At 61.8% G+C, this 109,645-nt stretch carries 123 protein-coding genes, 1 tRNA gene and 2 pseudogenes (2 of these 126 only partly in view); 48 read left to right on the plus strand and 78 right to left on the minus strand.

The window, feature by feature from the left end; all coding sequences use genetic code 11:
• The 14 genes from lpxB to NKH54_RS12125 form a co-directional block, all read right to left on the minus strand.
• On the minus strand, positions 1–87 hold the beginning of the coding sequence (gene lpxB, locus NKH54_RS12060; protein WP_023700725.1) for a lipid-A-disaccharide synthase. It extends 1,092 nt beyond the left edge of the window; only the first 87 of its 1,179 coding nucleotides appear in the window; its start codon is at positions 85–87; the stop codon falls past the left edge of the window.
• Positions 77–979, minus strand: coding sequence for an LpxI family protein (locus NKH54_RS12065; RefSeq protein ID WP_023700726.1), 903 nt, complete (start codon positions 977–979; stop codon positions 77–79). Before NKH54_RS12065 ends, lpxB begins: the two co-directional genes overlap by 11 nt.
• Entirely contained in the window at positions 966–1,799 is an 834-nt protein-coding gene (lpxA, locus tag NKH54_RS12070) for an acyl-ACP--UDP-N-acetylglucosamine O-acyltransferase (RefSeq protein ID WP_023734357.1), read from the minus strand. The genes NKH54_RS12065 and lpxA overlap by 14 nt, the downstream gene beginning before the upstream one ends.
• A 15-nt stretch (positions 1,800–1,814) precedes the next feature.
• The gene (gene fabZ / locus NKH54_RS12075; RefSeq protein ID WP_023671033.1) at positions 1,815–2,267 is read right to left on the minus strand and encodes a 3-hydroxyacyl-ACP dehydratase FabZ; all 453 of its coding nucleotides are present in this window, start codon (positions 2,265–2,267) and stop codon (positions 1,815–1,817) included.
• Position 2,268: 1 nt separating this feature from the next.
• Positions 2,269–3,327 carry a UDP-3-O-(3-hydroxymyristoyl)glucosamine N-acyltransferase gene (gene lpxD, locus NKH54_RS12080; protein ID WP_023671032.1) on the minus strand — a complete coding sequence of 353 codons (1,059 nt, stop codon included), beginning with the start codon at positions 3,325–3,327 and terminating at the stop codon, positions 2,269–2,271.
• A 77-nt stretch (positions 3,328–3,404) separates the two neighbouring features.
• A complete protein-coding gene (gene bamA / locus NKH54_RS12085) occupies positions 3,405–5,771 on the minus strand; it encodes an outer membrane protein assembly factor BamA (RefSeq protein ID WP_023726649.1) in 2,367 nt (788 codons plus the stop codon).
• Between the two features lie 217 nt (positions 5,772–5,988).
• The gene (gene rseP, locus NKH54_RS12090) at positions 5,989–7,131 is read right to left on the minus strand and encodes an RIP metalloprotease RseP (RefSeq protein WP_023754870.1); all 1,143 of its coding nucleotides are present in this window, start codon (positions 7,129–7,131) and stop codon (positions 5,989–5,991) included.
• Positions 7,132–7,234: 103 nt separating this feature from the next.
• On the minus strand, positions 7,235–8,050 hold the full coding sequence (locus tag NKH54_RS12095) for a phosphatidate cytidylyltransferase (protein WP_023696555.1): 816 nt from the start codon (positions 8,048–8,050) through the stop codon (positions 7,235–7,237).
• 11 nt (positions 8,051–8,061) lie between these two features.
• Positions 8,062–8,784 (minus strand): isoprenyl transferase, encoded by a 723-nt coding sequence (locus NKH54_RS12100; RefSeq protein WP_023748403.1) that lies wholly within the window; start codon positions 8,782–8,784, stop codon positions 8,062–8,064.
• A gap of 31 nt (positions 8,785–8,815) precedes the next feature.
• Positions 8,816–9,370, minus strand: a complete 555-nt coding sequence (gene frr, locus NKH54_RS12105; RefSeq protein WP_023671027.1) for a ribosome recycling factor — start codon at positions 9,368–9,370, stop codon at positions 8,816–8,818.
• Positions 9,371–9,471: 101 nt separating this feature from the next.
• Complete coding sequence (pyrH, locus tag NKH54_RS12110) at positions 9,472–10,194, minus strand: UMP kinase (RefSeq protein ID WP_023671026.1); 723 nt, start codon at positions 10,192–10,194, stop codon at positions 9,472–9,474.
• Between the two features lie 150 nt (positions 10,195–10,344).
• Positions 10,345–11,454, minus strand: coding sequence for an aldo/keto reductase (locus tag NKH54_RS12115; protein ID WP_023745113.1), 1,110 nt, complete (start codon positions 11,452–11,454; stop codon positions 10,345–10,347).
• A 34-nt stretch (positions 11,455–11,488) separates the two neighbouring features.
• A complete protein-coding gene (locus NKH54_RS12120) occupies positions 11,489–12,016 on the minus strand; it encodes a nuclear transport factor 2 family protein (RefSeq protein ID WP_352802784.1) in 528 nt (175 codons plus the stop codon).
• Positions 12,013–12,225 (minus strand): hypothetical protein, encoded by a 213-nt coding sequence (locus NKH54_RS12125; protein ID WP_353028396.1) that lies wholly within the window; start codon positions 12,223–12,225, stop codon positions 12,013–12,015. Before NKH54_RS12125 ends, NKH54_RS12120 begins: the two co-directional genes overlap by 4 nt.
• On the opposite strand from NKH54_RS12125, the gene NKH54_RS12130 reads away from it, so the two are divergent.
• Complete coding sequence (locus NKH54_RS12130) at positions 12,148–13,041, plus strand: LysR family transcriptional regulator (protein ID WP_353028394.1); 894 nt, start codon at positions 12,148–12,150, stop codon at positions 13,039–13,041. The genes NKH54_RS12125 and NKH54_RS12130 overlap by 78 nt on opposite strands.
• A 33-nt stretch (positions 13,042–13,074) precedes the next feature.
• Here NKH54_RS12130 and tsf read toward each other — a convergent pair whose 3' ends face one another.
• The 5 genes from tsf to NKH54_RS12155 all read right to left on the minus strand — a co-directional run bounded on the left by tsf (position 13,075) and on the right by NKH54_RS12155 (position 16,830).
• Entirely contained in the window at positions 13,075–13,995 is a 921-nt protein-coding gene (gene tsf / locus NKH54_RS12135; protein ID WP_023684688.1) for a translation elongation factor Ts, read from the minus strand.
• A 108-nt stretch (positions 13,996–14,103) separates the two neighbouring features.
• Positions 14,104–14,892, minus strand: a complete 789-nt coding sequence (gene rpsB / locus NKH54_RS12140; RefSeq protein ID WP_023671022.1) for a 30S ribosomal protein S2 — start codon at positions 14,890–14,892, stop codon at positions 14,104–14,106.
• Positions 14,893–15,069: 177 nt separating this feature from the next.
• Entirely contained in the window at positions 15,070–15,681 is a 612-nt protein-coding gene (locus NKH54_RS12145; protein WP_023688582.1) for a LysE family translocator, read from the minus strand.
• Positions 15,678–15,956, minus strand: a complete 279-nt coding sequence (locus tag NKH54_RS12150) for a DUF4031 domain-containing protein (protein WP_023671020.1) — start codon at positions 15,954–15,956, stop codon at positions 15,678–15,680. The genes NKH54_RS12145 and NKH54_RS12150 overlap by 4 nt, the downstream gene beginning before the upstream one ends.
• 43 nt (positions 15,957–15,999) lie before the next feature.
• On the minus strand, positions 16,000–16,830 hold the full coding sequence (locus NKH54_RS12155; RefSeq protein ID WP_023806101.1) for a cell envelope integrity EipB family protein: 831 nt from the start codon (positions 16,828–16,830) through the stop codon (positions 16,000–16,002).
• A gap of 138 nt (positions 16,831–16,968) precedes the next feature.
• Between NKH54_RS12155 and NKH54_RS12160 the strand changes: the two genes are divergently transcribed.
• From NKH54_RS12160 to NKH54_RS12180, 5 genes and pseudogenes are all read left to right on the plus strand, one after another.
• Positions 16,969–17,433, plus strand: coding sequence for a RidA family protein (locus tag NKH54_RS12160; protein ID WP_023806100.1), 465 nt, complete (start codon positions 16,969–16,971; stop codon positions 17,431–17,433).
• A 14-nt stretch (positions 17,434–17,447) separates the two neighbouring features.
• Positions 17,448–18,176 (plus strand): glycerophosphodiester phosphodiesterase, encoded by a 729-nt coding sequence (locus NKH54_RS12165; RefSeq protein ID WP_023806099.1) that lies wholly within the window; start codon positions 17,448–17,450, stop codon positions 18,174–18,176.
• Between the two features lie 55 nt (positions 18,177–18,231).
• Positions 18,232–19,426 (plus strand): annotated as a pseudogene (locus NKH54_RS12170) (GNAT family N-acetyltransferase).
• Positions 19,427–19,522: 96 nt separating this feature from the next.
• Entirely contained in the window at positions 19,523–19,951 is a 429-nt protein-coding gene (locus NKH54_RS12175) for an HIT family protein (RefSeq protein ID WP_023806097.1), read from the plus strand.
• 223 nt (positions 19,952–20,174) lie between these two features.
• Positions 20,175–20,624 (plus strand): phosphatase PAP2 family protein, encoded by a 450-nt coding sequence (locus tag NKH54_RS12180; RefSeq protein ID WP_023822212.1) that lies wholly within the window; start codon positions 20,175–20,177, stop codon positions 20,622–20,624.
• Between the two features lie 103 nt (positions 20,625–20,727).
• On the opposite strand, the gene clpA is transcribed toward NKH54_RS12180, so the two are convergent.
• The 4 genes from clpA to NKH54_RS12200 form a co-directional block, all read right to left on the minus strand.
• Positions 20,728–23,217 carry an ATP-dependent Clp protease ATP-binding subunit ClpA gene (gene clpA / locus NKH54_RS12185; protein WP_023700736.1) on the minus strand — a complete coding sequence of 830 codons (2,490 nt, stop codon included), beginning with the start codon at positions 23,215–23,217 and terminating at the stop codon, positions 20,728–20,730.
• A gap of 6 nt (positions 23,218–23,223) precedes the next feature.
• Positions 23,224–23,550: an ATP-dependent Clp protease adapter ClpS gene (gene clpS, locus NKH54_RS12190; RefSeq protein WP_023671012.1), complete on the minus strand. Its 327-nt coding sequence runs from the start codon at positions 23,548–23,550 to the stop codon at positions 23,224–23,226.
• 276 nt (positions 23,551–23,826) lie between these two features.
• Positions 23,827–24,156 (minus strand): phasin family protein, encoded by a 330-nt coding sequence (locus tag NKH54_RS12195; RefSeq protein ID WP_023671011.1) that lies wholly within the window; start codon positions 24,154–24,156, stop codon positions 23,827–23,829.
• On the minus strand, positions 24,153–24,428 hold the full coding sequence (locus NKH54_RS12200) for a hypothetical protein (protein ID WP_023726657.1): 276 nt from the start codon (positions 24,426–24,428) through the stop codon (positions 24,153–24,155). The genes NKH54_RS12195 and NKH54_RS12200 overlap by 4 nt, the downstream gene beginning before the upstream one ends.
• 68 nt (positions 24,429–24,496) lie before the next feature.
• Here NKH54_RS12200 and NKH54_RS12205 point away from each other — a divergent pair, with 68 nt between their 5' ends.
• Entirely contained in the window at positions 24,497–25,834 is a 1,338-nt protein-coding gene (locus tag NKH54_RS12205; RefSeq protein WP_502907505.1) for an SPOR domain-containing protein, read from the plus strand.
• A gap of 46 nt (positions 25,835–25,880) precedes the next feature.
• Here NKH54_RS12205 and NKH54_RS12210 read toward each other — a convergent pair whose 3' ends face one another.
• From NKH54_RS12210 to NKH54_RS12225, 4 genes are all read right to left on the minus strand, one after another.
• Positions 25,881–26,579 (minus strand): DnaJ domain-containing protein, encoded by a 699-nt coding sequence (locus NKH54_RS12210; RefSeq protein WP_023700739.1) that lies wholly within the window; start codon positions 26,577–26,579, stop codon positions 25,881–25,883.
• A complete protein-coding gene (locus tag NKH54_RS12215) occupies positions 26,579–27,310 on the minus strand; it encodes a hypothetical protein (protein WP_027049456.1) in 732 nt (243 codons plus the stop codon). The genes NKH54_RS12210 and NKH54_RS12215 overlap by 1 nt, the downstream gene beginning before the upstream one ends.
• A gap of 103 nt (positions 27,311–27,413) precedes the next feature.
• Positions 27,414–27,851 carry a DUF1489 family protein gene (locus tag NKH54_RS12220; protein ID WP_023688589.1) on the minus strand — a complete coding sequence of 146 codons (438 nt, stop codon included), beginning with the start codon at positions 27,849–27,851 and terminating at the stop codon, positions 27,414–27,416.
• A 78-nt stretch (positions 27,852–27,929) separates the two neighbouring features.
• Positions 27,930–29,333, minus strand: a complete 1,404-nt coding sequence (locus NKH54_RS12225; RefSeq protein WP_353028285.1) for an L-serine ammonia-lyase — start codon at positions 29,331–29,333, stop codon at positions 27,930–27,932.
• A gap of 272 nt (positions 29,334–29,605) precedes the next feature.
• Here NKH54_RS12225 and NKH54_RS12230 point away from each other — a divergent pair, with 272 nt between their 5' ends.
• On the plus strand, positions 29,606–30,349 hold the full coding sequence (locus tag NKH54_RS12230; protein ID WP_023671004.1) for a DUF599 domain-containing protein: 744 nt from the start codon (positions 29,606–29,608) through the stop codon (positions 30,347–30,349).
• Here the strand turns inward: NKH54_RS12230 and NKH54_RS12235 are convergent.
• The 7 genes from NKH54_RS12235 to NKH54_RS12265 all read right to left on the minus strand — a co-directional run bounded on the left by NKH54_RS12235 (position 30,298) and on the right by NKH54_RS12265 (position 35,229).
• Complete coding sequence (locus NKH54_RS12235; RefSeq protein WP_023693431.1) at positions 30,298–31,095, minus strand: YdcF family protein; 798 nt, start codon at positions 31,093–31,095, stop codon at positions 30,298–30,300. The genes NKH54_RS12230 and NKH54_RS12235 overlap by 52 nt on opposite strands.
• 7 nt (positions 31,096–31,102) lie before the next feature.
• The gene (locus NKH54_RS12240) at positions 31,103–31,633 is read right to left on the minus strand and encodes a hypothetical protein (RefSeq protein WP_023712360.1); all 531 of its coding nucleotides are present in this window, start codon (positions 31,631–31,633) and stop codon (positions 31,103–31,105) included.
• Between the two features lies 1 nt (position 31,634).
• Positions 31,635–33,200, minus strand: a complete 1,566-nt coding sequence (locus tag NKH54_RS12245) for an amidase (RefSeq protein ID WP_353028286.1) — start codon at positions 33,198–33,200, stop codon at positions 31,635–31,637.
• A complete protein-coding gene (locus NKH54_RS12250) occupies positions 33,200–33,655 on the minus strand; it encodes a GNAT family N-acetyltransferase (protein WP_023671000.1) in 456 nt (151 codons plus the stop codon). The genes NKH54_RS12245 and NKH54_RS12250 overlap by 1 nt, the downstream gene beginning before the upstream one ends.
• Positions 33,656–33,662: 7 nt before the next feature.
• Positions 33,663–33,950, minus strand: coding sequence for an Asp-tRNA(Asn)/Glu-tRNA(Gln) amidotransferase subunit GatC (gatC, locus tag NKH54_RS12255; RefSeq protein ID WP_023670999.1), 288 nt, complete (start codon positions 33,948–33,950; stop codon positions 33,663–33,665).
• A gap of 110 nt (positions 33,951–34,060) precedes the next feature.
• Entirely contained in the window at positions 34,061–34,477 is a 417-nt protein-coding gene (locus tag NKH54_RS12260) for a hypothetical protein (protein WP_023696540.1), read from the minus strand.
• A 44-nt stretch (positions 34,478–34,521) separates the two neighbouring features.
• Complete coding sequence (locus NKH54_RS12265) at positions 34,522–35,229, minus strand: metal-dependent hydrolase (protein WP_352674498.1); 708 nt, start codon at positions 35,227–35,229, stop codon at positions 34,522–34,524.
• Between the two features lie 163 nt (positions 35,230–35,392).
• Between NKH54_RS12265 and ruvX the strand changes: the two genes are divergently transcribed.
• Positions 35,393–35,899, plus strand: coding sequence for a Holliday junction resolvase RuvX (gene ruvX / locus NKH54_RS12270; protein ID WP_353028287.1), 507 nt, complete (start codon positions 35,393–35,395; stop codon positions 35,897–35,899).
• On the opposite strand, the gene NKH54_RS12275 is transcribed toward ruvX, so the two are convergent.
• From NKH54_RS12275 to NKH54_RS12285, 3 genes are all read right to left on the minus strand, one after another.
• Positions 35,817–36,158 (minus strand): DUF6105 family protein, encoded by a 342-nt coding sequence (locus tag NKH54_RS12275; protein ID WP_023693426.1) that lies wholly within the window; start codon positions 36,156–36,158, stop codon positions 35,817–35,819. The two genes, ruvX and NKH54_RS12275, sit on opposite strands and share 83 nt — an antisense overlap.
• On the minus strand, positions 36,158–36,745 hold the full coding sequence (locus NKH54_RS12280; protein ID WP_023688597.1) for a hypothetical protein: 588 nt from the start codon (positions 36,743–36,745) through the stop codon (positions 36,158–36,160). Before NKH54_RS12280 ends, NKH54_RS12275 begins: the two co-directional genes overlap by 1 nt.
• A gap of 123 nt (positions 36,746–36,868) precedes the next feature.
• Complete coding sequence (locus NKH54_RS12285; RefSeq protein ID WP_023688598.1) at positions 36,869–38,497, minus strand: DNA alkylation response protein; 1,629 nt, start codon at positions 38,495–38,497, stop codon at positions 36,869–36,871.
• Between the two features lie 196 nt (positions 38,498–38,693).
• On the opposite strand from NKH54_RS12285, the gene NKH54_RS12290 reads away from it, so the two are divergent.
• Genes NKH54_RS12290 through dprA form a run of 4 tightly spaced genes read left to right on the plus strand, consistent with a single transcriptional unit; the run spans position 38,694 to position 42,725 of the window.
• Positions 38,694–39,656, plus strand: coding sequence for an aspartate carbamoyltransferase catalytic subunit (locus tag NKH54_RS12290; protein ID WP_023688599.1), 963 nt, complete (start codon positions 38,694–38,696; stop codon positions 39,654–39,656).
• On the plus strand, positions 39,653–40,939 hold the full coding sequence (locus tag NKH54_RS12295; RefSeq protein WP_023693423.1) for a dihydroorotase: 1,287 nt from the start codon (positions 39,653–39,655) through the stop codon (positions 40,937–40,939). The genes NKH54_RS12290 and NKH54_RS12295 overlap by 4 nt, the downstream gene beginning before the upstream one ends.
• A 56-nt stretch (positions 40,940–40,995) precedes the next feature.
• A complete protein-coding gene (plsY, locus tag NKH54_RS12300) occupies positions 40,996–41,601 on the plus strand; it encodes a glycerol-3-phosphate 1-O-acyltransferase PlsY (protein ID WP_023696534.1) in 606 nt (201 codons plus the stop codon).
• The gene (gene dprA, locus NKH54_RS12305; RefSeq protein WP_023730138.1) at positions 41,598–42,725 is read left to right on the plus strand and encodes a DNA-processing protein DprA; all 1,128 of its coding nucleotides are present in this window, start codon (positions 41,598–41,600) and stop codon (positions 42,723–42,725) included. Before plsY ends, dprA begins: the two co-directional genes overlap by 4 nt.
• Before the next feature lie 218 nt (positions 42,726–42,943).
• Here dprA and NKH54_RS12310 read toward each other — a convergent pair whose 3' ends face one another.
• Positions 42,944–44,086, minus strand: a complete 1,143-nt coding sequence (locus tag NKH54_RS12310; RefSeq protein ID WP_023706211.1) for a hypothetical protein — start codon at positions 44,084–44,086, stop codon at positions 42,944–42,946.
• A gap of 239 nt (positions 44,087–44,325) precedes the next feature.
• Between NKH54_RS12310 and NKH54_RS12315 the strand changes: the two genes are divergently transcribed.
• The 6 genes and pseudogenes from NKH54_RS12315 to NKH54_RS12340 all read left to right on the plus strand — a co-directional run bounded on the left by NKH54_RS12315 (position 44,326) and on the right by NKH54_RS12340 (position 50,157).
• Positions 44,326–45,210, plus strand: coding sequence for a dihydrodipicolinate synthase family protein (locus tag NKH54_RS12315; RefSeq protein ID WP_023670987.1), 885 nt, complete (start codon positions 44,326–44,328; stop codon positions 45,208–45,210).
• A 23-nt stretch (positions 45,211–45,233) separates the two neighbouring features.
• Positions 45,234–45,893, plus strand: coding sequence for a GntR family transcriptional regulator (locus tag NKH54_RS12320; RefSeq protein WP_023715830.1), 660 nt, complete (start codon positions 45,234–45,236; stop codon positions 45,891–45,893).
• 66 nt (positions 45,894–45,959) lie between these two features.
• The gene (locus NKH54_RS12325; RefSeq protein WP_023715831.1) at positions 45,960–47,297 is read left to right on the plus strand and encodes an ABC transporter substrate-binding protein; all 1,338 of its coding nucleotides are present in this window, start codon (positions 45,960–45,962) and stop codon (positions 47,295–47,297) included.
• The gene (locus NKH54_RS12330) at positions 47,297–48,235 is read left to right on the plus strand and encodes a carbohydrate ABC transporter permease (protein ID WP_353028288.1); all 939 of its coding nucleotides are present in this window, start codon (positions 47,297–47,299) and stop codon (positions 48,233–48,235) included. Before NKH54_RS12325 ends, NKH54_RS12330 begins: the two co-directional genes overlap by 1 nt.
• Positions 48,236–49,057, plus strand: coding sequence for a carbohydrate ABC transporter permease (locus NKH54_RS12335; protein WP_023700756.1), 822 nt, complete (start codon positions 48,236–48,238; stop codon positions 49,055–49,057).
• A 39-nt stretch (positions 49,058–49,096) separates the two neighbouring features.
• A pseudogene (locus NKH54_RS12340) lies at positions 49,097–50,157 on the plus strand (ABC transporter ATP-binding protein).
• A 180-nt stretch (positions 50,158–50,337) separates the two neighbouring features.
• Here the strand turns inward: NKH54_RS12340 and NKH54_RS12345 are convergent.
• A complete protein-coding gene (locus NKH54_RS12345) occupies positions 50,338–51,459 on the minus strand; it encodes a tyrosine-type recombinase/integrase (protein ID WP_353028290.1) in 1,122 nt (373 codons plus the stop codon).
• A gap of 249 nt (positions 51,460–51,708) precedes the next feature.
• On the opposite strand from NKH54_RS12345, the gene NKH54_RS12350 reads away from it, so the two are divergent.
• The 13 genes from NKH54_RS12350 (at position 51,709) to NKH54_RS12410 (ending at position 62,319) form a co-directional block, all read left to right on the plus strand.
• A complete protein-coding gene (locus tag NKH54_RS12350; protein WP_353028291.1) occupies positions 51,709–51,918 on the plus strand; it encodes a helix-turn-helix transcriptional regulator in 210 nt (69 codons plus the stop codon).
• 71 nt (positions 51,919–51,989) lie between these two features.
• Entirely contained in the window at positions 51,990–52,247 is a 258-nt protein-coding gene (locus tag NKH54_RS12355) for a hypothetical protein (RefSeq protein WP_353028292.1), read from the plus strand.
• Positions 52,228–53,583, plus strand: coding sequence for an AAA family ATPase (locus tag NKH54_RS12360; protein ID WP_353028293.1), 1,356 nt, complete (start codon positions 52,228–52,230; stop codon positions 53,581–53,583). The genes NKH54_RS12355 and NKH54_RS12360 overlap by 20 nt, the downstream gene beginning before the upstream one ends.
• Before the next feature lie 173 nt (positions 53,584–53,756).
• Positions 53,757–53,963 carry a hypothetical protein gene (locus NKH54_RS12365; protein WP_353028294.1) on the plus strand — a complete coding sequence of 69 codons (207 nt, stop codon included), beginning with the start codon at positions 53,757–53,759 and terminating at the stop codon, positions 53,961–53,963.
• A 651-nt stretch (positions 53,964–54,614) separates the two neighbouring features.
• Positions 54,615–55,721: a hypothetical protein gene (locus NKH54_RS12370; protein WP_353028295.1), complete on the plus strand. Its 1,107-nt coding sequence runs from the start codon at positions 54,615–54,617 to the stop codon at positions 55,719–55,721.
• 188 nt (positions 55,722–55,909) lie between these two features.
• On the plus strand, positions 55,910–56,515 hold the full coding sequence (locus tag NKH54_RS12375) for a hypothetical protein (protein ID WP_353028296.1): 606 nt from the start codon (positions 55,910–55,912) through the stop codon (positions 56,513–56,515).
• Positions 56,505–57,605, plus strand: a complete 1,101-nt coding sequence (locus NKH54_RS12380; protein ID WP_353028297.1) for a phage major capsid protein — start codon at positions 56,505–56,507, stop codon at positions 57,603–57,605. The genes NKH54_RS12375 and NKH54_RS12380 overlap by 11 nt, the downstream gene beginning before the upstream one ends.
• 2 nt (positions 57,606–57,607) lie before the next feature.
• Positions 57,608–57,790: a hypothetical protein gene (locus NKH54_RS12385; RefSeq protein WP_353028298.1), complete on the plus strand. Its 183-nt coding sequence runs from the start codon at positions 57,608–57,610 to the stop codon at positions 57,788–57,790.
• Positions 57,787–58,320 (plus strand): HK97 family phage prohead protease, encoded by a 534-nt coding sequence (locus NKH54_RS12390; RefSeq protein ID WP_353028299.1) that lies wholly within the window; start codon positions 57,787–57,789, stop codon positions 58,318–58,320. Before NKH54_RS12385 ends, NKH54_RS12390 begins: the two co-directional genes overlap by 4 nt.
• A 211-nt stretch (positions 58,321–58,531) precedes the next feature.
• Positions 58,532–58,972 (plus strand): hypothetical protein, encoded by a 441-nt coding sequence (locus NKH54_RS12395; RefSeq protein WP_353028300.1) that lies wholly within the window; start codon positions 58,532–58,534, stop codon positions 58,970–58,972.
• Positions 58,965–59,276 carry a hypothetical protein gene (locus NKH54_RS12400; RefSeq protein WP_353028301.1) on the plus strand — a complete coding sequence of 104 codons (312 nt, stop codon included), beginning with the start codon at positions 58,965–58,967 and terminating at the stop codon, positions 59,274–59,276. Before NKH54_RS12395 ends, NKH54_RS12400 begins: the two co-directional genes overlap by 8 nt.
• The gene (locus tag NKH54_RS12405) at positions 59,273–59,641 is read left to right on the plus strand and encodes a hypothetical protein (protein WP_353028302.1); all 369 of its coding nucleotides are present in this window, start codon (positions 59,273–59,275) and stop codon (positions 59,639–59,641) included. Before NKH54_RS12400 ends, NKH54_RS12405 begins: the two co-directional genes overlap by 4 nt.
• Positions 59,641–62,319 carry a hypothetical protein gene (locus tag NKH54_RS12410; protein WP_353028303.1) on the plus strand — a complete coding sequence of 893 codons (2,679 nt, stop codon included), beginning with the start codon at positions 59,641–59,643 and terminating at the stop codon, positions 62,317–62,319. The genes NKH54_RS12405 and NKH54_RS12410 overlap by 1 nt, the downstream gene beginning before the upstream one ends.
• 26 nt (positions 62,320–62,345) lie before the next feature.
• Here NKH54_RS12410 and NKH54_RS12415 read toward each other — a convergent pair whose 3' ends face one another.
• From NKH54_RS12415 to NKH54_RS12425, 3 genes are all read right to left on the minus strand, one after another.
• On the minus strand, positions 62,346–62,678 hold the full coding sequence (locus NKH54_RS12415) for a hypothetical protein (protein ID WP_353028304.1): 333 nt from the start codon (positions 62,676–62,678) through the stop codon (positions 62,346–62,348).
• A 589-nt stretch (positions 62,679–63,267) separates the two neighbouring features.
• A complete protein-coding gene (locus NKH54_RS12420; protein WP_353028305.1) occupies positions 63,268–63,666 on the minus strand; it encodes a hypothetical protein in 399 nt (132 codons plus the stop codon).
• An 87-nt stretch (positions 63,667–63,753) separates the two neighbouring features.
• Positions 63,754–64,056, minus strand: a complete 303-nt coding sequence (locus NKH54_RS12425) for a hypothetical protein (protein WP_353028306.1) — start codon at positions 64,054–64,056, stop codon at positions 63,754–63,756.
• Between the two features lie 222 nt (positions 64,057–64,278).
• Between NKH54_RS12425 and NKH54_RS12430 the strand changes: the two genes are divergently transcribed.
• On the plus strand, positions 64,279–64,518 hold the full coding sequence (locus tag NKH54_RS12430) for a hypothetical protein (RefSeq protein ID WP_502907509.1): 240 nt from the start codon (positions 64,279–64,281) through the stop codon (positions 64,516–64,518).
• Positions 64,519–64,608: 90 nt separating this feature from the next.
• Here NKH54_RS12430 and NKH54_RS12435 read toward each other — a convergent pair whose 3' ends face one another.
• A complete protein-coding gene (locus NKH54_RS12435) occupies positions 64,609–64,800 on the minus strand; it encodes a hypothetical protein (protein ID WP_353028307.1) in 192 nt (63 codons plus the stop codon).
• A gap of 246 nt (positions 64,801–65,046) precedes the next feature.
• Here NKH54_RS12435 and NKH54_RS12440 point away from each other — a divergent pair, with 246 nt between their 5' ends.
• Positions 65,047–65,421: a hypothetical protein gene (locus NKH54_RS12440; RefSeq protein ID WP_353028308.1), complete on the plus strand. Its 375-nt coding sequence runs from the start codon at positions 65,047–65,049 to the stop codon at positions 65,419–65,421.
• Here the strand turns inward: NKH54_RS12440 and NKH54_RS12445 are convergent.
• Positions 65,418–65,582, minus strand: coding sequence for a hypothetical protein (locus NKH54_RS12445; RefSeq protein ID WP_353028309.1), 165 nt, complete (start codon positions 65,580–65,582; stop codon positions 65,418–65,420). The genes NKH54_RS12440 and NKH54_RS12445 overlap by 4 nt on opposite strands.
• A 1,825-nt stretch (positions 65,583–67,407) precedes the next feature.
• A tRNA-Lys gene (locus NKH54_RS12450) sits at positions 67,408–67,483 on the minus strand.
• A gap of 322 nt (positions 67,484–67,805) precedes the next feature.
• Here NKH54_RS12450 and NKH54_RS12455 point away from each other — a divergent pair.
• Complete coding sequence (locus NKH54_RS12455) at positions 67,806–68,297, plus strand: BA14K family protein (protein ID WP_023706205.1); 492 nt, start codon at positions 67,806–67,808, stop codon at positions 68,295–68,297.
• Between the two features lie 90 nt (positions 68,298–68,387).
• Here NKH54_RS12455 and NKH54_RS12460 read toward each other — a convergent pair whose 3' ends face one another.
• The 18 genes from NKH54_RS12460 to NKH54_RS12545 all read right to left on the minus strand — a co-directional run bounded on the left by NKH54_RS12460 (position 68,388) and on the right by NKH54_RS12545 (position 86,452).
• Positions 68,388–68,864 (minus strand): DUF6882 domain-containing protein, encoded by a 477-nt coding sequence (locus tag NKH54_RS12460; RefSeq protein ID WP_023684656.1) that lies wholly within the window; start codon positions 68,862–68,864, stop codon positions 68,388–68,390.
• A 22-nt stretch (positions 68,865–68,886) separates the two neighbouring features.
• Positions 68,887–70,380 carry a glycerol kinase GlpK gene (glpK, locus tag NKH54_RS12465; RefSeq protein ID WP_023706204.1) on the minus strand — a complete coding sequence of 498 codons (1,494 nt, stop codon included), beginning with the start codon at positions 70,378–70,380 and terminating at the stop codon, positions 68,887–68,889.
• An 89-nt stretch (positions 70,381–70,469) separates the two neighbouring features.
• Positions 70,470–72,197: an ABC transporter substrate-binding protein gene (locus NKH54_RS12470; protein WP_023670978.1), complete on the minus strand. Its 1,728-nt coding sequence runs from the start codon at positions 72,195–72,197 to the stop codon at positions 70,470–70,472.
• A gap of 77 nt (positions 72,198–72,274) precedes the next feature.
• Positions 72,275–72,562, minus strand: coding sequence for a DUF2160 domain-containing protein (locus tag NKH54_RS12475; protein WP_023670977.1), 288 nt, complete (start codon positions 72,560–72,562; stop codon positions 72,275–72,277).
• A 67-nt stretch (positions 72,563–72,629) separates the two neighbouring features.
• Positions 72,630–73,544: a carbohydrate ABC transporter permease gene (locus NKH54_RS12480; protein ID WP_023670976.1), complete on the minus strand. Its 915-nt coding sequence runs from the start codon at positions 73,542–73,544 to the stop codon at positions 72,630–72,632.
• 1 nt (position 73,545) lies between these two features.
• A complete protein-coding gene (locus NKH54_RS12485; protein WP_023712374.1) occupies positions 73,546–74,412 on the minus strand; it encodes a carbohydrate ABC transporter permease in 867 nt (288 codons plus the stop codon).
• Complete coding sequence (locus tag NKH54_RS12490) at positions 74,413–75,504, minus strand: ABC transporter ATP-binding protein (protein ID WP_023684651.1); 1,092 nt, start codon at positions 75,502–75,504, stop codon at positions 74,413–74,415.
• A 10-nt stretch (positions 75,505–75,514) separates the two neighbouring features.
• The gene (locus tag NKH54_RS12495; RefSeq protein WP_023696518.1) at positions 75,515–76,594 is read right to left on the minus strand and encodes an ABC transporter ATP-binding protein; all 1,080 of its coding nucleotides are present in this window, start codon (positions 76,592–76,594) and stop codon (positions 75,515–75,517) included.
• 38 nt (positions 76,595–76,632) lie between these two features.
• Complete coding sequence (gene glpD, locus NKH54_RS12500) at positions 76,633–78,153, minus strand: glycerol-3-phosphate dehydrogenase (protein WP_353028310.1); 1,521 nt, start codon at positions 78,151–78,153, stop codon at positions 76,633–76,635.
• Positions 78,154–78,270: 117 nt separating this feature from the next.
• Positions 78,271–79,038: a DeoR/GlpR family DNA-binding transcription regulator gene (locus tag NKH54_RS12505; RefSeq protein ID WP_023822227.1), complete on the minus strand. Its 768-nt coding sequence runs from the start codon at positions 79,036–79,038 to the stop codon at positions 78,271–78,273.
• 115 nt (positions 79,039–79,153) lie between these two features.
• Positions 79,154–79,600 (minus strand): hypothetical protein, encoded by a 447-nt coding sequence (locus tag NKH54_RS12510; RefSeq protein WP_023754895.1) that lies wholly within the window; start codon positions 79,598–79,600, stop codon positions 79,154–79,156.
• 14 nt (positions 79,601–79,614) lie between these two features.
• Positions 79,615–81,030, minus strand: coding sequence for a pyridoxal phosphate-dependent decarboxylase family protein (locus NKH54_RS12515; RefSeq protein ID WP_023688617.1), 1,416 nt, complete (start codon positions 81,028–81,030; stop codon positions 79,615–79,617).
• Positions 81,031–81,119: 89 nt separating this feature from the next.
• Positions 81,120–81,851, minus strand: coding sequence for a proteasome-type protease (locus tag NKH54_RS12520; protein ID WP_023684646.1), 732 nt, complete (start codon positions 81,849–81,851; stop codon positions 81,120–81,122).
• 32 nt (positions 81,852–81,883) lie between these two features.
• Positions 81,884–82,678: a transglutaminase family protein gene (locus NKH54_RS12525; RefSeq protein WP_353028312.1), complete on the minus strand. Its 795-nt coding sequence runs from the start codon at positions 82,676–82,678 to the stop codon at positions 81,884–81,886.
• 85 nt (positions 82,679–82,763) lie between these two features.
• Complete coding sequence (locus NKH54_RS12530) at positions 82,764–83,705, minus strand: alpha-E domain-containing protein (RefSeq protein WP_023693403.1); 942 nt, start codon at positions 83,703–83,705, stop codon at positions 82,764–82,766.
• Positions 83,706–83,849: 144 nt separating this feature from the next.
• Positions 83,850–85,262 (minus strand): circularly permuted type 2 ATP-grasp protein, encoded by a 1,413-nt coding sequence (locus tag NKH54_RS12535; protein WP_023670964.1) that lies wholly within the window; start codon positions 85,260–85,262, stop codon positions 83,850–83,852.
• 273 nt (positions 85,263–85,535) lie between these two features.
• Positions 85,536–85,772: an Lrp/AsnC family transcriptional regulator gene (locus NKH54_RS12540; RefSeq protein ID WP_023670963.1), complete on the minus strand. Its 237-nt coding sequence runs from the start codon at positions 85,770–85,772 to the stop codon at positions 85,536–85,538.
• Positions 85,773–85,840: 68 nt separating this feature from the next.
• Positions 85,841–86,452, minus strand: a complete 612-nt coding sequence (locus NKH54_RS12545; protein ID WP_023693402.1) for a DsbA family protein — start codon at positions 86,450–86,452, stop codon at positions 85,841–85,843.
• 193 nt (positions 86,453–86,645) lie between these two features.
• Between NKH54_RS12545 and NKH54_RS12550 the strand changes: the two genes are divergently transcribed.
• Positions 86,646–87,068 carry a DUF4864 domain-containing protein gene (locus NKH54_RS12550; RefSeq protein ID WP_023684643.1) on the plus strand — a complete coding sequence of 141 codons (423 nt, stop codon included), beginning with the start codon at positions 86,646–86,648 and terminating at the stop codon, positions 87,066–87,068.
• Between the two features lie 6 nt (positions 87,069–87,074).
• Here the strand turns inward: NKH54_RS12550 and tgt are convergent, their stop codons facing one another.
• From tgt to coaD, 7 genes are all read right to left on the minus strand, one after another.
• Positions 87,075–88,205: a tRNA guanosine(34) transglycosylase Tgt gene (gene tgt, locus NKH54_RS12555; RefSeq protein ID WP_023715836.1), complete on the minus strand. Its 1,131-nt coding sequence runs from the start codon at positions 88,203–88,205 to the stop codon at positions 87,075–87,077.
• Entirely contained in the window at positions 88,198–88,467 is a 270-nt protein-coding gene (locus NKH54_RS12560; RefSeq protein WP_023684641.1) for a hypothetical protein, read from the minus strand. The genes tgt and NKH54_RS12560 overlap by 8 nt, the downstream gene beginning before the upstream one ends.
• Positions 88,457–89,545 carry a tRNA preQ1(34) S-adenosylmethionine ribosyltransferase-isomerase QueA gene (gene queA, locus NKH54_RS12565; protein WP_023754900.1) on the minus strand — a complete coding sequence of 363 codons (1,089 nt, stop codon included), beginning with the start codon at positions 89,543–89,545 and terminating at the stop codon, positions 88,457–88,459. The genes NKH54_RS12560 and queA overlap by 11 nt, the downstream gene beginning before the upstream one ends.
• On the minus strand, positions 89,545–89,994 hold the full coding sequence (locus NKH54_RS12570) for a DMT family transporter (protein ID WP_023693398.1): 450 nt from the start codon (positions 89,992–89,994) through the stop codon (positions 89,545–89,547). Before NKH54_RS12570 ends, queA begins: the two co-directional genes overlap by 1 nt.
• A gap of 12 nt (positions 89,995–90,006) precedes the next feature.
• Positions 90,007–90,519: a peptidylprolyl isomerase gene (locus NKH54_RS12575; RefSeq protein ID WP_353028313.1), complete on the minus strand. Its 513-nt coding sequence runs from the start codon at positions 90,517–90,519 to the stop codon at positions 90,007–90,009.
• A gap of 43 nt (positions 90,520–90,562) precedes the next feature.
• Positions 90,563–91,150 (minus strand): peptidylprolyl isomerase, encoded by a 588-nt coding sequence (locus NKH54_RS12580; protein ID WP_353028314.1) that lies wholly within the window; start codon positions 91,148–91,150, stop codon positions 90,563–90,565.
• Positions 91,151–91,226: 76 nt separating this feature from the next.
• On the minus strand, positions 91,227–91,727 hold the full coding sequence (gene coaD, locus NKH54_RS12585) for a pantetheine-phosphate adenylyltransferase (RefSeq protein ID WP_023670954.1): 501 nt from the start codon (positions 91,725–91,727) through the stop codon (positions 91,227–91,229).
• Between the two features lie 194 nt (positions 91,728–91,921).
• Between coaD and NKH54_RS12590 the strand changes: the two genes are divergently transcribed.
• The gene (locus tag NKH54_RS12590; RefSeq protein WP_353028315.1) at positions 91,922–92,068 is read left to right on the plus strand and encodes a hypothetical protein; all 147 of its coding nucleotides are present in this window, start codon (positions 91,922–91,924) and stop codon (positions 92,066–92,068) included.
• A gap of 56 nt (positions 92,069–92,124) precedes the next feature.
• Here the strand turns inward: NKH54_RS12590 and gyrA are convergent, their stop codons facing one another.
• The gene (gene gyrA, locus NKH54_RS12595; RefSeq protein ID WP_023696506.1) at positions 92,125–94,914 is read right to left on the minus strand and encodes a DNA gyrase subunit A; all 2,790 of its coding nucleotides are present in this window, start codon (positions 94,912–94,914) and stop codon (positions 92,125–92,127) included.
• Between the two features lie 223 nt (positions 94,915–95,137).
• Positions 95,138–95,989, minus strand: coding sequence for a helix-turn-helix transcriptional regulator (locus NKH54_RS12600; RefSeq protein WP_353028316.1), 852 nt, complete (start codon positions 95,987–95,989; stop codon positions 95,138–95,140).
• 87 nt (positions 95,990–96,076) lie between these two features.
• Here NKH54_RS12600 and NKH54_RS12605 point away from each other — a divergent pair, with 87 nt between their 5' ends.
• The 3 genes from NKH54_RS12605 (at position 96,077) to NKH54_RS12615 (ending at position 97,759) form a co-directional block, all read left to right on the plus strand.
• Positions 96,077–96,613, plus strand: a complete 537-nt coding sequence (locus NKH54_RS12605; protein ID WP_353028317.1) for a hypothetical protein — start codon at positions 96,077–96,079, stop codon at positions 96,611–96,613.
• 32 nt (positions 96,614–96,645) lie between these two features.
• On the plus strand, positions 96,646–97,023 hold the full coding sequence (locus NKH54_RS12610; RefSeq protein WP_023726684.1) for a VOC family protein: 378 nt from the start codon (positions 96,646–96,648) through the stop codon (positions 97,021–97,023).
• Between the two features lie 106 nt (positions 97,024–97,129).
• On the plus strand, positions 97,130–97,759 hold the full coding sequence (locus tag NKH54_RS12615; protein WP_023670949.1) for a MarC family protein: 630 nt from the start codon (positions 97,130–97,132) through the stop codon (positions 97,757–97,759).
• Between the two features lie 52 nt (positions 97,760–97,811).
• Here the strand turns inward: NKH54_RS12615 and NKH54_RS12620 are convergent, their stop codons facing one another.
• From NKH54_RS12620 to NKH54_RS12635, 4 genes are all read right to left on the minus strand, one after another.
• The gene (locus tag NKH54_RS12620) at positions 97,812–98,237 is read right to left on the minus strand and encodes an OsmC family protein (protein ID WP_023706191.1); all 426 of its coding nucleotides are present in this window, start codon (positions 98,235–98,237) and stop codon (positions 97,812–97,814) included.
• A gap of 23 nt (positions 98,238–98,260) precedes the next feature.
• Entirely contained in the window at positions 98,261–98,659 is a 399-nt protein-coding gene (locus NKH54_RS12625; RefSeq protein WP_023752202.1) for a DUF2306 domain-containing protein, read from the minus strand.
• Between the two features lie 37 nt (positions 98,660–98,696).
• Entirely contained in the window at positions 98,697–99,230 is a 534-nt protein-coding gene (gene ssb, locus NKH54_RS12630) for a single-stranded DNA-binding protein (RefSeq protein ID WP_023684633.1), read from the minus strand.
• A 124-nt stretch (positions 99,231–99,354) separates the two neighbouring features.
• A complete protein-coding gene (locus NKH54_RS12635) occupies positions 99,355–99,843 on the minus strand; it encodes an ABC transporter ATP-binding protein (protein WP_353028319.1) in 489 nt (162 codons plus the stop codon).
• 133 nt (positions 99,844–99,976) lie between these two features.
• Here NKH54_RS12635 and NKH54_RS12640 point away from each other — a divergent pair, with 133 nt between their 5' ends.
• The 8 genes from NKH54_RS12640 (at position 99,977) to NKH54_RS12675 (ending at position 108,234) form a co-directional block, all read left to right on the plus strand.
• The gene (locus NKH54_RS12640) at positions 99,977–100,291 is read left to right on the plus strand and encodes an ArsR/SmtB family transcription factor (protein WP_023706188.1); all 315 of its coding nucleotides are present in this window, start codon (positions 99,977–99,979) and stop codon (positions 100,289–100,291) included.
• Positions 100,288–100,755 (plus strand): SRPBCC family protein, encoded by a 468-nt coding sequence (locus NKH54_RS12645; protein ID WP_023819863.1) that lies wholly within the window; start codon positions 100,288–100,290, stop codon positions 100,753–100,755. Before NKH54_RS12640 ends, NKH54_RS12645 begins: the two co-directional genes overlap by 4 nt.
• A gap of 29 nt (positions 100,756–100,784) precedes the next feature.
• Positions 100,785–101,393, plus strand: coding sequence for an ATP-dependent Clp protease proteolytic subunit (locus NKH54_RS12650; RefSeq protein ID WP_353028320.1), 609 nt, complete (start codon positions 100,785–100,787; stop codon positions 101,391–101,393).
• A 146-nt stretch (positions 101,394–101,539) separates the two neighbouring features.
• On the plus strand, positions 101,540–101,761 hold the full coding sequence (locus tag NKH54_RS12655) for a hypothetical protein (protein ID WP_033003135.1): 222 nt from the start codon (positions 101,540–101,542) through the stop codon (positions 101,759–101,761).
• A 782-nt stretch (positions 101,762–102,543) separates the two neighbouring features.
• A complete protein-coding gene (gene uvrA / locus NKH54_RS12660; RefSeq protein ID WP_353028322.1) occupies positions 102,544–105,465 on the plus strand; it encodes an excinuclease ABC subunit UvrA in 2,922 nt (973 codons plus the stop codon).
• A gap of 34 nt (positions 105,466–105,499) precedes the next feature.
• Complete coding sequence (locus NKH54_RS12665; RefSeq protein ID WP_023726687.1) at positions 105,500–105,964, plus strand: GNAT family N-acetyltransferase; 465 nt, start codon at positions 105,500–105,502, stop codon at positions 105,962–105,964.
• A gap of 28 nt (positions 105,965–105,992) precedes the next feature.
• Positions 105,993–106,796 (plus strand): DUF72 domain-containing protein, encoded by an 804-nt coding sequence (locus NKH54_RS12670; protein ID WP_023693383.1) that lies wholly within the window; start codon positions 105,993–105,995, stop codon positions 106,794–106,796.
• Between the two features lie 292 nt (positions 106,797–107,088).
• On the plus strand, positions 107,089–108,234 hold the full coding sequence (locus tag NKH54_RS12675) for a GGDEF domain-containing protein (RefSeq protein ID WP_353028323.1): 1,146 nt from the start codon (positions 107,089–107,091) through the stop codon (positions 108,232–108,234).
• Between the two features lie 92 nt (positions 108,235–108,326).
• On the opposite strand, the gene NKH54_RS12680 is transcribed toward NKH54_RS12675, so the two are convergent.
• Both NKH54_RS12680 and urtE read right to left on the minus strand, forming a co-directional pair.
• Positions 108,327–108,503, minus strand: coding sequence for a hypothetical protein (locus tag NKH54_RS12680; RefSeq protein WP_023670936.1), 177 nt, complete (start codon positions 108,501–108,503; stop codon positions 108,327–108,329).
• Between the two features lie 531 nt (positions 108,504–109,034).
• Positions 109,035–109,645, minus strand: the 3' portion of a protein-coding gene (urtE, locus tag NKH54_RS12685) for an urea ABC transporter ATP-binding subunit UrtE (RefSeq protein ID WP_023706182.1). Its footprint extends 85 nt past the window's final position; 611 of the gene's 696 nt are visible here — the last part of the coding sequence; its start codon lies beyond the right edge, outside the window; it ends in the stop codon at positions 109,035–109,037.

Genomic DNA, 109,645 nt, shown 5'->3' on the forward strand with positions numbered 1-109,645 from the left:
CAGCGCCTGCACGATGTCGGCGCCCAGCAGGTCGCCGGATTCTTCGCCGGCGACGATGGCAATCTTCAGCGGCTTCTCAGCTGCCATGGACAGACTCCGCAGCCGGCAGGCCGAACACGAACAGGCCGAGCGCATTGGCGCGCGCGACAACGGCGGGGCCTTCGAGGATGAGCGAACGGCCGGCTTCGACGGCAATGCCGGCGAGCCCCGCGGCATGCGCCGCCTCGACGGTCCGGGGGCCGATAGATGGCAGATCGGCACGCAATTCCTGGCCAGGCTTGGCGCATTTGACCAGGACACCGCGCGTCTTGCCGGCCAGCCTGCCATGGCCGCGCAACTGCTGCGTCCGCTCGAGCAGTCCGTGGGTGCCCTCGACGCCTTCCAGGGCAACAGTGCGGCCACCGATGGCAATTGCCGCCTGACCAATGTCGAGCGCGCCGATGGCCTTTGCCGCCGCATGTGCCGCCTCGATATCGCGCCAGTCGGACTTTCGCGGCACTGCTTTGGTCAGCGGCCCTTCGGCCGCGACGAGCCGGGGCACGACTTCATGCGCACCGACAACCTTGACGCCCCGTGCCTCCAGGCCGCGGGTCAATATCTTCAACAGCCCGTCATCGCCGCGGGCAAGCGCCATGGCGAGCGAGGGTATAAGTGCCAGTAGCCCAAGGTTCGGACGCATGTCGACCAACCGCGGCCTGCGCCTGATCTCGCCGGCAAGCACAAGATGGGTGATCCGCCGGCGCCTCAGCAACGCAACCAGCGAGCCGATGTCTTCCAGCGCAAGGCTTTCATGCTCATAGATTGTGAGGTCGGACTGACGGTCGGCCTGACCTTCGACCAGGATGATGACGGGCGGATGTCCGGCCTCCGCCAGGCCGGCGGCAACTTCGACCGGCAAGCTACCGCCGCCGGCAATGATGCCGACCCTGGCGTCCGGCGCAAGATCGAGGCCCGTTGAAGTGGCCTCAGCCTTCGTCATCGGCATCGTCGCCGTCGCCACCCTTAAGCGACGGGACGGCAAAATGCCGCTTGCCGCGACTGGTGATGAAATCGATGATTTTCATGGCCGTCGGCGACGACGCAAACTCGGCCTTGGCGAATTCGATGTTCTCGCCGACAGTGCGGGAGCGGTCGAAGATGGTCTTGTAAGCCTTGCGCAGCAGGTAGATTTCGGCGCGCGGCAACCCGGCGCGCTTCAGGCCGATGATGTTGAGTCCACGCAGGCTGGCGCGATTGCCCACCGCAATGGCGTAGGGAATGACATCGCCGACGAAAGCCGAGCAGCCGCCGAGAAAGGCGTTGTCACCAACACGCACGAACTGATGAACGGCGCTGAGGCCGCCAATATAAACGCTGTCACCGACCTCGCAATGGCCGCCCAGGGTCGCGCCATTGGCGAAGGTGGCGTTTTTACCGACGACGCAATCATGGGCAATGTGGGCATAGGCAAGGAAATTGCCGTTGTCGCCGACGGTCGTCTCGCCGCGGCTGGAATCGGTGCCGAGATGCATGGTCACGCCTTCGCGGATCGTGCAGTTCTGGCCGATGACCAAAGTGGTGCGGCCGCCCTTGTGCTTGGTGTTCTGCGGCGGTCCGCCCAGTGTCGCCATCGGATAGACCTTGGTCGCGGCGCCAATGGTTGTCGCGCCCAGCACCGAGACATGGCTGACCAGTTCGACGCGGTCACCGATCACGGCGTCAGCGCCGACGTAGCAGAAAGGTCCTATGGAGGCGCCTTCGCCGATCTGCGCGCCGGCCTCGATGACGGCCGAGGGGTGGATTGAAGTCTGTATTTTCATGAGCATTTCGAACCGTCAGCCGGTAACCATCATTGCCGAGATCTCGGCTTCGGCGGCCTTTGTGCCCTCCACCATGGCCTCGCAGGCGAATTTGAGCAGGTTGCCGCGCATCTTGATTTTCTTGACGTGGATCTTCAACTGGTCGCCCGGGACGACCGGTTTGCGGAATTTCGCGTTGTCGATGGTCAGGAAATAGACCAGCGACGGCTTTTCCGTGTTGAGGTTACGGATGCAGATCGCGCCGGCCGTCTGCGCCATAGCCTCGACGATGAGCACGCCCGGCATCACCGGCTGATCCGGGAAATGGCCCTGGAAATGCGGCTCATTGATGGTCACGTTCTTGATGCCGATGGCAGAATCATTGCCGTCGATATCGATGATGCGGTCGATCATCAGGAAGGGATAGCGATGCGGCAAAAGCTTCATCAACCCCAATATATCGACCGCTTCGAGCGTCGCCGGCACCATCTCAGCTACTTCCCCCTTCGCCCTGCTTGCGCGTCCTGGCAAGCTTCCTCAGCATGGCGATCTCACGCATGGCTTCCGCCATCGGCTGCGCCGGATAGCCTCCCCAGATCTCGCCCGCCGGCACGTTGCTCATGAACCCGCTTCTTGCAGCAAGCTTGGCCCCTGATCCGATGGTCAAATGATCGGCAAGGCCAACGCCGCCCCCCATGGTGACACCGTCGCCGACGGTGACGGAGCCGGAAATACCAGAGAGCCCGGCAATAATGCAATTGCGGCCGATGCGAACGTTATGGGCGATCTGCACCAGATTGTCGATCTTGGTCCCCTGACCGATGACCGTATCCGACATGGCGCCGCGATCGACGGTCGTGTTCGAGCCGATTTCGACATCGTCCTGAATGATAACGCGGCCGACCTGCGGCACACGCTCAGGGCCTTTGGCGCCGCCGACAAAGCCGAAGCCGTCCTGGCCGATCCTGGCGCCGCCATGAATGATGACGCGGTTGCCGATCAGCGCGTACTGGACGCTGACACCTGGTCCGATATAGCCGTCGCGGCCGATCTGGCATGACGGACCGATAACGGCGTGGGGGGCAATGACCGTTCCGCTGCCGATGGAAGCACGCGGGCCGACGACGGCTCCGGCCTCGATGATCGCGCCTGCCTCGATATGCGCCGTGGTATCGACATGAGCTTGCGGCGAGACCCCGGTTTCGCTGGTCATCGGTCCCGGCGTCGCCGCCGTCGGGAACAGCAGCCGGCCGATCATGGCGAAGGCCTGCTGCGGGCGCGGATGCACCAGAACCGCAATGCCGGCCGGCGCCTTGCCGGCGAACTCGGCGGGACAAAACACGGCCGCCGCCTTCAGCGACTGCATCAGCGCGAAATTGCGCTTGCCGTCGACGAAGACGAGCGCACCCTCGCCGCCTTCATTGGCTGGCGCCAAAGCGTCGATCGATATGTGGGCAAGATCGGAATCGACGAGCGATGCGCCGGTCAGATTCGCGACTTCGCCGGCCGTATACCGGCGTGATGGCGCGAAGAACACCGGATCGGTCATTCCAGAAGCAATATCCAGCTAGGTCGGATCAATTCTCTTCCGGACCCCAACGGCCCGGAAGCATCGTTACCGCAAGATCAGAAGCGGCTCGACATGCCGAAGTTGAATTCCTGCACGTCGTCGGTCTTTTCCTTCTTGACGGGCATCGCGTAGTCAATGCGGATCGGGCCAAAAGGCGATGACCACAACAAGCCGACACCAACCGAAGCGCGCAGTTCCAAGTCGACTGACCCCTGATTGACCAAAGGAGTGTTAATCTTGCTGCCATACAGCGTTGCGGCATCGGCAAACACGGCGCCGCGCACACCAAAGCTTTCCGGAATGACCGGTATCGGGAACTGGGCTTCCGCCGACGCATTGAAATAGGTGGTTCCGCCGAGGTGGTCACCTGTGTTGAGGTCCACAGGGCCAATGCCACCATACTCGAAGCCGCGGATCATGCGGTCGCTGCTCTGGAACTGATCGAAGATACGCAAGCCGTCACCGCCGAAGCCCTGGATGTGGCCGGCGCCGCCCGAGATCAGGCCGACCAGATCCAACTGTTCGGACAAGGTCTGATAGACAGTGCCACGACCGGTAACCTTGACGAATTTGGCATCACCACCAAGGCCGGCCACTTCCACAGTCGTGGTGGCGTAAATGCCTTCATGCGGGCTCTTCATGTCGTCGATGGTGTTGTAGACCAAGCCAAGACTGACGGACGACTTGATCCACGGGCTCTCCGCAATACCTTGCTTAATCGCTTCCGAGACGTCGCAATCGCCCAGCGTGCCGTCGTCGTTGTCATCGCAGTCGTCGTCGAACTTGTACTTCTCCTGGGCGATATTATACGCCAGCTGCGTCGAGATATTGTCGGTGATCGGCAGGCCGAAGCGCACCGTCGCACCCAGCGTCTCGCTGTCATAGTGGTCGTAGTTGCGCGTCTGCTGGAAGATGTCGAAGCCGGCAGCGATACGGCGCCCGAGGAAATAGGGTTCGGTGAAGGACAGGCTGTAGTCGCGCGAATTCTTGCCGCCACCGGCCGAAACCTTGATGTACTGGCCACGACCGAGGAAGTTGCGCTCCGCGACCGAACCTTCGACGGACGGACCGGCAGTGTCGCCACCGGTCGAATATCCTGCGCCAACCGAGAACTCGCCGGTCGATTTCTCGACTACGTCAACCACGAGCACGACCTGGTCTGGCTCAGAACCCGGGACAGTCGAAACGTCGACTTTCTCAAAGTAATCCAGCTTTTCCAGCCGCTTCTTCGCGCGCTGGATGAGAACCTGGTTGAAGGCGTCGCCTTCGCTCACATCGAACTCACGACGAATGACATAGTCGCGCGTGCGGTCGTTGCCGCGGATTTCGATGCGCTCGATATAGGCCTTGGTGCCCTGGTCGATCGTATAGACGACCGAAATGGTGTGGTTCTCGAAGTTGCGATCGCCGCGCGGCGTCACCTGGGCGAAGGCATAGCCCGAACCCGCGACCTTTTCGGTCAGCGCGATGATGGTGTCTTCGACATCCTTGGCGTTGTAGACGTCGCCCTTGTGGGTCTGAACCACCGATTCCAGCGCCTTCGAGTCGACTTCGGGAATGGTGCTCTCGACGCTGACGTCGCCGAACGTATAGCGGTCGCCTTCCTGCACGGTAATGGTAACGGTGTACTGGTTGGTCGTGTCGTCGAGCTCGCCGACAGCTGAGACCACCTGGAAGTCGGCATAGCCGTGATTGTAATAGAAGCGGCGCAGCGATTCCTGGTCGGCGCGGAGCTTGTCCTCGTCATAGACGTCGTCACGCAGCACGAAGGACAGGAAGCTCGAGCGCTTGGTGGCGATGACGTCAGACAGGCGGCGGCTCGAATAGGCGCTGTTGCCGACGAAATTGACAGCGGCGATCTTGGTGCGGCCGCCTTCGTTGATGTTGAAGACCACGTTCACCCGGTTGTCGCCGAGATCCATGATCTGCGTCGTGACAGTGGCGTCATCGCGGCCAATCCGCCTGTAGGCAGCCTTCACCGCCTCGACATCGGAGTCCAGCGTTGCCTGCGAGAACGTCCCGCGCGGCTTCAACTGCACGGCGACTGCCAGCGCATTGTCCTTGAGCTTCTTGTTGCCCTGGAACAGAACCTGGTTGACGACCTGATATTCGGCAACCTTGACCACCAGCGTCGAACCGACCTGATTGATCTGCACGTCCGAGAACAGCCCGGTGCCGAACAGCGCCTTGACCGCATCGTCGATATCGGCGCTGGAAAACGCCTTGCCCGGCTTGATCGTGATGTAGTTGCGGATGGTGTCGGCGTCGACACGCTGGTTGCCGCTGACCTCGACTCTCGAGACAACGGCTGCCTGCGCCGCAGATGTGGCAACGAACTGCACGGCGAGCGCACCTGGTACAACCAGAGCGGCGGACATAGCCACCGCGGACGCGGCGCTCAAAAATTTGGATGCTGCCTTCATCGGGCTTTTGTACCTTTTCTCGAAGTCCCCACGGCGAGAAAACCGGACGTGCGGTAATTTCTCCTACCGTATTAACCGGATTTTCCCTACACGCAAGGCTTCTGGTTAATTTGTAATTACTTAACCCTGATGCGTGGCTTTCGCGTCACGCATACCCCCGTGCATGGTAAACGGCGTCTCAACATTGCCGGTGCTGAAGCCAAATTTCTTCATGATTTCAGCACCCAAACAGATCGTTCCAGAAGACGAAGCCCATAAATCCCAGCACCAGAAAGAGGCCGGCCCGGTATCCCATTTCCATCATCCGCTCCGATACCGGACGCCGGAAAACGGCTTCGAGTGCGTAGAACAGGAGATGGCCGCCGTCGAGGGGGGGAATCGGCAAAAGGTTCAGAATTCCGATCCCGACCGACAGGCCGGCGACGAGTTGCACCAGCCATAGGAAGCCCAGCTTTGCCGCCTGCCCCGACATCTTGGCGATCTTGATCGGGCCGCCCAGCTGGCATTTGTCTTCGCGGCCGACAACGAATCGCTGCAGGAACTGGCCGGTGCGCTGAATGACGTGCCCCGTCTCCTCGACCGCGGCGCCGACTGCTCCGACAGGGCTGTAGGTGATCAGCCTGGGCTGGCCGACATCCTTGTTGTTGACGACGCCGATGACGGCCACCTTGACCTTGTTGCCCAGTGCGTCCAGCTGCTCCATCGGCTCCGGCGTCGCGACGACGGTGACCTCCTTGCCGTCGCGCAACATGGTGAAGCTGATAGCGTCGCCGCCGCGGCCTGAGACCAGGCGTTGGACGTCGGCGAAGGTCTCAACCTTGCTGCCGTCGACGGCGACGAATCGGTCGCCTGGCAAAATGCCGGCCCTTTCGGCTGGACTGCCGGCGGTGACCGCCGCCACCATCGGCTCAAACACAGGGCGGCCATAGAGGGAAAACAGCACGGCAAAGACGGCAATGGTCAAAAGGAAGTTGAACAGCGGTCCGGCCACCACCGTGGCGGCGCGTTTCCAGATCGGCTGCGTGTGGAAGGCGACCTTGCGTTCAGCGTCAGTCAGCGTTTCCAGATCTTCCGAACTCGGCTGGCTCGACGTGGCGCTCATGTCGCCGACGAATTTGACATAACCGCCGAGCGGTATGGCGCAGAGCTTCCAGCGCGTGCCGTGGCTGTCGTTGAAGCCGAGAAGTTCGGGGCCGAAGCCGATCGAAAAGGCCTTCACGCCAATGCCGCACCAGCGGCCGACCAGGTAATGGCCCATTTCGTGAATGAAGACGACCACGGTCAGCACGAACAGAAACGGCACCAGCGTGCCGAGGACAAAGCCTTCCGTGCTGAAAAACGCGTGAAGAATTTCGTTCAAGTCATGCCCTCAAATTCACCCGCGGCAAAAGGTGTCGCCGCGACTGTGACATCAATCCAGGCGAATCCGTGGCGTGCGCCATTTCTTCGCCGTGAAATATCACTCAAGCCGGAAACAGCCCCTGCGCCGGATGATCGGCGCCCGCCGAAATCCAGCCGATCACGTATAGGGCAAAAGCCGCCGCGACAAGCCCGTCCACCCTGTCCATGACACCGCCATGCCCGGGTATCAACGCGCTTGAATCCTTGCGGCCGTGGCGGCGCTTGACCCAGGATTCGAAGAGATCGCCAGCCTGGGCAACAATCGACAGCACCAGCGCAACCAAGGCGAGGACGCCAAGATTGCCGGCCCCGGCGGCGGCAGCCAGAAGCACGCCGGCGGCCACGCCGCCGACAGCGCCGCCAAGCGCGCCGCTCTGCGTCTTGCCGGGGGATATAGATGGCGCGAGCTTGGGCCCACCGACGGAGCGGCCGACGAAATAGGCGAAGATGTCGGTCGCCCAGACCACGGCGAACAGAAACAGGATTGCGACCAGGCCGGGATGGTCGCCGCCGCGCAGCAGCGCCAGCGATAAGCCGGACAAAGCCGCGTAGGCAAGACCGGCTGCATCCCATTGCGCCGCTCCACGCATACGGGCGCCGACAGCAGCGACCACAACCATGGCCAGGACAAGAGACAGAAGCCACGATGCCGGCACGCCTGCAACCAGGGCGACGACGAAAACCAGAAGCAGCGCTTCGGGAATGAAGCCGAGGGTCGCACCGGCCAAGGGGCGCGACATGCGCGCCCATTCATAGAAGATGACCGCCGATATCCCGGCGCAAAGCAGGCGGAACCACAGCCCTCCCAACCAGGTCAGGCCAAGCGCTATTGCGGCCAGCACCAGCGCCGAGACGATGCGAAGCTGAAGATTGTTCATCCCGCCGCCGATCACGAGGCAGCGACATCTTGAGCGGCAAGCCCGCCAAAACGGCGCTCGCGGCCAGCAAAATCGCGCAATGCGTCGGCCAGGTGTTCGCGGCTGAAGTCAGGCCAGTAGCAAGGCAGAAAAACCAGTTCGCTGTAGGCTGCCTGCCACAGAAGGAAGTTCGACAGCCGAAGCTCGCCACTGGTGCGGATGACCAGCTCCGGATCGGGAATGCCTGCGGTGTCGAGGGCGCCGGCAAAAGTGTCTGCCGTGATCGCCTCTGCGTCGATCTCGCCGCGCGCCACTGCGGCTGCGAGCTTGCGTGCCGTGCGCACGATCTCGTCGCGCCCGCCATAGTTGAAGGCGATGACCAAGGTCAGCGATTCATTGCGCGCAGTCAGCGATTCGGCCTCTTCGAGCAGGCCCCTGATGTCCGGCTGCAGCCCCGCCCTGTCACCGATGATCCTGACGCGCACGCCGTTCTGGTGCAGTTCGGCCAGATCGCGGCGGATGAACAGCTTCAAAAGCCCCATCAGGTCGCTCACTTCGGCCTTGGGCCGCGACCAGTTTTCCGACGAAAAGGCGTAGACGGTCAGGAAGGAAATGCCGAGACCGGGCGCGGCGCGCACCGTCTTGCGCAGCGCTTCGACGCCGGCGCGATGGCCGGCAAGCCGCGGCATGCCGCGCGCTTTGGCCCAGCGTCCGTTTCCATCCATGATGATCGCGACATGCGCGGGCGTTGCCATTGTCTCGCTTTCGGGCCGGTGTGGGCCGACCCTAGACCTGCATGATTTCAGCTTCCTTATCGGAAAGCAGGTGATCGATGGTGCTGATCGTTTCGTCGGTCAGCTTCTGGACCTGATCGGAGCGCTTGCGCTGATCGTCCTCGCTGATGTCGCCGTCCTTTTCCGCCTTCTTCAAGAAGTCCATGCCGTCGCGACGGACATGGCGCACCGCAACGCGGGCGTTCTCGGCGTAGCCATGCGAAATCTTGACCAGTTCCTTGCGGCGCTGCTCGTTGAGCTCGGGCAGCGGAATTCTGAGATTGGTGCCGTCGACGATCGGATTGAAGCCGAGATTGGATTCTCTGATGGCACGGTCGACCGCGCCGACCATCGACTTGTCCCATACCGAAACCGAGATCATGCGCGGCTCCGGCACCGACACGTTCGCCACCTGGTTGATGGGCATGGTGGTGCCGTAGGCCTGGACCTGGATGGCGTCGAGAAGATTGCTGGAGGCACGGCCGGTGCGCAGCGAAGCCAGATCGTGCTTGAAGGCGGCGATCGCGCCATCCATGCGCCGCTTGAGGTCGTCGAACTCACCACTCATCTTAGTCTCCTCGACCCGTTTGATCCGGGTTCAGTGCTTAGGGCCTATATTCGGACCCGCTTTCAAAAACTGATCCCCTTTTTAGGAGAGTATACTCCGGGTCACTCGTCGGCGACGATCGTGCAACGGCCGCCGCCCCGCAGAATATCGCCGAAACCACCTTTTTCGTGGATCGAATAGACGATTATCGGGATGTTGTTTTCGCGCGCAAGTGCAATTGCGGCGGTATCCATGATCGAAAGGCCCTTGTTGATGACTTCGGCATGGCTGATGCGCTCGAAGCGGGTCGCATTCGGATCCTTCTTGGGATCGGCCGAATAGACGCCGTCGACCTGGGTGCCCTTGAACAACGCGTCGGCGCCGATCTCGGCGGCGCGCAAGGCCGCGGCCGAATCGGTGGTGAAGAACGGATTGCCAGTGCCGCCGGCGAAAATGACGACCTTGCCCTGGTTCATATAGGCGGTGGCCTGGCGCTGGGAAAAACTCTCGCAAAGTTCGGGCATGGCGATGGCCGACAGCACGACGGCATCGACGCCGATCTTGTTCAGCGAGGTGCGCAGCGCCAGCGAGTTGATGACGGTGGCCAGCATGCCCATGTGGTCGCCGGTGACGCGGTCGCCGCCCTTGGATGCCACCGCCACGCCGCGAAAGATATTGCCGCCGCCAATGACGACGCCGACCTCGATGCCAAGTGCGCGGGCTTCGGCGATGTCGGCGGCGATTCGGTCGACCACCGAGACATCGATGCCGAAATGCTGCTCGCCCATCAACGCTTCGCCCGACGCTTTCAGCAGGACACGTCGATAGAGGGGCTTTGCCGTCATCTGGACCTCGTCATTGTTGCGTGTGGCAGCCTGGGCAGGCCGCCCTCGCGCGGGCGCCGCCGCTGGCGCGATGCCGAGTTCCGATACCCGAAGGGCGCCGCGGTGGCACGCGGCGCCCCTCGCCCAATTCCGCCTTCCCGTCGCGGCCCGTCAGTTGCTGGTGATGCTGACGGCGTCGCCCTCGACCAGCAGCGGCGGCGCATAACCCAACGGCTTGTCGCCGGTCACGGCGCCGCCGGTAACCCGGGCTTGTATGTCGGAACCGAAATAGGCGTACGGGAATGGCGGCGGTGTCTTGCTGACCGTATCCAGCCGCGCGCGAAGCTCGGCGGGTAAAGTGAAATCCAACGCCGCCAGATTGTCCTGCAACTGCGCCAGCTTGGTGGCGCCAAGAATCACGGTGGCGATGCCCGGTTGCGTTGCCACCCAGTTGAGCGCGACCTGCGCCATGCTGCGTCCGAGTTCGGCGGCAACTTTTTCGAGCTCCGCCACGATCGCCCAGTTGCGCTCGGTGAACTTCTGGAACCCCGGATGAGTGGTGTTGCGAAAGCCGTCGAGCCGGCCGGCATGGCCTTCCTGCGTCGGCCGGTACTTGCCGCTGAGCAGCCCGCTGGCCAGCGGGCTCCACACCATGATTCCTGCGCCATGGCGGGTGCCGAAGGGCACGAACTCATTTTCGATCGAACGCTCCGCCAGCGAATATTCAAGCTGCAGGGCCGACACCGGCTCGTAGCCGCGCCACTCGGCGATCGTCTGCGCGCGGGCAGCATACCAAGCCGGCACATCGGACAGGCCGACATGGCGAATTTTGCCCGCACGCACGAGATCATCCATCGTGCGCATGACCTCCTCGGCCGGCGTCAGCCCGTCCCAGACATGGAGGAGGTAGAGGTCGATATAGTCAGTGCCCAACCGCTTCAGCGAGGCGTCCACGGCGCGCAAGATGTTCTTGCGGCCATTGCCACCGGCGTTCGGATTGCCGGGCTCCGCGTTGAAGGTGAATTTCGTGGCGATCACGGCTCTGTCGCGCAAGCCTCGCTCGGCGATGAATTCGCCGAGCCAGGTTTCGGCTGTGCCGCCGGTGTAGAGGTCGGCGGTGTCGAAGAAATTGCCGCCGGCCTCGACATAGGCGTCGGCCATGGCGCGCGCGGTTTCCCTGTCCGCGCCCCAGCCCCATTCGGTGCCAAAGGTCATGGTGCCCAGTGCCAACCGGCTGACGCGCAGGCCGCTGTTGCCCAGTGTGTAATAGCTCATGGTCATGGTGTTTTTCCTATCCTGATTTCTTGACGCCGGCTCACTGGCCAGGCGTCATCTTGACCCAGGGATTGCCGCGCTCATGCGTGGCGCGGAAAACGAAGCCGTCGACTTTCCAGCCAGTCCCGGAGCGAACCAGATGGTGCTCGTAGGTGCCCCAGACTTCCCACAGCGGGTCGCCATTGCCTTCCATCCGGTTCCCGGCATAGCCGTTCGAAGAGACGGTCGCCGCGTCCGCCTCAAAGATCACCTGGTGATTGGTGCGCAGATGCAGGCTGGTCTTGCTGCCCCTGAGGTTGCCGGCCCAGGTACCGATCAGATCGTCGGAGGGGATGGTGGCGGCAGGCTGTCCTGACAGGCTGCTGAAGTCGACGGTGACACGGTCGGCGAAATAGGAGCGGGCAAGCTTCCAGTCCTGCGCATCGACGGCACGGTCGATGGCATCGGCGATGCGGATGACGGCGCGTTCGTCGGCGAGCCCGCGCCAACCGGACGGCTCGGCGCCGCCGGCATCAGCCGGCGCCAGAGCAAGGGCTGCGGCGAAGGTAGCGTGTTTCAAGGCATTCATCTCTCTTCTCCTTGTGCATTGGTGACGGCAATATGGGTCAGCCTGTCGGCATCGAGAACATTGAAGTGTTCGCAAGGACTATGCGATATCATGCATGAATGGATCGGGATCTGCTCAGTCATCTGCCTGTCATCGTCGCCGTTGCCCGACGCGGCGGCTTTGCGCTTGCCGCGGCCGAACTGGGCATGTCCCCATCCGCCGTCAGCCATGCGGTGCGCCTCGTGGAGGAGCGGATCGGCCAGCCGCTGTTTGCGCGCACCACGCGCAGCGTCTCGCTGACGGAAGCCGGCAAGGCGCTGGTGGAGACGGCAGCCCCTGCTCTCCAGGATATCGCCGACCGGATGGACCGCATCCGAGCCATCAAGGGCCGGCCCTCCGGCTTGCTCAGGTTGAACGTTCCCAACATCGCCGTTCCACTTGCCGTCACTCCCGTGGTCGCCGCGATGGCTGAACGCTATCCTGATGTGACCATCGAATTGCTCACCGACCAGGGGCTGGTGGACATTGTCGGCGAGGGTTTTGATGCCGGCATCCGGCTGGGCGAGATGATCGCACAGGACATGGTCACGGTCCGGCTGACGCCGCCATTCAACGCCGTGATCGTCGCCTCCCCCGCCTATGTCGGCCGGCATGGCCGTCCGCGCGGTGTGACGGATCTTTCGGACCACAATTGCGTCGGCTACCGGCTTGTGCGCTCCGGCGCACTCTATCGCTGGGACCTGACCGAGGACGGCAAGGATGTCGTGGCCGAGACGAAGGGTACGGTCATCGTTACCGATTCGCTGGCCGCGATCGACCTTGCGCTTGCCGGCGTCGGGCTGATCTATGTGTTCGAGCCGCTGGTGCGCGCGGAATTGGCCGCCGGCCGCCTCGTTCAGATCCTGCCGCAAACGGCGATCGAGGAGCCCGGCCTCTTCCTCTACTTCCCGCGCAGGGCGTCGATGGCGCCAAAGCTCAGGGCCTTCATCGACACCGCACAAGAAATCGGCCGAGCATCCTTGCGGACACCCGGCCGAGTTGCCTGAGCTGAGAAGCCCTTTTCGGGGCTATTTTTAAAACTACTTCTTCACCGCCGCCGCGACTTCCGCCGCGAAATCGGTCTCTTCCTTTTCGATGCCTTCGCCCAGCGCAAAGCGCAGATAGGCGGAGATCTTGGCCGGAGCGCCGATGTCCTTCTCGGCATCCTTCAGCGCCTGCTCGACAGTGATGTCGGGATTGAGCACGAAGGCCTGCTTGAGGAGCACGACTTCCTCGTAGAACTTGCGCAGGCGGCCTTCGACCATCTTTTCGATGATCGCTTCCGGCTTGCCGGACTGGCGCGCTTGGTCGGCGAAGATCGCCTTCTCGCGCTCGACCGCTGCCGGATCGATCTGCTCGGCGGTCAACGCCAGCGGGTTGGTGGCGGCGACATGCATGGCGACCTGGCGGCCAAAGGCGTTGGCGGCATGCTCATTGCCCGTCGTCTCGATCGCGACCAGAACGCCGAGCTTGCCAAGACCATCGGCAACCGCATTGTGGACGTAGGTTGCGACAGCACCGTGCGGGACGGTGAGCTTGGCCGAACGGCGGAAGCTCATGTTCTCGCCAATGGTGCCAACGGCGTCCTTGATGGTGTCAGTGACCGACTTGTCCGAACCCGGATACTTTGCGGCAGAGACAGCCTCCGTCGTGCCATAAGCAAGCGCGACCTTGGCGACATTGCGAACGATCTCCTGGAACTGCTCGTTGCGGGCCACGAAATCGGTCTCGGAGTTAACCTCGACGATGGCGGCCTCGCGGACGCCGGAGTCGACGCCGATCAGGCCTTCGGCGGCAGTACGGCCAGCCTTCTTGTCGGCCTTGGAAATGCCCTTCTTGCGCAGCCAGTCGACGGCCTCTTCGATGTTGCCGTTGGTCTCGGTCAACGCCGCCTTGCAGTCCATCATGCCCGCGCCGGTCAAGTCGCGGAGTTCTTTGACCTGTGCAGCCGAAATGCTCATTGTCGCCTCTTTGTTTTAAATGCACCGACGCACCACCGGTACTCGGTGATGCGTCTGTCTAGCGTGCCAAATATGAGAATGATGAAGGCCGCAACCGGCCTTCGATTGTCAAGCTTCCGGAGCGTCCGCAGCCGGGGCCGGAGCCGGATCAAGCGCCGGTTCGACCGGAGCTTCGACCGAGGCGCCGATGTCGACGCCGAGCGCGCCCTGCTGGCGGGCGATGCCGTCGATGGCAGCCTTGGCGATCAGGTCGCAATAGAGCTGGATGGCGCGCGCCGCGTCGTCATTACCGGGGATCGGGAAATCGATCTTGTCCGGATCGCAGTTCGAATCGATGATGGCGACGACCGGAATGCCGAGGCGCTTGGCCTCGAGGATGGCGATCGCTTCCTTGTTGGTGTCGATGACGAACATCAGGTCCGGCGTCGAACCCATGTCCTTGATGCCGCCGAGCGCCTTGTCGAGCTTCTCGCGCTCGCGGTCGAGGTTCAGGCGTTCCTTCTTGGTCAGGCCCTGGGCCTCACCGGCCAGCATCTCGTCGAGCTTGCGCAGGCGCTGGATCGAATTCGAGATCGTCTTCCAGTTGGTCAGCATGCCGCCGAGCCAACGCGAGTTGACATAGTATTGGGCCGAACGCTGTGCGGCGTCGGCGACGATGTCGGACGCCTGGCGCTTGGTGCCGACGAACAGCACGCGGCCGCCCTTGGCAACGGTGTCGGAAACCTGCTTCAGAGCCTGGTGCAGCAAAGGCACCGTCTGCGACAGGTCGATGATGTGGATGTTGTTGCGGGCGCCGTAGATGTAAGGCGCCATCTTCGGGTTCCAGCGGTGGGTCTGGTGGCCGAAGTGAATGCCAGCTTCCAAAAGCTGGCGCATGCTGAAATCGGGCAGTGCCATTCTTAGTTCCTTTTCCGGTTAGCCTCCACGGACACAGGCATTTTTGGACTTTGTCCTCGAACGCCACCGGAGGTTTCAGCCGGATTTCTCCCGGGCAGACACCAAAGTCCGTGTGTGGAATGAGCGCGCATATAGAGGGGAAGCGCTGCAAACGCAAGCGGTGAGGTGCTTCATCGCTCAGCGTGCGGCAATCAGCGCTCCGGTGCCGATCATGGCGCTGCCGGCGAACCGGTTAATCAGCCGCATGCGTTCGGGCGTCCTGAACCAGCCGGATGCCCTGCCCGCCAGCGCGGCGTAGATGCCCATGGTGAGAATATTGGCGCCGACGACGACTGCCACCACCAGCAGGCCGTCGGCAAACGTCATGGTGTCGAGGTTGAGGATCAGCGGCATGATCGAGGCGTGGAACAGGATCGCCTTCGGGTTGCCGAGCGCCACGGAGGCGCCAAGCAGGAACGAACGCGACAATCCGGTTTGGGGGATTCCTTGCGCGGCCGATTGCGCGGCCGCGGCCCGCCACATCTTGATGCCGAGGAAAATCAGGTAGGCCGCACCGGCGTATTTCAACAGGAGAAACACCCATTCGAAGGTCTGGGCCAGCGCCACCAGCCCGAGCAGTGCCAAGGTGACCAGCACGGCATCACCGGCGGCAATGCCCATTCCGGCGACGAACGCACGCAGGAAGCCGCGTGCCACGCCGTTGGTGATCACCGTGAACATCGCCGGACCCGGCGTGGCGGCGGCAAGTGTGATGGCAAGGCAATAAGCCAGGAATGCCGTTAGCGTCACGATCGGCCCTTTCCGTTGGGTACCCGTACGCGCCTGAAGATCGCAACGATCTCCTCGCGGCTGCATTCGATGGCGCCGAGCCGCACCGCCCGGTCGCGCTCGAAGCCGGTTATGTCATAGTGCGGCGCCGATGTCCTGGGCGGCCCCTGGTAGGACGAACGCTTGACACCAAGCTCGGCGGCGAAACGATGCAGTTCGTCCGTATCGTCGGCCATCAGGTGGCACCAGCGATGGCCGGCCCATTTCCAGATCGCCGCATCGACATAGACCGCCATCGGGAACTGCCATCAAGCCTGCCGTGCCAGCGCCGCATTGTTGCTATTTCGAGACCGGGCAAGGCTTGGTCTGATCGAACAGCGACAGATTGACCAGCTTTCCGGTCATCGAGAACTCGCCATAGTCCATTGTGAGGTCGCGGGTGATGCCGTTCTCGTGCAGCTTGAAGCTGATGCGGTATTCCGGCACCTCTTCGCCCGATTTGTCGGTCTCGTCGAAATAGGCGATGTCGACCGGCCAGTATTTGTCGCCGGCAAGCTTGGCCAGCGCCGGCGCTTCGGGGTCGGCCTTGTCGCCCTCGGCCTTCTTGCCGACGATGACGGTGGTGGTCATCACCTTGTTGGCATCCTCCGAACCGTCGAACAGACTGGTTTCGTAGAAATTCTCGCCCTTCTCGGCCTTGCCGATCAGTTCGACCAGATGCTGGGTCGGGAACTGGGTGGCGGCGAGTTCGAGGCTGTTCTTCTCGGGCTTGTCGATATCGACCTTGAGGCCCTTGGTCTCTTTTGTGGCGGTGCCTTTGACCTCCTTGTCTAGGTTCTGGTCGACGAAGGATTTGGTCACGAACGAGAAGGTCTTGCCTTCGGCGTCCTCGAACGTGGTCGTCTGCTGGTCGGTCAGCCTGGTGTTGTCGCCGGTGGCGATCTGGGTGACGAAACGGAATTTTACCGTATAGCCCTCGCAGGGCGAGCCGTTGAACTCATAGACCATGCGGCCGGAAATCCCGGTGATGCCCGAGCGGTCCGACGCCTTGTCGAGGGTAAGATCGTAGACGGCGCGATGCGCCTGCAGCGCCGGCACGGCAAAGGCTGGAGCCATCGAGAACAGCATCGGAAAGAGAACGGCGTGGAAGGCAAGGCGCGTTGCGCGCATAAGGGGCTCCGATCGTCGCAGCTGATGGCAGGCCGCAGGTAAAGATGGTCCAGCTTAAAAAAAGTCGTGGCGGAAGCGAGGCAAAAATAGCAATTTCGGCCCGGCCAGCGCGGCGTCTCCAAGCAATAGGGAAATACGATGAGTGAAACAATCGAAAAGCGGCTAAGCGATCTCGGCGTGACGATACCTGCCGCCGCAGCGCCCGCCGCGAACTATGTGCCCTATTGCAGGTCCGGCAATCTTTTGTTCACCGCCGGGCAGTTGCCGCTCAAGGACGGCAAGCTGCAGGCAAGCGGCCTGCTCGGCCGCGACCTCGATACCGCAACCGGCAAGGAAGGCGCAAAGTACTGTGCAATCAACATCTTGGCGCAGGCAAAAGCAGCACTTGGCGATCTCGAAAAAATCCAGCGGCTGGTCAAGATCACCGTCTTTGTTGCATCACTGCCGGATTTCGTCGAGCAGCATCTGGTCGCCAACGGCGCCTCCGATTTCCTGGTCGCAGCCCTTGGCGAGCGCGGCAAGCATGCCCGCTCCGCCGTCGGCACCGCCTGTCTGCCGCTTAATGCCGCAGTGGAAATCGAAGCCGTCTTCGAGGTCGCATGAGCAGGACCAAGACAATGACCGACCTTTCCTGGCTGACCGCCCGCCCGGTGGCGCATCGCGGCTTTCACGACATGAACAAGACGCGCTGGGAAAACACGCTGTCGGCCTTCGCTGCTGCCGCCGAGCGCGGCTATGCGATCGAATGCGACGTGCATTTGTCGTCCGACCGCGTCCCCGTCATCATTCATGACGGCGATCTCAGGCGGTTGACCGGCCAGGACGGCTTCGTCTGGCGGCGCACGGCAGCGGAACTGGCGGCGCTCAGGATCGGCGGCACCAAGGACCATGTGCCGACACTGCAAGAAGCGCTCGACCTGGTCGACGGCCGTGTGCCGATGGTTGTCGAACTGAAGGGTGTGCCCGGTTACGACGAGGGCTTGGTGGCAGGCGTCGGCAAGATGCTGGAGCGCTACAAGGGCAAGGCGGCGATCATGTCGTTCGACCACTGGCTGGTCCGCGACTTCCCCAAGGATGCGCCTGGCATTCCGGGTGGGCTGACCGCCTACGGCAGGGACAATCAGTTGATCGAGGCGCATTTTGCCATGCTGGCACATGACCTCGCCTTCACCTCCTATGCCGCGGGCGATCTGCCGAACCCGTTCGTCAGCTTCGTGCGTGAAAGGCTTAACATGCCTGTCATCACCTGGACGGTGCATGACCAGCCGGCGGTGGATCTCACCTTCAAATACGCCGACCAGATGACGTTCGAAGGGTTCGAACCCGATCTGGCCAATGTCGCCTGATGGAAGTGCCTGAAACGTGACTTGTAGCGGCCCCGACAGAGCTTAAATAAGCCCCATGGATCAGGGTGATGAAGGTGACGGGCAAACGGCGAATGCGGAGTTTTCCATCCGCGTTGCCGCCGGCATCAATGCCTTCACCTGCGACGAGTGGAACGGCTTTACCGGCACAACCCGCAGCGACACAGAAAATGGCTATAACCCTCTCGTTTCATATGCTTTTCTGAGCGCGCTTGAAGATTCCGGCTGCGCCGTGCGGCGTACCGGCTGGCAAGGTCATCATCTCAGACTGGAAAATGCCCAAGGCAGATTGCTGGGCGCCGTGCCCTGCTATCTCAAATCGCACAGCCAGGGCGAATATGTCTTCGACCACGGCTGGTCTGATGCGTTCGAACGCGCCGGCGGCAACTACTATCCGAAACTGCAATGCGCCGTGCCGTTCTCTCCGGTCACCGGCCCGCGCCTGCTGGTCAGCAAGGGCGAGGACAGCGCCATTGTGAAGGCCGGTCTCGCAGCGGGCTTGAAGGCGGTGACGGAAAAGCTCGGCGTGTCCTCCGCGCATGTCACCTTCGCCAGGGAAAGCGACATTGCAACGCTGGAAGCAGCCGCAGCAGTTCCACTTCTTCAACGAAGGCTTTTCGACCTATGACGATTTCCTCGCCACGCTGGCATCGCGCAAGCGCAAGGCGATGAAGAAGGAGCGCCGCGAGGCGCTCGCCAACGGTATCTCGATCGACCGGCTGACCGGCAAGGACCTGACCGAAAAGGCGTGGGACAATTTCTTCGCCTTCTATATGGATACCGGCAGCCGCAAATGGGGCCGGCCCTACCTCAACCGCAAGTTCTTCTCGCTGATCGGCGAGCGCATGTCCCAGGACATCCTGTTGATCATGGCCAAGCGCAATGGCCGCTATGTCGCCGGCGCCATCAACTTCATCGGCTCCGATGCGCTCTACGGCCGCAATTGGGGCTGCATCGAGGACCACCCGTTCCTGCATTTCGAAGTCTGCTACCATCAGGCCATCGACTTCGCCATCGAGCGCAAGCTGAAGGTGGTCGAGGCTGGCGCGCAGGGCGAGCACAAGCTGGCGCGCGGCTACCGTCCCGTGACCATGCATTCGGCACACTACATCGCACATCCCGGCCTGCGGAACGCTGTGGCCGACTATCTCCGGCGGGAACGCCGCGAGGTCGAGCGGATGGGCGAAATCCTGGAAGAGCATACGCCGTTCCGCAAGGATCTTGAGGAATAGCGATCCGCCCTTGCCCTCGCCTGTCGATATCGCCGGACCATCTTGCCGGTCCGGGACAGCTTCGCTACACCGGGAGCATACTCCCGGAGCGCCGCCATGACCGAGGCTTACGACCCCAGCAATATATTCGCGAAGATCCTGCGCGGCGAAATCCCGTCGCACCGCGTCTACGAGGATGATGCCGTGGTCGCCTTCATGGATGTGATGCCGCAAGGCCCCGGTCACACGCTGGTGGTGCCCAAAGCACAGTCGCGCAATCTGCTCGACGCCGATCCGGCGACGCTCGGCCGGCTGTTCACCACGGTCCAGAAGGTGGCGCTGGCGGTCAAAAAGGCTTTCGGCGCTGACGGGGTCACGATCCTGCAGTTCAACGAACCGGCCTCCGGCCAGACCGTCTACCACCTGCATGTCCATGTCATCCCGCGGTTCGAAGGCATCGCGCTCAAGCCGCATACGGGGCAGATGGAGAAGTCCGAAGTGCTGACTGAGAACGCGGCCAGGATCCGAGCAGCGCTGAACGGTTGAGGTGGCGCGCGCCTCAGGGCGATGCGCTCAGCCACAATCCACCACGTCGGTTAGGAAATATCAAACCACCCCGTGATAAAGTGCCGTACCGGGATGCGTTTGGGTTTTAAAAATCGTGGAACATTCGGTTGCGACATCAGAGCCGTTGGTAAAAGCAGCTGCCGGGCGGGCCTTTCTGCGCACCTTGGCGGACGCGTACCGGCGACACCGCCTGCTGCACGCGATGGCCATCGCTGCCCTGCTTTTGGCAGCCGCGGTCGGCCTGCGCACCGGAAACATGCCGGATTTCGGCGTGCTGGAAGACTATGCCCAATACCTTCTTTTCGCTTTCTGGATCGGTGGCTGCGCCTTCGCACTCGGCAGCTTTTTTCACCTTGCGCAGGACATTGTGTGGAGCGGCTATATCGGGGCGACGCCAGGCAGTCTCGGCATATCCGCCTTCCCGTCCATGCATGTGGCGATGGCGGTGCTTTTCGCGCTTTATGCAACACGCCGCTCACGGTTGGCCGGCCTTTTGATGTGGGCATTCGCCGCAATCATCATGGTCGGCTCGGTCGTCCTTGGCTGGCATTATGCCGTGGATGGCTATGCGAGCGTTCTGATTTCGATCGCCATCTGGAAGGCGTGCGGGTACTTCCTGGGCAAGTTTGCACCCGAGGGCGTCGCCGCCTGACCTAACAGCATCTGACCTGAAAAGCAGGGGCGCTGTGTCGGCAAACCGGCCAGCCAATGAAAAAAGGGCCCGTCACCGGGCCCTTTTTTCATTGGCGAACTTTTTAGCTCTTGCGCGGCAGTTGCGGCACCAGGCTGCGCTTGCCGCCATCCTTGCCCTTCGGCTCGGGCTCGTCCTTGCCCTTGGGTTGAGGCTTCTGCGCCACCGCCTTCTTGGCGACGGGCTTCTTGGCCACCGCCTTGCGGGCTTTCGGCGCCTCTTCCGGCTCCTGCTTCGGCTGCACCGGGGCTTCGTCGGCCAGCGATTCGAGCTTCAGGCCGGTTTCGCCGGTTTCCTTCTTCTCGACAGTGACGCGCACCGTGCCGCCCTTCTTGAGCTTGCCGAACAGCACCTCGTCGGCCAACGGCTTCTTGATGTGCTCCTGGATGACCCGGCCGAGCGGCCGCGCACCCATGCGTTCATCGTAGCCCTTGTCGGCCAGCCAGGCGATCGCGTCCGGCGACAGGTCGAAGGTGACGCCCCGCTCGGAGAGCTGGGCCTCGAGCTGCATGACGAACTTCTGCACCACCTGGTGGATGACCGGGACCGGCAGAGAGCCGAACGGGATGATCGCATCGAGACGGTTGCGGAACTCCGGCGTGAACAACCGGTTGATGGCCTCGACATCGTCGCCTTCGCGCTTGGTCGATCCGAAACCGATCGCCGCGCGCTGCGCATCCGATGCGCCCGCATTGGTGGTCATGATCAGGATGACGTTGCGGAAGTCGATCTGCTTGCCGTTGTGGTCGGTCAGCTTGCCGTGGTCCATGACCTGCAACAGGATGTTGAACAGGTCCGGATGCGCCTTCTCGACTTCATCCAGCAAGAGCACGCAGTGTGGATGCTGGTCGACGCCGTCGGTCAACAAGCCGCCTTGGTCGAAGCCGACATAGCCGGGAGGCGCGCCGATCAGCCGCGAAACGGTGTGGCGTTCCATATATTCCGACATGTCGAAGCGGATCAGCTCGACGCCGAGCGAGGCAGCCAACTGCTTGGCGACTTCGGTCTTGCCGACGCCGGTCGGGCCTGAGAACAGGTAAGAGCCGATCGGCTTTTCCGGTTCGCGCAGGCCGGCACGCGCCAGCTTGATCGCCGAGGTCAGCGCGGTGATGGCGGTGTCCTGGCCATAGACGACGCGCTTCAGCTCGATGTCGAGGCCTTGCAGCACCTTCTCGTCGTCGGCCGAAACCGTCTTCGGCGGGATGCGGGCCATCGTGGCGATCGTGGCTTCGATCTCCTTGATGCCGATCGTCTTCTTGCGCTTGGCTTCCGGCACCAGCATCTGCGAGGCGCCGGTCTCGTCGATCACGTCGATCGCCTTGTCCGGCAGCTTGCGGTCGTTGATGTAGCGGGCCGACAGTTCCACCGAAGCCTTGATCGCCTCGTTGGTGAACTTCACCTTGTGGAATTCCTCATAATAGGGCTTGAGGCCCTTCATGATCTCGATGGCGTCCTCGATGGTCGGCTCGTTGACGTCGATCTTCTGGAAGCGCCGCACCAGAGCGCGGTCCTTCTCGAAGAACTGGCGGAACTCCTTGTAAGTGGTCGAGCCGATGCAGCGGATGGCACCCGAAGACAGCGCCGGCTTCAACAGGTTCGACGCATCCATGGCGCCGCCTGAGGTGGCGCCGGCCCCGATCACGGTGTGGATCTCGTCGATGAACAGCACGGCGCCCGGATAATCCTCGAGCTCCTTGACGACCTGCTTCAGCCGCTCTTCGAAATCGCCACGGTAGCGGGTGCCGGCCAGAAGCGTGCCCATGTCGAGCGCGAAGATGGTGGCGTCCTGCAGCACTTCGGGCACGTCGCCTTCGACGATGCGCTTGGCCAGACCTTCGGCAATCGCCGTCTTCCCGACGCCGGGATCGCCGACATAGAGCGGGTTGTTCTTGGAGCGGCGGCACAGCACCTGGATGGTGCGGTTGATTTCGCTCTCGCGGCCGATCAGCGGATCGATCTTGCCGGCCTTGGCCTTGTTGTTGAGGTTGACGCAATAAGCCGTCAGCGCATCCTGCTGCTGCTTCTTCTTGCCGCCTTCCTCCTGCGGCTCGGCGCCGTTCTGGCCGCCCTGCTCGTCATCGGCGCCGCGCGGCGAGCGCGTCTCCGATGCGCCGGGGCGCTTGGCGATGCCGTGCGAGATGTAGTTGACCGCGTCGTAGCGGGTCATCTGCTGTTCCTGCAGGAAATAAGCGGCATGGCTCTCGCGCTCGGCAAAGATGGCGACGAGCACGTTGGCGCCGGACACTTCCTCGCGGCCGGATGACTGTACATGGATCACGGCGCGCTGGATGACGCGCTGGAAGCCGGCGGTCGGCTTGGAATCCTCATCGTAACCGGTGACCAGATTGTCGAGTTCGGTGTCGATATAGGTCAGAACGGTGTGCTTCAGCTCGTCCAGATCGACGTTGCAGGCGCGCATAACGGCGGCCGCCTCGGTGTCGTCGATGAGGGCGAGCAGCAGATGTTCTAGGGTTGCATATTCATGGTGCCGCTCATTGGCGAGCGTCAGCGCCTGGTGAAGCGCCTTTTCCAGGCCTTGGGAGAAAGCCGGCATGTTACCTCACTTCTTCTCCATCACGCATTGCAGCGGATGCTGATTCTGTCGGGCGAAATCCATGACCTGAGACACTTTGGTCTCGGCCACCTCGAATGTATAGACCCCGCACTCGCCCACCCCATGATTGTGAACATGAAGCATGATGCGTGTGGCGGCTTCGCGGTCCTTTTGAAAAAAACGCTCCAGGACGTGAACCACGAACTCCATGGGCGTATAGTCGTCGTTGAGGATGAGGACCCTGTAAAGGCTGGGCTTCTTGGTCTTGGTCTTGGTGCGCGTAATGACGGCTGTGCCGCGACCGGCCTCATTGCCGTCGCCGTCACTTTGCATCCGCACCACGCTTGTTGTGGCAGTCAAACCTGAAGTCACGTAATCCTGCCTCTTTCGAATCCCCATGCGAGTTCGATATGTAGGTGTTCGATGGACGATTTTAAGCCCTTCTTGTTAGCTGACAATATGGCTAGGTGGGCAAACCGAGGCGATTTTCAAAATCGTGAACCGCCAAAGCCCCGGAATTGAAACAGGCATGAAAAAACCCGGCCGCGCATCTGCGACCGGGTCTGTTTTGCAAGCCCGAAAGGCCGTGCCTGGTATTCTCGAGCGAAATTACTTCGCCTTGGCGACAATCGATTCGAAGGGCTTGTAAGCCTCCTTGGCGAGATCGGCATAGAGATCGCCGAACTTGGTCGCCTCGGCGACGAAGCTCTCATAGCTCTGCTTGGCGAAGTCGGACTGGATCTCGACCGCCTTTTCCAGCGACTTGGCGGAGAACAGCTTTTCGACCGCGGCGCTGCCGGCCTCGAAGCTCTTCTTGGTGTATTCGCCAGCTTCGGTGGCGATCGCCTGCGCGCCCTTAGAGAGCGAGGTGAAGCTCTTCAATCCGGTATCGGCAAACTCCTTGCCGTATTTCGAGAAGTCCTCGTAGGTCTGGGTCATTTGACGTTTCCCTTGGCGTTTTGAAGCGCCCTTGCCTGAGCGCGGTTGTGCAATGCACGAGAATATATTGTGCGCTGCACAAAAGTCAAGATTTCAGCGGCATCAGGCCGCGCTGCGCCGGCAACAGCTAAAATTCGAATAAAGAAAGGCTCAAGCCCGAGGAAAATGGTGAACGCGCCGGTTACCATAAACGGATTGGTAACGCTGGCCGCGATAGTTTGACGACAAGTGAGGTCGGATCCCTTTGCCGCCTCCAGGGCAATGAGTTTCAAAGGAACTATCAGTGCGTCAGGCGTTGTCGGTCTTCGGTTCAAAATCCGCATCTTCCCTCAAAACAATCATGATCCTCGCTTTGGCGATGTCATTTGTCGTCGCGGATGCCGCGTCCTCGATGGCCGCCAGGTCTTCGGCGATCGTCGTCGACGCCAAGACCGGCAAGGTGCTTTATTCGTCCGATGCCAACGGCCGGCGCTACCCGGCGTCGCTGACCAAGATGATGACGCTCTATCTGACCTTCGAGGCCATGGCGAAGGGCCGGATCAGCAGGAACACGCCCGTGCCGTTCTCGGCCAAAGCGGCGGCCGAACCGCCGACCAAGCTCGGCGTCAAGGCGGGCGGAGCGGTTTCGGTCGAGACCGCCATCCTGTCGATGGTGACCAAGTCGGCCAATGATTCGGCGACCGCGCTCGGCGAACTGCTCGGCGGCAGCGAAAGCAATTTCGCCCGCATGATGACCGCCAAGGCGCGCGCGCTCGGCATGGACGGCACCGTGTTTCGCAATGCCAACGGCCTGCCCGATCCCGGCCAGTTCACAACCGCCCACGACATGGCGATGCTCGGCATAGCGCTCAGGGAACATTATCCGCAGTATTACGGCTATTTCTCGCAGCGCTCCTTCCTTTACGGCCGCCAGCGCATCAATGGCCACAACCGTCTGCTCGGCCGCATCAAGGGCGTCGACGGCATCAAGACCGGCTATACCCGCGCCTCCGGCTTCAACCTCGTCTCGTCGGTTTCGGATGGCAACCGCCGCCTCGTCGCCGTCGTCATGGGCGGCACTTCGGGGCGCAGCCGCGACAACCAGATGGCCGGCCTGATCAACGCCTACATGCCGCGCGCATCGACCCGCGGCGGCGGCGCCCTGGTCGCCAAGGCCGGCGGCGACAATCCGGCCAAGGCGCTGGCCAAGGTCTTCCTGCCCAAGCATGACGATCCGACATCCGCTGACGAGCAGTCTGCTGAAGGCCAGTCTGCCGACGAACAGACGGTGGCCGCGGTCGAAGAGCCCGCCCCCGTCGTCAAGACCAGGAAGGTCAAGACCGTCATCGTGACGGCGCCGAAGGTCGAAACTGCGCAGATTGTGGCTGCCTATGCCGAACCCACGCCTGTATCCCCACAGGCGGTCGACCCGGTCAACACGGCCTCGGTGCCGGCTGGTTGGGCGGTGCAGGTGGCGTCGTCGCCCAAGCAGTCCGAAGCCCAGGCTTTCCTCGACAAGACCGCCAAGCTGGCGCCCAAAGTTCTTGGGGCTGCTTCCGGTTTCACCGTCGCCTTCGAAAAGGATGGCGAGACCTATTACCGCGCCCGGTTCGGCGGCTTCCGCTCGAAGGACGCGGCCTGGAATGCCTGCAATGCCCTGAAGAAAAAGAAAATCGCCTGCTACGCCGTCCAACAGTAGGGCGGCGTCGGAACCATCTCCCGGAAATTTACTGCGTCGAAGGAGACTAGTTGTGATTGGAGAGCAAAACGTCCTTGGCTTCGTTGATCCGCGCCGCCAGGAAAGACGTGCCGCCGATGTCGGGGTGCAGGCGCTGCATCAGGCGGCGGTGCGCCTTGCGGACATCCGCCGCGGCGGCCCCCGCTTCAAGACCAAGGATCTTGTAGGCCTCCTCCTTAGTCATGGCGCCCGCACCTGGCGCAACACCCAGCCCTTCGCCACCGTTCGCCTCAGCGTCTTTGCGCCAGACGGGAAAACGGCCGTCAAGATACGTCTCTAGGAGCTGGCGGCTCTCCGGGTCGCCGGGGAGTTCGCGGTAAAGCTGCTGCAGCTCGGCCAGGCCCATCGCGCCCAGCATCTTGCCTTCATGGCGGCCGGCCAGAACCAGGCCTTCAAGCCCGCCCGTATCGTGATCAAGCTCCATTTCCAGTGCGGCGGTCCGCACCGTCGAGCGCTTGCCGGGCGCCGGCCCGACCGACGGCCGCTTCATTCGCATCGAACCGTACCAGGCAAGGGCCGCGGCCAGAATGAGGCCGGCAATGCCTTCGCGCCCGACCACCAGCACGGCGAGCCCGACCAGCGCCAGAAGCACCGGCCCGAGCGTGCGCATGCCGCTTGCCAGTTTTTGCGCATCGGCGCGGACAAAGATCGTCGCCGCGCCGAGCAGCACCAGAAACAGTGCAACAAGTGCAATGATAGCGCCCATCAATTCCCGCCGCCCCTGAGATGCTCGATCAGCAGCCGGTCTCCCGGCCTGTCCCTTGCCTCGAGCGCCTTCAATCCACCCGTCGCATAGACGGCGACCGCCGAAAGCAGCCCGGCCAAGGTCGCGGCGGCCCGCCGATCAAATCGGAACCAAGCCCCTTTGGACAGCCGCGCAATCTCCTTGAACGCCTTTTCTGCGCCGGGATCATGGCCTTCCTGGAAGACGAAGACGGGAGCGCCGTGCAGACCGAGGCTGCCGGCCTTCTGCGCCAGGTCGTCGATATCCTCTTCCATGGCGTCGCCGATATAGACCAGAGCATTGACCTTGGCCGCCGCCGTTTCCTTCAGCGCATGCGCCAGCACCTTGCCGATCTGGGTGTGGCCGGCACGGCAGTCGATCCGCGTCATCAGCTGCTTCAGGGCATTGGTGTCGGCGACAAAAGCCGACGAGCGGCACTCGCCCAACCCGCGAAAATAGGCCAGTTGGACGCTGAGAGTTCCGGCCTTGCCGACGGCGTCGAACATTTCGCCCTGCAGCTTGGTGGCGAGATCCCAGGTCGGCTGGCGGCTCATCGTGGCGTCGAGCGCAAGGATCAGCCGCCCGGAGCCGGTCGCGGACGCGGCAAGCGTCCGGGCCTGACGGATGAAGGCGTCGATCTCGCCGGCATTGGATTGAGGCTTGACCGGCGCAGGACTGGCCCTTGCGGGCACGCGCTGCTTCTTGTCGCTCATAAGAAGCAAGATGTGGCGTTGTCGAGCCCCTTGCAAGTCCAGCCTTGGACAAGATGAAGGGCCAGCGCTCGACGCTCTGGGAGAAGCGGCCGCGCCCTTGGCTCTACAGCAAGCCCAGATCGGCGAGCTCGCGCTTCAGTTTCGGCGGCATCTCGACCATTCCGGCCTTGCCCTTGCCGAAATCTGCGGGCGCATCCGACGGTTTGAGATAACGCCAGCCCTGGAAGGCGCGGCGCGGCTGCCAGTCGGTGCGCACGACGTCGAGGTCGAGCATCAGGCGGCAACGGCCGATGCCTTCGTCGTCGGTGAAGGGCCTGATATCAGTGATCAGCTGGCGGCATTGCACGCTGCCCTTGATCACCCAATAAAGCGAACCGCCATCGGTGACCTCGGCGCCGCGCGCCGGCACCATGCGGGTGGTGTGCCAGTGCTCGGCGGGTTCGCCGGCGCGGCGGCGCTCATCGACGCGAAAGGCGATCCATTCTTCGAGGTCCTCGACGCTGTCGCAACCGACGCACAGTTTTAGGAGATTGAGTGCCATCGCTTAAGGTTTAGTCCGGCGCGCGATTGCGTCAACGGCCCTGCCCGACTTCTCCACAGTGCCAGTGGCGTTGCGCGGTCAGCATTCCACGACATTGACGGCGAGCCCACCAAGGCTGGTTTCCTTGTACTTCTCGTTCATGTCGAGGCCCGTCTGGCGCATTGTTTCGATCGCGGCGTCGAGCGGCACGAAATGGACGCCGTCGCCTTTGATCGCCAGAGAGGCGGCGGTGACCGCCTTGACGGCGCCGAGCGCATTGCGCTCGATGCAAGGCACCTGGACCAGACCGCCGACCGGATCGCAAGTCATGCCGAGATGATGTTCGAGCGCGATTTCGGCGGCGTTCTCGACCTGCTCGGGCGTGCCGCCCATGACGGCGCAGAGACCCGCGGCAGCCATCGCCGAGGCCGAGCCGACCTCGCCCTGGCAGCCGACCTCGGCGCCGGAGATCGAGGCATTGGTCTTGATGATGCCGCCGACGGCGGCCGCCGTGAGCAGGAAGTCGCGGATGCTCGGCTGGTCAGCCTCGGGGTGGAAATGCAGCCAGTAACGCAGCACCGCCGGCAATGTGCCGGCCGCGCCATTGGTCGGCGCGGTGACGACGCGTCCACCGGCGGCGTTCTCTTCGTTCACCGCCATGGCGTAGATCGACAGCCAGTCATTGGCCAGCAAAGGGTTGGGCTTGTTCTGCTGCCATTGCTCCTGCAGCTTGTCGTGCAGCATGCGGGCACGACGGCGCACTTTCAGCCCGCCCGGCATGATGCCGTCCTGCGACAGGCCGCGGTCGATGCAGCACTTCATGGCGCCCCAGATCGCATCAAGGCCGCTGTCGAGCTCCTCGCGCGACATATGCGTCTCTTCATTGATGCGCTTCATGTCGGCGATAGACAGGCCGCTTTTGCCTGCCATCTTCAGCATCTCGACGGCATTCTTGAAGGGATAGGGCACCTTCTTGCCTTCTGTGGTCACCGAGCCCTTCACCTTCATCCGCTGCAGCTCTTCCTCGGACACCACGAAGCCGCCGCCGATGGAATAGTAGATGCGCTTGAGCAGCAGCCGGTCGCCGGCATCGTAAGCGTAGAAGGCCATGCCGTTGGCGTGGCCGGTGAGCGGCGTCTTGCGGTCGAGCACCAGATCCGTCGCCGGATCGAAGCGATAGGAGGGATGGCCGCGTGGCGATATCCGCTTCTCGGCGGCGATGCGCGTGGCGATTCCCTCGGCCTGATCGGGATCGACCGTCTGCGGTGTCAGGCCAGCAAGTCCGAGGACAACGGCGCGATCCGAGCCATGGCCGATACCGGTATAGGCGAGCGAGCCGTGCAGGCTGGCGCCAATGCGATCGACCTTGACGCCGGCCGGGCGCGGCCAGTCATCGCCGGCGATCTCGTCGAGAAACCGCCGCGCCGCTGTCATCGGTCCCATCGTGTGCGAACTCGACGGTCCGATGCCGATCTTGAACAAGTCGAAAACCGAAAGAAACACGCTGCGCCGTCTCCGGGAATGGGATCAAGACCTACATATAGGACTTTCCATGATGTTTGTGCTGTTTTGCGGATTGCGGCGCTGCACCTGCCGACCTTGTTTGCTCCGGCAGCGACATCCCCGGCTAAAAGCGCGTCGCGCTGAAACGGATTCATGCGACGCGCTTTAAGTTCTTGTTTTAATGCATGTGGTTGTCACAGAACCGCAGCTCACTTCTGGGCGACATGCTTTGGAGCATCGAACTGACCGCTTTGCCTGTGGTAAAAGGGGGCATGGGCGATTCCTTCCATCTGTCGACGGCTGATCTGGCGGCGCTGGCTTTTTTCCTGCTCGCATGGTTGCTGCATACGCTGGCGTCCGACGGCAGACTGGTCAGCCGGGTGTCGTTGACGATGGCCATGAACGTGCAGCGCGAGGCCTGGATGCGCACCATGGCCGAGCGCGAAATCCGCATCGTCGACACCGCCATCATGAGCGGCCTGCAGCAAGGCACCGCCTTTTTCGCCTCCAGTTCGCTGATTGCGCTCGGTGGCTGTTTCGCGCTGCTTGGCGCCTCGGATCAGGTCCTTGCCGTGCTGAACGACCTGCCGTTGAACGCGACCTCATCGCGCTCCGCCTTTCAGATCAAGGTCTTTGGTCTGGTCCTGATCCTGGCCTTCGCCTTCTTCAAGTTCGGCTGGGCCTACCGTCTCTTCAACTACTGCACGATCCTGATCGGCGCGGTGCCGATCCCCTATGGCGAGGCGTCACGCAACCCGGTCAGCGAAACGGCGGTGTGGCGCGCGGCGCGCATGAACATGCTGGCCGGCAAGCATTTCAATTCAGGCCTGCGCGCGGTGTTCTTCTCGATCGGCTATCTCGGCTGGTTCGTCGACCCGATCGTGTTCGTGCTGTCGACGCTGCTGCTACTGGCAGTGCTGGTGCGGCGTCAGTTCTTTTCCGCCGCAAGGCAAGCCGTGATCGGTCAGCCGCCCGGGCCGGGGAAAAGCTGGTCGATCCGGCCCGACAGCCAATAGGCGGCGAGCCCGATCCACTCGCGGATCGCCATGGTCGTGGTCTGCAGCGAATCGGGTGCGTTGTCGCGAAACAGGCCAAAGCCTTCCTTGCCCGAGGTGCGATAGTCGACCGGCCACGGGACCGTGTGAAAGCCGGCCTTGTCGAACAGCGCCTTGGCGCGCGGCATGTGGAAGGCGGAGGTCACCAGCAGCCAGGTTTCGCCCGATTTCGGCGTTACCAGTTCCTTGGTGAAGACGGCATTCTCATAGGTGTTGCGGGATTTGCTCTCGAGCATCAGGCGATCGGCGTCGACGCCAAGCGCACCGAGCAGCCGCGGCGCGGTGGCCGCATCCCCCTCGCCATCGATGAACAGTTCACCGGTGCCGCCCGAGATAACCACTTTCGCCTCGGGAAAGCGCCGGGCAAGGATCGCCGCCTCGACCATGCGGTCGCCGCCGGAATTCAGCTCATAGCCGCCGCGCGCCAAGTTGATGGCGCCCTCGAAGCCGCCGCCGAGCACGACAATGCCGTCGACCTTCCGCGGCAGCGGCGGCTTTGGGAAGCGCTCTTCGAGCGGATTGAGCATCATGGCGCCAAGCGACGTCCAGGCCGACAGCGCCAGAATCAGGAAGGCGAACACACTGCCCGTCGCCGCCAATCGCCGGCGGCCGATCAGCGCCGCGAGCAAGCCGGCAAGCAGCAGGAAGATCGCCAGGTTAAGTGGTTGGACGAAGAACCAGAATACCTTGGAGAGATAGAAGAACATTGCCTGCCTATCTCCAGCTCAAATTGTGACGGCCGGTGAAGTGCTCGACCGCACTCGCTACCGCTTCCGCTTCGAGGCGGCTTAACTCCCTGCCGAAAACAAGGGCGCCGTTCGCGTTGGTTAAGCTGATGACTTCCGACAGTCCCACTTCGTCCGTGGGATAGGTATGGTCGAGGATTTCGACCCTAAGATGCCCTTTCAAAGGCAGTGACCACCGATTTCGCAAAGAACCCCTCACCGAGCGCACGGCTGCGGTGTCGGTCAGCCGCAGGGTTTCCCTGCCGAACACCCGCCAGATGAAATCCTTGCCCAGGAAATAGGTGAAGAGGGCAATGACCGCCACGAAGGACAGCAGGCCGAGCGTGCCGCTGGTGAGCGTTGCGGACGACATATCCGTCAATCCCATGTAGCCGGTGTAGGCGACGATCGCGGCCCCGATCAGGACAAAGACTGTCCTGAAATCCGAGGTGCGTGGCGGGTTCGTGATCAGCAGTTCGTTTCCCGTCTCGACGATGGAAATGCGAGACGGAGGCGGCATGCTACCACCACTTCTCCGGCTGGAAGGTTCCCGCCGCCTGCTCGATGACGGCGGCTGTCTGGAACAGGGTTTCCTCGTCGAAGGGACGGCCAATCAGTTGCAGGCCGAGCGGCAGGCCCTTGGCATCGAGGCCGGCAGGCACGGCAATGCCCGGCAGTCCGGCCATGTTCACGGTCACCGTGAAAATGTCGTTGAGGTACATTTTGACCGGATCGGCGGCCATGTCCTCGTCAGCGATGCCGAAGGCGGCCGACGGCGTCGCCGGCGTCAGGATGACGTCGACGCCGTCGGCAAAAACCGTCTCGAAGTCGCGCTTGATCAAATTGCGCACCTTCTGCGCCTGCAGATAGTAGGCATCGTAATAGCCTGCCGACAGCACATAGGTGCCGATCATGATGCGACGCTTGACCTCTTGACCGAACCCGGCGGCCCGGGTCTTTTCGTACATGTCGACAATGTCCTGGCCCGGCACGCGCAAGCCATAGCGGACGCCGTCATAGCGCGCCAGATTGGATGACGCTTCGGCAGGCGCTACGATATAATAAGCCGGCAAAGCATATTTGGTGTGCGGCAGCGAAATGTCGACGATCTCGGCGCCGGCATCCCTGAGCCAGGCAATGCCCTTCTGCCACAGCGCCTCGATCTCTTCCGGCATGCCGTCGACGCGGTATTCCCGGGGAATGCCGACCTTCATGCCCCTGATCGGTTTGCCGATCGCCGCCTCGTAATCCGGCACCGGCCGGTCGACGGAAGTGGTGTCCTTGGCGTCGACCGAGGCCATGGACTTCAGCATGATCGCGGCATCGCGCACGTCCCGGGCGATCGGGCCCGCCTGATCGAGCGACGAAGCGAAGGCGACGATGCCCCAGCGCGAGCAGCGGCCATAGGTCGGCTTGATGCCGACGGTGCCGGTGAAGGCGGCTGGCTGGCGGATCGAGCCGCCGGTGTCGGTGGCGGTGGCGCCGGCGCACAGGAAAGCCGAGACGGCGGAAGCCGAGCCCCCCGACGAGCCCCCCGGCACCAGTTGGGCATTGTCCAGCGTGCGCGCGGTCTTGGTGCCGCCGGCCGAAACGAAACCGCCATCGCCCTGATGCATGGTCGGCATCACCACCGTGTCGAGGCGCGAACGCCGCCATGGATTGACGACAGGGCCGTAATAGGAGGTCTCGTTGGACGAGCCCATGGCGAACTCGTCCATGTTAAGCTTGCCCAGCATGACGGCGCCGTCTGCCCACAGATTGGCGGTGACGGTCGATTCGTAGCGCGGCTTGAAGCCGTCGAGCACATGGCTGCAGGCCTGGGTGTGGATACCTTCGGTGCCGAACAGGTCCTTGATGCCGAGCGGGATGCCCTCCAGCGCACCGCCCTCGCCCTTGGCGAGCCTGGCGTCGGAAGCTTTGGCCATATCGCGCGCCTTGTCGCCGGTGACGACGATGTAGGCATTGAGCACCGGATTGGCGCGCTCGATGGCACCGAGATAGGCCTCGGTGATTTCGACGGCAGAAATCTCCTTGGCGCGCAGCTTGGCGCGCGCCTGCGAAATTGTCAGATGGGTCAGTTCGCTCATCAAAGGCTCTTTTCGTAAAACACCGACCACTCGGAATCGGGATAATCCAGCACCGGCCCGCAGCGCGAGAAGCCGGCGCGTTCATAGACGGTCCAGGCGGCGGGATGGCGGTCGCCGGTTTCCAGCACCAGACGCTTCAGCCCTTCGCTGCGCGCCAGCGTTTCGACATGTTCGACGATCTTGGCGCCGATCTTCCTGCCCCGATGCGAAGGCCGCGTGTACATACGCTTGACCTCACCGACGCGGGCATCATGGCGCTTCAGCGCGCCGCAGCCGATGGCTTGCCCGTCGTCGCGGGCGATAAAGACGGTGGTGTCGTCGCCAGCCATCTGCTCGACCGTCAGATGGTAGCAATGCTCCGGCGGCGTCAGTTCGAGCAGAGCCGCGTTGAGCTCCTCGACCAAAGCGCGGACATCGTCCTGCAGCGGCGTTTCGATGGCGATCTCGATTGCCATCGGCCGCCTACTCCACGACCTTCGGCACGAGGAAGAAATTCTCGTCAGTGGCCGGCGCATTGGCGACGATATCGGCGGCCTTGTTGCCGTCGGTGACGATGTCTTGGCGCTTCTTCATCTCCATCGGCGTCACCGATGTCATCGGCTCGACGCCGGAGACATCGACCTCGTTCAGCTGCTCGACAAAGCCCAGAATGGCGTTCAGCTCGCCGGTCATGCGCTCGGCATCCTCCTCGCTCACCGCAATGCGGGCGAGACGCGCGACGCGCTTCACAGTTTGCAGATCAACGGACATGTCTTTAGCCTTTGGGAAAACCAGATCGCGCTATAGCGGCGTGGCGCGTGCCGCGCAACATCGATCGTGCTTGGGGATAGAGCCCGTTCATGCCAGGGCGGCATTTCAGCCTAGGGCAGCGATACACCCTCGCACAGATAATAGCTGCCGCCATTGCCGGCCTGCTCGCCTTCGTCGGCGGTCGGGCGCACCGAGACGATGTCGATTTGGGTCGCGTTCATCTGCGTGATCGACAGTATATCGGGAAAGAGAAAGCCCGGCTCCTGGCAGATGGCAGTGACCGCCCAGCTCGGCGAGCGCGTCGCCTTGGTGACCTGGACGAACTCGCAATTATACTCGACGCTTTGCAGGCCGTCCGCCGACAAGATGACATTGCCGGTGTCGATCAGCGTCTGCAGCGTGTCCTTTTTGGCTTGCGCGCAAAGCTCCTGGGTCTGGAGGTAAACGCCCTTGATGAAGTCCTCGGCGGCGGATGCGGGCGACGCCGCAACCAGCATCGACACGCAAAGAGTCACTCTCAAGCCCATGGTTTAATTCCCCTTTGCGACAAGGGATCGTTCAAACGATCGCTTTATAGTGTGATCGTTTGGCCGATCGCTGGCAAGGCTACGTCGACACCTGACCCTTCGAGGCCGGCCACGAACTTCTCCGCCGTCGCGTCGATGATCGGGAAGGTGCCGAAATGGCAGGGAACGACCGTGTCGAAGTTGAAGAAGCGCCGGCAGGCCAGGGCCGCCACTGCGCCGCCCATGGTGAAGCGGTCGCCGACCGGCACGAGGCCGATCTTCGGCTCATGCAATTCCTCGATCAGCGCCATATCGGAGAAGATGTCGGTGTCGCCCATATGGTAGAGCGTCTTGTCCTCCGGGAAATGCAGGACCAGCCCGTTGGGATTGCCGAGGTAGACGTTCTGGCCGCCATCGAGCCCAAACGACGAGGAATGCAGTGCCTGCACGAATGTGGTGGTGAAGGCACCGCAATCGACGGTGCCGCCATGATTGCCGGGATTGATCTTCTTGCCGTCGACGCCCTTGCCGACCAGGTACATGCAGATCTCGTAATTGGCGACCAGCTGGGCGCCGCTCTTCTTCAGCACCTCCACCGCGCCGCTGACATGGTCACTGTGGCCGTGGGTCAGAAGCACATGGGTGACGCCTTCCGCCGGCCCCTCCCAGCCGCTCGTCCATGATGGGTTGCCGACGAGATAGGGGTCGATCAGGATGGTCGCGCCTGATGTCTCGACGCGGAAGGCGGAATGTCCGTACCAGGTCAATTTCATCGATCGTGTTCCTCGATTTTGGTTGCGCCGGAAGATAGAACGCCGGCAGCAAAATTAAAGTGACATAGTGTGCTCGCGGTTCAAAAGAACGTGTCGCGCTCTTTGTGACGGCAAGTCTGGGTAGCGATAGACTGGGTCACGGTAACGCTGGTGGGGAAAGCCGTTGGGCATCATAGCAATCGAGGATCTGCCGGCACGGCTGGAAGGCGGCAGGACGCTGGCCGGGCTCGACCTCGGCGACAGGACGATCGGTGTCGCCGTTTCCGACCGCGGCCTGTCCTTTGCCCATCCGCGCCCGGTCATCCTGCGCAAAAAGTTTTCGCTGGATGCGGCAGCGCTGCTCGCGCAGCTGCAGAAGGACAATGTGGGTGCGTTTGTACTCGGTCTTCCCATCAACATGGACGGTTCGGAAGGTCCCCGCGCCCAGAAGTCGCGCGCCTTCGTGCGCAACATGGCAGGCATAACCGAACTGCCCTTCGTGCTGTGGGACGAGCGGCTGTCGACGGTGGCGGCGGAGCGGACGCTGATCGAGATGGATTTCTCGCGCCGAAAGCGCGCCGGCAAGATCGATTCGGCGGCTGCGGCCTTTATTCTGCAGGGAGTTCTGGACCGGCTCCAGTCGCTTGACCCACGCGATCGGACGGAACCGGATTCCCCGCCTGCCGCCTGACCCAGGCCGTGATGTTGCGGCGGCGGCGAAACGCCCACAATGCCATCAGCAGGAAGCCGTCAAAAACGCAGGCCCTTGCCACCATGCCCGGAATGATCGCCGGATCGATGCCCAGCATCTGCCCGTAGAGCTGGAACACGAAATCATGCAGCTGCCGGCTGAGCATGACGTAGCCGAAATTGATGTCGTTGAGCGACAGGAAGAACCAGCCCCAGAACAGAGCGAGTGGCGCGGCCCACAATGCGAACAGCGTGCGCATCAGTGACCGTCCCTGCGGCTGGAACCGCCTCTGGGACCGCTGGGACCAATGTCCGGACGGCCGGAAATGCGCGACAGCAAGGAGCCGTGCGCGGCACCCTTGGCCATGGCATGGGCGGTGGCGCGGCTCTCTGCCTCCCGAGAAACCATGACAGCGAAGACCGACCTCCGCTCGGCCAGCATGGCGACATAGGAGGCCAGAAGTGCCGCCAATTGCACGGCGACAACCAAAAACAGGCCGTTGATGCCTCGCGCTGCGCCGCCGATCAGGATGAGCGACAACACCGCGGATGCCGAAATGAAGGCGGTCCGCGCCACACTGTCGGCTCCGTCCGGGCTCGCTGCGGCGTTAACCAGGCTCTCGACGAAGACCCAGCAAAACAGCACCGCCACGACCAGCAAGGCGATGGCCAGCGGCGCCACGACGGCAGCATTGTCGAGATCGGCCAGACGAGTGTTTTCCACGACGACACCGAGCACGCCCAGAGCGCCCGCAACGCCGCGGTTTCCATCGACACAGATGAACGCCAGCAGGGCGAAAACCAGCGCCCAGTGCAAGGCCAGAAAGGACGTCAAAATGTGCCGCATGGCATTCCTGCTTTGGTGACAAAGACAGTGGGGTCTGCGGCCTGCGGCTGCAACGGAAACCATTCGTTAAGGTTAACGGCTGTCCACAGGCAGGCAAATTCGTTCAAGGCCTGGCGGAAGGCCTCAATTCACCGGCGGATAGAGCGTGTCGACGATCATGCGCGCATCGTGGCGCGAATCGAGCATGCCATAGGTGTTGCGCCACTGGCCGGCGAGCCGCGTCTCGACGAAGGCGTCCGCAATCCGCCCTGCCCCCAGCCGGCGCAATTCCGCAGCTGCCGCCGACAGCGCCAGCTGTTCGGTCAGCAGGCGGGCCGACCCCTCATCGGTGCCGGCGACCTGCATGGCCGCCTTGAGCACGCCAATGGTTCCGCGTCCGCCGGCGCCGAGATCGCGGTCGATGCCGGCCAGCACCTCCTCGAACAGGCCGGGCGCGCGGCCGAGCACGCGCAGCACGTCGAGCGCCATGACATTGCCTGAGCCCTCCCAGATCGCATTGACCGGGGCTTCGCGGTAGTAGCGGGCGAGCGGCGCTTCCTCGACATAGCCATTGCCGCCGAGGCACTCCATCGCCTCATAGAGCAGTGGCGGCGCGATCTTGCAGACCCAGTATTTGACCACCGGGGTCATGGCGCGGGCAAAAGCAGCCTCGCCGCGGTCGCCGGCAGCCTCGTCGAAGGAGCGCGCCAGTCGGAACGAGAGTGCCGTGGCGGCGGCGACATCGAGCGCCATGTCCGCCAGCACGCGCTGCATCAGCGGCTGTTCGATCAACGTCGAGCCGGCCACCTGGCGGTGACGGGCGTGATGCACGGCCTCAGCCAGCCCCGCTCGCATGATTGCCGACGAGGCGACGGCGCAGTCGAGCCGGGTCAGCGTGACCATGTCCATGATCGTCTTTATGCCGGCGCCGGGCTCGCCGACCATCTCGCCGATGGCGTTGACGAACTCTACCTCCGATGAGGCATTGGAGCGGTTGCCGAGCTTGTCCTTCAGCCGCTGAAAGCGGAAGCCGTTGCCGGAACCGTCGCCGAGGATGCGCGGGACGAGAAAACAGGAAAGCCCTTCCGGCGCCTGTCCAAGCACGAGAAAAGCGTCCGACATCGGCGCCGACATGAACCATTTGTGGCCGGTGAGGCGATAAAAGCCGCTGCCGGCGCGTTCGGCCCGTGTGGTGTTGGCGCGCACGTCGGTGCCGCCCTGCTTTTCGGTCATGCCCATGCCGAGCGTCAGCCCGGTCTTGTCGACCGGCGGCTTCTGACTCTGGTCGTATTTGCGCGTCGTCACGCGCGGCGCCCATTCGCGAAACAGCTTTGGGCTGGCCATCAGGGCGGCCAGCGAAGCGCTGGTCATGGTGATGGGGCAGAGATGCCCGGTCTCGAGTTCGGCGGTCAGGTAGAAACGCGCGGCGCGCACCTGATGGCGACGGCCGATCTCGCTATCGCCGTTTTCCCAGATCGAGGAATGCAGGCCGCCGGCAACCGAGCGGCGCATCAGCGCATGATAGGCCGGATGGAATTCGACGAGGTCGATGCGCCGGCCCTGACGGTCATGCGTGCGGAGCTTCGGCGTCTCGACATTGGCGAGGCGCGCCAACTCCTGCGCCTCCTGCGTCAGGACGAACCGGCCAAGCCCGTCGAGGTCCTTGCGCACCGGATCGGAAAAACGCTCGGCAAGCTGGATCAGCAACGGATCGCCCCGCCAGGCGTTGCCGCCCGTCAGCGGCGGCGGCTGGTTGGTCACGTCGTCGGTCACGCCCAATCCTTCTGAAAGTAGAAGGGCCTTCTACCGGTAGAAAGGCCTTATCATCACAAGGCTTCGAATCCGAAGCAATCGGCTAGATATAGCCCAAGCCAGGCGGCGCGCGCGACGAAAATACCGGGGAGAAAGGCCGCAATCCCAAGCTGGCGCTTGCGGCAAGGAATTCTCCCCCCTATAGCAGCGCCTTGAGATGACCGACGCTTCGTCCCTGCCGCTTTATCCTCACCGCCATCTTCTGGGCATCCGCGATCTTTCCCCCGGTGATATCGAGCTCCTGCTCGACCGGGCCGATCGCGCCGTCGCCATTTCGCGGCAGTCCGAAAAGAAGACCTCGACGCTGCGCGGCCGCACCCAGATCAACCTCTTCTACGAAGCCTCGACGCGCACGCAGTCGTCGTTCGAACTGGCCGGGAAACGGCTCGGCGCCGACGTCATGAACATGTCGGTGGCGAGCTCTTCGGTGAAGAAGGGCGAGACGCTGATCGACACGGCGATGACGCTGAACGCCATGCGGCCCGACATCCTGATCATCCGCCACCAATCGGCGGGCGCCGCCGCCCTTTTGGCGCAGAAGGTCGGCTGCTCGGTGGTCAATGCCGGCGACGGCGCGCATGAGCACCCAACGCAGGCGCTGCTCGATGCGCTGACTATCCGCCGCGCCAAGGGGCCGCTGTCGAAACTGATCGTAGCGATCTGCGGCGACATCCTGCATTCTCGCGTGGCGCGTTCCAACATCATGCTGTTGAACGCGCTTGGCGCGCAGGTGCGTGTGGTGGCGCCGTCGACCCTGCTGCCGTCCGGCATCGAGAAAATGGGCGTCATCGTCTCGCGCTCGATGGCCGAGGGCCTCAAGGGCGCCGACGTGGTGATGATGCTGCGCTTGCAGCGTGAGCGGATGGAAGGCGCCTTCGTGCCTTCGGTGCGCGAATATTTTCGCTATTTCGGCCTCGATGCCGAAAAGCTGAAGGCCGCCAAGGACGGCGCGCTGGTGATGCATCCCGGTCCGATGAACCGCGGCGTCGAGATTGCGTCCGAAATCGCCGACGGGCCGCAAAGCGTCATCCAGGAACAGGTCGAGATGGGTGTCGCCGTGCGCATGGCGGTGATGGAAGCGCTGCTCGACCCGCGCCGCAACGAGGGCCGGAGCGCATGAACACGACGGTCTTTGAGCGCGCCCGCATCGTCGACCCGTCACGCGGTATCGACGAGATCGGCACCGTCATCGTCGAAGGGAAAAAGATCGTTGCCGCCGGCAAGGCTGCCCTGAACCAGGGCCTGCCGGCGGGAGCCACCGTGGTCGACTGCGCCGGCAAGGCGATCATTCCCGGCCTGATCGACGCGCGCGTCTTCATCGGCGAACCGGGCGGCGAACATCGCGAGACCATCGCTTCGGCCAGCGTTGCGGCGGCGGCCGGCGGCGTCACGTCCGTCGTCATGATGCCCGACACCGACCCGGTGATCGACAATGTCGCGCTGGTCGAATTCGTGCTGCGCACCGCCCGGGACACGGCAAGCGTCAACATCTTTCCGGCGGCGGCGATCACCAAAGGCCTCGCCGGTCGCGAGATGACCGAATTCGGCCTGTTGCGCGAGGCCGGTGCGGTCGCCTTCACCGATGGGCGGCACACAATATCCAGCGCACTGGTGATGCGCCGGGCGCTCACCTATGCCCGCGATTTCGGTGGCGTCATCGCACATGAGACACAGGATGGCGACCTCGCTTCGGCAGGCGTGATGAATGAAGGCCTGTATGCTAGCTGGCTCGGCCTTGCCGGCATTCCGCGCGAGGCCGAGTCCATCCCGCTGGAGCGCGACCTGGCGCTGGCACGGCTGACGCGCGGCGCCTACCACGCGGCCAAGATCTCGACGGCGATGGCAGCGCAAGCGATGACGCGCGCGAAAGCCGACAAGGCCAATGTCACGGCGGGCGTGGCGATCCACAATCTGTCGCTGAACGAGAACGATGTCGGGGAATACCGCACCTTCTTCCGGCTGACGCCGCCTTTGCGCGCGGAGGAAGACCGGCTGGCCATGATCGAGGCGGTCAAGGACGGCACGATCGACATCATCGTCTCCTCGCACGACCCGCAGGATGTCGACACCAAGCGCCTTCCCTTCGCCGATGCAGCTGCCGGCGCGATCGGGTTGGAGACGCTGCTTGGAGCAGCGCTTCGGCTCTACCACAATGGGGACGTGCCGCTACTTCGGCTGGTCGAAACACTGTCCACCGCACCAGCAAGGCTGTTCGGCCTGCCGGGCGGCACGCTGAAGCCGGGAGCGCCGGCCGATCTTGCGCTGATCGACCTTGAAGAACCCTGGATCGTGAGTGAAAGCGGCATCCGCTCGCGCTCGAAAAACACCTGCTTCGAAGGTGCGCGGCTGCAAGGCATGGTCTTGCAAACGCTGGTGGCGGGCCGCACAGTGTTTTCGAGCTAGAGCGATCGCGCCACGTCGCAGACCGATATGTTGCTGGGGAAATGCGGGGGCAAACAATGAGTTATAACGTTATCCTGGCATTGCTGTTCGGCTATCTCCTCGGCTCGATTCCCTTCGGCCTCTTGATCACCCGCGCGGCCGGCCTCGGCGATGTGCGCAAAATCGGCTCCGGCAATATCGGCGCCACCAACGTTCTGCGCACCGGCAACAAGGGCCTCGCCGCCGCGACGCTGGTGCTCGACGCGTTGAAGGGTACGGCGGCGGTGATGATCGCGCGCCATTTTGGACACGACTACGGACTGTGGGCCGGCCTTGGACTCTGGGCGGGCCTTGGCGCCTTCCTTGGCCATCTGTTTCCGGTCTGGCTCGGTTTCAAGGGCGGAAAGGGCGTGGCGACCTATCTCGGCGTGCTGATCGCGCTCGGCTGGCATGTGGCGCTGATTTTTATCGTCGTCTGGCTGGCGATGGCTTTTCTGTTTCGCTATTCCTCGCTGGCAGCGCTGACGGCGGCGGTCATCGTGCCGATCGCGCTTTATTTCTGGAGCACACCTGAGACCGCCGGGCTGTTCCTGGTGATGAGCCTGATCGTCATCTTCAAACATCGCGCCAACATTTCGCGCCTTCTTGCCGGCACCGAAGGCAAGATCGGAGCCAAGGGTTGAGCAAGCCCGCCGCCGGGCCGCGCCTCAGCGACCGGCAGCGGCTGAGCTGGCTACGGCTGATCCGCACACAAAATGTCGGCCCGGCCTCGTTTCGCGAATTGATCAACCGCTTTGGTTCGGCGGAGGCGGCGTTGGAGATGCTGCCCGAGCTGATGATTTCGGGCGGAGCCAAAAGGATCATGCGCATTCCTTCCGTGGAGGAAGCCGAAGCGGAACTCGACGCAGCCAGTGAAAACGGCGCCCGCTTCGTCGGCATCGGCGAGGCCGACTACCCGCCGATGCTGAAAAACATGGACAATCCGCCGCCACTGATTGCCGTGAAGGGCGAGGCAGCCGTCTTTCGCCTGCCGGCGGTGGCCATCGTCGGCGCCCGCAACGCGTCGCTCGCCGGCATCAAGATGGCGCGCATGCTGGCGGCGGATCTTGGCCGCGACGGCTACGTCATCGTTTCCGGCCTGGCGCGCGGCATCGACACGGCAGCACACCAGGGCAGTCTCTCGACTGGTACAGTGGGTGTGCTGGCCGGTGGGCTCGATGTCCCCTACCCGCCCGAAAATATCGGCTTGTGCGACGACATTGCCGAGCGTGGCGGCGCCGTCATTTCGGAAATGCCGTTCGGCTGGCAGCCGCGGGCGCAGGATTTTCCGCGCCGCAACCGGCTTGTCGCGGGCGCCGCCCTCGGACTGGTGGTGATCGAAGCGGCGCAACGCTCCGGCTCGCTGATCAGCGCGCGCCTGGCCGGCGAGATGGGCCGGCTGGTCTTTGCCGTACCGGGTTCGCCGCTCGATCCGCGCTGCGCCGGCTCCAACGGGCTGCTCAAGGATGGCGCCACCCTGGTCACCGAGGCGGCCGATGTTTCCGGTGCGATCGCACCCTTGGCGGGCACGCGAACGCGAAGCATTGCGCCGCCAGAAAAGGCACCCGATTTTTCGGCAACTCCCCCGCCCGGTGAGGACGAACGCAGCGGCGTGCTCGAAGTGCTGGGCCCAACGCCGGTGGGCGTGGACGAGATCATCCGCCACACCGGCCTCAACGCCGCGCAAGTCTCCATGGTGCTGCTGGAACTCGACCTTGCCGGCCGCATCGAGCGCCATGCCGGCGGCAATGTCTCACTGGTTTCGTGACGTTCCAGCCGATGCGGTCGCACGTCAGCCGCAACTCACGCGTCGAGGGTCACGCCGGCGACGCCAACGCCGGTACAGATACCACCGCAGGGTACTTTCCAGGCGGCTCTCGGAAAAAACACTCCGCCATTCCAGGGCTCTCCGTTGCACTGACGATCACGCTCGCGATGGCATACTCGACAGCTGACGAAAACCGGGCTCGACAGTCTGCGCATCAGTCAGCGGAACAGATACTTCGATACCTCCGGATTGCCACGGCGCCACATCACATTGTCCAGAAAATAATGGTGCACATTGATGAAGATGAGCACGATGAAGAAGAACAGCGATGACCCCAGCACTTGCCTGTCATAGGGAATCAAAGCCGTCAGGGCGGATGGGATCAGCCAGAAGCCGAGATAGCCAAGGGCCGTGCCGCCGACGATGAAGCCGAGGAGCCGAAACCTGTAGAGGGGGCCAAGAAAGGACAGGATTTTCGGCTGCGGATCGCGTTCGGCATCGGAGCTGTCACGCTCAACATTGGTCTGATAGCGCCAGACCACGGCGAGGTACTGCAGCGAGTGGAGCGCCGGCACGATCAGCAGCCAGAGCGGATTTATTCTCACAATCAGGATCCAGAGATAGAGCGACGCGACGTAGGCCACGATGCCGTTATAGGGCAGCTTGCCACCGTTCTTTCGCCAGCGATTGACCAGCATCAAAAGCGTAGCCGCCGTCGAAGCAATGGCTGCCAGCAAGGCGATGTCGGTGATCCAGGAAGGGACCGCGAAGGTGTAATAGTCGAGGCCGTAATATTTGCCCTGGGTGACCGCCGTATTCGTCTGCAGCCACGAAAGGATCCACACGGCATAGGAGTTTACCAGCAGCACCTTCTTGTCGCGATCGTCGAAGAATTTGCGCTTCAGCACCGCGTCCACCATCAGCATGCCGTAGCCCTGCTTGACGTAGTGCCAGCCGACGAAAAAGAACATGGCGTTGGTGGCAAAGCCGAGCAGCCGCGTGTTCGCCGCCACCGCGCCATAGGCAAAGAACCCGGCCATGACCAGGGGCACGACAATGCCCGCGAAGATGTAGCGGAGTTGCAGGCTCCTGTCGTAGCCGTCGCCCGTCACCTTGCGCCCGAAATTGCGATAGAAAAGCTGGTAGGAGTGGGCGAAGTGGGGATAGTTCACGAGATAGGCGACGACGACCATCGTTGCGGCCACCGGCCCCTCATATTCGAGCGGAACGAGAAACAGCACCGGCAGGATGAGAAAGGCGCTGCCGCCCAGCATGAGGAAATCGGCGACCGGGCCGAAGAGGTACTTTTGAGGCGCCGCCGCCTTAGGAGCGACAGCATCCGCCGAAAGCTGAAGTGTCATGTCAGAACCCTCCCCTGGGAAAGGCTGAGTTTAGCCATCGACTGGGATGGGGACAAGGTTGGAGCTGCCGCTCCGCGCCCTAACACTGGGCCATCCTGCTGTTTCGCCAATGGTCTCGATCCGCCATGGGCTTCGAACCCGTGAAGGCCCTCCGCTGTTAAAAAAGCGCACCACCCCAATTTACGACTAACATGTTAGTGTGCTAGCACGGCATACACACCTACTTCGGAGACCTTCCGGTGACATCACGCTTTGGCCTTTCGGCCGCTCTCGCCACGCCTTTCGATGCCCGCGGGCAGATCGCCACCGCTCCCATGATCGCTCAGGCCAAAAGTTGCCTGGCGCAGGGTTGCGGCAGCGTGACGCTTTTCGGCACGACAGGGGAAGGCGCGTCGGTGGGCACGACGGAGCGGCGGTCGGTGACCGAAGCCATGCTGGCTGCTGGAATCTTGCCGCATCAACTCGTTGCCGGCGTGCTGGTCGACGCCGCCGAAGACGCCGCCGAACAGGCACAGCATGCCTTGCAGCGAGGCGCCCGAAACATTCTGCTGGCCCCGCCGAGCTACTTCAAGAATGTCGGCGAGGAGGGCCTTTTCGGCTGGTTCTCCGCCGTCTTTGCCGCGCTCGGCCCCCTCGCCCGTGACGTGCTGCTCTACAACATCCCTTCGGTTACCATGGTGCAGCTTTCGCTTGGCCTGATCGGCCGGTTGCGCACTGCTTTTCCCGACGTGGTCGCCGGGGTCAAGGATTCCGGTGGAAATTGGAGCTACAGCGAGGCGCTGCTTGCCGCCCATGGCGATCTGGTGATCCTGATCGGCGATGAAAGGCATCTGGCGCGTGCGGTGCGACTGGGTGGTCAAGGCGCAATCTCGGGCATGGCCAATTTCGTCCCGGGCGAAATCCGCGCCATGGCCGAGGACGGGCGCGACGATCCTCGCGTCGAGAGTTTTGTGCTCGAATTGCTCAAATATCCGGTCACCCCGGCGGTAAAGGTGATGGTGGCGCGTAAGACCGGCGACGAGCGCTGGCTGGCGGTCCGTCCGCCGCTGGAGCCGATCGCGTCGCAAGGGCAGCAGCAGCTTGCCGCAGCCTATGACAGCTTGTTTGCCAGGGAACCGGCCTGACCGGCAAAGAGAAGCGCGCCGAAATGGAAGACGGCAACGAACCGACCACCCTCAGGGAGAAGGCCTATGCCAGCTTCACGCGGCATTTGCTGGCGCGCGACTTCAAGCCGGGCCAGTTCGTGTCGCAGCGTGAGCTGGTTGCCTTCACCGGACTGCCGCTCGGCGCCATTCGCGAGATCGTGCCGCGTCTCGAGGCGGAAGGACTGCTGACGACCTTCCCGCAGCGCGGCATGCAGATCGCCCATATCGATATCAGCCTGATCCGCGAGGCCTTTCAGTTCCGCCTGTTCATGGAGCGTGAAGCGGTGGCGCTGTTTACGGTCAGCGCCTCCGACGCCGAGCTTGCCCGCTTGCGGCGCGAGCATGAGGACATGCTTGCCCAGGCGCTGGCGCAGACCCCGACGCCGGAGATGGAGGCCAAGGCGCAGACCATCGACTGGGCCATGCACGACACGTTCATCGATGCGCTGGGCAACGAGATCATCGCCAAGGCCTATCTGGTCAATTCGGTGAAGATCCGGCTGATCCACCAGGAGCGGTTCCGTATCGACGGGCGCGTCGTGCCGGTCATGCGCGAGCACCTGGCGGTGATCGATGCGATGCAGAGCCGCGATCCTGGCAAGGCGGTCGAGGCCATTAGCCAGCATATCGACAAGGCGCGCCGGCTGGCGCTGCAAATCTGAGGAAGCATGAGCCGCGCCGCGGTCGCTGCGGCGCAATCGACAACGACAACAACCGGGAGGAAGAAAATGTCGTCCAATCTGTTCAACCCAACCAGGAGGCAACTCCTCCAGGGAACCGCCGCCCTTGCCGCCGCCGGCTTTGCCGGCGTTCGCCCAAGCTTTGCCGCCGGCGTCGACTGGAAGCGCTTTGCGGGAACGACGCTTGACGTCAATCTGGTGAAAAGCCCGCGCAGCGACACGCTGATAAAATACATCGCCGAGTTCGAGGAACTGACCGGGATCAAGGTCAATGCCGAAGCGACGCCGGAACAGCAGCAGCGCCAGAAGACGGTGATCGAACTGAGCTCCGGCAAACCGAGCTTCGACGTCGTGCATCTGAGCTACCACGTGCAGAAGCGGCAGTTCGAAAAGGGCGGCTGGCTGGCCGACATATCAGGCTATCTCGCCGACCCGACCCTGACCGATCCTACGCTGGTGGAAACCGATTTCGCCGATGCCGGCATGCTGTTTGCCAAGGACGGCCAGGGCGTGCTGCGCTCGCTGCCGTTCTCAGTCGACTACTGGATCGTCTACTGGAACAAGGAATTGTTCGAGGCCAAGGGCCTCAAATACCCTGAAACCTTCGAGCAATTGGTGGCGGCCGCCGAAGCGCTGACCGACCCGTCGACCAACACCTACGGCTTTGTCGCCCGCGGCCTCAAGAACGCCAACACGCCGGTGTGGACGTCGCTTATGCTCGGCTACGACATGACGCCGCTCGACGACAAGGGCAAGCTGCGCACGACCTCGCCCGAGGCGGTCGAGGCGGCCAGCCTCTACCAGCGGCTGATGACCAAGTCGGCGCCTCCAGGCGTCACCGGATTCAACTGGGCCGAAGCCCAGTCCGCCTTCCTGCAAGGCAAGATCGGGATGTGGTTCGATGGCGTCGGCTTTGCCCCGCCAATGGAAAATCCGGAAAAGTCACGAGTTGTCGGCAAGGTTGGCTACGGCGTCATGCCCAAGGGGCCTAAGGCGCATGCCGCCGGCACCTTTGGCGACGGCCTCGGCGTGACGGCCGCCAGCGAGAAGAAGGAGGCCGCCTACCTCTTCTGCCAGTGGGCGATTTCGCCCGCGATGGGCGCGCGCCTGCTGCAGGCGGGTGCCGGCGTGCCGTTCCGCAAGTCGGTGCTGGAAAATCCCAAGGTGCGCGAAGGCGTCACCATGCCGGCGAGTTGGCTCGATGCCGTGGTCGGCTCGGGCAATGTCAGCCGGCTGTCGCTGCCGGTCATCATTCCGGTCACCGAGTTCCGCGACATCTATGGCGTGGCGCTGACCAATCTGATCGCCGGCGCCGATCCGGCGGAGGAACTGAAGAAGGCCACCGAGCAGTTCCAGCCGGTGCTCGACCGGAGCGAGCAAGGCTGATGTCCGCCATCACCCCAGAACGCACCGGGGTGACGACGCAAGCCATCGAAGGGAGCCAGACCATCCGGCTGGCTCCCAACTACTGGCCTTTCGTCGTCCCGGCGCTCGTCGTCGTCGGCGCCGTGATCGTCTTTCCCTGGGCCTTCACACTGTGGATGAGCGTCAACCGCTGGACCCTCGGCCAGGCGCGAAGCTTTGCCGGGATGGAAAATTACCTGCGGCTGGCCGTCGACCAACGCTTCTGGGAATCGCTTTTCCATACGCTGACCTACACGGCGCTTTCGGTTGCGGCGCCGATGTTCCTCGGCACTGTCGCGGCGCTGATCTTCGACGCCAATTTTCCGCTGCGCGGCCTGTTGCGCGGCGTCTTCGTCATGCCGATGATGGCAACGCCAGTCGCCGTGGCGCTGGTCTGGACGATGATGTTCCATCCCCAGCTCGGCGTGCTCAACTATCTGTTGTCGCTGGTCGGCATCCCGGCGCAGGAATGGATCTTTAATGCCAGGACGGTCATCCCGTCCCTGGTTGCGGTCGAGACATGGCAGTGGACGCCGCTGGTGATGCTGATCGTGCTGGGCGGCTTGGCCTCCGTGCCGCGCGAGCCCTTCGAGAGCGCCGAGATCGATGGCGCCAACGCCTGGCAGCAATTCCGCTATCTCACCTTGCCGATGATCGCGCCGTTCCTGATGATCGCGATGATCATCCGCACCATCGATGCGCTGAAAAGTTTTGACATCATCTATGCCATGACCCAAGGCGGACCGGGCACGGCCTCGGAAACCATCAACATCTATCTCTACAACACCGCCTTCTCCTACTACGACATCGGCTATGGCTCGGCCATGGCCGTGGTGTTCTTCATCGTCATCGTCGCGCTGTCCTTCATCCTGCTGATGCTGCGCCAGCGCTCCCAATGGATCGGGGTGGAGGGCAAATAGATGAGTTCACGGCTGCTCAACCGGATCGGGCTGTTTTTCGCGGCTCTGGTCTTCGTCTCGCCGGCGATCCTGTTCTTCCTCTGGATGATCTCGCTGTCGCTGAAGTTCGAGATCGACAACGGTGCATACCCGCCGATCCTGATCCCGGAACATCTCGCCTGGTCGAACTATGTGAAGGTATTCGAGGAGAACAATTTCCTGCTCTATTTCTGGAATTCGGTTCTGGTGACGGGCACGGCAACGTTGCTCGCGCTGCTCATCGGCGTGCCGGCCGGCTATGGCATCGCGCGGCTCAAGGCCGAACGCTCGGCGGTGGTCATCATGATCGCCCGCATGACGCCGGGGCTTTCCTATCTCATTCCGCTGTTCCTGCTGTTCCAGTGGGTCGGCATTCTCGGCACGCTGTGGCCGCAGATCATCATCCATCTGGTGGTGACGGTGCCGATCGTGGTCTGGGTGATGATCGGCTATTTCGAGACCACGCCGATGGAGCTGGAAGAAGCGGCCAACATCGATGGCGCCAGTTCCTGGCAGGTGTTCCGGCTGGTCGCCTTGCCCATCGCCAAGCCGGGCATTGTCGTCGCCTTCATCCTGTCGATCATCTTCTCATGGAACAATTTCGTCTTCGGCATTGTGCTCGCCAGCCGCGAGACCCGCACGCTGCCGGTCGCCGTCTACAACATGCTTTCCTACGAGCAGGTGAGCTGGGGTCCGCTCGCCGCCGCAGCACTTGTGGTGACGCTGCCGGTGCTGGTGCTGACCCTGTTCGCGCAAAGGCAGATCGTCGCCGGGCTGACCGCAGGCGCCGTCAAGGGCGGCTGAGGCACGGCCCCGACATCACTCATTTCCGGGAGAAATCCGATGGCATCGGTAACAATCAAGAACGTTCAGAAGGCTTTCGGAGCCGCCAAGATCATCCACGATGTCAGCGTCGACATCGCCGATGGCGAATTCGTCATCCTGGTCGGGCCGTCGGGCTGCGGAAAGTCGACGCTGCTGCGCATGATTGCCGGACTGGAAACGATCTCGGGCGGCAGGATCGCCATTGGCGATCGCCTCGTCAACAATCTCAGGGCGCGCGACCGAAACATCGCCATGGTGTTCCAGAACTACGCGCTCTATCCGCATATGACGGTGGCCGACAATATGGGCTTTGCCCTGAAGATCAAGAAAGCCGATCCGGCCGACACCGCCGGCCGCGTCGGCAGGGCCGCCAGCATTCTCGGCCTGGACAAGCTGCTCGACCGCTATCCGCGTCAGCTTTCCGGCGGCCAGCGCCAGCGCGTCGCCATGGGCCGCGCCATCGTGCGCGACCCGCAGGTGTTCCTGTTCGACGAGCCGCTGTCCAATCTCGACGCCAAATTGCGCGTGCAGATGCGCGGCGAGATCAAGGCGCTGCACCAGCGGCTGGGAACCACCACCATCTACGTTACCCACGACCAGATCGAGGCCATGACCATGGCCGACAAGATCGTCGTGCTGCATGACGGCCTTGTCGAGCAGATCGGCGCGCCGCTCGATCTCTACGATCGCCCGGCCAACCTCTTCGTTGCCGGGTTCATCGGCTCGCCGGCGATGAATTTCATTCGAGGCCATGTCGAGGAAGGTGTTTTCCGCAGCGCCGGTGGACTGATCTTGCCGCTGCCAGAAGGCATCGACCTGACCAACATACCCGGCCGCGACCTCATCTACGGCATCCGCCCCGAACACATCCGAGCGACGACCGCCAAAGGAATCCCCGGCACGATCGTGCTTCTGGAAGCAACGGGTTCGGAAATCTTGCCCGGGTCGACTGCGCCGGAGAAGAAATCTCCTGCCTTTTCCGCGAGCGGCTGGCACTGAAACAGGGCGAGCAGATGCGCATCGAGATCGACCGCGCCTGCGCTCATCTGTTCGACGTCAAGACCGGGCGGCGATTGTAGGGGGCGATGGGGGCTGCTGACAGGGCAACTTCCGCACGAAATATTTCTGGTGAGCGCGTCGGGGTTCGAACCCGAGACCTACTGATTAAAAGGCCGTACCAAACCCACCATTTGTGCGGTTTTTTGGCGATATGCGCCATTCATGCGCCAACAAGATTGGCAAAGCCTCGTTAATCCTCGCTACTTTGAGAACAGCGCCTTAGCTATTTTGTCCATAGCCGCGGCATGATCATCACTAGGAAACAGGTGCCCGTACCGATCCATAGTGATTGCATATGAGGCGTGCCCGGCAAGCGTCTGCACTGCCTTCGGCTGCAGTCCTGCCTCTATCCATGTCGAAACGGCAAAGTGCCTTAAAGCGTGCCAGCCGATGTCTTTGACCTTGGCAGCCTCAATCAGCGGTTTCCATTGGCGCCTCAGAAAATTGGTGTGGCGTGTAAAGCCTCCTCCCGTGTCAGGAAAGACAAAATCGTCGGCGCCATTGTGTGTCGTCTCAGCCTTCCAGCTTCGCAGCGTCGAAACGATCGTTTTTCCTAATGGAACGATGCGCTGTCCTGATTCAGATTTGGTGGTGTCAAACTCTCCGAAAGCGTCAACGCGCTCTTCTACCTTGACCGTTCGAGCTTTCAGGTCGATGTGCCGCCACCGAACCGCCCATTGTTCCGAAGCCCGAAGGCCGGTAGCGGCGGCAAACTGGATCCTCCGCTTCATGTCGGAATCGCCACTTTCCAGAATATCGGCAAGTGCCTTCTTCGACGGCGGCACGACCTTTTCGCTCCCCTGCCCTCGCTTTCCTATTACTCTGACCCCTTTAGCTGCATTAGTCGCGACCCAGTCCTGGCCAACCGCGTACTGTAGTGCGCGCGATAGGCTGCCAATGACGCGCCGCACCGTGACCAGACCAACTTCCGCATCACGCAACTTTTCGACCAGATCGTTGACGGCGCGTGCCGTCAGTTCCGCTAGTTTAGTGTCTCCCAGTTCGGGCTGCGCATGGGTAACCAACTGGCCTTTCGTATTGCGCAGGTACATGGTCGTAACTTGCTCGCCCTTGCCGTGTCGCTTTTCAAGGTGCTTCACGTAGGCGTCGATCGCGTCTTTCACGGTCTTGCTAGCCGCCTCGGCCCGAAAGGCACCCTTGCTGATCTGGCCCTCGACCTTGACGCGCTCGGCGTCGGCTTCGCGTTTCTTGGCAAACTGCTCTTTGTGCCGATCGCCTTTCTTGTCGGTGTAGGCGAGCACCCACGCTTCTCGCTTCTCTCCCTTGCCGGTCGTCCACGTGCGCTTAGTGACAGTCGCCACAATGACCTCCTGATTCCATGGCGCATGAAATAACATGGCGCACGATAAGGGGCAAGAACACAGAGTGGAAAAGCTAGTTAATAACTGGCTGATATTGACAAGGAAGGCGAAAACGCCTATAGGTAGAACACATAGCTTCTCCCGCCAAAATTAACGGCGGCCCTAACCCCTCCTCAATTCTGTATATTTTGGTCCGCTCTTCGGCGTGCGTTATTTTTGACGTCTGAAGGCAATGGAACAGGGGTAACCATGATCCACGAGAACGATAATCAACCTGACTTGCTTATGGGCGCCAGCGCAATTGCAACGGCGCTCGGGATCACTCGTCGCCAGACCTACCGCCTCATCTACGACGATATCCTTCCAACCTTTAAGCTTGGGGGCACGGTATCAGCTCGCCGCTCCTCACTGAGGACATGGCTGAAAGAGCAAGAAGCGAGAGCGGCTAAAGGAGCCTAACCGAGCCCTGCCCTGCCCTACAAATACCACCGCGGAACCAACCGCGGCTCTCCAGACACGGAACCCACCAATTGCAAATCCTCAGTATCAGACCCGAGCCGCCAGGCGCCGGGAGCGTCGTCGCGCGCTTCGACTTAGAGCTATCCGACCAGCTCCGCATGTTCGGCCTGCGGCTTGTCAAAAAACCGGATGGCCATCGAGCCATCTACGCGCCGAACTCTGGCGGCGTGCGCGTCGTGACGTTCGGCGCGACTCTTGTTCAGGAAATTGCCAACGCCGCCGAAGCGGCCATTAGGGGGCTTTTGCCGCATGACCGCACCGAAGCCTGAGACGAAAATTACCAACGTAGATTTGCAGGCCAAGTTCGGGGGCAACTTTGAGAATGGCTGGGTCAAAGGTCTCACCATTCTTGACCAAACAGCGGAAGGCTACACGGTAGACGGCCGGGTATTTCTACAGAGAACTGAAGGTGCATACACCGCGCAGGAACTAAGCGCTTTCGCCAATATGAGCCTTTGTCCTGGCCTACCGCTTCATATCTCGCAAGCTCGAGTCCTGAATGATGACCTTTCGGCTCCAGCACATCCTCAAGCCGCAAACGACAATCTCCCGCTCATCAACCCTGCCGACTGGCACGGCCAGCCAGTCCCGATTCGCGAATGGTTTCTGGACGGACTGATACCGCGTCGCCAGGTCACCATCCTGAACGGCGACGGTGGCGTCGGAAAGTCCTTGCTAGCGTTACAGATTGCGTCAGCGAGCGCGCTAGGCTGCGAGACTTTGGGCCTGCAGCCTCTGGCCGGTCGCGTCATGTATTTGGGCGCGGAAGACGAGGCGGACGAGTTTCATCGGCGCCTAGCAGATATCATGCACGGCCTGCAGCGTGGTTTCTCGGACTTGGCTGACTTCCGACTTGTGCCCATGGCAGGCCGAGACGCCTTGCTTGCCGTTCCGGATAAGGCTGGCGTCATGCAGCCGACGGAAAACATGCTGAAATTGGTGGCGAGCCTAATCGAATTCCGCCCTGGCTTTTTGGTGCTGGACACGTCTGCTGACTTGTTCGGCGGCGATGAGATCAAGCGCAACCACGTGCGCCAATTTATCGGCCTTCTCCGAAAGCCGGCGATCGACCTAGACATGGCAGTGTTGTTGCTCTCACACCCTTCCGTCGCAGGCATGCAGACTGGCACAGGATCTTCCGGCAGCACGGCTTGGAGCAACAGCGTTCGCTCGAGGCTATATCTAACCGCGGCAACCGGAGATGGCGTCGACCCAGACTCCCGCATTCTCACCACCATGAAGGCCAATTACGGCAAGAAGGGTGGAGAGATACGGGTGCGCTGGCAGGAAGGCGCGTTCGTTTTGGACGACGGCAAGCCGTCCCTAATTGCCGGTGTGCTGAACAAGCGGGCCGATGACGCCTTCAAGAAGTTGCTCTCGATTTTCAATCGAACGATTCAGACCGTTTCCGATGTGACCGGCACAAACTATGCGCCCGCGAAGATGGCGAAGCACGCCGATGCCAATGGCGTATCAAAACGGCAGTTTGCCGATGCGATGCAGAGGCTTCTGGAGTCCGGAGAAGTCAAAATCGTTATGGACGGGCCGCCGTCACGACAACGAAAAAAGCTGATTTTGGCATCCGAAGATTACGGAGGGACATGATTCCACCGTGACCTTCCGCCGGGCTACCACCGCCCTACCACCGCGTTCCACCAGCCTAGCCACCACCACCCCTTATACCCCGCTGGCGGTGGAAGCACCTGCCGCCGGTGGAATCCGGCGGGCACTTCAACGCACCAGAACAAGAAACGAGGAGAACACGATGAAAGCACAGCATGACCAACGCAATTTCAATCGCTCCATTCGAAGCCGAGTACCCAATCAAGAAGATGGGAGGCGGCACGAGTTGGTATCCGTGCCGCGTAGTCGGAGTGGTCCATGATGGATCGCATGATCAAGGCCGCTTCGTCATCATCACCGAAGGCGACGACGGCCAGTTGTACGCCAGTTCGGTGCCGTCAGTTCGGCGGGTAGATGAATGAGGGTGGAGAGCAAATGATGTCCCGCACCATCGCGGTCGGCGCCGAAACGGCGCAGGTTCGCAAGCTATCTTGGGCTGAATTCTATCGAATCCTGCCGGACAGGAAGCCCGCGAACGATACCCGTTCGGACTTTGGGGCGAGCCACGGCACGCATGGGGGTAGCCAGACGAGGCCGCACCTTGATTTGCCAGATGGGAACAAGATGCCAATGGCTCCTGCTCAAGCTCGAAAAGGGAGCCGGCTGGCGTCCTCGCCGATCGAAATGCACGGCTAGGCCTTCGTCGACTGCGGCCAATACGGCGCACCGCTCGAGCTGATCGTCGGACATCTCACAATCGGGAACTTTATCTCGCACCCACTGAACGGCAGCAAAGGTTGAAATGATCCGGCCAGGAGCAGAGCAGCCGATATACCCGACGATAGCGTCAGCGACGTCATCGGGAATATGAAAGTTCAAATGGCGCGAGGTGGAAGCTGCGCGGTTTGGCATTTCGCCTTCAGTAAGCCCCACCGGACTGGGACGCCGGGAAAGAAGAATTAGCAACACCTAATGCACGGCGCGAGACGTTATGCACCGTTTTCTTACCCGTCCCGCGCGTTGCGGCTCGGCACTACCGGCTTGGCCGGTTTCTCCCATGGGATGACCACCCAATGAACCATCCAAAAAGAGCAGAAGACTTTGTGAACCTGGCCGCGCGCCGAACGTGGGTGGACAGCCTGCCGGACGACCGTGTGCGCATCACCACCACCCCTACGCAGAAGCGCCTCAAGGCAGCAAACGACAACAAGCGGCTTGCTGCCTTGGATGCTGTGGACGCGCTCCTGGCACCGCACGTGCCCGACTGCCTGCCTGACCCCCTTGAGACACTAGACAAGGAAGCTGTCGGCGCTGGCTGGCGCATGAGGCCCGATATACAGGAGATCCAGCGCGCCATGCTAGGCCCCGTGTTTGTGCGGCTGGGCAAGGGCAAAACGCACGCTGAACGATGGCAGTACCGGACTTGGCACGTTGGCGCGCTTACGTTCACAATGTCTCGCCGCACAGAGCGCGGCCCCGTTCTTGCGCTGGGCAAGGTTGTGACCGGCGACATCATTATCCCGGCCGGCGCAATGATAGCGCGCGGTCTCACTAAAAAAGGCAGAACATTAAAGCCTTCAGAATATCGGACCTACGAAAAGCCGGCCATCAAGGCGACGCGAAGCGCAACTTGCCTAAAGGACTACGTCAAGCTTGCCGGCGCATGGCAGCCGGAGCCTTTCCGCCGGGTGCCGATACAACCGCTGTCGTCTGGTCGCACGCCCTTCTTTTCGGGTGCGAATGATCGCGCCGTTGCTGCATCTGCAGTGCTTGCCGCGGCATACGCCAACACTCCTGTGTTGCCAGCGGTCACCTACCTCCCCACTGCCTACGGCGCTGCCGACGGCTTTACGGGTGGTGTGTCGCGCGTCCACGGCAGTGGATCCAGTCATGACGGACACGCAAAGCGCGCGGCCGACCAGGCTATACGAATGATTGTGCAGAAGTGGCTGGTTGAACATCTCGACAGTTTCGATATGCGCATCCTGTCGCTCGCAACCAGCAGCGCAACCGCGAGCGAAGCCGGCAACGATCTTGGCGTGACACGGCATAGATATGTGCAGGCCGCTAACGACGTCCTGGAGAAAGTGGCGCTGTTGCTGGCAGCATCAACACAACTTGCCACAAATCCGGCTTTAGCTTTGAGGGTAGAGACATCCCCAAACAAGCTTTGCGCATGACGTCTCGTCACCGTCACGCGTAACGCGCTCTTTCGGTCAGTAGCCGAGGGCGCGGTCAATCTGCACCTTTGGGTGCGCCTCCACTTCCCAATCCGACTGTCGGCAACGGCGGTTGTCGATCGACCCCGCGCGCGTCTCGTCGGAGATGTGCGCGGGCTACCGTTTCTCGAGATAATGAAGGATAAAACATGGCCACCGCGAAAGCAGAGGCAAGGCGCCCACCTGCGCAAGAATTCGAAGAAATCCAGCGCAAGGCTGCCGGCTTCAAAGCGCGCGGAAAGGATATTCTCGCTGCCCGGCTCGAGCTTGAGCACCAAGGTATTCGGCCTCAGGAAAAATCGAATTCGGGACCAGATCCCCGCGATCTAGCAGCCTCGATGTTGGACGGTTCCACGGTTCCAGACGATCGCCCTCCAACGCCGGGGGAAGAGCTTTTCAGGCTGATAGTCGAGCAGCGCGCAATCGAGATTGCCGTTGATGCGCTGGCGGAACAGGAAAACCAAGCGCGCCGCATTGCAGCAGCCGAAGCGATTCAGGAAACAGCTGCCGCCTGGCGGGAGATCGTGAGGCGCCGGGCGATGGCAGTGCTCGAGCTCCGCAAGGCTAACCAGGAGGCGGCCGCCTTTAGGGAACATCTGAGGCGCATTGGCGGGAACAATCCCAATTTGATTTGCGATGTCACCAGCGGTCCGCTGTTCGGACCGCCAGTCGTCGGCGACGGTGCGTACACGTTTCTAGAATCCGCCGTTGCGGCGGGAATTATCTCCAAAAAGGAAATTAGCAATGCGGCATGAACTCTTCCACACTGGCGCCCGTGTCCGCGCTTTCGATAACGACGCGGCAGCCCTAAAGGCCGGCATGTTTTTCCGTGCGGCTCTGCACGATGGTGACGAGGTCGCCAAAGCATGGTGCGCGAAAAACGGGGTCGCCATTCAGAAAGCGCAAGGCGCTGGAGTAAGCAAGACGCTGACCTCGCAAGCCGAAGCCAACGGCACATTCGGTGGCTTTTTAGTACCGACTGAAGTTGAGGCCGGGATCATCAAGATCCGCGCGCTGGTCGGAACGTTTCGACGCAACGCCGACATCAAGCGCATGGGCTCGGACACGCGCTCATTCCCGCGGCTCGACACAGGTTTGACGGCTGCCTTCGTCGGCGAAAATGCAGCGATTGCAGAGCAGGACCGCGTTTGGAGTTCCGTGACGCTTAACGCCAAGAAAGCGGCAGCCCTGTCTCGCATTTCCAGCGAACTCGGCGAGGACGAGACGATCGACGTTGGCCAAGACTTCGCCGAGGATGCAGCCTTCGCAATTTCAAAGCTTGAGGATGATTGCGGCTGGAATGGTGACGGCACAGGCGCCTATGGCGGGATTGTCGGGATCTCCACAAAGCTCATCGATGGCAACCACGACGCCGGGAAGATCGTGGCGGCTACCAACAACGACACGTTCGCCGAGCTAACGGCCGCCGACCTGGGCACAGTTATTGCCGCTTGCCCTGAATATGCCTTGGGTAACGCAAAGTGGTACGCGAGTTCATACGCAATCGGCCAGACGTTTGTTCGCCTCGGCGCGACCGTCGTCGGGCTTGAAATGACGCCTACCGGCCCGAAGCCGATCCTGCAGTACGGCTCTTATCTCATCGAAGCCGTGCCCAGCCTGCCAGGCAGCGGCGATCAGTCGGGCAAGGTGATGATTGCCTTCGGCGACCTATCCATGGCGGCAACCCTCGGCGACCGCCGCGGCGTGACCGTGAAAACGACTGAGGAGCGATACCTCGAGTACGACCAAATCGGCTGCCGTGCGACCGCGCGTTTCGACATCAACGTGCACGATCTCGGCAACAACACTGTTGCTGGCCCGCTTGTAGCGCTGGCGGGGAACTAGAGATGCGCGAACTCGATATCGAAATGATCAACCCGCCGTTCGGCATCTCGGCCGAGCGCCATCATGATCTCGTGCGCCTAATCCTGAAGACACGTCTCGGCGAACAGCTTTCGGCCAATCTCAGTAAGGAGGCGGCGTCAGACCTGGCAACATCACTGCAGGCGCTCGTGAAGGGTTTCGAATGACTGAGATCAAACGCTCCTTTGCGCCTACAGTCCTGAAGTTCTCTGGTGCCGGAATTGGTCCGCGCCAGGTTCGGGCAATCGTATCCACCGGCGAGGTGGATCGTATGGGCGATATCATCGACCAGGCCGGGATTAAGCTCGACGCCTTCCGCCGATCACCGACGGTGCTTTGGCAACACGATGCCGATCACCCTATCGCGAAAGCACTCAGCATCGGCCTTGAAGGCGGGAAGCTCGTCGCCGTGGTCGAGTTCCCGGCCGAAGGGATTAGCGCCAAGTCGGACGAGGTCTACGGCCTGATCAAGGCTGGCGTCATCAATTCAACGAGCATCGGCTTCGTGCCGCTCAAAAGCGTTCCGCTCAACCCCGCCAAGCCGTACGGCGGCCAGCGCTTCACCAGCAGCGAGATGCTTGAGTTCAGCTTTGTCAGTGTGCCCGCCAACTCGAGCGCTTTGATCACCGGAAGATCGACCAGCCAGACGCCCCGCCTCGATGCGGCTCGGCGCCGATTGGCGCAGCTCCGGTCATAAATCAAGAGATTGGGCAGCCGGACGGGGTGCCCATCCGGTGGCCGCGGTGGCGTCTGACCCGCGGTCGCCGGCCCTTTCCCCGTATTGCCCGGTGGTAGGATGGCCTGCCCCCTAGGCGGTCTCGACCAAAAAGCAGGGCGGACGCTTGCAACCGATGGGTCGGTGACTTTTGCTAAGCGTCCAGTTTTTTTGTTTTTGAAGAAGGTTTTTCATGGTGGCGCGAGGCAGAAAATCCGCGGCAAGTCTGGCAATCCAGACCATCAACATCGGTCAGGCAACCCCGTTGCGGCCGGCGGAAGGACTGTCGGAAGCCGAGACCGCAATATGGTTCGACGTCATTGCGTGCATGCCGTCTGGTTTCTTTCGGCCGGAAAATGCCGAACTCCTGGCGAGCTATGTTCGCCACTCAGTTTCGGCGCGCGACTTGTCAAAGATGGTCGCGGAATTTCGTCCCGACTGGATCGTGAAGGAAGGCGGACTGGAGCGGTTTGACCGGCTCTTGAAGATGCGCGAGCGGGAGTCGCGCGCAGCATCGGCTGCGGCTCGTTCCCTGCGCATGACGCCGCAATCCCAGCAAGATCCGAAGACCGCTGCACGCAATCGAAACAGCGGATGGGAGCCCAGTGCGTACGAAATGATGGCAAATGACTAAAGACAAAAACGCGCTCACCCGCTGCATGGAAATAGCATCCCGCGATCCCAGCCGCGGCGGACAACTCGCCAGCATGTTGCTGGATCGGCCCTGGGAAGAGGTGGCGCACTTCGCCTGCTATTGCGTGCAATCCCAGGCGCTCAATTTGAAGCCGCATGAAACCGCCCCAGCCTTTGCCGATATTCTTTACCCTGAAGGCGTGCGGCGCGACCCCGATGCCGGCGCGCTGCGGGACAAGATGCTCGCCGCTGGCCTGTCGGTTTTCGAACCGGATCCGATCTCTGCACTTAGGAGTAGAAAATGAAAACTGCACGCCAAACGCTTGCCGACGCGCACAAATCCATGACGAAGGCCGCCATCAGCGAGCACGCGCTCGACCTGGCTGACGAGCTCGAGCGCATGCACGAAGCCTTCGGCAACGCCGCAAATGGCATGAACGCAGCTGCCGCCGCTGTTGGGTCACAGGACAAATTGGTCAGGCTCATGAAGGCCAATATCCGAAAGGCCAGCGCGCTGTTCAAGGACGGCAAAAACCGCGAGGCGCGCGAACTGTTGGCGCGGATGGCGGCCGTCCCAGACCCAGACGAGTTCAAGCTGCCACCGGTAATGCACGTTGAATGGTCAACTAAGATTTTCCGCCCGGCCGAGCCCAAGGAAGCGAAACTCTGATGGCCAACGAAACCGTCATTACCGAGCTCATAATCGACGCCAGGCCATCTGAAGCCGGCTCGGCTGCCTACGTTAAGGCGATGAAGAGTGCCGAAGCGGCCCAGGCGAAATTCATCGCCGGAGAGAACGCAGCCACGGTCGCGATGGAAAAGAGCGCCAGCGTCATGAAGATGACGTCGGGCTCGATCTCGTCAACAGCCAAGGCATGGGAGCGGCTGAAGAGCAGCGTGGACCCTGCCTACCAGGCAACACAGAGAATGGAACGCGCCCTGCTTACGGCTGACTCGGCAGCCAAGAAGCTCGGCGTCGATCAATCTGAAGTCAATCGCGTCATGGATCTCGCGCGCGCTAAGCATATGGGCGGCGCCGTAGCGGTAGAGGAAGGCGCTGTCGCCTCTCGCCTTGGCGCCTCGCAGTTGGCGTCACTAGGCCATGCAGCCCGTTCCGCCGCGGAAAGCCTGGCAATGGGCCAGTCGCCGTCAATGGTGCTGACTCAACAGATGAACCACCTTTCCTTTGCGATGTCCGGCCCACAAGGCATCATTGCTGCCAGCGCAGGCGTACGTGCTGCGTTCGGCACGTGGCTGACCACGCTGCCGGGTATTCTCTCCACGGCAGGCGTTGCTGCGGTTGGCGCGGTTGCCGTCTATATGGCTGCTACGCGTGAGGACATCCTGTCTGTTGATGAGATATTAGAGGGTCACAAAAAGCTTCTCGACGAGGTGGCCAACACCTATCCGCACCTCACAGAAGCTTTGAAGAAATACGCGGATGAAGCCGCGAAGCTTCCGCAGTCCGTGCTGGCTGCCGACGCCGCAACCCAAATCGAAAACGACCAGCGATCCTTGGCGGCTTCGCTTGATCATCTGAAGGTCGATTTGCGCGATCTGGCCAGAGCGTCAGACGTCGTTGGTTCGGCCGGCTCCGAAGCATTCGGCAAGCTTGCGGATACGATCGATGCAGGCAACGTCAACGTCGACAAGCTCGTTGCATCGGTTGGCGATATCCGGATGGACCCGTCCCTGACTCCAGATGCCCGACACTTTGCCGATGGCCTCCAGGCTGCGGTGAACGAAGCTAAGAAGCTTGCAGACACGCTCGCAAAAGACCAGGGCATCAAATCGATCGGCCCCGACGGCAAGGCCGCCGAAGCGACGCTTTTCGATATCTCCAAGGGCTTGAAGAATGTAGGCACCAGCGCGCATGGCAGTTCCGGCGCTGTTGGCAAACTGCTCGCGGACCTGAAGGCAGGTGGCGGATCGCTAGGTGCGCTCACTGGCATTGATCCGAACGTTCGCTCGCTGCAATCAATGGCGCAGGCTTCGGCCCTGGCAAATCAGCAGCAACTGCAAACGCTGGTCAGCTACAATAACGAACTGCGCAATACCAAACTTGAGTTGATCTCCGCACATCAGGCTATCGCAAGCGCGGCCAGCACGGCGTCTATTCAAGATTTCCTCCCGGATGTCGCCAATATCAAGGGTGCGCAAGCGGCGATCTCTTCCGCCACAGGCACGATCGACAAGCTGTTCTCTTCCATGCGCAGAGGCGGAGCTAGCGCGCAAATGGTTGCCGATGGCATTGATACGTTGCGCAATGCACTAATCCAAGGTGGGCTTCCTGTCGGGCCGGTAAACGCGTTCATTGACGCGTTCGTCGCCGCAGAGATGCAGGTCGATTCGACCACAAGCAGCGTCAATTTGCTTGAGCGTGCGATCCAGCAATTGCACGACAAGACGATCAACATCACCACCGTCTATTCCGTGGTGGGTGGTGGCTCGGTCAGCGTCCAGCGGCCTTACAGCGGGCCTGGCGGCCTGGCGCAGCAACCCCATTTCGCACCTGCCCCCGCCACTCCCGCACGTCAAGGGTCACTGTACGATAGCGTCAAGTCGATCGCCCTATTTGCCACCGGTGGCTTTACGGGGCACGCACCGACTGATCGTGTCGCCGGCTTGGTTCACGGGCAAGAATACGTCTTTGACGCCAAATCGACGGCGGCGATCGGCGTCTCTAACCTTGAGGCCATCCGCAGGGGGGTTCCTGGTCACGACGCCGGTGGTTCGGTTGGTGGCGCCATGCCGCTTATGGCTGGTGCCGATCGACTGAAGTCGATCGAGGAAAACACCTTCCAGACAGTCGAGGAGATCAAGCGCTCCGTTGGCTATCTCGAGACGATGGAGAAGGACGGCCAGACCGGTCTTTCCCTGCTGCGCGCCATGCAGTCGGCGATCAAGTCGTCCGCCTCGTCTGCAGGCTCCTATTCCGGCGGTAGCTCGTCGGGCGGAGGCTCGGGCGGAATGGGTGGAAGCAGCCAGCAAAATCCCTTCAGGTACGTCGGCGGTGTTTTCTACCCTGGCAATGGCGGGTTCGCCTATCAGAACTATATCGCTTGGGAAAAAGCAAAACACGGAGGCTTCGCCACGGGCGGTGCCATCCATCCCGGCGACACTCAGAAGGTGGAAGCTTGGAAGCGGCCAGACGAGGCCGTGGCCTTCTTCCGTCCGGAACAACGCGCCGCAGTGGGTGATGCCATTAAGGGCGGTGGGAAAACCGTCAACATGGGCGGGATTCACATCCACATGCCTGCCGGCAGTTCGCCGGCATCGAAGCAATCGCAGGCTGAACTCGCTGACCGCTTCCGGCGCGTCGTGCGTGACGAGATCGGGGCTCTTTAGATGGTAAAAGATTAGGCGGCCGCCGGCTAGAAGGCGCCGCCCGGCTTTTCGGTTGCCGCCCGGTCACCGCATCTGGAGCCGTCCGAGGCGGTATCACTCGGATTGAGGCAGGGGCCAGTATATCCACCGCCACCGCCGGGCTTCTGCCTAAAGCCCATCGCTGCGGCGACGCGGCGTCCGTCGCCCTCGATCCTCGTGTTCTGCGCGTCAGGAGGGAAAGGGTCGACAGTTTGAACCGCCTGATTTGCCAGCATAGCGTCGCCCAGGCCGAGTGTGACGGAATCGTGATGGCTCATGTAGTCGGCGCAAGCTGCCAAAGTGCAGGCGCCGGCCAGTACCGCGAAAGAAAGCAACCGCATGTTGAAAATCCCTCCGGATCACTAAACCAGAAGGGAGCTGTTCTGTCGAATCGGCCGGAGAACGGCCCCCGGCGCCAACAAACGCCAGGACTGGCAGACGCCAATTCATACTAGATACTGAGCGGCCAGCGGCTGCGCGAGATTGCCATTGACACGGCGCGATCTTCTCAGGGGTCGGGAGCGATGTTGCGGGCGTCAGTCAACGCGCGGCACGATGTAGCGACTGCTCACCGCGTCCACCCCTCTACCTCGCGTAACGACAATCATTTTGTACCCGGCTGGCACGGAACCTGTCACGGTTGGGTCGATCGAACGGCATCGTCCGACAATCTCCCCGTTCGGCGCGTCCGCGAGCCTCCTGGCCAACGTCAACTGGCACGTACCAAGCGATCCAAACATGGCCGGCGATATATCGAGTGGTTTGCACACTTCCTGGCTGGGGTTGCAAGAAAGCAAAACCAGCAAAGCAGCCGTTGTTGCATCCATTTTTGAAGCTCCATCCCGCGAATGATCCTCAACGCGCCATGTCGCTGTTTGTTGCAACTAAGGTGGCCGCATCGGCACCGTGCCCTATCGCTCACAGCGCTTATCAGTGGTGGGTCTTTCGATCGGCGAGTGTAACCGCTTCGTCTATTTGTTGACGCAGCCGGGTAAGGTCATCCAATCGAAAATCAAGCGGCAGTTCCGCTCCACTCTCCAATCGGAGGAAGATGGCTACTGTGCCGTCCTCTTTCATCGCCAACTGCGTGCTCGTTATGGAAATGCCCTGCAGTTTTGGTGTCATTTCAGCAGGAAGAGTGGCGACGAGCTTCCCCATCTCGGCCGAGAGGGCAGCGATTGCCAAAGGAACACATTGTGCGGAGAAATCGAGTTGGAATCTCTTTGTGTCGATTGATCCAAATGTGACCGACACCGTGCCTACGGCGGCGTCGATCCCCGATGCTAAAACTACATCCAGAACCGGAGCCTTCATAACGGTGTCCGCCATGGCGTTCCCTCGCTTTGTTGAATCGCAGCAAATCATCATCCCTGCGCTGGCACAAGGACGCGCCCAACGCTCCCCGCCATATGGGATCTAAGCCTTATCGACAAGCCGCGCCTTCCGCTTCGGCGCCGCATGGTTTTCGACCGGGCGCACGTGCTTGGCGTCGACGGTCACCAATGGCCGGAGGCTGACGGTCACCTTGTCGCCGTCTATGCGCGTGACCGGGCCGATTAATTCCATATGCTGGCCAATCACAGCCTTCGAAGTCGAATCCACAACAGAATGCGGGAAGTCGTAGGAGGGAATCGTCACGCTTATGCGATCGGGTGTCACCCGACCGCGGACCACCGCCGTGACGGCGACCTCGTCGCCTACCTTGATACCCCGAGCCATAAGAGGATTCTGGAGCGGGCGGCAGCACCGTCAAGAGGTTGCTAATGTTTCAGCACAATCCGCCAACCGGCGGGGTTTTTTGTTTCCACTCGGAACTTCGCTGCCCCCCGGCCAGTTTCACGTACGGCAGCCAGGTCGGCCTCACTTCCCGGCTGCTGGCCAAGGCTCCAAAGCTTGGTCGACCCGCGCCCGCACTGCCAATGGGCGCGGGCCATGTTTTGGATGAGTAATGAGTCCGTGGCCAATCCCGCTTCTAGCCAGAATTCCAAGCGCGCTGCGGTGCGCAAGGCCCTTGATCGCCACAAGGTCTACATAACCGGGCAGAGCTATTCCGGCGGTAGCTATAGCGCTCGTGTGCTGGTCGATGGCGAGGCCTATTGGGTCGACGAATTTCGGCTGAGCCAGTTGCTACAAGGCCTATCCCCGGCCGAGCTGGAATTGACTCCGGCCAGCGACGAGTGAGCGCGCCGCGATATGGGGACCAGATGGCAAAAGGCTGGACCTTTCAATCGCTGATAGACGACAAGATGACGGTGACGCCTACTGCCAGGTTCACCCCCTCACGGGAGCTTGGGAAGGGTCCGGTTCTTGGTGCCCCTCTCGTTGTTTTTCGAGGAAGAGCTTGGCGAGATCGCCCCACTCAGGATGATCCGTGGTTTTATGCTCTTCTACGAATTCAAGAAAAGCCTTGCGCAAAGCGTCAAGGTCGAAAACCTCAAGATGCTCGCCCATACCGTCGTCCATGCCCGCAACTCCCAGACGGTTATTAGCTTGTCCTCTCGTTTGAGCCTTCAAGGGGGCATTGCCTGAGTTTCGACCGGGCAGCGCCACATGGTTAATTGCGTGATTGCTAATATGCTCGTATCTTAGGCAATGCGGGGCCACTATCTTCCCGCAGTGGCCGGTGCGGCCCCCCACAGACCCAAAGACGCACCGGCCATTTCTATGGCTGGGTAGCGCCTTAGGAAGATTGAACGCTATATCGGAGCCATGCCAGCAGATCGCCTCACCGTCCGTTTCGCCTATCAACGGGGTTTTCAGGTCCTCGACGGAAGCGCGATCCTCCAGACGTTCGAGAAACAGGACGAGGCGTTCAAGTTCGTGCTCGGCCGAGGTGCTCGCGTTTGGCTGGCATGGTCGCGGACCGTCATAGGAGGGCAGACGGCGCCCTTCGATTTCGCCGCAGCGTTCCAGCAGGAAAAGGTCGGCCGCATCATGAAGACGATGCACGGCCCAGCCGCAGGCACTTGGTTCTGGACGTGCCATGACGGCGGCGCGCGCGGATCAGTCGAAACGAAGGATGAGGCTGTTGCTGGAGTCGAGCGGGCATTCACGCGGCGCATCGCCGGGGCAGATCTACGCTAACCTGCCAGCGCCATCCCAATGCCGACGCCAAGGCCAATTGCGAGGCCCAGGAACAGCTTGCCTGCCATATCGATGGCAAAGGCGCGGACTGGGCGCCATACGTCCTGGCGGGGCGCTCTGATGGCTTGGGCAAGTTCATCGAAGATATGGTCGTGCTTCATGGTGGCATCTTTCCCTCGCTCAGATACGTATGGATTCCACAGAACAACGCTGGAGTCCATATGGATTCTCACAGTAAAGATTAGGCGCTTTCGCATAACCGGTATTGACAGTTAAGGCGCTTTCGCCTTGTTACTAGGCGAAAGCGCCTTGTCGACTTCAAGACTGAAAAATAAAAGCTTAAAGATACTTGCGTACCCATCGATTCTCGGCCATGCTTTGCGGCAAGGGTAAGGGGTTATCTGCAAAAAAGGTCGAAGCAGCGGCGGACCAAGATCCTCTTGGCCGGGGTGGCAAGCCATGTCCAAGGCTAAGCGCCTAAAAGCTTGCCAGCGATCTCCAGTCGCCTCTCTCCCCCGGCTGCCGGCCATCCGGCGCGGCCTTGGAGAGGCCCAACTGGAGAACTGAAATGAACGCTATTGTTATTGCCGCCGAACAGCCTGTCGTCTCCTGGCGCTTCAAACTAGGCCAGTGCATTTCACACAAAGACCAGAGCATGCCGTCGCTAGTCATGGGACGGGTTAGGACCAGCAAGGGCCGCGAGGTTTACGGCGTGCGGTCGTTTATGGACGTGGATCCGAACAGGGATAGGATGATCCTGGCGGATAGCCTGGTCGACGTCGTTGTGGGCAGCCCGCCGTGCTTGCGGTGCTTGCTGCATGAGACGGGGCTTTGTCGGGGGGTGGTTAGCGACTAACTCTGATCTGAAGCGGAGCGGTCAAGTTCGCCACGGTTTGTCCCGAGTACCGCTTCGCGGTTTCGCACAAGAGCTAAGTTCTTGGCATCGTCTTGCGAAGGAACTGTTAACGGTGGCCTCCTCTAGCTTTTCGAACACGTTTCGTTTCATCGTGCTCTAACGATTGATAAGATGCCACCAGTCCATAACTACCCGTCAAATACATGTATTTACCCTCCACAACGGCACATCCATGAAGTGGAACGACAGACTTCGTTCCTCCATCAAAGTCGTCAACTACCACTTTCGCGTTTTCGCTCTGCGAACAGACCATATAGGTGACAGTGTGATCTCGTTGGACAATCGCACCATCATAATAACCGGTAGCTGTATGCACTCCGACGTGCGTCTTGTTAACATCACGAACTAGACCATACCAACCGGCGACTATGTGCCTGTCAGTATATTTCGTGTCTCCTTCGTGCCTCGCTACTCTATAAAGCCAATCGCACCCGAACTTAGAACAAACATGATTGGTGTAAATTAACTTTTGATCTATATCTACACAGTTATTTGGTCTTAATCGACCATAGTATTCTATATTGTGTATATCATCAAAGCCATTGTACATATCGGCCCAATCCGAATTTTGAAACAAGCACAACCGGTAGGCTATTCGCGAATTACTATTCTTGATCTCGTTCTTTGTATCATCAGTTATTTGTTCAAATTGCCTAGCCCCATGAGGTTCTATTGGTGTGTAAGGGTCGACGTGCCATATGGGTTCCTTTTTCACAGTCCGACTGACACAGCCGTTGAAAAGACAGACAGACAAGACCACGGCGAGGAGTAAAGTAGTTCTATTCACGGAATGTCCCCCACCAGTTTTGGAACTGAACCCCGCCTAAAAAACACTCGGGAAAAATCAATGTATCCCTATTCGCTTCGAAACGCGAAAAAAATGTCCGACATCTGAGTCTCGCAGGCCGTGCGTTTTTGGGCGAGCAGGCTCTCTCGTGCGCCATTTGTGCGCCATCGATTCCCCGCTAACGGCAGGAAACCCAAGGCAACGCCCGGAAACGCTGGTAATTTCGGTAACCGTCGTGGCGCATGAAAATTGCCGGATTTCTGCGCTAAGTGCTTGGTGTTGTTGGTGAGCGCGTCGGGGTTCGAACCCGAGACCTACTGATTAAAAGTCAGTTGCTCTACCGGCTGAGCTACGCGCTCCCGCGGGCTCTAAAGGCCGCCCTCGAAATTGCGCGGAACATAGGGAGAGTGCCGCGACCGGTCAACCGGAAAAAGATGGCCCTTCGACCGGGGTTTCAGCCATCGCCAGACGCGCCGCAAATTGCGTCGTCACCAGCCCGGTGAGCCGCTCCCGCAACGTGGTCGCCGCTTCGATCTGTTGGCGCGCGAGACGCGCCTTTTCTCACGCGCCGAATTCGAGAAACATTACAAATCAGCAACTTACTGTTTTGGTGGGAACCATCGCACGAGCGGGCCGTTTTCGTCTCACAAGGGACGTCAACCACCCTTCAAGGAGAAGATCATGAACAAGATCGCAACGGGTCTACTGGCGACCACCCTGTCAATTTCGTTTGCCGCGGCCGCCGCTATGCCGGCCAATGCCGCCCAGATGTTCGTGCCCCAGTCATCAGCAACTTCGTCCGACATCGTGAATGTGAGCGATTCTCGTCATGACAACTGGCGGTGGATGCGCCATGGCAACCGCAATTCCGGCAATCGCGATTTCCGCGTAGGCCGCCAGTTCTCGCGCAACAATGATGGCGGCAGCTATTGGAATGGCCATCGCGGCTATCGCGAATATCACCGCGGCTATCGCCGTCACGGCGACTACTGGTTCCCGCTGGCTGCCTTCGCCACCGGCGCCTTGATCACCGGTGCGATCGTCAACAGCGAGAACAACCGCGGCGATGCCCATGTGCAGTGGTGCTACGACCGCTATCGGTCGTACCGCGCTTCGGACAACACATTCCAGCCCAATTACGGCCCGCGTCAACAGTGCAATTCGCCCTATTGAGCTGAGTTGGTACCAAGTGTTGAGTAGAAAAGCCTGCGCCGGCAACGGCGCGGGCTTTTCCGTAGGTTGCTTGGGTACGGGCGCGGCGGATTAGCTGGCCCAATTGACGCTCTTGAAGATCAGATACAGGGCTCCGCCTTCACCACGCGGAGAACGGTATGCGCCGAGGCCGTTGCAGATTCGAACCGCAGCTGCGGTCATTTTCCAGCCGAGCACTTCCAAGTCGTTGTTCAAATCTATCGCATAGGGTTGAGCCAGCTCATCAATGGAATGCTCCTGTCCGAAAGACCGAACCAGCTCTGCGTCGGCAAGCAGGTCGCCAGGCAGGTTTGAATTTGCCCAAGCCCAGAGCCAGTTGCTGGCCTTGGCACTCGTCGATCCGGCGATTTGGATTTCGGCGACGACCTTGGTGATGCCGTTGTCCGAGAACAGAAGCTTTCCTTCTGTCAGATCATAGTCATAGCGAGGCCAACTGCCGAGTCGGAACTCCTGCTGCAAGCGTGCATTCTTTGCATCCAATTGTTCGACAGCCTCGTCGCGCCAGGCCCCATACCAGTGTGGATTCATCCCCTTCCCCCGCCATGATTTACTACCGCGCGCTCAGCGTCCGGCGCACCGCATTGCGCCAGCCCGCGAGCTTTGCCGAGCGCACCGTGGCATCCATGTCCGGCTTGAAGCGGCGCTCGAGCGCCCAGCTCTTGGCAAAATCCTTCGCCTTCGGCCACACGCCTGCTTTCGAGCCGGCAAGCCACGCCGCACCCAGCGCCGTCGTCTCCAGAATGGTCGGGCGATCGACCGGCGCATCGAGGATATCGGCCAGCCGCTGCATGGTCCAGTCGGAGGCCACCATGCCGCCGTCGACGCGAAGCACGGTTTTGGCCGACGCCCCCTTCCAGTCCTTGCGCATGGCGTCGAGGAGATCGCGCGTCTGGTAGGCGACGGATTCCAGCGCCGCGCGGGCGAACTCCGCCGGGCCAGAGTTGCGGGTCAGCCCGAAGATCGCGCCACGCGCCTCGGCGTCCCAATGCGGCGCGCCGAGACCGACGAAAGCCGGCACCAGATAGACGTTCTGCGTGGGGTCGGCGGTTGCCGCCAAAACGCCGCTATGCTCGGCCTTGCCGATCACCTTGATGCCGTCGCGCAGCCATTGCACGGCGGCACCCGCGATGAAGATCGAGCCTTCCAAGGCATAGGTAGTCTTGCCGTTCAGCCGATAGGCGATGGTGGTCAACAGCCGGTTCTTCGAGCGCACTAGATCGGCGCCGGTGTTGAGCAGCGCAAAGCAGCCGGTGCCATAGGTCGATTTCATCATGCCTGGCTCGAAACAGGCCTGGCCTATGGTCGCTGCGTGCTGATCGCCGGCCACGCCAAGGATTTTGATTTCGGCGCCAAACAGGCTTTTTTCCGTCACGCCGTAGTCGTCGGCGCAATCCTTGACCTCAGGCAGCATCGCCACCGGGATGCGCAGGATGGAGAGCAGCTCGTCGTCCCAGACATTTTTCTCGATGTTATAGACCAGCGTGCGCGAGGCGTTGGTGGCATCCGTCGCATGCACCTTGCCGCCGGTCAGCCGCCAGATCAAAAAACTGTCGATAGTGCCGGCGAGCAGTTCGCCCTTTTCGGCGCGCTTTCTCGCACCGTTTACCTTGTCCAGCATCCAGGCGATCTTGGTGCCGGAGAAATAGGGATCGAGCAGCAGGCCGGTCTTTTTGGTGAACTTTTTCTCCAGGCCGTGTTTTTTCAGCTTCTGGCACAGCGGCGCGGTGCGGCGGTCCTGCCAGACGATGGCATTGTGGATCGGCTTGCCGGTCGCCTTGTCCCAGATGACGACGGTTTCGCGCTGGTTGGTGATGCCGATCGCCGCCACATCCGAGGCCTCGCGGCCGGCGGCCTTCAGCGCGCCTTTGACCGTCGCGACGACGCTTGCCCAGATCTCTTCCGGATCATGCTCGACCCAGCCGGAGGCAGGATAATGCTGCGTGAATTCCTGCTGCTTGCTGCCGGCGACCTTCATCGCGCCGTCGAACAGGATCGCCCTGGTCGATGTCGTACCCTGGTCGATTGCAAGGATGTATCCGGTCATTAGTCCTCCCGGTAGCTCGCCTATACAAACAGGGGAGACGGCAAGATGCCGCCTCCCCGTTCACTATGATCCTGGCGCGTACGCCAAGATTACTTCTGCCAGCTCTTCACCAGTTCGTCGTAGTTGATGGTGATCGGCTTTTCCTTCTCGTTCTCGATCTTCAGCTGAGGCGCGAGATTGCCGTTCTTGACCGCGTCGGCGTTCCAGTAGGCGAGGTCATGCTCTTCGGCCATCTTCGGGCCGATATCGCCCTGGACGCCCGACTTCTCGATGCGGGTCATGACTTTTTCCTGCTCGGCGCAGAGCGAGTCCATGGCTTCCTGCGCCGTCTTGGCGCCGGACGAGGCATCGCCGATCGCCTGCCACCAGAGCTGTGCCAGCTTCGGATAATCGGGCACGTTGGTGCCGGTCGGCGACCACTGAACGCGGGCCGGCGAGCGGTAGAACTCGATCAGACCACCGAGCTTCGGCGCACGTTCGGTGAAGCTCTTGTCGTGGATCGTGCTTTCGCGGATGAAGGTCAAGCCGACATGGCTCTTCTTCACGTCGACCGTCTTCGAGGTCACGAACTGCGCGTAGAGCCAGGCGGCCTTGGCGCGGTCGGTCGGCGTCGACTTCATCAGCGTCCAGGAACCCACGTCCTGATAGCCGAGCTTCATGCCGTCCTTCCAGTAGACGCCATGCGGCGACGGGGCCATGCGCCACTTCGGCGTTCCGTCGTCGTTCAGCACCGCCTTGGCGCCGGCGTCGACCATCGAAGCGGTGAAGGCGGTGTACCAGAATATCTGCTGCGCGACCGCACCCTGTGCCGGCACCGGGCCGGATTCGGAGAAGGTCATGCCCTGGGCTTCGGCCGGAGCGTAGGCCTTCAGCCAGTCGAGGTATTTCTGGATCGAGTAGACGGCAGCCGGGCCGTTGGTGTCGCCGCCGCGCGCCGTGCAGGAGCCGACCGGCTGTGATTTCTCGTTGACCTTGATGCCCCATTCGTCGACCGGCAGGCCGTTCGGCAGGCCCTTGTCGCCGTTGCCGGCCATCGACAGCCAGGCATCAGTGAACCGCCAGCCGAGCGACGGGTCCTTCTTGCCGTAGTCCATGTGGCCATAGACCTTCTTGCCGTCGATCTCGCGGCCGGTGAAGAACTCCGCGATGTCCTCATAGGCCGACCAGTTGACGGGAACGCCGAGGTCGTAGCCGTATTTCGCCTTGAAGTCGGCCTTGTTCTTCTCGTCGTTGAACCAGTCGTAACGGAACCAGTAGAGGTTGGCGAACTGCTGGTCGGGCAGCTGATAGAGCTTCTTGTCCGGCGCGGTGGTGAAGGAGGTGCCGATAAAATCCTTCAGGTCGAGGTTCGGATTGGTAACGTCCTTGCCCTCGCCCGCCATCCAGTCGGTCAGGTTGCGGACCTGCTGGTAGCGCCAGTGGGTGCCGATCAGGTCGGAATCGTTGACCCAGCCGTCATAAAGGTTCTGGCCGGTCTGCATCTGGGTCTGGATCTTCTCGACGACGTCGCCTTCCTGGATGACGTCATGCGTGATCTTGATGCCAGTGATGGCGGTAAAGGCCGGCGCCAGCACCTGCGATTCATACTGGTGGGTGGCGATGGTTTCGGACACGACCTTGATGTCCATGCCGGCGAAAGGCTTCGCGGCATCGATGAACCACTGCATTTCTGCTTCCTGGCCGGCCCGGTCGAGCGTCGACAGCGGGCCGATTTCCTTGTCCAGAAACGCCTTGGCCTCATCCATTCCGGCGTAGGCGTTGCCTACCCCGAGCAACAGGACAAGGGCAGTTGTTGATGTTAAAAATTGCCGTCGCATAGGTTTCCTCCACATTTAGGTTTCAAGTGCGATCTGGAACGGCCACCGGCACGCGGTCGATCCAACAGTTTCCCCCTCTATACGTAGCGGAACACGCCGACGGCGTAGACCACGGAGAGAGCGAGAGCCCACCACAGGTTGGATCCGACAAGACCCAGCCAAGCGAGATGGATAAAGGCGCTGCCAAGCAGCGACAGAAAAAGACGGTCGCCGCGCGTCGTCTCGAAGCGCAGGATGCCGACGCGCGGATTGCCGCCCGGCGAGGCAAATTCCCAAAACGCCATGCCGCACAGCAGCAGAAGAATGGTGCCGAAGAACGCCGCCGTCGGCCACGTCCACGCCATCCAGGTGAGGTCGAGATTCATGGTGACACCCTCCCCAGGGCAAAGCCCTTGGCGGTGGTGGTGAGGATGAACCCGTGCTTTTGTTTCATCACACCCTCCCCAGGGCGAAGCCCTTGGCGATGTAGTTGCGGACAAACCAGATGACGAGCGCGCCGGGGATCAGCGTCAGCACGCCGGCGGCAGCGAGCAGGCCCCAATCCATGCCGGCGGCCGAAACGGTGCGGGTCATGGTGGCGGCGATGGGCTTGGCATCGGTGGTCGTCAGCGTGCGAGCGATCAAAAGCTCGACCCATGAGAACATGAAGCAGAAGAAGCAGGCGACACCGATGCCACTGGCGATCAGCGGCATGAATATCCTGACGAAGAAGCGCGGGAAGGAGTAGCCGTCAATATAGGCTGTTTCGTCGATCTCTTTGGGCACGCCCGACATGAAGCCTTCGAGGATCCACACCGCCAGCGGCACGTTGAACAGGCAGTGCGCCAGCGCCACCGCGATGTGGGTGTCGATCAGGCCGAAGGCCGAATAGAGCTGGAAGAACGGCAGCGCGAACACCGCCGGCGGCGCCATGCGGTTGGTCAGCAGCCAGAAGAACAGATGCTTGTCGCCGAGGAAGCGGTAGCGCGAAAAGGCGTAGGCCGCCGGCAGCGCCGCAGCCACGGAAATCACCATGTTCATGACAACATAGGTGATCGAGTTGATGTAGCCCGAATACCAGGACGCATCGGTGAAGATAGTGACGTAGTTGGCGATCGTAGGCTGATGCGGATAGAGCGTCAGCGAGGAGACGATCTCGGCATTGGTCTTGAAGCTCATGTTGATGAGCCAGTAGATCGGCAGCAGAAGCACGATGATGTAGATCGTCGGCACGATCCACCACCAGCGCGATTCCTCGCCGCGCTTGCGCATCAGCCGGGCGACCTGATCCTGCGAAAGCGTGCTCGCCAATTTTCCCGAAGCGGTGGTTTCGCTCACTCTGTCGGCTCTTTCGTTGGCGCCGCTCATCTCAGCGCTCCGCGTCGTAGTTGGTCATCACGGTGTAGAACACCCACGACAACAACAGGATGATCAGGAAGTAGACCAGCGACATGGCGGCCGCCGGACCGAGGTCGAACTGGCCGAGCGCGGTCTTGACGAGGTCGATCGACAGGAACGTGGTCGAGTTGCCGGGGCCGCCGCCGGTGACGACGAAGGGCTCGGTGTAGATCATGAAGCTATCCATGAAGCGCAACAGCACGGCGATCAAAAGCACACGCTGCATCTTCGGCAGCTGGATATAACGGAACACCGCCCAGCGCGAGGCGCCGTCGATCTTGGCCGCCTGGTAGAAGGCATCCGGGATCGAAACCAGGCCGGCATAGCAGAGCAGCACGACAAGGCTGGTCCAGTGCCAGACGTCCATGATGATGATGGTGACCCAAGCGTCGAACGAATCCTGCACGTAATTGTAGTCGATGCCGAGCGCGTTGACGTAGTAGCCGAGCAGGCCGATGTCGTTGCGGCCGAAGACCTGCCAGATGGTGCCGACGACGTTCCACGGAATGAGCAGCGGCAACGACATAAGCACTAGGCAGACCGGCACGCCCCAGCCCTTCTTCGGCATGTTGAGCGCGATGAAGATGCCGAGCGGCACTTCGATGGCCAGGATGATGAAGGAGAAGATCAGGTTGCGCACCATCGCTTCCCAGAAGCGGCTGGACGACAGCAGTTCCTCGAACCACTGGGTGCCTGCCCAGAAGAAGACGTTGTTGCCGAAGGTGTCCTGCACCGAATAGTTGACGACCGTCATCAGCGGAATGACGGCCGAGAACGCCACCAGCACCAGCACCGGAAGCACCAGGAACCAGGCCTTGTTGTTCCAGGTCTTTTCCATCTATGCCCCCATCTCGACACGCCCCATCTCAACCAGCCAGGAATCGGCATAGATGTTGATGCCGGCCGGATCGAAACGAACCTTTGGGTCGGCCGGCACGCTCTCGTCCTCGCCGATGACGGCAGCGATCTCGCGGCCTTCGAGGCTGGCGCGCACCACCTTGTGGCGGCCGAGATCCTCGACCTTGCTGATTTTAACCGCCATGCCGTCACGGCCGAGCCTGACATATTCGGGGCGGATGCCGAGTTCGATGGCGCCGGAGCTCCCAGCGGCGGTCTTTGGCGCGCCGGGCAGCTCGATCCGCTGGCTGCCAATGGTCGCGGTCTTGCCGTCGATCGCCACCGGCATGACGTTCATGCCGGGCGAGCCGATGAAGTAACCGACGAATGTGTGGCGCGGGCGCTCGAACAATTCGGCCGGCGTGCCGATCTGGACGATGCCGCCATCATACATGACGACGACCTGGTCGGCGAAGGTCAGCGCCTCGGTCTGGTCATGGGTGACATAGACCATGGTGTAGCCGAAGCGGCGGTGCAGTTGCTTCAACTGCGAGCGCAGCACCCACTTCATGTGCGGATCGATAACCGTCAGCGGTTCGTCGAACAGGATGGCATTGACATCCGAGCGCACCAGGCCGCGGCCGAGCGAGATCTTCTGCTTCTGGTCGGCGGTCAGGCCCCTCGCCTTCTTCTTCGCCCACGACTCCAGGTCGATCATCTCCAGCGTCTCCCGCACCTTGCGGTCGACATCGGCCTCCGGCACGCCGCGGTTGCGCAGCGGGAAGGCCAGATTGTCGTAGACGGTCATGGTGTCGTAGATGACCGGGAACTGGAACACCTGCGCGATGTTGCGCTCCTGCGTCGACAGATTGGTGACGTCCTTGCCGTTGAACAGCAACTCACCGTGCGAGGGGTGCAGAAGTCCCGAAATGATGTTGAGCAGCGTGGTCTTGCCGCAACCCGAAGGCCCAAGCAGCGCATAGGCGCCGCCATCCTCGAATGTGTGGTGCACTTCCCGCAGCGCAAAATCGGCATCCTTCTGCGGATTGGGCAGGTAGGAGTGCCTGACATGGTTGACGTCGATGCGCGCCATCTCTTCCCCCTCAGGCCGCAAGCTTCGGCGCGGCGACGGCGCTGCCGTTGCTGTCGAAGACCATGATGTGGCGCGGATCGATAAACACCTCGATCTCGGCGTCGGGCTCGAAATCGCGGATGCCGTGGGTCAGCATGACCCAGCGCGCATCGGCAAAATCGAGATGGATGAAGCTTTCCGAGCCGGTGATCTCGGTGATCGTCACCTTGGCGCGCACAGGCACCGCGGCAGCGTTGGGCCGCTCGAGCGACAGATGATGCGGCTGGAAGCCGATCGTGTAGTTGGCGTCGGAAATGCCGGCGAGTTCGGCCGGTACCGGCAGCTTGACGCCGCCCTCGAGAAGGAAATCGGGACCTTTCTTGGCCAGCACGATGGTGTTGAGCGGCGGATCGGCAAAGGTTTTCGCCGTCACCAGGTCGATCGGCTTGCGGAAGACGTCGATGGTCGGCCCGAATTGGGTGATCCGCCCCTCGGACAGCGTCGCCGTATTGCCGCCGAGCAGCAAGGCTTCATGCGGCTCGGTCGTGGCGTAGACGAAAATAGTGCCGGCGGCGGCAAATATCTTGGGCAGTTCGGCGCGCAGCTCCTCGCGCAATTTGTAGTCGAGGTTGGCGAGCGGCTCGTCGAGCAGCACCAGACTGGCATTCTTGACGATGGCGCGGGCCAGCGCCGTACGCTGCTGCTGGCCGCCGGACAGGCTGAGCGGCGTGCGGTCGAGATAGGGTGTGAGCTTCAAAAGCCCTGCCGCGTTGCGGACTTCCTTGTCGATCTTGGCCTGGTCGGTGCCGGCGACGCGCAACGGCGAGGCGATGTTCTCGTAGACGGTCATCGCGGGGTAGTTGATGAACTGCTGATAGACCATGGCGATCTTGCGCTGCTGCACCGGCATGCCGGTGACATTCTGGCCGTCGAACCAGACTGAACCGGTGGTCGGCACGTCGAGTCCGGCCATCAGCCGCATCAGGCTGGTCTTGCCCGACAGTGTCGGCCCGAGCAAAACGTTGAGCGAGCCGTGCTGAAGCGTCAGCGACACGTCGCGGATATGCTCCACCGCGCCGACCATCTTCGTCACGTTTCTCAGTTCCAGCATGATGCCTCCTCCCAGGCTTTGTGCATCAATCGCCTTCCCTATTCCGCTGCCGCGACATGGCGCCGGCTTATGCCGCGCATGAATTCGTCAAGCGCCGAGGCCTGTTCGCGGCTGAGATGCAGACCGCGCTTGGTGCGACGCCACAATACATCTTCGGCGGTCAGCGCCCATTCGTTTTCGCAGAGGTAGCGTACCTCGGCCTCATAGAGATCGGCGCCGAAATTGCGGCCGAGATCGGCGTTCGACTTGGCGAGGCCGAGCAACACTTGCGCGCGCGTGCCGTAAAGCCTGGTCAACCGACGCGCCAGGCGCTGGTCGAGGAAAGGATAGGCGCTCTTCAGCTTCGCCACCTGGGCGTCGAAACCGGTGGCCGAGAAATCGCCGCCTGGTAAGGGCGCGTTCGCCGTCCACGGCTTGCCGCGCTTGCCGAGAAAACCTTCGACCTTTTCCAGCATCGATTCCGACAACCGGCGGTAGGTGGTGATCTTGCCGCCGAAAGCGTTGACGATCGGCGCCTTGCCCCCGCCGCCATCGGCTTTCAGCACATAGTCGCGGGTCGCTTCCTGCGCCTTCGAAGCACCGTCGTCATAGAGCGGGCGCACGGCCGAATAGGTCCAGACGATGTCGGGACGCGTCACGGCTTCAGCAAAATATTCGCTCGCCGCCGCGCAGAGATAGTCGATCTCGGTGTCGCTGATCTTCACGTCATGCGGATCGCCGGGATAGTCGCGATCGGTGGTGCCGATCAGCGTAAATTCTTCCTCGTAAGGGATGGCGAAAATGATGCGCCCGTCCTTGTTCTGGAAGAAGTAGGCGCGCGGATCATCGAACTTCTTTTTGATGACGATATGACTGCCCTGCACCAGGCGCACATTGTGCACGTCGTTCTGGCCCACGGTGGTCGACAGGACGTGATCGACCCATGGACCGGCGGCATTGACCAGCAGCCGGGCCTTGACCTCGTCGGCATCTCCCGTCCGCACGTCTTCCACGCGGATCGCCCATAGATCGCCTTCGCGCCGCGCCCCGACGACTTTCGTGCGGGTGCGGATGGTGGCGCCGCGGTCGGCGGCGTCACGCGCGTTCAACACCACCAGCCGGGCATCGTTGACCCAGCCGTCCGAGTACTCGAAGGCCTTGTGAAACAGCGGCTTCAGCGGCTTGCCCGCCGGATCCTTGGACATGTCCAGAGTTCGGGTCGCCGGCAGCAATTTGCGGCCACCAATATGATCGTAGAGGAACAGGCCGAGCCGGATCAGCCAGGCCGGGCGCAGGCCCTTGGCATAGGGCAGCACGAAGCGCATCGGCCAGATGATGTGCGGCGCGTTCTTCCAAAGAACCTCGCGCTCCATCAGCGCCTCGCGCACCAGCCGGAACTCGTAGAATTCGAGGTAGCGCAGACCGCCGTGGATCAGCTTGGTCGAGCCGGAGGAGGTTCCGCTGGCAAGATCGTTCATCTCGGCCAGAAATACCGAAAAGCCCCGCCCAACGGCGTCGCGGGCGATGCCGCAGCCATTGATGCCGCCACCGATGACGAAGATGTCACGGACTGCGTCCACAAAGCCCTCCCGCGATTTCGCATTGCAGCATTTTTAGGTTTTTACGAAACCGTAGCGGGATTATTTCGAAATAAGAACGAATGTCAAACGAAATGTAACGGGACCGTGATCGATAGCTTAGCCGAGCGACGTTTCGATCAATTGAACCTCCGCTTCCTCGCAGATCTTGCGCACCGACGGGATGTCGCAATGGTCGGTAATGAAGGTGTTGACCTGCGAGAGATGGCCGATGCGAACCGGCGCGGTTCGTTCGAACTTGGTCTGGTCGGAGACCAGGATGACATGCCTGGCATTGGCGATAATGGCTTGCGCGACTTTCACTTCGCGAAAGTCGAAATCGAGCAGCGCGCCGTCATGGTCGATGGCCGAGGCGCCGATCACCGCATAGTCGACCTTGAACTGCCTGATAAAATCGACCGCGGCCTCGCCGACAACGCCGCCGTCGGAGCCGCGCACGACGCCGCCGGCGATTACCACCTCGATCGAAGGATAGATGCGCATCCTGTTGGCAACATTGATATTATTGGTGATGACCATGAGCCCGGTATGGTCAAGCAGCGCCTTGCTGACCGACTCGGTCGTGGTGCCGATATTGATGAACAAAGATGCGTTGTCGGGTATCAGCCTGGCCGCCGCGCGGCCGATCGCCTCCTTCTCGTCGGCGGCAATCTTGCGGCGCGCCTCATACTCCATGTTCTCGATGCCGGACGGGAACAAGGCCCCGCCATGAATGCGCGTCAGCAGCCGCTGATCGCAGAGATCGTTGAGGTCCTTGCGGATGGTCTGCGGCGTCACGTTGAAGTGCGTGGCGAGGCCATCGACCAGCACACGGCCATGGTCCTTCGCCATCTGGATGATTTCGGCATGGCGCGGCGACAAATACACTGAGAACCTCCCGTTTTCGTTTTTCTTGTTTGTAGCTGAAAACGAAAGCAATGAAAAGGGAGACGCCGGCTAATGAAATATCGATGATTGCAAAGGCGAACCGGGCAGATACGGCTCAGACCCGCTCCGCCACCTTGCGGGTGACAGCCGCGACTTTACCTGGCGAGCGGATCATCAGGAAATTGCCGGACCAGTATCCCGGGATTCGCCAAGTGCCTTTGATCTCGGTTGCATCACCGTTGATGATGCCGCTGTAGTGAATCGGGTGCGCCTTCAATTGGGCCTTGTCGTATGTCTTGGTAAAGGAGACGGCGTTGCCCTCTCGCTGCCCCTGCAGGCTTGCGTATCTTGCCGTGCTGGTCGCCGCCGGTTCGTGGGTCATCCCCGTCAAGCTGGTTGCCGTCTCGATCAGCGTTGCAACGAAGGAAACCGGCGGCAGTTCGCGCGGATAGAAATAGCGCCCGCTCCAGACGCCCGTCAGATTCTGGCTAACCCCTTCAGCCCTTCCGGCCATATGCTTGCTCGCAAGTCCTTGCTGGCTTGCCCCGGCGGCGGCAACCACCCGGGCAATCCCTGTCAGTCCTTCGGGGATCTTGCACACTCGCAGATGACAGTGAAGGCGGTATCGACATCGGCCGCGGTTGTCTCGAACTGGCCTGCCTGGAAGCGGATGGCGACCCGCCCATCGACACGCGTCTGCGTCAGGTAGATACGGCCGTCATTGTTGATGGCGTCGACCAGACGCAAATTGTGCTCGTCGCAGTCAGCGCCGGATGCGGCGCGATGCCGGAACGAGAACAGCGACAGCATCGGCTGGCTGGCGAGCTCGAAATCCTCCTCCTCGGCCAGGCGCGCTGCTATGCCTTCGCTCCAGGCGACGTGATTGCGGATCATGGTGCGCAGCGCCTCGAGGCCATGGGCGCGCAGCAGGAACCACAGCTTCAGCGCCCGGAAGCGACGGCCGAGAGGCACCGACCATTCGGAGTAGTTGATGATGCCGTCATGACCGCGAGTTTTCAGATAGTCCGGCTTGATCGCCAGCGTGCGCACGAGATCCTCCGGCTGACGGACGAACTGGATCGAGCAGTCGAATTGCGCGCCCAGCCATTTGTGCGGGTTGAAGACGATCGAGTCCGCGCCCTCGACACCGGTCCAGAAATGCCGGTATTCCGGACAGATCATCGCCGATCCGGCCCAGGCGGCGTCGATATGCAGATAGAGCCCCTGGCGTTTGGCCACCGCGGCCACTTCAGCGATGTCGTCGGTGCCGCCGGTGCTGGTGCCGCCGACGCACGCGATGATGCCGGCCGGCAATAGGCCGGCCGCGCGGTCGGCAACAATCGCCGCTTCCAAAGCCGCGGTATCCATGGCGCGGTAGGTGCCGGCGACGGGAATGCGGACGAGGTTTTCCTCGCCAATGCCGGCGACCCAGATGGCGCGGTCGATCGAGGTGTGCACCTGGTCGGAGGAATAGACGCGCAGCCTGCCCTGCCCGGAAAGACCCTTCTTGTTGCCCTGCCAGTCGAGCGTGCGCTCGCGCATGGTCAGTACGGCGGCCAGCGTCGCCGATGATGCGGAGTCCTGGATGACGCCGGAAAAGCCTTCGGGCAGGCCGAGCGCCTGGCGCATCCAGTCGACGATGCGCGTCTCAAGCTCTGTCGCCGCCGGCGAAGTCTGCCACAGCATGCACTGCGCGGCCATCGCAGAGACCAGATATTCGGCCACCACCGAGACGGGTGCTGCATTGGCCGGGAAATAAGCAAAGAAACGCGGATGCTGCCAATGCGTCATGCCGGGCACGATCTTGGCTTCGAAATCGGCGAAGATCGTCTCCATCGATTCCGCGGCCTCCGGCGGAGAAGCTTCGATGCTCCTGAAGATCTCGCCCGGCGCTATGGCAGGTCGCACGGGCCGATCGCGAAGGCCGGCGCGGTAATCAGCGCCCCAGTCGGCGGCGCGCCTCGACCAGTCGCGGAATTGCTCGTTGTCCATGGATCCTCCCGACGCGCCGATCAGCCAGCCGTTTGAATTTTGATTAACATGTTAAATAGAGACAGGCAACCGCGACGAAGGTTCCCGCGCTACCCCGGAAAATCCGGCAGGCTGGCAAAGGCCGTCTTCAACGCGTTCGACCAGCCTTCGGAAATAGCACGATAATATCGATCGTCCTGGCCGATGCGCTTTTTCAAACCCACCGTGAACGTGTCCTCCTCCAGGAACAGCAGGTCGAGAGGCAGGCCGACGGACAGGTTCGATTTCAGCGTCGAATCGAACGATACCAGCAAGAGCTTGACCGTTTCAGCCAGGCTCATCGTCCTTTCATAGGCACGGATGATGATCGGCTTGCCGTATTTGGTCTCGCCAATCTGGAAGAACGGCGTGTCGTCGGTCGATTCGATGAAATTGCCCTCGGGATAGATCATGAACAGCCGTGGCGGGCTGCCCTTGATCTGGCCGCCGAGGATGAAGGAGGCGTTGAAATAGGAATCCGCCTTTTCGCCGGCAGGCGACGAGCTGGCGATGACTTCCTTGACGGTGTCGCCGACCAGCCGCACCGTCTGGTACATGGATGGGGTCTCGAGCAGCGTCGCGTGGCGTTCCGCCACCGCCTTGGTGCGCTCGTCGAGCAGGCTGACCACGGCCTGCGTCGTAGCCAGATTGCCGGCCGACATCAGTACGATGACGCGCTCGCCTGGCTCTTCCCAGACATGCATCTTCTTGAAAGTAGAGATCGAATCCATCCCGGCATTGGTGCGCGTGTCCGACATGAACACGAGCCCACGATCGATCTTGAGGCCGACGCAATAAGTCATGGAATCTCTTCAGGCAGCAATCTTGCCGGAGACTACTGCTCTACCGTGACGGTGACTGCAAGCTGTTCCTCCGCCTGTCCCAGTCGAATTCCCGACACCGGCGAGGCGTCGCGATAATCACGGCCGGTGGCTACCCTGACATAGCGTTCATCTGGGGAAATGCCGTTGGCGGCGTCGAAGGCGACCCAGCCGAGACCCTGAACATGGGCTTCGGCCCAGGCATGGCTTGCCGCCTGCTCGATGGCCGCATCCACCATCAGATAGCCACTGACATAGCGGGCCGGAAAACCGATGACGCGGGCTGCGGTGACAAAGATGTGGCTGTGATCCTGGCAAACGCCGGTCTTCAGCGCCAATGCCTCTTCCGCCGGGGTCGTCACGCTGGTGGTGCCCGGCGTGTAGGCGACGCGCTGGACGATCAGCGCCATCAGCCGATGCAGCCTTTCGATGTCGGTACCTTTGCCGACCGCCGCGGCAAGCTCGCTTATGCCCTCGCCGGGGATGGTCAAAGCTGTCTCCTGGCTGAACAGCCACAGTGGCGCAAAGCCGTGATGCGGACCCGAGACGCCTGCTGTGTCGCGCGTGACAACCTCGCCGGAGGCCTCGACGGTGATGAAGTCGCGCTCGCCCTCGACGCTCAACAGCCTGTTATCGTTGCCAAAATGGTCGTTAAAGCGGACTTCCTCTCGCGCGCCCTCGATCTTCAGCGCCCAGGACAAGACGGTCTGCGTCGGTCCGCTGACCGGTAACAGGCGTAGCCGCTGCAACAGATAGTGCACCGGCGCGTCGTAGCGGTATTCGGTACGGTGGGTGATCTTGAGCCGCATGCCTATTTTCCGTTTGTAAGCATGATCTTATCCGAAAACCGGGTCCCACTTGTCGCTAGCGCGGCCCTCCGGTTCGCGATCATGCTCAATTGAACCGGTAATCTTGTGCGATCTCTTCGCCAAGCTTGGTGTTGTCTTGAATGAACCTGGCCAGGAATTCGTGCAGGCCGGCGTCGAATATGTCCTTGATCGACCCTGCCTGCAGCATCGCCTGTGTCCTGTCGACGGTGGCGTGGCAGGCATGACGGTCGCCATAGTCGTCGCCCAGGAACTTCAGATGCTCGGCGAGAAAACGATAACAGAAGGTCAGCGAACGCGGCATGCGCACATTGAGGATCAGATAGTCGGCAATATTGGTCGGTTTGTAGTCGGCCTCGTAGACCCAGCGATAGGAACGGTGCGCCGACACCGAGCGCAGGATCGATTCCCATTGGTAGTTGTCGAGGCTCGAGCCGACCCAGGAGATCGACGGCAGCAGCACGTAGTATTTCACGTCGAGGATGCGTGCCGTGTTGTCGGCCCGCTCGACATAGGTGCCGAGTTGTGAGAAGTCGAAGATCTCGTTGCGCAGCATCGTGCCGTAGAACGAGCCGCGGATCAGCGCCGTCTCGCGTTTGATGGCGTCGAGCACACTCGGCAGGTCGCGCTCGTCGATCGGCTTTGCCAGCATGCGCTTCAGCGCCATCCAGGCTTCGTTGATGCTCTCCCAGGTCTCGCGCGTCAGCGCCGTGCGCACCATGCGGGCATTGTTGCGAGCGGTCTCGATCGCCGACATCGTGCTCGACGGGTTCGAGGTGTCGCGCAGCAGGAAGTCGGCGACATTGGCGGCGGTATAGTCCTTGTATTTCTGCGTGAAGGTGACGTCGGAGCCGGCGCTGAGCAGCACCGAATTCCACTCTTCCGACGCGCTCTGGGTGCGGGTCAGCGCCATGCGAAGGCCGGCATCGACCAGACGCGCCATGTTTTCCGCCCGCTCGATATAGCGGTTCATCCAGTAGAGCCCGTTGGCGGTGCGGCCGAGAAGCATGGCAAGGCCCTTCGGGTTAGTGAGTAGGGATTAGTGAGTAGGGATTAGTAAACATTTGAATCTCTGTGGAATACGGCATTTCTTGTCCCTCTACTGCCTACTGCCTACTGCCTACTGCCTACTGCCTACTGCCCTATTCCCTACCTAATCGTCCAACACCCACGTATCCTTCGTCCCGCCGCCTTGCGAGGAATTCACGACCAACGACCCCTCCTTCAGCGCCACCCGCGTCAAGCCGCCGGGCACGATCTGAATACGGTCCGACACCAGCACATAGGGTCGCAAGTCGACATGGCGCGGCGACAGGCCTTTTTCTGTCAGGATCGGGCAGGTCGACAGCGCCAGCGTCGGCTGGGCGATGTAGTTGGAGGGCTTCGCCTGCAGCTTCTTGGCGAAATCCTGGCATTCCTTCTTGGTCGCAGCCGGGCCGACCAGCATGCCGTAGCCGCCGGAGCCGTGCACTTCCTTGATGACCAACTCATGGATGTGTTCGAGCACGTATTTCAGGCTGTCGGGCTCCGAGCAGCGCCAGGTCGGGATGTTGCCGAGGATGGCCTTGCGGCCGGTGTAGAACTCGACGATGTCGGGCATGTAGGAATAAATCGCCTTGTCGTCGGCGATGCCGGTTCCCGGCGCGTTGGCGATGGTGATGTTGCCGGCGCGGTAGACGTCCATGATGCCGGGCACGCCAAGGGCCGAGTCCGGCCGGAAGGTCAGCGGATCGAGGAAGGAATCGTCGACGCGCCGGTAAAGCACGTCGATCTGCTTGTAGCCTTCGGTCGTGCGCATAGCGACGTGGCCGTCTACAACGCGCAGATCCTGGCCTTCGACCAGTTGCACGCCCATCTGGTCGGCGAGGAAGGCATGTTCGAAATAGGCGGAGTTGAAGCTGCCCGGCGTCAGCACGGCAATGGTCGGTGCGCCCTTGGTGCTTTGCGGCCGCACTGCCGCCAGCGACTGGCGCAGCAATTGCGGATAATTCTCCACCGGCCGCACCTTGATCTGCTGGAACAGCTCGGGAAAGAGCTGCATCATCGTCTCGCGGTTCTCCAGCATGTAGGAGACCCCCGACGGCGTGCGCGCATTGTCCTCCAGCACGTAGAACTCGTTCTCCGAGATCCGGACGATATCGACGCCGATAATGTGGGTGTAGACGCCGGCCGGTGGCCGCACTCCGATCATTTCCGGCAGGAACGCCTCGTTCCTGGCGATCAGCTCCCTCGGCACGCGGCCGGCGCGCAGGATTTCCTGGCGGTGGTAAATGTCGTCGAGGAAAGCGTTCAGCGCCTGCACGCGCTGCTCGATGCCTTGCGTCAGCCTTCGCCATTCATTGCCGGAGATGATGCGCGGCACGATGTCGAAGGGGATCAGCCGCTCGGAGGCTTCCTGCTCGCCATAGACGGCGAAGGTAATGCCGGTCTTGCGGAAGACGCGCTCGGCGTCCTGCATCTTTTCGGTAAGCCTGGCCGGGTCCTGCTCCTTCAGCCAGCGGTCGTAAGCCGTATACGGTTGTCTAAGCCCGGAAACTTCCGGAAGCATTTCATCGAACGCTGCCAATCGCATACTCCCCTGTGACGCCATTTCACTGGCGTCGCGGGAGAAAATCAAGCGCAATCGGTGATTTGGAGGATATCGGCGATCAGTATGTTTCGACTGCCCAAAATTCGGGCAGTCGGAACGGGGCCTTAATCAGGCTCTGCCTTGTCGCCGGGCAAGTGCCTGATGCGGCCATAGCAGTTCACCGTTTCATGGCAACGGGGACCTGCCATGGCTTTTTGCTTCGACGCAATTCCGGACGGAAAACCGCTTCACACTTTTCCTGGAATTGCTTTAGAAAGCGCGGAAAGTGACGACCGTGAAGGTGTCCTTGATTCCGGGAATAATCTGCACCTTCTCGTTGACGAAATGGCCGACATCTTCCTCGTCGTCGACGTAGAATTTGGCAAGCAGGTCGTAATTGCCGGCGGTCGAGTAGATCTCCGAGGCGATTTCGGCATCGGCGAGCGCGCTGGCGACCTCATAGGACTTGCCCAGATCGCACTTTATCTGCATGAAAAACGTCTTCATTGCCGGTCCCGATCAAGCTTCAGCACACAAGCGGCCCTTGTGGCAGACTGCCGCCCGGCTTTCAAGCATCAGGCCGAGCGCGCCTTGGCGACGGCTTGCCTCAGTTCAGACACCGGCATGCCGCGCCGGTACAAGTTGCCGCCGATGACCAGGGCTGGCGTGCCGCGCAGCTTGAAAGCCGTCGCCTGGGCTTCGGTGCGGACAAGGGCAGCGTCGATGTCGGGTTCACGGATGGCGAGGTCGGCACGCACCATCGCCACATCGACACCGACGGAAGAAAGGATGTCGTTGGTGCGGCGTTCCGAAAGGCCGCGCTGGTTGGTCATCAGCGCATCGACCGCCGCGCCATAGTGTTCGCCGCTCAGCAGCGTCACCCGCGCCGCGTCGCGCGACACGTCGCCGAAGATCGGCCAGTCCTTCATCACAAGCCGGACGCCGTTGTCCTCTTCCATCAACTTCTTCAGTTCGACGAAGACGAGCTTGCAGATCGGGCATTGATAGTCGACGAATTCGGCGATGGTGACGTCGCCATCGGGGTTGCCGAGCGCTGGAATGGCGGGATCGAAGGCGACTTCCGTGACAGTCGGCCCGGTGCTTGCCCAGGCGGGCAAGGGAGCCAAAACTGCGAGGCTTGCCGCGCCCTTCAGCAAAAGGCGCCGGTCGATCGGCTGCTTGAACATGGTCGTCCCCTGGTTGCGCGAATGGGTCCCCACCCGTCCCTACGATGCGCGCCCCGCGTTAAAGGAGGCTTAAGCATGATCATGTGGCACTTGCGTGGCGAATATTGCGGTTGCTGAAACCGTGAGGCTCCGCAAACCGTATGGTATGATGCGTCCCGGGACAGGTTTTGTTGGGGGACAATGGAGACAGGCCATGCGCCGCACCGCATTCGCAGTTGTTTCATTGCTGTTCGCGTTGTTCGTGTCGGCAGCCCTTGCCGGCGACGCCGAAGTCAAGGCCGGCCAGGCCGTCATCGATGGTCAGTTGAAGGCGCTCATCGCCAATGATGGCGCCAAGGCGTACAGTTTCGCCGCTCCAAATGTGAAGCGCATCTTTCCCACCGTCGACACCTTCATGAACATGGTGACCAACGGCTATCCGCCGGTGCGCCAGCCGCAGAGCTATTCCTTCGGCAAGGTCGAGCAGATGGGGCCAACTTCGCTAATCCAGCAAGTGCTGATCGTTGGGCCCGACGGCAAGGACTATGAGGCGGTCTACACGCTGGAACAGCAGCCCGACGGCAGCTTTCAAATCACCGGCTGCAGCTTGCGTGCAGCGAATTCGCTCAGCACCTAGATGTGCTTATAGCACCGGAATATCGCCCCTCGCCCATCCCTCTGAAATGTCTGATGTGTGCGCCTCGAAGGCCTTTGCCTCGATCGCGGCGCGAATGTCCTGCATCAGCTTCTGATAGTAAGACAGGTTGTTCCAGGTCAGAAGCATCGCGCCCAGCGCCTCCTGCGAGCGCACGAGATGATGCAGATAGGCGCGTGAATAGTCGCGTGCCGCCGGGCAGTCACTCTCCTCGTCCAGCGGCCGCGGATCGTCCGCATGGCGGGCATTCCTGAGATTGACCTTGCCGCGCCTGGTATAGGCCAGGCCATGGCGGCCGGCGCGGGTCGGCATCACGCAGTCGAACATGTCGATGCCGCGCGCCACCGATTTCACGATGTCGTCCGGCGTGCCGACGCCCATGAGATATCGAGGCTTGTTGTCAGGCAATTCCGGACAGGTGATCTCCAGCATATCCAGCATCACCGCTTGCGGCTCGCCGACGGCCAGGCCGCCGACGGCATAGCCCTTCAGCTCCATCGCGCTCAGCGCCTGCGCCGAGCGCACCCTGAGTGCTGCGTTGTCGCCACCCTGGACGATGCCGAACATGGCCTTGCCGGGCTGGTCGCCGAACGCTGTCTTGCAGCGCTCGGCCCAGCGCAGCGACAGCTCCATCGCGCGCTCGATCTGCTTGAGGTCGGCCGGCAGCGCTGTGCATTCGTCGAGCTGCATCTGGATGTCGGAATCGAGCAGGCCCTGGATCTCGATCGAGCGCTCCGGCGACATCTCGTAGGCAGCGCCGTCAATGTGCGAGCGAAAGGTGACGCCCTTCTCGGTCAATTTTCTGAGCTTCGACAGCGACATGACCTGAAAACCCCCACTGTCGGTCAGGATCGGCTGTGGCCAGCGGGCGAACTCATGCAGGCCGCCAAGCCGCGCCACGCGCTCGGCGCCTGGCCGCAGCATAAGATGATAGGTATTGCCCAGAATGACGTCGGCGCCGACGCCGCGCACCTGGTCCATATACATGGCCTTGACCGTGCCGCCGGTGCCGACCGGCATGAAGGCCGGCGTGCGGATTTCGCCGCGCGGCATGGTGATGGAACCGCGCCGCGCCTTGCCGTCGGTGGCGAGGATCTTGAAGGTGAATGTCTCAGCCATTGAATTCCTTGTCATGGACAGGCGCGCCTGGCGCCTGCCTGTCGAGCGACTGGCGGTATTGGATGCAGCCGCGCATGAATTTCGGCCATGGCGGCACGGCAATCGATGGATCGGTCTTTTCCGGCAGCAGGTCCCACAGGTTGGGATGATGCCAGCATAAATCATGGCCGGTAGAATCTCGGTGCTGGCGAATGCCGGCACGCAATTTCTTCACTTCGGCGATCAGGCTTTCGCGATCAAAGGCCTGCAGGTCATCGTCCATCGCTCATCTCCGCTCGATAAAGCAGGCTTGCATCTCCGTAGGAATAGAACCTGTAATCGTTCCCGATGGCATGAGCATAGGCCGCACGCATCGTATCTAGGCCGCTGAAGGCCGAAACCAGCATGAACAGCGTCGAACGCGGCAGATGGAAATTGGTCATCAGCAGGTCGGCGGTCTTGAACCGATAGCCCGGCGTGATGAAGATGTCGGTCGGGCCGGACCAGGCGGTCAGCGAGCCATCAGGCCGTGCCGCGCTCTCCAGCAGGCGCAGCGAAGTCGTGCCGACAGCGATGATGCGCCCGCCCCGCGCCTTGGCGCCATTCAGAGCGTCGGCTGTTGCTTCGCTGACCGAGCCGGTCTCGGCATGCATCTTGTGGTCAGCGGTGTCGTCCGCCTTGACCGGCAGGAAGGTGCCGGCGCCGACATGCAAGGTGACGAAGCGGCGTTCGATGCCTTTAGCGTCGAGTGCTGCAAACAGTTCCGGCGTGAAATGCAGGCCGGCGGTGGGCGCTGCCACAGCACCTTCCTCTTTGGCATAGATGGTCTGGTAGTCGGTCAGGTCGCGCGCGTCGTCGTCGCGCTTCGACGCGATATAGGGCGGCAGCGGGATGTGGCCGACGGCATGCAGCGCCTCGTCGAGAAACGGCCCCGACAGGTCGAAACCGAGCAGCACCTCGCCGGCCTCGCCCTTCTCGATCACCGTGGCGTCGAGTTGCCCGAGAAAACAGGAATTGCCGTCATGGCCGAAATGGATGCGGTCGCCGGCGGCGATGCGCTTGCCCGGCCGCATGAAGGCCAGCCAGCGGTCCGGCGCCATGCGCATATGCAGCGTGGCGTCGACCTGCGCCTGCGCTTCGCCGCGCCGCCTGATGCCTCTCAACTGGGCAGGAATGACCTTGGTGTCGTTGAAGACCAGCACGTCGCCCGTTCTGAGCAAGGACGGAAGGTCGCGCACCGCGCGGTCCGCAAAGTCTTCGCCTGGCCTGACCACCAGCATTCTGGCGCTGTCGCGCGGCTCGGCCGGGCGCAGCGCGATGCGCTCCTCCGGCAGGTCGAAGTCGAAGAGATCGACGCGCATCAGTAGAGCCGGACGAGCAGCGCTCCGGCCAACAGCAGCACCGCGCCGGCGATGCGGCCGAGCGAAATCTCGCGCACCGCCACGCCGAGAAAGCCGACGCGATCGATCAGCATGCCGGCCAGCAACTGGCCGGCAACCAGGAACGCCATCAACGCGGCTGCACCAATGCGCGGCGTAAGAATGGTTGACAGGGTAACATAGAAACCGCCGAGCATGCCGCCGGCGATGAACAGCCAAGGCGCCGGCGCCTTCCAGTCGAGCGAGATGTCCTGCAGCCGCACAACGGCAATGGAGATGATACCAAGCACGATCGCGCCCGACAGGAACGAAAACGCAGCAGCCGCGACCGGGAGCCCCAGGCCGCGCGCCAGCTGCGAGTTGATCGGCGCCTGGACGGCGATGAAGGCGCCTGACAGGATGCCGAGCAGCGACCAGACCACGCCCATCATCTTCGTTTGTCCTTACCTGACGTCGGCCGCGACCTTCAGCGACACGATCTTGTCGGGATCGACCACCGGCTCGCCGCGCTTGATCTTGTCGACATTGTCCATGCCTTCGATGACCTGGCCCCAGACCGTGTACTGGCGGTTGAGGAAAGCGGCATTGTCGAAGCAGATGAAGAACTGCGAATTGGCCGAGTTCGGGTTCTGCGAACGGGCCATCGAGCAGGTGCCGCGGCCATGGTTGGCGTTGGAGAACTCAGCCTTCAGGTCCGGCTTTTCCGAGCCGCCCATGCCCGCACGCGAAGGCGCGAAGGTCGGCTTCGACGAATTGCCGAACTTCACGTCGCCGGTCTGCGCCATGAAGCCTTCGATGACGCGGTGGAAAACCACGCCGTCATAGGCGCCTTCGCGGGCCAGTTCCTTGATGCGGGCGACGTGGCCGGGAGCCAAATCGGGGAACAGTTCGATGACGACCTTGCCCTTGGTCGTTTCCAGGATGAGCGCGTTCTCGCGGTCCTTGATCTCAGCCATGTCGGATATCCTTTATCTCAGAAAACAGATTGATTTGATTGGTTTACTTGTCGGCGGCGATGCGTACCTTGATCATGCGGTCGGGCTCGCTGACCGTGCCGTTGTCGGCCTCGTCGCCCTTCTTGATCTTGTCCACCAGCTCCATGCCACTGACGACATTGCCGACGATGGTGTACTGGCCATCGAGGTTTGGCGCCGGCGCGAACATGATGAAGAACTGTGAATTGGCGGAGTTCGGATCCTGCGAGCGGGCCATGCCGAGCGTGCCGCGCTTGAAATGCTCACTCTGCGAGAATTCGGCCGGCAGGTCCGGCAGGTCTGAACCGCCGGTGCCGACGGCCTCGGGGCTGAACCCCTTCTTCATGTTGCCGAACTTGACGTCGCCGGTCTGCGCCATAAAGCCGTTGATGACCCGGTGGAATGCGACATCGTTATAAGCGCCTTCACGCACCAGCTTCTTGATCTGCGCGACATGCTTGGGTGCCAGGTCGGGGCGTAGCGCGATGGTGACGTCGCCGTTCTTCAAGGTGATGACTATGGTGTTTTCTGGTTCGGCGGCGAAGGCCGAAACGGATGCGGTCACGAGACCGGCAAGCACGACGAGAAACGAGGCGAGCTTTTTCAGCTGCATAAGGGATCTCCGAAGGTCTTTGTTAGGGTGCATGTCGTTGCCCCAAAAACCGGCATCCACTTTGGGGCGACATGCACTATTTCGCGAATTTGGCGGTGAGCGCACCGGCAACGGCGGCCGGTACGAAGGGACGGATGTCTCCGCCCATCGAGGCTATCTGGCGCACAAGTGTGGCGGTAATGGTGCGTACCGATGGGCTGGCGGGCAGAAAAACCGTCTGCAGTTCCGGCGCCATGGTCTCGTTCATGCCGGCCATCTGCATCTCGTAATCGAGATCGGTGCCGTCGCGCAGGCCGCGGATCATGATCGAGGCGCCATGCTTGCGGGCCGCGTCGATAACCAGCCCGTCAAAGGCGACGACCTTGATCCGGTCGCCGTCGCGGCCAAATTCGGCCTTGGTCGCGGCCTCGATCAGCTTCACCCGTTCGTCGAAAGAAAACAGCGGCGTCTTGCCGGGGTGGGTGCCGATCGCCGCATAAACCGTGTCGGCGACAGCCAGCGATGCCTTCAGGACATCGAGATGGCCGTTGGTCAGCGGGTCGAAGGAGCCGGCATAAAGGGCGATGCGATCGGTCATGGGAGGTGCTTCTAGCGGGGCATTGGGCGGAAGGCAAATGCGATTGGGAACATCTGCGTGAACCTTTTCGCAGACATGAACGACAGATGAATGCCTTGATCACGAAGACTTCACGCCGCGTTCGCTAGTTTGCACTTCGGAAGATGAAACCAAAACCCGATCTAACCGTTGGATAGGCGCAGGAGAACACGCACATGCTGACCTACATGCTCGCCACCGCAATGACCGTCGCCATGCTGATCGCCACCGCATTCGGATTGCATAGCGAGGCAGAGCGCGTCCGTGTCCGCACAAAGCGGTTCGAAGGTTTCGGCGCTCGCTGGCCCCACCGTCGCCCCTGATTTATTGCTAGTTTCTTGTTTGCGCCGGCCCATCGGGCCGGCGTTGTTGCTCAAACCTATTCGGTGCTGTCCGGTACGGCATCTCCGGCGCCGGCCTCAATGACACCCTCTTCGACATCCTCGTCGGCCTGCGGCTCCGAAATCCGTTCGACCGAAACCACCTTCTCGCCTTCGGCGGTGTTGAAGATGGTCACGCCCTTGGTGGCGCGGCTGGCGAAACGGATACCGTTGACCGGCACCCGGATGACCGTGCCGCCATCCGAAACCAGCATGATCTGGTCGTCATTGCCGACCGGGAAAGTCGCCACCAGCTGGCCGATCTCGGCCACCTTCGACACGTCGGTGGCGCGGATGCCTTTGCCGCCGCGTCCGGTCAGGCGGAAATCGTAGGATGACGAGCGCTTGCCGTAGCCATATTCGGTCACCGTCAGCACATACTGCTCATGCGCCTTGAGCTCTTCGTAACGGCTGTCGGAAAGCTCGGTCTCCTCGCCAATCTCCTCATTGGTGAGTGCAATCTCTTCTTCCTCGCCGGTCACCTCGGCGGCAAGCCGCCGCTCCAGTGCTGCCCGCTTGAGGTAGGCGGAGCGTTCCGCCGGTGAAGCATCGACATGCTCGATCACCGACATGGAGATGATGCGGTCGGTCTCGGCCATGCTTATGCCGCGCACGCCGACCGAATTGCGGCTCTGGAAGACGCGCACATCGCCAACGCGGAAGCGGATGCACTGGCCGGAGCTGGCGGTCAAAAGCACATCGTCATTGTCTGTGCAGGTCTCGACGCCGAGAATCTCGTCGCCCTCCTCCTCTAGCTTCATGGCGATCTTGCCATTGCGGTTGACCTGGACGAATTCGGACAGCTTGTTGCGGCGCACGGTGCCGCGCGTGGTGGCGAACATGACGTCGAGTTCGCCCCAGCTGGTCTCGTCCTCGGGCAGCGGCATGATGGTGGTGATGCGCTCGCCCTGCTCCAGCGGCAGCATGTTGATCAGCGCCTTGCCGCGCGACTGCGGATTGCCGATTGGCAGCCGCCAGACCTTTTCCTTGTAGACGATGCCGCGCGAGGAGAAGAACAGCACCGGCGTATGCGTGTTGGCCACAAACAGCCGGGTGACGAAATCCTCTTCCTTGGTCGACATACCGGAGCGGCCCTTGCCGCCGCGGCGTTGCGCCCGGTAGAGCGACAGCGGCACGCGCTTTATGTAGCCGGAATGGCTGACGGTGACGACCATGTCCTCGCGCTGGATCAGGTCCTCGTCTTCCATGTCGGCGCCGCCGTCGGTGAGCTCGGTGCGGCGCGGCGTGCCGAACTCGTCGCGCACGGCGGCAAGCTCGTCCTTGACGATCTGTTGGATGCGGGCGCGGGACGACAGAATATCGAGGTAATCCTTGATCTCGTCGCCGATGGTGTTCAGCTCGTCGGCGATTTCGTCACGGCCGAGCGCGGTCAGGCGCTGCAGGCGCAGTTCGAGGATTGCGCGCGCCTGTTCCTCGGAGAGGTTGTAGGTGCCATCCTCATTGATGCGATGGCGCGGATCGTCGATAAGCAGAATCAATGACTCCACGTCCCCGGAGGGCCAGCGCCGCTCCATCAACTGCTCGCGCGCCGTCTGCGGATCGGGCGCGGTGCGGATCAGCTTGATCACTTCGTCGATGTTGGCGACGGCGATGGCGAGGCCGACCAGCACGTGGGCGCGGTCGCGCGCCTTGCGCAGCAGGAATTTCGTGCGCCGGCTAATCACCTCTTCGCGGAAGCTGACAAACGCCTTCAGCATGTCGGTCAGGTTCATCACTTCCGGCTTGCCGCCGTTCAGCGCCACCATATTGGCGCCGAAGGAGGTCTGCAGCGGCGTGAAGCGGTAAAGCTGGTTGAGAATGACGTCGGCGACAGCGTCGCGCTTCAGCTCGATGACGACGCGGTAGCCCTGGCGGTCGCTTTCGTCGCGAATGTCGGAAATGCCTTCGATGCGCTTGTCGCGCACCAGCTCGGCCATTTTCTCGATCATCGAGGCCTTGTTCACCTGGTACGGGACTTCCGTGATGATGATCGATTCACGGTCGTTGCCGCGCTGCTCGACATTGACCTTGCCGCGCATGACGATGGAGCCACGACCCGTCGCATAGGCGCTGTAGATGCCGGAACGGCCGAGCACGATGCCGCCGGTCGGGAAATCGGGACCCGGAATAATCTCCATCAGCGCCGGCAAATCGATCGCCGGATTGTCGATGATGGCGATGGCGCCGTTGCAGATCTCGGCCAGATTATGCGGCGGAATATTGGTGGCCATGCCGACGGCAATGCCGCCGGAACCGTTGACCAGAAGATTGGGGAAGCGGGCCGGCAGCACCTTCGGTTCGGTGTCGGATGCGTCATAAGTCTCCTGGAAATCGACGGTTTCCTTGTCGATGTCCTCCAAGAGTTCATGCGCGACCTTGGTCAGCCGCGATTCGGTGTAGCGCATCGCCGCCGGCGGATCGCCGTCGATGGAGCCGAAATTACCCTGCCCGTCGATCAGCGGAACGCGCAGCGACCAGTCCTGCGCCATGCGCACCAAGGCGTCGTAGATCGAGGCGTCGCCATGCGGATGGTATTTACCCATCACGTCGGCGACCGGGCGGGCCGACTTCACATATTTGCGGTTCCAGTGGTAACCGCTCTCATGCGCCGCATAGAGAATGCGGCGGTGAACCGGCTTCAGGCCGTCGCGTACATCGGGCAGCGCACGGCTGACGATGACGCTCATGGCATAAGAGAGGTAGGAGCTCTGCATCTCCTCGATGATGGAGATGGGCTCGATGCCGGTAGGGCCGCCGTCGGCGCCGCGCGGGGGTTTTTGGTCGGTCAAATCGGATCACAATCTAATCAGGAATCACTGACCGCTTATATAGGAAGCACGGCCGAAACTCCAATATTCGTGGTGCTTTTCCAATGAGGATTTCAGTGGTAAATTCAAATGGATACCTCTGATTGCGACGATTTGGCCATAACGCATTCGCCGCCGCCAGGGGCAAAAGCCTGCGAAGGACAGTTTTCCAAGCCAAGAGCTTATCTGGAGGCAGACAGACGCGTCAGCGGGTAGCCACCCGCCGGGCGCGATAGTGGCCAGGCGTCTCACCCATGACGCGCCGGAAACGGCGGTTGAACGTCGACAAATCGTTGAAACCGGCCTCGAAGGCGATTGCCGAGATGGCATCGCCTGACATGCGCAGCCGCACCGCCGCGCGGTGCAGCCGGGTTCTCAGCAGAAACTGATAGGGCGTCATGCCGGCGACCTGCCGGAAGGTGCGCAGGAAATGATACGGGCTGGTCGCCGTCGCGCAGGCAAGCTCGGAAAGCGAGACCGGCCTGTCGGCATTGAGCTCGATCTGCCGCACCGCCTCGGCAACCCGTTTCTGGTCGCGGCGGCTCGGCGGTCGAACGCCAGGCACCGCATCGCTGGCCACAGGCAGTGCTGCGCCGGCAACTGCTAGTGCTGCGCCGGCAATTCGCAGGCCAAGCTCTTCAAAGGCGTCGATGTCGACCATCTCGCGCGCCGCTTCCGCCTCGGCCAGCAGCGATGCGAGCGCCGGCAAAGGCGGCAGATGCGGCACGCCGAAGGCGGGCTTGCTCGCGCCGGGCACGTCGCTGGCGATGCGGTCGAGATAGGCCGGTGCGAAGTGGAAGGACAGGCAACGGTCGCCGGCGCCATGCTCATGCCCGCATTCATAGCAGGCGCCGACATTGCCGAGCAGGATCGCGCCCGGCGCCAGCATGGCGGCGCCTTGCCTGGTGCGGTAGCGGAAGGTGCCGCTGGTGACAGCGGCAACGCAGAAGGTGTCGTGCGCCTCCTCGAACGGGCGGTCGCCGGCGCCGGCCGTGCACAGCACGTCGGACACATGCCAGCCCTGCCCCGATGCCAGGTTTTGTTCGCTCGTCGTCATGGCTTGAAAGATAGCAATTTTTCCCAAGCGCGACACCCGGTCGGGGCCTATCGCTTGCAGCCTCCTGACACAACGAAGGCAGCAAGTATGATCGGTACATCCTCCTTTGCCGAAGCGCTCCACAGCGACGGCCCCAATCCCGGCCTGGCTGAAAAGCTGGATCTCTACGGCCGCTTCGTCGGCGCCTGGACATTCGATGCCACGCGCCATCTCGAGGACGGCACGGTTTTCACCGGACGCGGCGAGGTGCATTTCGGCTGGGTCCTGGAAGGCAGGGCGATCCAGGATGTATGGATCCTGCCCGCGCGCGATGCCGGCCCCTCGCCCTCGGTCGGCAGATGGACTTTCTATGGCACAACGCTGCGGGCCTATGATCCCGGCTCGGATGCCTGGCACATCTTCTGGAGCGACCCGCGAAACCAATACTACAGCCGCCAGCTTGGTCGCGCCGAAGGCGACACAATTGTGCAGGTCGGCGCCGACGGCACTGGTTCCTCGGTCCGCTGGAGCTTTTCGCGCATCACCAAGGACAGCTTCCGCTGGCTCGGCGAGCGTTCGCACGACGATGGCAAGACATGGCGTCTCGAAGTCGAGTTCCTGGCGCGCCGCGTCGCCCAGGACTGATGACGCAACATATTGCAAAAAGGTGAAAAAACATGCTTGACCATGTCTCGATCGGCGTCCGCGACACCAACGTTTCGAAGCCCTTCTACGATGCCGCGCTAAAGCCGCTCGGTTATTCCTGCCTCAGCCAGTCGCCAGGCTCACTGGGTTATGGTGCGCAAACCGTGGCGCTGTGGGTGAACGATGCGGCGCGGCCAGTGTCATCGGACGAGAAGTCCGGTCTGCATTTCTGCTTTAGCGCGCCGACGAGGCAGAGTGTCGTTGCCTTCCATGCCGCCGCCTTGCGTGCAGGCGGCAGCGACAATGGCGCGCCGGGCCTGCGCGCCGACTATGGCGAGAACTATTACGCTGCCTTCGTCGTCGATCCCGACGGCTATCGTCTGGAGGCCTATTGCAACGCTGCCGCCTAACACTGACGCCGTCTCCGGTATCGCCATGTCAGACGGTTCCCACCGGTCGGGCTTTGCTCTACCACTATGGTGGCGCAGGAGTCCGGCCCGGCGGGAGGGGTCAGCGATGCCGAGTTTCGACAGCTTGTTCAACGCCTTCGTCACCATTCTGGTGACCATCGACCCGCCAGGTCTCGCGCCGCTCTTCCTCGCGGTGACACGCGGCATGAACCGCGAGGAACGTCAGCAGGTTTCGGTGCGCGCCTCGATCATCGGCTTCCTGGTGATGGCGCTGTTTGCGGTGGCCGGGGCGTCCATCCTGTCGGTGTTCGGCATCACGCTGCCGGCTTTCCGCGTCGCCGGCGGGTTTTTGCTGTTCTTCATCGCGTTCGAAATGGTGTTTGAGCGCCGCCAGGACCGCAAGGAGAAGATCGGCGACGTTGCCATCACCAAGGACATGATCCACAACATCGCGGCCTTCCCGCTGGCGATCCCGCTGATCGCCGGCCCCGGTGCGATTTCGGCGACCGTGCTACTGTCGGGCTCGTTTCAGGGTTTTGCAGCACAAGCGGCGCTGGTCGGCATCATCTTCGTCTGCCTTGCCATCACCTATCTGGTGTTCGTGCTGTCGGAGCGCATCGACCGCATCCTCGGCCAGACCGGCCGCTCGATCCTCACCCGCCTGCTCGGCGTCATCCTGGCCGCGCTTGCGGTTCAGTTCGTCGCGGATGGGATCAAGGCGCTGATGGCGGGGTGAACGGCAGCCCCTGCTCCCTGCTCCCTGCTCCCTGCTCCCTGCTCCCTGCTCCCTACTCCACCGCCGTATCGACGACCTCGAAATCGTGGGTGATGACAGCCGTCTTGGCCAGCATGGCCGAGGCCGAGCAGTATTTCTCGATCGACAGGTTGATGGCGCGCTGGACCTTGTCGCGCGACAGCGCGTGGCCCGTGACGATGAAATGCATGTGGATGCGGGTGAAGACTTTGGGGTCGGTTTCGGCCCGGTCGGCGTCGAGTTCTACAACACAGTCCTCGATCGCCTCGCGGCCTTTTTCGAGGATGTGGACGACATCATAGGCCGAGCAGCCGCCGGTGCCGATCAGCACCAGCTCCATCGGGCTCGGACCTGGCGTCTTGCCTTCCGGCCCGGGGGCGGTCCCCAGCACCAGTTTGTGGCCGCTGCCGGACTCGCCGACGAAGGTGCGCTCCTCGACCCATTTAATCCGTGCTTTCACGGCAATCTTCCTTTCAGAAAGCGTCACTGGCCGAAGACGACCGTGTGCATGATCCGCCCCGGCAGCAGCGTGAACACGCCGGCGCCGATCAGGGCGAAAACATACAGCGATATCATGACCCTGCGATGTTTGGCGACCCGATGCATATGCGCGTGCCAGACCGCCAGCGGCACGGCGATCAACACTAAAATCGACAAGAGATGGATCGGGCTGAACGGACCGACGAGGCGTATCTGCTGGATCCAGAAACTGGAGATGGCGACGACCAGCATCAGCGCCGCCCAAGTATAGCCGACGACACGATGACGCGTCGTGCCTTTCGGCAGCGCTAGTTGCGTAGCGCCAATGGCCAGCGCGGCAAGGGCCGCGAAGGCGTGCCATGGAATGGGAGGGCGCGCCGATAGAAGCGGTCCGAGCGACATCGCGCCCTCTCCTCAGATATCGCTGACTACCGTCAGCTCAGAACGGGATTTCGTCGTCCAGTTCGCGCGACGAGCCGCCGCCACCGCCGCCCTTGGAACCGCCGCCACCGCTGTTGCCGCCGCGGTTGAAGCTCTCATTGGGGCCAGACTGGCCGAAATCCGAGCCACGGCTCGCGCCGCTGCCGCCGGCATAGTTGCCGACCTGACCGCCGCCCTCGCCGCGAGAATCGAGCATCTGCAGCTCGCCGCGGAATTTCTGCAGCACGACTTCGGTCGTGTACTTGTCGGCGCCGGTCTGGTCTTGCCATTTGCGTGTCTGCAGCTGGCCTTCGACGTAAACCTTCATGCCCTTCTTCAGGTACTGCTCGGCGACCTTGGCGATCTGGTCATTGAAAATGACCACGTTGTGCCATTCGGTCTTTTCCTTGCGCTCGCCGGAGTTCTTGTCGCGCCAGCTTTCCGACGTGGCGATGCGGATGTTGACGACCGGATCACCGGAATTCAGGCGGCGGATTTCAGGGTCCGCGCCGAGGTTACCGACCAGAATGACCTTGTTGACGCTACCCGCCATGACACTTCTCCGTGCTCATCCGAAACAAATTTCAAGTCGTTCACCTTACAGGCCGCGCACAATCCTGGCTTGCCGCGGCTGGCTTTTCCCACAAGGTTTTTGTTCCCTTTTCGTTCCTATACTGTTAACCACGGATTGTCAAGGAATGGCAGCAATCGCGGACGCGGGCGCGTGGATTTAGCTGACACGCAGGGGCGAGAAGCGGTGTCGTCAGCGCCGTTTTTTTAGCTGGTCGCAACGGACCGAAAAAGCCGCTCCACTCCATGCCCATGCCATGGGCGCGCTGTGCGATCACGGTTGGCGCCGACATCAGCCCGACTGCAGGTTCAGATTTCAGAGCCGGGTCATTCAGCAATTTCCCGATCGCGCGCCCGTGCCACCACACCTGAGCGACGAGCGCCGCTACCACCGCGATTAGGCCCCAGGTCCCCAATCCTTCGCCGAAGATGTAAATCCCGTATGGCGGCGATAGCGCCGTACCCAGCTTGGCCAACAAGATCACGGCCACGAAACCGATGACGGCGATCGCTCCTATACCGAGTACGAGGCGGCGATAGAGCCTCAGAGCCTCGTTGAGGTTCTCGGCGGACGAAAGATCGACGTTGGAATTCATAAATACTACTCCTGCCTCGCGATGATCGGCCCATCTTGTTCCCCACGGCTTAGAGGCCCGGCAGGATCCAATCAATGCGCGGCATTCAAAACACCCCTTGCCAAATCGATAAGTATCGACTTATGCTTTTGCCATGATCGAAGCAGAGATTTTTCGCGCCCTGGCCGACCCGACGCGACGCGCCGTCTACGAGCGGCTGACTTCCGGCGAGATGAGCGTGTCGGAGTTGCGCACCGGCATGAGCGTGTCGCAGCCGGCTGTGTCGCAGCACCTTGCCGTGCTGCGCGGCGCAGGCCTAGTCAGCGAAAGACGCGCCGGCCGCAACGCCTACTATCGCGCCGATCCGCAAGGGCTCGAGCCGCTGCTCGGCTGGATCGAACGCTACCGCGCATTCTGGCCGGAGCGCATCGAAAGACTGAAGGTCGTTTTGAAGGACATGGACCAATGACCGACGAAAAGCAGACGCAGACCGCCAAAGATGCCCTCGCCTTCGAATGCGATCTGCCGGACGCACCGGAAAAAGTGTGGCGGGCACTGACCGTGCCGGACCTCTTGGCGGAATGGATGATGCCGAACGACATCAATCCGGAAACCGGCAGCCGCTTTGCCTTTGCCGGGCCTGAGAAGCCGATCGAGTGCGAAGTGCTCGATGCCGAACCGGGGCGCCTGCTGCGCTATTCCTGGCGCGAGCGTTCCGGCGACGCCGACCGCGAGGAGCTGGGGAGCATCGTCACCTTCACACTCGCCCGCACCGTTTCCGGCGGCACGCATCTGCGCATCGTCCATGACGGGTTTGTCCTGACGCCTGCGGTCGCGATGGCCGGCGCCGGCTGCCGGCTCTGGCTGCGCGCATACAAGCCCAAGCGGCCTGTCGCCGCCAACGCGCCACGCCTGTTGCTGCGCGCCGCCTGAACCGGAAAAATCAAAACGGAGACAATGAGATGAGCGGCTTTGCCAATCTGGTGCCGATGGTGATCGAGCAATCGAGCCGCGGCGAACGCGCCTTCGACATTTTCTCGCGGCTGCTGCGCGAGCGCATCATCTTCGTCAATGGCGAGATCAATGACGGCATGTCGGCGCTGGTCTGCGCCCAGCTCCTGTCGCTGGAATCGGACAATCCCGACAAGGAGATCTCGCTCTACATCAACTCGCCGGGCGGCGTGGTGACCAGCGGTTTCGCCATCTACGACACGATGCAATATGTCAGCTGCCCGGTGTCGACCGTGTGCATGGGCTTTGCCGCGTCGATGGCCTCCTTCTTGCTGATGGCGGGAACGCCGGGGCGGCGCATCGCGCTGCCCAATGCCAGCATCGTGCTGCATCAGCCTTTGGGCGGCTTCCAGGGCCAGGCCTCCGACATCCAGCGTCACGCCGAAGGCATTTTGCGCACCAAGCGGCACATGGCCGACCTCTACGCTCACCATTGCGGCCGCACCCACGAACAGGTCGAACGCACGCTTGACCGCGATTTCTTCATGACCGCGAAGGAGGCCAAGGACTGGGGCCTCGTCGACCACGTCTTCGACACCCGCAAGCAGGCAGCGGCCTGATCACCGTATCGAATGCAGGCCGGTGTTCCCTCAATTTCAACGCCGCTGGTCTGGCCTCGCCTTGAGCGCGGCACTATAGTCTTGGCATGCGCTACCACCTGAACAGACTGACCATAGCCATTGCCATCACGGCGGCGACATCGAGCATGGCCTTTGCCGGGGGCAGCACCAGCACGTCGCGGAAAGGCGCCCTGCCCGGCGTGACCGGCGACTACCGCATCGCCAAGCCCGCGCCGCAGCCGGAGCCGGACGACGCGCTGCCTGCCGGCGAGAACGGCACGTTCAAGATCGGCGACACCGATGTCAAGATTTCCGGCAGCATCACTGTCGATGTCGGCACGGGTGGGATCAAGCCGCCGCGCCGGTAGCCCCTTCTCCCAGCTACTATACGGGAGAGAAAGCCTGCGCCGACGACTTCCTCACAAAAGAACAGCCCCGCCGTTGCTTCCGCTAACGGTCGGGGCTTTTCTTGGATTCCAAATCCAAACTGCCGGTAGTGTTATACCGACTTTGATTTCGGATGCTTCGCGGCGTTCAGCCGACGATCCGACTAGCCGTCTCTGATTTTTGTGGGATTCGGCAGGTCACGGTTTGTCGGGTGGTTTGTTGGATTGTCGCGATGCGTCCATTTGGACACATACACTTCAATGCCTCGAAACTACCTGGCACTTATGCCCGCCGCGGCTCCACTAGCAGGTGGAGCCTCAAGGGACTATCCGGTGGCGTCATGCTCCGCTCCTATGTCCGTTGCGACAGGTGTCAATCCGAAGCACAAATCGCAAAAACCTGCGGCGTCTCGCAGGCCGCTATGGGCGGCGAGGCCATCAAAGACGGCCGGCTCCGTTGACTCCGGCAGAGTGCGCCCCCGATTCGACGACGTCAACCTTGAATAGCCGGTTACGGAAAATGTGATCGCCGGGAGCTTACGTCAGGGTCAGTTTCTCAAACACCTTGTCAGTTTCTGCACAGCTTTGTCAGGAGCGTGTTCGGTCTTTGTTCTTTCCGCTTGCCCCTTCGCGCGAAAGACGGTTAAACGGCTTTGGTCGAGAAGTGTGGCGTCTCTCGACGTGGCGGCAAAAATACCTACATAGGGAATGGCCGGGAAAACCCGCCGATCCCACTGACACCAGACCTGAGGCGGCGACCGGCGATGGCCGACCATAAATACCTTTCCATTCGCGGGGCACGCGAACACAACCTGAAGAATGTCGATCTCGACCTGCCGCGTGACAGCCTGATCGTCATGACCGGCCTGTCGGGCTCCGGCAAATCGTCGCTTGCTTTCGACACCATCTATGCCGAGGGCCAGCGCCGTTACGTCGAGAGCCTGTCGGCTTATGCGCGCCAGTTCCTCGAAATGATGCAGAAGCCGGATGTCGACCAGATCGACGGCCTGTCGCCGGCCATCTCGATCGAGCAGAAGACCACGTCGAAGAACCCGCGCTCGACAGTCGGCACCGTCACCGAGATCTACGACTACATGCGCCTGCTGTTTGCGCGCGTCGGCATCCCCTATTCGCCGGCCACCGGCCTGCCGATCGAGAGCCAGACGGTTTCGCAGATGGTCGACCGGGTGCTGGCGGTCGAGGAAGGCACGCGCCTTTTCCTGCTGGCGCCGATCGTGCGCGGCCGCAAGGGCGAGTATCGAAAGGAACTGCTGGAGCTGCAGAAGAAGGGCTTCCAGCGCGTCAAGGTCGACGGCGTCTTCTACGAGATCGCCGATGTGCCGGCGCTGGACAAGAAGTACAAGCACGACATCGATGTCGTCGTCGACCGCATCGTCGTGCGCGGCGACCTGGCGACACGGCTTGCCGATTCCATCGAAACGGCGCTCAAGCTGGCGGAAGGGCTGGCGGTGGCCGAGTTCGCCGACCGGCCGCTCGACGCCAGCCAGACCGGCGAGGACTCGGTCAACAAATCGAAGAACGAGACGCATGAGCGCATCCTGTTCTCGGAAAAATTCGCCTGCCCGGTTTCCGGCTTCACCATTCCGGAGATCGAGCCCAGGCTGTTCTCGTTCAACAACCCGTTCGGCGCCTGCCCGACCTGCGACGGCCTCGGCAATCAGCGCGCCATCGACGCCAGCCTGATCGTGCCGGACGAAAACGTCTCGCTGCGCGACGGCGCCGTCAGCCCGTGGGCGAAATCGACCTCGCCCTATTATGCGCAGACGCTGGAAGCGCTGGGCAAGGCATACGGCTTCAAGCTCGGCGACAAGTTCAAAGACCTGACCGAAGAGGCTAAGGATGCCGTCCTGCGTGGCACCGGCGAGCGCGAGGTCACCTTCCAATATGATGACGGCCTGCGCTCCTACAAGACCACCAAGACGTTCGAGGGCGTCATTCCCAATCTCGAACGGCGGTGGAAGGAAACCGAATCCGCCTGGATGCGCGAGGAGATCGAGCGCTTCATGTCGGCGACGCCCTGCCCGGTCTGCAAGGGATACCGGCTGAAGCCGGAAGCGCTGGCGGTGAAGATCGCCGGCAAGCATATCGGCGAAGTCACAGAGCTGTCGATCCGCAAGGCCGACCAGTGGTTCACCGAACTGCCGCCACATCTCAACGACCAGCAGAACGAGATCGCGGTGCGCGTTCTCAAGGAAATCCGTGACCGCCTGCGCTTCCTCAACGATGTCGGCCTCGACTATCTGACGCTGTCGCGCAATTCCGGCACGCTGTCGGGCGGCGAGAGCCAGCGCATAAGGCTGGCGTCGCAGATCGGCTCCGGCCTCACCGGCGTGCTCTATGTGCTGGACGAGCCGTCGATCGGCCTGCACCAGCGCGACAATGCCCGCCTGCTCGACACGCTCAAGCATCTGCGCGACATCGGCAACACGGTGATCGTCGTCGAGCATGACGAGGACGCCATCCTGCATGCCGATTATGTCGTCGACATGGGTCCGGCCGCCGGCATTCATGGCGGAGAGATCATCGCCCAGGGCACGCCGCAGCAGGTGATGGCCAATCCCAACTCGATCACCGGTAAATATCTGTCGGGCGCGCTCGAAGTCGCCACGCCCGGTGTCAGGCGCGAGGCCAAGAAAAACCGCCGGCTGAAGATCGTCGGCGCGCGCGGCAACAATCTCAAGAACGTCACTGCCGAAATCCCGCTCGGCACTTTTACCGCCGTCACCGGCGTGTCTGGCGGCGGCAAATCGACCTTCCTGATCGAGACGCTGTTCAAGGCGGCGTCGCGCCGCATCATGGGCTCGCGCGAGCATCCGGCCGATCACGACCGCATCGAGGGCCTCGAATTCCTCGACAAGGTCATCGACATCGACCAGTCGCCGATCGGCCGCACACCGCGTTCGAACCCGGCCACCTACACCGGCGCCTTCACACCGATCCGCGACTGGTTCGCCGGTCTGCCCGAAGCCAAGGCCCGCGGCTACCAGCCGGGGCGCTTCTCCTTCAACGTCAAGGGCGGCCGCTGCGAAGCCTGCCAGGGCGACGGCGTCATCAAGATCGAGATGCACTTCTTGCCCGACGTCTACGTCACCTGCGACGTCTGCCATGGCAAGCGCTACAACCGCGAGACGCTGGATGTCGTGTTCAAGGGCAAGTCGATCGCGGACGTCCTGGACATGACGGTCGAGGAAGGTGTCGATTTCTTTGCCGCCGTGCCCGGCGTGCGCGACAAGCTCGACACGCTGAAGCAGGTCGGCCTCGGCTACATCCATATCGGCCAGCAGGCGACGACGCTGTCGGGCGGCGAGGCGCAGCGCATCAAGCTCGCCAAGGAATTGTCGCGCAAGGCAACCGGCAAGACGCTCTACATCCTCGACGAGCCGACCACCGGCCTGCACTTCCACGACGTCGCCAAGTTGCTGGAAGTGCTGCACGAGCTGGTCGACCAGGGCAACACGGTGGTGGTCATCGAGCATAATCTCGAAGTCATCAAGACCGCCGACTGGGTGCTCGACCTCGGCCCCGAAGGCGGCGATGGCGGCGGCGAACTGGTTGCACAGGGCACACCGGAAGCCATCGTGCGCGAAAAGCGCAGCTACACCGGCCACTTCCTGAAGGAGCTTTTGGAGCGGCGGCCCGGAGGCAAGCGCGAAGCGGCGGAGTGACTGGCAGACCGGCCGGGCGCCTGGAGAGCTTTGAATGACAGTCCGACAGGCGCTTGCCGGTGATCTCGACGGAGTCGTTTCGCTGACGGAAGCCGCCTATGGGCATTACACCGCCTTGTTCGGCGCGCCGCCGATCCCAGTCACCGAGGGCTATGCGCCACGCATCGAGCGAGGCGAGGTCTGGCTGCTGGAGAGCGACGCTGAGCTCGCCGGGCTGATCGTTATTGAGCGCCACCCCGATCATGCGATGATCTTCAGCGTCGCGGTCTCCCCCGCTTTTCAGGGGAGGAAACTCGGTACCGCGCTGCTCGACTTCGCCCAGGAACAGGCGCGGCTATGGGGTGTGCCGGAGGTGCGGCTCTACACCAATTCGCGCATGGAGCGGAACATCGAGATCTATACGGCCTATGGCTTCCACGAAACGGGCCGCCGAGCCAATCCCCACCGTCCCGGATGGACCGTGGTCGACATGATCAAACCGGTTGGAAAAATAGCCTGACCGCATTTTTAGAACTGGGAGGAAGACGATGATCAGCCAAGGAACAATCCGCGCCGGGATGGGCGGCTGGACTTTCGAACCCTGGGATACGTCTTTCTACCCGGACAAGCTTTCCAAGGCCAAGCAGCTGAGTTACGCCACCCGCCAGGTACCGAGCATCGAGGTCAACGGCACCTACTATTCCAGCTTCAAGGAGCCGACCTTCGTCAAATGGGCGGGAGAGGCGCCGGACGGTTTCGTCTATTCGCTGAAGGGCAATCGCTTCGTCACCAACCGCCGCGTGCTTGGCGAAGCCGGCGAGTCCATGACGCGCTTCCTCGGCTCCGGCATTGCCGCGCTGGGCGACAAGCTGGGCCCGATCCTGTGGCAGTTCGCGCCGACGAAAAAGTTCGACGCCGACGATTTCGAGGCCTTTCTGAAGCTGCTGCCGGAAAAGCAGGATGGCGTCGCGCTGCGCCATGCGCTGGAAGTGCGCAACGACAGTTTTAGCGTGCCGGAATTTGTAGGCCTGGCGCGTAAATACAAGGCGGCGATCGTCTATGCCGACCATGCCAAATATCCTGGTATCGCCGACATCACCGGCGATTTTATCTATGCGCGGCTGCAGACCGGCAGCGACGACAATCCGGATTGCTACACGCCGAATGGCCTGGACGAATGGGCAGCGCGGGTGAAGACCTGGGCGCAAGGCAAGCAGCCGGCAGATCTGCGGCGCGCCGATCCGACTTTCGACGCGCCGGTGAAACCGCGCGATGTGTTCGTCTACTTCATCACCGAGGGCAAGGTGCGCGCGCCGTTCGGCGCCATGGCGCTGATGAAGCGGGTGAGCTGATCGGTTAAAGCGCGTCGCGATTTAAGTCTTTGTCTTGATGCACGCCGTTGTGCCAGAACCGCGGCACACTTCTGGGCGACATGCATTAGGAGCAATTCCAGGAAAAGTGCGGACCGGTTTTCCCGGAAAACCGGGTAGCGCTTTCCCTTGAAAAGGGTTTCAACCCAGAATTGCTACGATCAACCGAAGCGTGATAGCTTATGCGCATCGTAACCTTATCGATACCTCCTTCCTGCATAAATCCGGTGCGGGTCCTTTCTAGAGGCCGGCCGCCGCGCGCAAGGACGAGGGCATGTCGCTCGACTACAGTTCCCTTCTGTTGGCTGTCGGGTTTTCCGCCGCTTGCCTCGGCCTGACGCTGTTCGGCATCTGGCTTACCGCGCGCTCGGAAAAATTCCTGCTGACCTGGGCCGTCAGCGTGCTTCTGATCGTTGCCGACGTCTTCGCCTACCAGGCCTATATCGACGCGCCCGGGCGCCTGCTCGGCCTCGCCAGCTTCACGTTCCTGCTGGTCGGCTTCGCGACCATGCTGGGCGCTGCCCATCAGTTCACGACAGGGAGGTCACCGCTGCCCCGCATTGCTGTCGGCGCCGGCGTCTCGCTGGCAGTCGCCTTGCCGCCGATGGCGCTTGGCTATGACGGGCTGGGCTTCATGCTGGAGAATGCCTTCGCCGCGCTGCTTTTGTTTGCGACGGCCTATGAATACTGGAAAGGTCGTACGGAATTCCCGGCCCCGATCCTCGGCATTGCAGGGCTCTACACAGCCACCGCAATTTCCTTCGTGCTGTGCTCCGGTGCACTTGTCTGGGATGGCAGGCTGGTGCTTGGCCATGCGCCGAGCAACTGGGCCGAGGATTTCAGCCTCATCGTCGTCATCGCGTGCATGACCGGCATCGGCGCGCTCTCGCTGGCGCTCAACCAGGGACGCCTGGCGCAGTATCATCGCCGCGAAGCGCTGACCGATCCGCTGACCGGACTGCTCAACCGGCGCGCTTTGTTCGATCTGCACGGCAAAACACCTGTCCGGTCCTTCACCGCCGTGATCGTGTTCGATCTCGACGGCTTCAAGGCGATAAATGACGAGTTCGGCCATGCCACCGGCGACGAGGTGCTGAAACTATTCGCCAAGGATTTGACCGCCAATCTCCAGCCGGGCGATGTCGCCGCGCGCATGGGCGGAGAGGAATTTGCATTGGTGCTCGATCGCACCTTGCCTGAAAAGGTGGAATTCATAGCCGAGCGGATCCGGGCCAGTTTTGCCATGCGCCGGATCGATACCGAGACCCGCCTGCTGTCCTGCACGGTCAGCGCCGGCTACGCCTTCGGCAGCGAGGGCGGCACCAAATTCGACAAGGTGCTCAGCGCCGCCGACAAAGCGCTTTACGGCGCCAAGCGCGGCGGCCGCAACCGTGTGCTCGCCTTCCGGCGCGCCGGGTAGGCTGGGCTGATATTCAGCCGGCCTGAACCTCACCACACGTAAAACAACACCCCAAAGCGCGTCGCATGAGGCCGTTCAGGCGCGACGCGCTTTTAGGCCGCTATGACGATCTCGTTGTAAGTGTCGAGGTCGACGTAGAAAACCTTGGTGATTTCGCCGATCAGCTCATCCTGCTGGTAGCCTTGCGAGCGCAGAATGTTGATGGCGGTGATGATGTCGACACGCTCTGTCAGCCGTCGTTTCTGGTGGTCCTCGACGAACCGTTCCATAGCCCATTCTCCTGGCAAGATTATCTGAACGCATTGACCGACAATCAGAACTGCGAGGGAAGCTAGGGTGGCTTGCTTGCGTGGAACTTGCAGGCTGAGCCAGCATATTCCCTCGATCTGCTACAGAACCAGACTGATACGGAAGCGGCCGACTCACCGAGGCCTAGGAAAGACTAGCATGTAGTATTCGGCGTGCCAGAGTGTGGCGGCCTCGGACGAAAGTCCGACGCAACGGGTGCGGACCTTCGCGACTTCATCATCCTTGGGCGTAGCGACGCGAAGCGGACCGAAGACCCAGGGATCCATGCCGGGACGAAGAAGCGTCATTAACGGTGCAGAATGTGGAATGGCCAATGTGCCGCAGAAGCGATCTTGTTCTGCATCGCGGCACTCTTTGGCTGATGTCGCGGCATGGATTCTAGGGTCTGCGCGCGTCGCTCCGCTCCTTGGCTCCGCCCTAGAATGACGAAGTGATTGTGGGCATTTCAGCCAATCTTCGACGTGTACGATCCGTGCAGCCGTCGACCTGCGTTAAACCGTCAGAAACTTCCTGACGTCCGCCCGGTCGAGATCTTCGGCCGGGCCGGTGTGGACGATCTGGCCGCGGTCCATGATGTTGACCTCGTCGGCGAGCTCGCGGCAGAAATCGAGATATTGCTCGACCAGAAGCACCGCAATGCCGGCCTGATCGCGCAAATAGTGGATGGCGCGGCCGATGTCCTTGATGATCGAGGGCTGGATGCCTTCGGTCGGCTCGTCGAGCACCAGCAGTTTCGGCCGCATGACGAGCGCCCGGCCGATGGCGAGCTGCTGCTGCTGGCCGCCTGAGAGATCGCCGCCGCGCCGCCCCAGCATCTGCTTCAGCACCGGAAACAGTTCGAAGACATGCGCCGGCACGTTGCGGTCGGCGCGCTTCAACGGCGCAAAGCCGGACTCCAGGTTTTCGCGCACCGTCAGCAGCGGAAAGATCTCCCTGCCCTGCGGTACGAATGCGATGCCCGACCGGGCGCGATCATACGCCGCGCTCCGGTCGAGCGCCTTCCCCTCGAAGGCAACGCTTCCGCTCGTCAGCCGGTGGTGGCCGACGATCGATCTCATCAAACTGGTCTTGCCGACGCCGTTGCGGCCGAGCACGCAGGTGA

The sequence above is a fragment of the Mesorhizobium sp. M1004 genome (assembly GCF_040318795.1).
Classification (GTDB): Bacteria; Pseudomonadota; Alphaproteobacteria; order Rhizobiales; family Rhizobiaceae; genus Mesorhizobium.

Bases quoted from the DNA above. Each gene is read 5' to 3' on its own strand.
- NKH54_RS12065 (WP_023700726.1), bottom strand. From the start codon at position 979: ATGACGAAGGCTGAGGCCACTTCAACGGGCCTCGATCTTGCGCCGGAC.
- lpxA (WP_023734357.1), bottom strand. From the start codon at position 1,799: ATGAAAATACAGACTTCAATCCACCCCTCGGCCGTCATCGAGGCCGGC.
- fabZ (WP_023671033.1), bottom strand. From the start codon at position 2,267: ATGGTGCCGGCGACGCTCGAAGCGGTCGATATATTGGGGTTGATGAAG.
- lpxD (WP_023671032.1), bottom strand. From the start codon at position 3,327: ATGACCGATCCGGTGTTCTTCGCGCCATCACGCCGGTATACGGCCGGC.
- bamA (WP_023726649.1), bottom strand. From the start codon at position 5,771: ATGAAGGCAGCATCCAAATTTTTGAGCGCCGCGTCCGCGGTGGCTATG.
- NKH54_RS12095 (WP_023696555.1), bottom strand. From the start codon at position 8,050: ATGAACAATCTTCAGCTTCGCATCGTCTCGGCGCTGGTGCTGGCCGCA.
- NKH54_RS12100 (WP_023748403.1), bottom strand. From the start codon at position 8,784: ATGGCAACGCCCGCGCATGTCGCGATCATCATGGATGGAAACGGACGC.
- frr (WP_023671027.1), bottom strand. From the start codon at position 9,370: ATGAGTGGTGAGTTCGACGACCTCAAGCGGCGCATGGATGGCGCGATC.
- pyrH (WP_023671026.1), bottom strand. From the start codon at position 10,194: ATGACGGCAAAGCCCCTCTATCGACGTGTCCTGCTGAAAGCGTCGGGC.
- NKH54_RS12115 (WP_023745113.1), bottom strand. From the start codon at position 11,454: ATGACCATGAGCTATTACACACTGGGCAACAGCGGCCTGCGCGTCAGC.
- NKH54_RS12120 (WP_352802784.1), bottom strand. From the start codon at position 12,016: ATGAATGCCTTGAAACACGCTACCTTCGCCGCAGCCCTTGCTCTGGCG.
- NKH54_RS12125 (WP_353028396.1), bottom strand. From the start codon at position 12,225: ATGGCTGACGGCGGATGGGGACATGCCCAGTTCGGCCGCGGCAAGCGC.
- tsf (WP_023684688.1), bottom strand. From the start codon at position 13,995: ATGAGCATTTCGGCTGCACAGGTCAAAGAACTCCGCGACTTGACCGGC.
- rpsB (WP_023671022.1), bottom strand. From the start codon at position 14,892: ATGGCACTGCCCGATTTCAGCATGCGCCAGCTTTTGGAAGCTGGCATT.
- NKH54_RS12150 (WP_023671020.1), bottom strand. From the start codon at position 15,956: ATGGCGGTCTATGTCGATGCGGCGATCTGGAAATGGGCCGGCCATCGC.
- NKH54_RS12155 (WP_023806101.1), bottom strand. From the start codon at position 16,830: ATGCGCGCAACGCGCCTTGCCTTCCACGCCGTTCTCTTTCCGATGCTG.
- NKH54_RS12160 (WP_023806100.1), top strand. From the start codon at position 16,969: ATGAGTGAAACAATCGAAAAGCGGCTAAGCGATCTCGGCGTGACGATA.
- NKH54_RS12165 (WP_023806099.1), top strand. From the start codon at position 17,448: ATGACCGACCTTTCCTGGCTGACCGCCCGCCCGGTGGCGCATCGCGGC.
- NKH54_RS12175 (WP_023806097.1), top strand. From the start codon at position 19,523: ATGACCGAGGCTTACGACCCCAGCAATATATTCGCGAAGATCCTGCGC.
- NKH54_RS12180 (WP_023822212.1), top strand. From the start codon at position 20,175: ATGGCCATCGCTGCCCTGCTTTTGGCAGCCGCGGTCGGCCTGCGCACC.
- clpA (WP_023700736.1), bottom strand. From the start codon at position 23,217: ATGCCGGCTTTCTCCCAAGGCCTGGAAAAGGCGCTTCACCAGGCGCTG.
- clpS (WP_023671012.1), bottom strand. From the start codon at position 23,550: ATGCAAAGTGACGGCGACGGCAATGAGGCCGGTCGCGGCACAGCCGTC.
- NKH54_RS12195 (WP_023671011.1), bottom strand. From the start codon at position 24,156: ATGACCCAGACCTACGAGGACTTCTCGAAATACGGCAAGGAGTTTGCC.
- NKH54_RS12205 (WP_502907505.1), top strand. From the start codon at position 24,497: ATGATCCTCGCTTTGGCGATGTCATTTGTCGTCGCGGATGCCGCGTCC.
- NKH54_RS12210 (WP_023700739.1), bottom strand. From the start codon at position 26,579: ATGGGCGCTATCATTGCACTTGTTGCACTGTTTCTGGTGCTGCTCGGC.
- NKH54_RS12215 (WP_027049456.1), bottom strand. From the start codon at position 27,310: ATGAGCGACAAGAAGCAGCGCGTGCCCGCAAGGGCCAGTCCTGCGCCG.
- NKH54_RS12220 (WP_023688589.1), bottom strand. From the start codon at position 27,851: ATGGCACTCAATCTCCTAAAACTGTGCGTCGGTTGCGACAGCGTCGAG.
- NKH54_RS12230 (WP_023671004.1), top strand. From the start codon at position 29,606: ATGGGCGATTCCTTCCATCTGTCGACGGCTGATCTGGCGGCGCTGGCT.
- NKH54_RS12235 (WP_023693431.1), bottom strand. From the start codon at position 31,095: ATGTTCTTCTATCTCTCCAAGGTATTCTGGTTCTTCGTCCAACCACTT.
- NKH54_RS12240 (WP_023712360.1), bottom strand. From the start codon at position 31,633: ATGCCGCCTCCGTCTCGCATTTCCATCGTCGAGACGGGAAACGAACTG.
- NKH54_RS12245 (WP_353028286.1), bottom strand. From the start codon at position 33,200: ATGAGCGAACTGACCCATCTGACAATTTCGCAGGCGCGCGCCAAGCTG.
- NKH54_RS12250 (WP_023671000.1), bottom strand. From the start codon at position 33,655: ATGGCAATCGAGATCGCCATCGAAACGCCGCTGCAGGACGATGTCCGC.
- gatC (WP_023670999.1), bottom strand. From the start codon at position 33,950: ATGTCCGTTGATCTGCAAACTGTGAAGCGCGTCGCGCGTCTCGCCCGC.
- NKH54_RS12260 (WP_023696540.1), bottom strand. From the start codon at position 34,477: ATGGGCTTGAGAGTGACTCTTTGCGTGTCGATGCTGGTTGCGGCGTCG.
- NKH54_RS12265 (WP_352674498.1), bottom strand. From the start codon at position 35,229: ATGAAATTGACCTGGTACGGACATTCCGCCTTCCGCGTCGAGACATCA.
- NKH54_RS12275 (WP_023693426.1), bottom strand. From the start codon at position 36,158: ATGCGCACGCTGTTCGCATTGTGGGCCGCGCCACTCGCTCTGTTCTGG.
- NKH54_RS12280 (WP_023688597.1), bottom strand. From the start codon at position 36,745: ATGCGGCACATTTTGACGTCCTTTCTGGCCTTGCACTGGGCGCTGGTT.
- NKH54_RS12290 (WP_023688599.1), top strand. From the start codon at position 38,694: ATGACCGACGCTTCGTCCCTGCCGCTTTATCCTCACCGCCATCTTCTG.
- NKH54_RS12295 (WP_023693423.1), top strand. From the start codon at position 39,653: ATGAACACGACGGTCTTTGAGCGCGCCCGCATCGTCGACCCGTCACGC.
- plsY (WP_023696534.1), top strand. From the start codon at position 40,996: ATGAGTTATAACGTTATCCTGGCATTGCTGTTCGGCTATCTCCTCGGC.
- NKH54_RS12310 (WP_023706211.1), bottom strand. From the start codon at position 44,086: ATGACACTTCAGCTTTCGGCGGATGCTGTCGCTCCTAAGGCGGCGGCG.
- NKH54_RS12320 (WP_023715830.1), top strand. From the start codon at position 45,234: ATGGAAGACGGCAACGAACCGACCACCCTCAGGGAGAAGGCCTATGCC.
- NKH54_RS12325 (WP_023715831.1), top strand. From the start codon at position 45,960: ATGTCGTCCAATCTGTTCAACCCAACCAGGAGGCAACTCCTCCAGGGA.
- NKH54_RS12330 (WP_353028288.1), top strand. From the start codon at position 47,297: ATGTCCGCCATCACCCCAGAACGCACCGGGGTGACGACGCAAGCCATC.
- NKH54_RS12335 (WP_023700756.1), top strand. From the start codon at position 48,236: ATGAGTTCACGGCTGCTCAACCGGATCGGGCTGTTTTTCGCGGCTCTG.
- NKH54_RS12350 (WP_353028291.1), top strand. From the start codon at position 51,709: ATGATCCACGAGAACGATAATCAACCTGACTTGCTTATGGGCGCCAGC.
- NKH54_RS12360 (WP_353028293.1), top strand. From the start codon at position 52,228: ATGACCGCACCGAAGCCTGAGACGAAAATTACCAACGTAGATTTGCAG.
- NKH54_RS12365 (WP_353028294.1), top strand. From the start codon at position 53,757: ATGACCAACGCAATTTCAATCGCTCCATTCGAAGCCGAGTACCCAATC.
- NKH54_RS12370 (WP_353028295.1), top strand. From the start codon at position 54,615: ATGAACCATCCAAAAAGAGCAGAAGACTTTGTGAACCTGGCCGCGCGC.
- NKH54_RS12375 (WP_353028296.1), top strand. From the start codon at position 55,910: ATGGCCACCGCGAAAGCAGAGGCAAGGCGCCCACCTGCGCAAGAATTC.
- NKH54_RS12380 (WP_353028297.1), top strand. From the start codon at position 56,505: ATGCGGCATGAACTCTTCCACACTGGCGCCCGTGTCCGCGCTTTCGAT.
- NKH54_RS12385 (WP_353028298.1), top strand. From the start codon at position 57,608: ATGCGCGAACTCGATATCGAAATGATCAACCCGCCGTTCGGCATCTCG.
- NKH54_RS12390 (WP_353028299.1), top strand. From the start codon at position 57,787: ATGACTGAGATCAAACGCTCCTTTGCGCCTACAGTCCTGAAGTTCTCT.
- NKH54_RS12395 (WP_353028300.1), top strand. From the start codon at position 58,532: ATGGTGGCGCGAGGCAGAAAATCCGCGGCAAGTCTGGCAATCCAGACC.
- NKH54_RS12400 (WP_353028301.1), top strand. From the start codon at position 58,965: ATGACTAAAGACAAAAACGCGCTCACCCGCTGCATGGAAATAGCATCC.
- NKH54_RS12405 (WP_353028302.1), top strand. From the start codon at position 59,273: ATGAAAACTGCACGCCAAACGCTTGCCGACGCGCACAAATCCATGACG.
- NKH54_RS12410 (WP_353028303.1), top strand. From the start codon at position 59,641: ATGGCCAACGAAACCGTCATTACCGAGCTCATAATCGACGCCAGGCCA.
- NKH54_RS12415 (WP_353028304.1), bottom strand. From the start codon at position 62,678: ATGCGGTTGCTTTCTTTCGCGGTACTGGCCGGCGCCTGCACTTTGGCA.
- NKH54_RS12420 (WP_353028305.1), bottom strand. From the start codon at position 63,666: ATGGCGGACACCGTTATGAAGGCTCCGGTTCTGGATGTAGTTTTAGCA.
- NKH54_RS12425 (WP_353028306.1), bottom strand. From the start codon at position 64,056: ATGGCTCGGGGTATCAAGGTAGGCGACGAGGTCGCCGTCACGGCGGTG.
- NKH54_RS12430 (WP_502907509.1), top strand. From the start codon at position 64,279: ATGAGTAATGAGTCCGTGGCCAATCCCGCTTCTAGCCAGAATTCCAAG.
- NKH54_RS12435 (WP_353028307.1), bottom strand. From the start codon at position 64,800: ATGGACGACGGTATGGGCGAGCATCTTGAGGTTTTCGACCTTGACGCT.
- NKH54_RS12440 (WP_353028308.1), top strand. From the start codon at position 65,047: ATGCCAGCAGATCGCCTCACCGTCCGTTTCGCCTATCAACGGGGTTTT.
- NKH54_RS12445 (WP_353028309.1), bottom strand. From the start codon at position 65,582: ATGAAGCACGACCATATCTTCGATGAACTTGCCCAAGCCATCAGAGCG.
- NKH54_RS12455 (WP_023706205.1), top strand. From the start codon at position 67,806: ATGAACAAGATCGCAACGGGTCTACTGGCGACCACCCTGTCAATTTCG.
- NKH54_RS12460 (WP_023684656.1), bottom strand. From the start codon at position 68,864: ATGAATCCACACTGGTATGGGGCCTGGCGCGACGAGGCTGTCGAACAA.
- glpK (WP_023706204.1), bottom strand. From the start codon at position 70,380: ATGACCGGATACATCCTTGCAATCGACCAGGGTACGACATCGACCAGG.
- NKH54_RS12470 (WP_023670978.1), bottom strand. From the start codon at position 72,197: ATGCGACGGCAATTTTTAACATCAACAACTGCCCTTGTCCTGTTGCTC.
- NKH54_RS12475 (WP_023670977.1), bottom strand. From the start codon at position 72,562: ATGAATCTCGACCTCACCTGGATGGCGTGGACGTGGCCGACGGCGGCG.
- NKH54_RS12480 (WP_023670976.1), bottom strand. From the start codon at position 73,544: ATGAGCGGCGCCAACGAAAGAGCCGACAGAGTGAGCGAAACCACCGCT.
- NKH54_RS12485 (WP_023712374.1), bottom strand. From the start codon at position 74,412: ATGGAAAAGACCTGGAACAACAAGGCCTGGTTCCTGGTGCTTCCGGTG.
- NKH54_RS12490 (WP_023684651.1), bottom strand. From the start codon at position 75,504: ATGGCGCGCATCGACGTCAACCATGTCAGGCACTCCTACCTGCCCAAT.
- NKH54_RS12495 (WP_023696518.1), bottom strand. From the start codon at position 76,594: ATGCTGGAACTGAGAAACGTGACGAAGATGGTCGGCGCGGTGGAGCAT.
- NKH54_RS12515 (WP_023688617.1), bottom strand. From the start codon at position 81,030: ATGGACAACGAGCAATTCCGCGACTGGTCGAGGCGCGCCGCCGACTGG.
- NKH54_RS12520 (WP_023684646.1), bottom strand. From the start codon at position 81,851: ATGACTTATTGCGTCGGCCTCAAGATCGATCGTGGGCTCGTGTTCATG.
- NKH54_RS12525 (WP_353028312.1), bottom strand. From the start codon at position 82,678: ATGCGGCTCAAGATCACCCACCGTACCGAATACCGCTACGACGCGCCG.
- NKH54_RS12530 (WP_023693403.1), bottom strand. From the start codon at position 83,705: ATGCTTCTCGGCCGCACCGCCAACGGGCTCTACTGGATGAACCGCTAT.
- NKH54_RS12540 (WP_023670963.1), bottom strand. From the start codon at position 85,772: ATGAAGACGTTTTTCATGCAGATAAAGTGCGATCTGGGCAAGTCCTAT.
- NKH54_RS12545 (WP_023693402.1), bottom strand. From the start codon at position 86,452: ATGTTCAAGCAGCCGATCGACCGGCGCCTTTTGCTGAAGGGCGCGGCA.
- NKH54_RS12550 (WP_023684643.1), top strand. From the start codon at position 86,646: ATGCGCCGCACCGCATTCGCAGTTGTTTCATTGCTGTTCGCGTTGTTC.
- tgt (WP_023715836.1), bottom strand. From the start codon at position 88,205: ATGGCTGAGACATTCACCTTCAAGATCCTCGCCACCGACGGCAAGGCG.
- NKH54_RS12560 (WP_023684641.1), bottom strand. From the start codon at position 88,467: ATGGACGATGACCTGCAGGCCTTTGATCGCGAAAGCCTGATCGCCGAA.
- queA (WP_023754900.1), bottom strand. From the start codon at position 89,545: ATGCGCGTCGATCTCTTCGACTTCGACCTGCCGGAGGAGCGCATCGCG.
- NKH54_RS12570 (WP_023693398.1), bottom strand. From the start codon at position 89,994: ATGATGGGCGTGGTCTGGTCGCTGCTCGGCATCCTGTCAGGCGCCTTC.
- NKH54_RS12575 (WP_353028313.1), bottom strand. From the start codon at position 90,519: ATGGCTGAGATCAAGGACCGCGAGAACGCGCTCATCCTGGAAACGACC.
- NKH54_RS12580 (WP_353028314.1), bottom strand. From the start codon at position 91,150: ATGCAGCTGAAAAAGCTCGCCTCGTTTCTCGTCGTGCTTGCCGGTCTC.
- coaD (WP_023670954.1), bottom strand. From the start codon at position 91,727: ATGACCGATCGCATCGCCCTTTATGCCGGCTCCTTCGACCCGCTGACC.
- NKH54_RS12590 (WP_353028315.1), top strand. From the start codon at position 91,922: ATGCTGACCTACATGCTCGCCACCGCAATGACCGTCGCCATGCTGATC.
- NKH54_RS12600 (WP_353028316.1), bottom strand. From the start codon at position 95,989: ATGACGACGAGCGAACAAAACCTGGCATCGGGGCAGGGCTGGCATGTG.
- NKH54_RS12605 (WP_353028317.1), top strand. From the start codon at position 96,077: ATGATCGGTACATCCTCCTTTGCCGAAGCGCTCCACAGCGACGGCCCC.
- NKH54_RS12610 (WP_023726684.1), top strand. From the start codon at position 96,646: ATGCTTGACCATGTCTCGATCGGCGTCCGCGACACCAACGTTTCGAAG.
- NKH54_RS12615 (WP_023670949.1), top strand. From the start codon at position 97,130: ATGCCGAGTTTCGACAGCTTGTTCAACGCCTTCGTCACCATTCTGGTG.
- NKH54_RS12625 (WP_023752202.1), bottom strand. From the start codon at position 98,659: ATGTCGCTCGGACCGCTTCTATCGGCGCGCCCTCCCATTCCATGGCAC.
- ssb (WP_023684633.1), bottom strand. From the start codon at position 99,230: ATGGCGGGTAGCGTCAACAAGGTCATTCTGGTCGGTAACCTCGGCGCG.
- NKH54_RS12635 (WP_353028319.1), bottom strand. From the start codon at position 99,843: ATGAATTCCAACGTCGATCTTTCGTCCGCCGAGAACCTCAACGAGGCT.
- NKH54_RS12640 (WP_023706188.1), top strand. From the start codon at position 99,977: ATGATCGAAGCAGAGATTTTTCGCGCCCTGGCCGACCCGACGCGACGC.
- NKH54_RS12645 (WP_023819863.1), top strand. From the start codon at position 100,288: ATGACCGACGAAAAGCAGACGCAGACCGCCAAAGATGCCCTCGCCTTC.
- NKH54_RS12650 (WP_353028320.1), top strand. From the start codon at position 100,785: ATGAGCGGCTTTGCCAATCTGGTGCCGATGGTGATCGAGCAATCGAGC.
- NKH54_RS12655 (WP_033003135.1), top strand. From the start codon at position 101,540: ATGGCCTTTGCCGGGGGCAGCACCAGCACGTCGCGGAAAGGCGCCCTG.
- uvrA (WP_353028322.1), top strand. From the start codon at position 102,544: ATGGCCGACCATAAATACCTTTCCATTCGCGGGGCACGCGAACACAAC.
- NKH54_RS12665 (WP_023726687.1), top strand. From the start codon at position 105,500: ATGACAGTCCGACAGGCGCTTGCCGGTGATCTCGACGGAGTCGTTTCG.
- NKH54_RS12670 (WP_023693383.1), top strand. From the start codon at position 105,993: ATGATCAGCCAAGGAACAATCCGCGCCGGGATGGGCGGCTGGACTTTC.
- NKH54_RS12675 (WP_353028323.1), top strand. From the start codon at position 107,089: ATGTCGCTCGACTACAGTTCCCTTCTGTTGGCTGTCGGGTTTTCCGCC.
- NKH54_RS12680 (WP_023670936.1), bottom strand. From the start codon at position 108,503: ATGGAACGGTTCGTCGAGGACCACCAGAAACGACGGCTGACAGAGCGT.